The sequence below is a fragment of the Blastococcus capsensis genome (assembly GCF_030165005.1).
Taxonomy (GTDB): Bacteria; Actinomycetota; Actinomycetes; order Mycobacteriales; family Geodermatophilaceae; genus Blastococcus; species Blastococcus capsensis.
This window is the reverse complement of record NZ_JASNNW010000001.1, coordinates 55,435-169,332: the sequence shown is the minus strand read 5'-3', so window position 1 is coordinate 169,332 and position 113,898 is coordinate 55,435. Positions and strand designations below refer to the sequence as shown.

Sequence of the window (113,898 nt, the reverse complement as noted above, 5' to 3'; positions counted from 1 at the left end):
TCCTGCTCGAGGACCCGCATCGCCTCGCGCAGCGGAGGCCGGCTGACCCCGAGCTGCTCGGTGAGCCGGTTCTCGATCACGCGGTCCCCGGGCTGCAGCTCGCCGCTGAGCACCATCTCCCGCAGGGCTTCGGCCGCCAGGGTCGACATGCTGGGGGGCGCCGCGATACGGCGCGCGGAGGACACCGGTTCCGGCTGAGCGGTCACGGTGTTCCTCCTCTCTTGGGGGGTGGACGTCCCCAAGCCTGCCCGGTCCCGACGTCGGCATCTCTTGGTAACGGTTCAGGCTGTGACCCTTGTCATACCGGCCTGGCTTTTGTAGACAATAGTCCATTCGCTGTGAGGTGCACCACCTCCAGCACCGCGACATCTGGAACGGAGGCTGCTGATGGCGGTCGAAACGAACGGTCCGCTGGCCGGGATCACCGTGCTCGAGGTCGGCGCCTTCATGGCCGCCCCGTTCGCCACGATGCAGCTGGCCGACCTCGGAGCCCGGGTCCTCAAGATCGAGAACCCCACCGGTGGTGACCCCGTGCGGGACACCGGGCCGTTCCTCGACGGTGAGAGCTCCCCGTTCGTCCGGCTCAACCGGAACAAGGAGTCGGTGGCCCTCGACCTGAAGTCGCCGGAAGGGAAGCAGGCGTTCCTGCGCCTGGCCGCCCGGGCCGACGTGCTCGTCGAGAACCTCCGTCCCGGTGCCATGCGGGGGCTGGGCTTCGGTTACGAGGCGATCCGCGAGGTCAACCGGCGCATCGTCTACGCCTCCGCGTCGGGCTGGGGGCAGGACGGCCCCCTGGCCTCGCTGCCCGGCCTGGACATCATGGCGCAGGCCCGCGGTGGACTGATGAGCATCACGGGCACTCCGGACGGCGATCCGGTGAAGATCGGCGTCCCGATCTGCGACCTCGTCTGCGCCATGTACGTCGCGCTCGGCGTGACCGCCGCCCTCAAGGAGCGCGACCGCTCGGGCGAGGGCCAGTACCTGGACGTGTCGCTGCTCGAGAGCGGCGTCTCCTTCGCCATCTGGGAGGCCGGCAAGTACTTCGCGACCGGCGAGGTCGGCCGGCCGCTGGGCTCGGCGCACCAGAGCACCGCCCCCTACCAGGCGGTGCGCACCTCCGACGGCTACGTCACCGTCGGTGCCGTCACCCCGAAGACGTGGAAGGGGTTGTGCGCCGCGCTCGGCCTGGAGGAGCTGCTCGACGACGAGCGCTACTCCGACGCCTCCACGCGGCACGGCCACCGGGACACCCTCATCCCGGCGATCGAGGCAGCCACCACCACCCGGACGACCGACGAGGTGGTCGCGGCGCTCGACGAGGCGGGGGTGCCCTGCGCCCCGATCGCCGACTACGGCCAGGTGTTCACCGACGACCACCTGAACCAGCGCCACTACTTCTGGGACGCGCCGCACCCGACCCTGGGCCCGGTCCGCCAGCTCGGGTCGCCCATGCGCCTGTCGCGGACCCCCGCCCGTCAGGACTCGGCCGGCCCGCAGCTCGGAGCGGGCACCCGCGCCGCGCTCGAGTGGGCGGAGATCCCGGCCGACGAGGTCGACGAGCTGATCGAGTCCGGGGTCGCCGCCGACCCGGCGCACGCCGTGGCCGCATCCCCTGCCGCACCGCCCCTGCCCGCCGACGACCGACCCCTCTGAGGAGCCCAACCATGAGCAGCACTCTCGAACCCGGCGTCCAGGGCGTCCTGGCACGCACCGTCGAGGCGGAGCACTGCACCCGTCGCGGCGAGTACGACATCTTCTCGACGCCGAACCTGGTGCTCCTGCTGGAGGAGGCGGCGATCGAGGGCCTGGCCCCGCACCTCCGCGAGGACCAGGCCAGCGTCGGCAGCAAGGTCGACATCGCGCACACCGCGCCGACCCTGCGCGGTCAGACGGTCACGGCCACGGCAACCGTCACCGAGGTCGACCGGCGCCGTGTGGTCTTCGACATCCGCGTCGAGGACGACACCGAGGTCATCGGGACCGGCACCCACGAGCGGTTCGTCATCGACCTCCCCGGCTTCGAGTCCCGCCTGGCCGCCAAGGCCGAGCAGGTAGGCGGCGGTACCCGATGAGTTCCCCCCTCCTGCCCCGCCCCACCAACAAGGGAGTACCCGTGAAGCGCACGCGTTCCGCCGTCCTGGCCTGGACCCCGGTCCTCGCTCTGTCCCTCGCCGCCTGCAGCGGTGGCGACTCCGGTGGCTCGACCGGGGCCGACGGCGGATTCGAGCCGCGCGGCGACGTCACCATGGTCGTCCCGTTCGGCGCCGGCGGCGGCAGCGACCTGGCCGGCCGCGCCACCGGGACGATGATCGAGGCGGCGAACGAGGACCTCACCGTCTCCGTCGAGAACCGCGAGGGCGGCTCCGGCGCCGTCGGCTACTCCTACTTCCTCGGCGAGAGCGGTAACGAGAACCTGCTGCTGGCCACCGAGACGGCGCTGCTGGCCCTGCCGATCTCCGGTGAGGTGGAGTTCGACTACACCGACTTCACGCCGATCATGAAGCTGGCCGACGACTTCACCCTGATGATCGTGAACGCCGACAGCCCGTACCAGACCTGCGCCGACGTCGTCGAGGCGGCGAAGAGCGAGCGGATCACCGCCGGCATCAGCGGGATCACCGGCCTGGACAACATCGTCTTCACGCTCACCGAGCAGGAGACCGGCGCCGAGTTCGACCGCGTGCCCTTCGAGTCCGGTGGCGAGCTGACCGCGGCCCTGCTCGGCGGTCAGATCGACATCGCCTCCCTCAACCCCGGCGAGATCATCGGCCAGCTCGAGTCCGGCGACGTGCGGGCGCTGTGCGCCTTCTCGGAGGAGCGCTACGACTACGAGGCCCTGGCCGACATCCCGACCGCCGCGGAGCAGGGCATCGACGTCTCCTTCGCGCAGTTCCGCGGGGTGCTCGCACCCGGCGGCATCAGCGAGGAGGCCCGCCAGTACTGGATCGACACGATGGAGGCCGCGGTCGAGACCGAGGAGTACCAGACCTACATCGAGGACAACTACCTGCAGCCCAACACGGCTTCCGGTGACGAGTTCGTCGAGTACCTCGAGGGCAACAACGAGCTCCTGCAGCAGGTGATCGGCGAGTGACCGCGCCCTCCGGCAAGCGGAGCGTCTCCGTCGAGCACGCCGTCGCCTACGGACTGCTCACCGCGATCGGGCTCCTCGCCCTCGTCACCGCGATCGGTTACGGCCTCTTCAAGGAGGGCGCCAGGGTGGGTCCCGGGCTCGTGCCCGCCGTGGTGGGCGCCGGGATCGCGCTGATCGGCGGCTGGGAGTTCATCGGGACGCTCCGCGGCCGGAGGGACGACCACACGCACGGCCTGGCGGAGGTCGCGGCCTCCGTCACCTCGAACACCGCTGCCCCGGCCGCCACGGCCGGGGCGGTGGTGGCCGACACCGCCGGGGGTGGGGGCAGCGCGACCCCCGGCGCGGCGGACGACGACGACGTGGACATCTACGGCCGGACGTCGGCCACGCGGGGCCGCCAGCTGTGGATCGTGTTCGGCGCGCTCGTCGTCACGGTCCTCCTCGTGCCCGTGCTGGGCTTCCTCGGTGCCTTCTTCGTGCTGTCGGTGTTCATCTCCGCCGTCGTCGAGCGCCGCGCCTGGCTGCCCTCGGTCGTGATCTCCCTCGTGGCGGTCGTGATCGTGTGGGCGGTCTTCGCCCAGTTCCTCAACGTGCCGTTGCCCGACGGCCTGATCGGGATCGGAGGCTGACGTGCTCGACAACCTCGTCCTGGGATTCTCGACCGCCCTGAGCCTCGAGAACATCCTCTGGTGCTTCGTCGGCGTCTTCATGGGCACCGTGATCGGGGTCCTCCCGGGCCTCGGGTCCACCACCGGTGTCGCCGTCCTCATGCCCCTCACCCTGGGGCTGGAGCCCGTCACCGGCCTGATCATGCTGGCCGGCATCTACTACGGCTCCCAGTACGGCGGGACGATCACCTCGGTGCTCATCTCCACACCGGGCGAGGCCGCGACCGTCGTCACGACCCTCGACGGCTACCAGATGGCCCGCCAGGGGAGGGCCGGCGCGGCGCTCGCGATCTCGGCGATCGGCTCGTTCGTCGCCGCGATCATCTCGCTCGCCCTGCTGGTCACCCTCGCGCCGCCGTTCGCCGCGTTCGCGCTCGACTTCGGCCCGCCGGAGATGCTGGCGGTGATGGTCCTGGGCCTGGCCACGATCATCAGCTTCGCGGGCGACAACCGGAGACTCGGCCTGCTGATGGCCCTGGTCGGGCTGCTCATCGCCACGGTCGGTGTCGACGTCGGCAGCGGCACCTCGCGGTTCACCTTCGACTCGATCTACCTGCTCTCCGGCATCCCGTTCGTCGAGGTGATGATCGGTCTGTTCGCGGTCGGTGAGGTGCTCAACCAGATCCGGGAGGGCGCCGCGGCGCCGATCCGCGCCGGCTTCCGCGAGCTGATGATCAAGCCGGCAGACCTCAAGCGGTCCGGTGGCCCGATCCTGCGCGGCAGCTTCCTCGGTTTCCTCTTCGGCATCCTGCCCGGCGCGGGCTCGACGCTGGCATCGTTCATGGCGTACGGCATCGAGCGGCGGGTCAGCAAGCGGGGCAGCGAGTTCGGCACCGGCGCGATCGAGGGCGTGGCAGCCCCCGAGGCCGCGAACAATGCGGCCGCGAACGCCAACTTCGTGCCGACGCTGACCCTCGGCATCCCGGGTGGTGCGACCACCGCCGTCCTGCTCGGCGCCTTCATGATCTACGGCATCGACCCCGGCCCGCTGCTCTTCGAGCAGCAGCCGGCGCTGGTGTGGGGCCTGCTCGCCTCGTTCTTCATCGGCAACCTGATCCTGCTGGTGCTGAACCTGCCGCTGGCACCGGTGTTCGCGCAGATGCTGCGCGTGCCCTACGGCTACATGTACCCGCTGATCCTGCTGACCAGCCTGGTCGGGGCGTACTCGATCGGGAACAGCATGTACAGCGTCTGGGTCGTCGTGATCTTCGGGATCATCGGCTACTTCATGAAGCGGCTGGACCTGCCGATGGCCCCCCTGGTCCTCGGCGTGGTGCTCGGCCCGCTGTTCGAGAAGGCGCTCGTGCAGACGTCGGCGATCGGCGACGGCAACGTCGGCATCGTCTTCACCCGACCGCTGGCCCTGGTGGTCCTCGCGATCGCGGCCCTGCAGATCGTCGCGCCGACCCTGCTCGCCCACATCCTGCGGCGTCGCCGGACGCGCGACGGCGGCCCAGCCGGCCCGTCGGCCGCCGGACCGACGGCGGGGGATCCGGACGCCCCTCGCCCCGAGTTTCCCGCCGTCGCGGGCAACACCGCCACCGGGGGCGACACCGCCGCCCCCGGCGCGACCACCGGTCCGCGCACCGCCGCGGACACGTCGACCTCTGAGGAGACCCGTGGACGACCCTGAGCTGCTCGTCGACGCCGACGGCGGCGTCCTGACCGTGACCTTCAACCGCCCGCGGCAGCGCAACGCGATGACCTGGGGGATGTACGAGGGCCTCTACGAGGCCTGCGAGCGGGCCGACGCCGACGACGAGATCCGGGTGCTCGTGCTCAAGGCGGCCGGCGACAAGGCCTTCGTCGCCGGCACCGACATCGGCCAGTTCAGCGAGTTCTCCAGCGGTCAGGACGGCGTCGCGTACGAGGAGAAGATCACCCGGATCATCAGCCGCATCGAGGACGTCGGCGTCCCGACCGTCGCGGCGATCCGCGGCTTCTGCGTCGGCGGTGGGTTGAGCATCGCGTCGGTGTGCGACCTCCGGATCGCCACCCCGTCGGCCCGGTTCGGCATCCCGATCGCCCGCACGCTGGGCAACTGCCTGTCGATGAACAACTACTCGCTCCTGCTCAGCCACCTCGGCCCGGCGCGGACGCTGGACATGCTGTTGCGGGCCCGGCTGTTCACCGGCGAGGAGGCAGCCGCGGCCGGCTTTGTCGCCGAGCTGTGCGACGAGGACCAGCTCGAGGCGGTCACCGACGGCGTCGTCACGACACTGCTCGCGCACGCGCCGCTGAGCATGTGGGCGGCGAAGGAGGCGGTCCGCCGCATCCGCCGGGCCGCGATCCCCGACGGCAACGACATCGTCACCCGGGTCTTCGGCAGCGAGGACTTCCACACCGCGGTCGCGGCGTTCGCGACCAAGCAGCCGGTCGCGTGGCAGGGCCGGTGACGGAGCCGTCCGACGTCGGCGCACGGCGAGCAGCTCCTGGAGAGACCGTGGAGGAGGACCGATGACCCACGTGGTGCGCTACGAGTCCCACGGCACGGTGCGGCTCGGCGTCCTGGACGACGGCGCCGTACGGCCCATCCCGGGCGTGGACACGATGGCTGCGCTCCTGGCGCTCGGGCTGGCCGAGGCGCGCACCCTGGTGGAGCGCGCGGCGGGGGAGTCGCCCGTCCCCGTCGGTGACGTACGGCTGTTGCCGCCGGTCGACGGGCTGACCGAGGTCTGGGCGTCCGGTGTCACCTACGAGCGCTCCATGGACGCCCGTGTCGAGGAGAGCCAGACGCAGGACATCTACGCCCGCGTCTACGCCGCCGAGCGGCCGGAGCTGTTCTTCAAGTCCGCCGCCTGGCGGGTCGTGACCGACGGCGACCCGATCGCGATCCGGCCCGACTCGGCGGTGACGGTTCCCGAGCCGGAGCTCGCCGTCGTCGTGACCGCCACTGAGGAGATCTTCGGCTACACCGTCTGCGACGACGTCTCCTCGCGCGACATCGAGGGCGAGAACCCGCTCTACCTGCCGCAGGCGAAGGTCTACGCCGGCAGCTGTGCGCTGGCGACCGGCATCCGCCCCGCGTGGGAGGTGCCCGACCCGGCCGGCCTCGACATCGGAGTCCGGGTGACCCGCGAGGGCGCCACGGTGTTCGAGGGAACGACGTCGACGGGGCGCATGCGCCGGTCGCTGCCCGATCTCGTCGGCCACCTGGTGCGCGGGATGGGCTTCCCCGCCGGAGCGGTGCTCTCGACCGGGACCGGCATCGTGCCCGACCTGGACTTCACGCTCGTCGACGGCGACGTCGTCACGGTGACCGTGGAGCACGTCGGCACCCTGACCAACCCCGTCGGGACGCTGGCTGCCGCCCGAGCGGCGGCCGCGCGCCGCGTGCCCGCCGGAGCTGCCCGATGACGGCGACCGGGGTGCCCGACACGGGCTCCGCGACCTTGGAGGCGGTGCTCGCCGGCCTGGCCGCGAGCAGCCCGGCCCTCGCGGACACCGGTCGATCGGACAGGGCCGCGGCGCTGCGGGCGGTCGCCGACGCTCTCGACGCGGCAACCGACGAGCTCGTCGACGTCGCGGTCCGGGAGACGTGGCTCCCCGTCCCCCGCCTGGCCGGGGAGGTCGCGCGCACCAGCGGTCAGCTGCGGATGTTCGCCGACGGGCTGGTGGAGGGGTCGTTCCTCGACGTCGTCATCGATCCCGCCGACGCCGCGGCGACGCCGGTGCCGCGCCCGGACCTGCGTCGGATGCAGGTGCCGCTCGGGCCGGTGCTCGTCTTCGCGGCCAGCAACTTCCCGTTCGCGTTCAGCGTGGCCGGCGGCGACACCGCCTCGGCGCTGGCGGCGAGCTGTCCCGTGGTCGTCAAGGCTCATCCGGGGCACCCGGAGACCTCGGTGCGCACCGCCGAGGTGGTCCGGGCGGCGTGGGAGGGCGCGGGCATGCCGGCAGCTACGTTCGCGCTGATCACCGGCGAGCAGGCCGGTGTGGAGGCGCTGCGCGACCCCCGTATCACCGCGGCCGGGTTCACCGGCTCGTTGCACGGAGGAGCGACGCTGTACCGGATCGCTGCGGCGCGGGACGTCCCGATCCCGTTCTACGCGGAGATGGGCAGCCTGAACCCGACGTTCGTCACGCCGGGGGCGGTCCGCGCCCGGGGAGCGGAGATCGCCGCCGGGTTCGTCACGTCGTTCACCCTGGGTGTCGGCCAGTTCTGCACCAAGCCGGGACTGTTGTTCCTGCCCCGCGGGCACGGCCTGGACGACGCACTGGCGCGTGGGGTCGGCGGGGTGGCCCCCGCGCGGATGCTGCACGAGCGGATCCGCAGCGGGCACGATGCCGTCCGGGCCGAGCTGGCGGCGCTGCCGGGAATGCGCGTCGTGGCGGCCGTCGACGGCGATCCGGGCGACGGCGGACGTGCCGGGGCGACCCTCCTGGCGACCGATCTGGCGACGCTGCTGGCCGACCGGGAACGGGTGCTGCCGGAGTGCTTCGGGCCGACGTCGGTGCTGGTCGAGTACGCGGGCATGGACGAGGTGCTGGCCGCGGCGCGGGCTTTCGGCGGCAACCTCACGGCCACGGTGCACGCCGAGGACGACGAGGTGGAGCTGGTCCGGCCACTGGTCCGCGAGCTACGCGACCGGGCGGGGCGGATCGTCTGGAACGGCTGGCCCACCGGCGTCGCGGTCTCGTGGGCGATGCACCACGGCGGACCGTGGCCGGCGACCAGCGCGCCCCTGCACACCTCGGTCGGGATGACGGCGATCCGCCGGTTCCTCCGGCCGGTCACCTACCAGGACGTGCCTGCGGCCCTCCTCGACGAGGCGCTGCAGGACCGCAACGTGGCGCAGATTCCCCGTCGTCTCGACGGCAGGCTGTCGAGCGAGGACCTGGCGGGGGCCTGAGCGACGAAGGGCCGGCCCCACGTACGTGGGGCCGGCCCTGGTTCGGTGCCGCAGGCACTCAGGCGGCAGAGCGGTCCTCGTTCCGGCGATGTCGGCGGCGAAGCGGTCGAGCACGGCGCGACGGTCGGCGGTGCGGTGCGGTGTGGTGCGGTGTGGTGTGGTGCGCCGAGCCGACCCCGCGGGTGGCCACCGGGGCTGCGTGCCGTGTCATCGCCCGGCCGGCGAGCTTCCGGAGGATGCGCGGTCCGTCCCCGGCGCCGGGCCTCTCAGGCGGATCGACCCGTGGTGTCCCGCTCCTCCTGAGCGGGCAGCACCAGGCGTTCGGCGCCCGGGACGTCGGAGAACAGCCACGGGTCCAGCGGCTCGGACTGCCGGATGACGCTGACCGCACCGGTGCGCTCGAGGACGACGCAGCGCACCTCCGCGAGGTCGCGGATGCCGGCCAGCCGCAGCTTCTGCCGCAGCTCGTCCTCGGCGACGTGCGCGGCGCGCATGTTGTCCACCAGCGGGGTCGGGCCGACCATGAGCAGGACCGGGGGCCGGTTCATCAGCCGGTCGACCCACCGACTCTGCCGCAGCCGGGCCAGCGTCGTCTGCGTCGCGAACAGCGTGACCATGGCGAGCACGCCGGTGGCCAGGGTGGGGTCCAGGAGGAGCGCCGTCCGGCCGACCACCGCACCCAGGGCGATGGCGCAGCCGAGGTCGAAGCTCGACATCGTGGCCAGGCTCCGCTGGCCCACCAGCCGCACGCACAGGACCAGCGTCAGGTACATGGCCACGGTGGAGAGGACGACCAGCCCGGCCGTTCCCCAGTCGATCCCCAGCTGCTCCTGCATCGGGCCTCCCCGGACGGCGGTGAGCGGGCCGCCCCATTGTCGGGGGCCGGATCAGTCGGCGAGCGTGCGCAGGATCCGCGCGAGCGCGGCCCGGTCGTCGTCGTCGAGGCGGGCGAAGAGCTCCGTGGAGTCCGCGGTCCGGGCGCGCCCCACCTCGGCGCGGACCCGCCGGCCCTCGTCGGTGGCGCGGAGGATCACCGCCCGCCGGTCACCAGGGTCGGGCGTGCGTTCGACCAGGCAGCGGTCCTGCAGGCCGTCGGCGACCTCGGTGGCCGACCGCGGGGCGATGTGCAGCGACTCGGCGAGGTCCGACAGCCGGACGCCGTCGCGTTCGCAGACCACCCGCAGCGCCCGGGCCTGGTGGGGGGACAGGTCCCACGGGGCGAGGGCGGCGCGCCAGCGGCGGCGCTGGGTGCGGGCCACGCGCATCAGCAGGTCGCCCAGATCCCCGGTCCCGTCGTCCGCCACGGGGGAATGGTAGCGAGCATCTGTGCATTCACCTCATGATGAGGTGACCTCAGCAACTGGACCGGGAGGTGGCGGCATCACCGAGATGATGACTGGCGGTCGGGGCGGCGGTGGAGGCACCTCCGGGCGCCGGCCCGACCCGGCCGACCGCGCCCAGCTCGAGCGCTCCCCGGTCCGCTGGAGCCGGGTGGCGGCGTTGTTCCGCCCCTACCGCTGGCAGCTGGCCGTCGTCATGGCTCTGATCGTGGCGTCCTCGGGAGTCGCGCTGGCCACCCCGTTCCTCATCCGCCTGGTCATCGACGAGGCGATCCCCGAGCAGGACGTGCCGCTGCTGGTGTGGGCGGTTGCCGGGATGCTCGCCGTCACGGTGGTCACCGCGATCTTCGGCGTGGGCCAGACCTGGCTGTCCACGACCGTCGGGCAGCGGGTCATGCACGGCCTGCGGACGGCGGTCTTCACCCACCTGCAGCGCCAGTCGCTGGGCTTCTTCACCCGCACCAAGGGCGGGGAAGTGCAGTCGCGGCTGATGAACGACATCGGCGGCATGCAGTCGGTGGTCACCTCGACCGCGACGTCTTTCGCCTCGAGCGCCACGACGGTCATCGGCACGGTGGCCGCCATGGCCGTGCTGAGCTGGCGGCTGTCCCTGCTCTCGCTCGTGGTGCTGCCCCCGGCGGTCTGGCTCACCCGCCGGGTCGCCCGCATGCGCCGCGCGATCACCGCCCAGCGCCAGCGGCACCTGGCCGACCTGCACTCGCAGGTGGAGGAGGGGCTCTCGGTCAGCGGCGTCCTGCTCGGCAAGACCCTCGGCGCCGGGCCGGCGCAGTCGCAGCGGTTCGCCGGCACGTCGGAGTACCTGGTCGACCTCGAGGTGCGGTCGCAGCTGGCCGGCCGCTGGCGGATGGCCACGATGAGCATCGTCTTCGCCGGCATCCCGGCACTGATCTACCTGGCCGCCGGACTGCCCGCGACCTCCGGCGGCATGACGATCGGCACCCTGGTCGCCTTCACCACGCTGCAGAGCGCGCTCTTCCGCCCGCTCGTGCAGCTGCTCGACATCGGCGTCTCCCTGACCGCCTCGATGGCCCTGTTCAGCCGGGTCTTCGAGTACCTCGACCTGCGCGTCGACATCGACGACCCCGCCGAGCCGGTGCCGGTCGACGGTGCCTCCGTCCGTGGCGAGGTGCGCTTCGAGCACGTCGGCTTCCGCTATCCCGACGCCGTCCGGCCCGCGCTGACCGACGTCGACGTCGCCGTCCCCGCGGGCTCGGCACTGGCACTGGTCGGCGAGACCGGCTCGGGCAAGAGCACGCTGGCCTCGCTGGTCGCGCGGCTCAACGACCCCACCACCGGACGGGTGCTGATCGACGGCGTCGACGTCCGCGACGTGCGGCTGGCCGACCTCGCCCGCATCGTGGGCGTCGTCTCCCAGGAGACCTACCTGCTGCACGGCACCGTGCGGGAGAACCTGCTGCACGCCCGGCCCGACGCCGCCGACGAGGAGATCGTCGACGCCGCGCGCCGGGCCCAGGTGCACGACGTCATCGCCGCGCTGCCCGACGGCTACGACACCGTCGTCGGCGCGCGCGGGCACCGGTTCTCCGGAGGGGAGAAGCAGCGGCTGGCCATCGCCCGCACGCTGCTGCGCGACCCCCGGGTGCTGGTGCTCGACGAGGCCACCAGCGCGCTGGACAACGAGACCGAGCGGGCGGTGCAGGCCGCGCTCGACGAGGCCAGCCGCGGCCGGACGACGATCACCATCGCCCACCGGCTATCGACCGTGCGGCACGCCGACTGCATCGTCGTCCTCGACGCGGGGCGGATCGTCGAACAGGGCACCCACGAGGAGCTCATGGCCCGGGGCGGCCGGTACTCCCGGCTGGCCGGCATCGCGCAGCGGGACGCCGTCCTCGCCGGCTGACCGGCCCCTGCCAGAGCCGCTTCCGTTTCGCCGATATGCGCACAGATGCGGTTGTCCCGCTCGCACGACCGCGTCGATGCGTATGCCGGCGCCATCGGCGCCGGGCGTGGTGGGCAACGCGCCCTGGATCGTCGCGCGTTCTACGCCTCAGGGCCCGAGGGCTACCCCGACTCCCCGTTCCTGGCCGCCGCCCGCTGAGCCGCCCGGGCCAGAACCGCTGGTCACTCGGCGTGCCGGTCCGGATGCACGTTAGGAACCCGGGGGTGCGTGGGCAGCATGGAAGGAGTCTCGGGCCGCGACATCGGCGTACGTTGACGGCGCCGGGCCCGTCCGCAACCCGCTTGTCCGTCGACCGCCGGGAGGGTGATCAGGTGGCTGGGCACGGAGCCTCGTCCCCGCACGCCGCCCGCGCGTCCGCGGACGACCAGGTCGGTCTCGCGCACACGTTCGTCCAGGCGGTCGATGCGCTGCTGTGCATCGTGGACGGCGACGGACGCATCCTGCTGGGCAATCCGGCCCTGCAGCGGTTCACCGGCGCGGACGGCGACGACCTGCTCGGCCGGCGGTTCTGGGACGTCTGGGTGGTACCCGACGACGTTCCGCACGCGCAGGACGCCATCCGCCTCGCGGTCGCCAGCGGGAGGGCTTTCGCGCAGGAGGCCGACTGGATCGACGCGCGGGGCGATCTCCGGCGGGTCGCGATGCGCAACACCGTCCTCTTCGACGACGACGGGCAGCCCTACGCGGTCGCCTGCGTGGGCATCGACGTCACCGAGGACCGGGCGCGCGAGGCGCGACTGCGCCACCAGACCCGCACGGACGTCCTCACCGGCGTCGCCAACCGGGGGGCGTTGTTCGACGCGCTGCGTGCCGGGCTCGACGGGTCGGACTGCGGGCTGCTCTTCTGCGACCTGGACGACTTCAAGACGGTGAACGACCGGTTCGGGCACGGGGTGGGCGACCAGCTGCTCGCCGAGGCGGCCACCCGCCTGGTGGAGGTGGCCGGGCCCGAGCACCTGGTGTCCCGGTTCGGCGGCGACGAGTTCATCATCCTCTGCGTGGCCGGTGACCAGCGCGAGCTGGCCGAGCTCTCCGCACGCGTCGTCGCACGGCTGGGCATGTCGTTCCCCGGACCGGAGGGGCCGCTGACGATCGGCGTCAGCGTGGGCGCCACGGTCGGTCGCGCCGGCGAGACGGCCGACGAGGTCATCGCCCGTGCCGACCGTGCGATGTACGGGGCGAAGAGCTCCCAGCGCCGCCGGGCGCCCCGGGACTGAGCCGCGGTCAGACCTCGACGGCCGCGGACACCTCCCGGCGGGGCGCGGGGATGCGCGGTGCGGCCACGTCCACCAGCGCCTCGGGCGGTCCGGGCCGGCCGAAGTACCAGCCCTGCCCGTAGTCGACGCGCAGGTCCCGCAGGACGGCGTTCTCCCCGGCGGTCTCCACTCCCTCGGCGACCACCTGGACGTCGCAGCCGTGCGCGAACTCGACCAGGGAGGCGACCAGCTTGGCGAGCACCGGGTCGGTGTCCAGGCCCGCGACGATGCTCCGGTCGACCTTGATCACGTCGGGGGCGGTGACCACGATGTGCCGCAGCGAGGAGAAGCCGGCGCCGACGTCGTCGATGGCCAGCCGCAGGCCGGCGGCCCGGAGCGGCGCGAGGGCGGCGGTCAGCGCCGCGTAGTCCTCGACCGGGTCGTGCTCGGACAGCTCCAGCAGTATCCGCTCGAGCGGCAGCCGGCCGAGGAGGACGCCGCACTCGGGGGTGAGCAGCGTGGCGGGCGAGACGTTCATGGCCACGTACCCGCCGACCCGGTCGAGCAGGGCGGCGGCGCGCTCCAGCGCCAGCAGCTCCAGCCGGTGGCCCGCGCCGACGCTGTGCGCCTCGGCGAAGCAGACGTCGGGCGGCATGCCCCAGTCACCGGGGAAGCGGCTGAGCGCCTCGGCACCCACGCGCCGGCCGGTGGCGAGCGCGACGATCGGCTGGAGAACGACGGTGGGGCCACCGGCGGCGATGAGCGGGTCGAGGCGGCCGGTGATCTCCACGCGCCGCTCCTGCGAGCGGACCTCCGGCTCGATGATCGTGGCGGCCGCCGAGGCCAGCACGTCCATCAGCGCCTTGTCGCGCCTGGTCAGGTCCTTGTCCGAGGTGAGCCCGGCCGCGCAGAAGGTGCCGTAGAGGGATCCGTCGCTGAGGGTGACCGGCACCGAGACGAAGCTGCGCAGCCGCGGCATGCGGGCCGCCGGCAGCTTCATCGCCTCGGGGAAGTCCTTCAGGTTCGGGATCACCTGCGGCAGCTTCTCGTCCAGGACCGCCTGGCAGAGGGTGTCTTCCTGGCGTTGCTGGTAGCCCTCCTGATAGAGGAACGGCACCGAGGTGTCGACGACCTCCAGGTGCTGGGTCGTGCCGTCGAGCCGGCTCAGGAAGGCGACGCTGAGCCGCAGGGACTTCCGCGCGGTGTGCAGCAGCTCGGCGACCTGCTGCTCGGCTGCCGAGCGTTCTCTGCCCACGTGCTTCTCCTCCGCCGTGCCCGTTTCCGCGTTCATCGGCCGGCCAGGGCAGGTACTGGAGCGGTCTCACCCCACGGTGGTGCCGGTCAGGGCCAGCGGTCGGCCGGGGTGCTCGCGCCGCGCTCGGTCGGCACGAGCGCCGCGAACCCCAGCAGGACCGCAGAGCAGGCCTGGGGGTCGTACGGGCCGCCGACCGGCAGGCTCAACCCGGGGCCGAGGAAGTTGCCGTCCGGCAGCTCGTACAGCCAGGCGTCGTCGTGCACGGCCTGGTGCATGGCCGTGCGCACGACCGGATCGGGCTCGGGGGGGCGAGATGCGGGTCGAGGCGCGGGCTCCGTCGTCACGGGCCGGCGGCGCCTCCGGCCGGGCACCATGCCGGGGATCTGGGGTGCGTCGTCCCCCCGCCGTCCGAGCAGCCGATCGAGGAAGCCCACCGTGGTCTCCGTCTCCCGGGGTGCCGCCGCGGCACCCCGTCGGCGGGCCATCCTGCCGTGCGGGACCGATGGTCCTGCGTCGGGCCTGCGGCCGTGATGTGATCACGGGGAGGCGCGCCGACGACGCCGTGCCCGGAGCGAGGGGGGCTGATGGCCGAGGTCCACGGGCGGTGCGACGAGCGTTTCGCCGGGGTGCGGGAGGCGCTGGCGCAGCAGCTGGACGGCGACGAGCTGGGCGCCTCGGTCGCCGTCGACCTGGACGGGGAGACCGTCGTCGACCTGTGGGGCGGCTACCGGGACGAGGCACGCACCCAGCCGTGGTCGGAGCACACGATCGTCAACGTCTGGTCGACGACGAAGTGCGTGGTCGCGCTGGCGGCGCTCGTGCTGGTCGAGCGGGGCGAGCTGGACCTCGACGCGCCGGTGGGCGACTACTGGCCCGAGTTCTGCGCGAAGGGCAAGAAGGACGTGCGGGTGCGGCACCTGCTGTCGCACACGTCCGGCGTCTCCGGCTGGGAGCAGCCGTTCTCGATCCGCGACATGTACGACTGGCCCTCGGCCACCGAGCGGCTGGCGCAGCAGCGCCCGTGGTGGGAGCCGGGGACGGCCTCGGGCTACCACGCGAACAACCAGGGGCATCTCGTCGGCGAGGTGATCCGGCGGATCACCGGGCTGACCTTCAAGCGGTTCGTGGCCGACCGGATCGCCGACCCGCTGGGCGCGGACTTCCAGATCGGGGCGCGGGAGTCGGAGGTGTCCCGCATCGCGCCGGTGCTCGCGCCGCCGCGCCCCGACGTCGACCCCCGCACGCTGGACCCGGAGTCGGTGAGCGTGAAGACCTTCACCGGGCCGACGGCGTCGGCGAAGGCGGCGAACTCCCCGGAGTGGCGGGCGGCGGACCTCGGCGCGCTCAACGGGCACTCCAACGCCCGCGGTGTCATGCGGGTGCTGCGCACGTTGTCGCTGGGTGGCGAGGCCGGCGACGTCCGGCTGCTGTCGCCGCAGACGGTGGAGAAGGTGCTGGAGCCACAGGCCGACGGGATCGACCTGGTGCTGGGTGCGCCGTTCCGCTGGGGGACGGGCTTCTGCCTCGGCTCGCCGACGGTGCCGTACGTGCCCGAGGGGCGGACCTTCTTCTGGGGTGGCTGGGGCGGCTCGCTGGTGGTCATGGACCTCGACCGGCGGCTGACGATCAGCTACATGATGAACAAGATGGGCAGCGGGCTGATCGGGTCGCCGCGCAGCGAGGCGTACGTCCGCGCCGTCTACGACGCGCTGGGCTGATGGAGCTCGACGCCGTCCTCCCGCGGCCGGAGCGCGTCACCCGGCAGTCACGGTGGATCGCCGCGCCGCCGTCGGTGGTGTGGGCGGCGCTGCACGCCGTCCGGCTGTCCGAACTGCCGGTGACGCTGACGCTCTCGGCGGCGCGGTTCCTGCCCGTGGTGCTCTCCGGGCGCGGGTTCGGCCAGCTGCACGACCGGCCGTTCCTCGACGCGCTGCCGGTGCCGCTGCTGGGCTCCCAGGCGCCGTCGGCGGTGGTGTTCGGGGGCGCGCTGCAGGCCTGGCGGCTGTCGGGTGGTGCGGACGGACCGGTCCTGGACGCCGAGCAGCTCCGCTCGTTCACGCAGCGGGGCTGGGTGAAGGCCGCGATGGATTTCCGGCTGACCCCACAGGGCGGCGGGACGGAGCTGAGCTCGGAGACCCGGGTGATGTCGACCGACGCCGAGACCCGGCGGCGGTTCGACCGCTACTGGCGCCTGGTCCGGCCGGGCAGCTCGGCGATCCGGTGGGAGGTCCTCACCGCGGTGGAGCTGAAGGCCATCGGCCGGCTGCCCTGAGGCGTGCGCCAGTGCGCGCGGATGGTGGTCATCCATCCGGATGACCACCATGGGCGCGCAATCGATGTTGGCGGGCAACGGAGAGGGGACGACGCACGCATGGCCTGGACCGAGAAGGACATCCCCGACCTGAGCGGGCGCACGGCGGTGGTGACCGGCGGCAACGGCGGTCTCGGCTTCCAGACGGCGCTCGCGCTGGCCGGTGCCGGCGCGCACGTGGTGGTGGCTGCCCGGGATCCGGGCAGGACGACGGCGGCGGTGGCGCGCATGGCCGAGCGGTATCCGGCCGCGTCGCTGGAGGTGGTTCCGCTGGATCTCGGTGACCTGTCCGTGGTGAAGGCCGCCGCGTCGCAGATCCTCGGTGCGCACGAGCGGGTGGATCTGCTGGTGAACAACGCCGGGGTGATGGCGATGCCGCAGCGGACGACGGTCGACGGCTTCGAGATGCAGTTCGGGGTCAACCACCTGGGGCACTGGGCGTTCACCGCGCACCTGCTGCCGGCGCTGGTGCGCAGCCCTTCGGCGCGGGTGGTGACGGTGACCAGCACCGCACGCCACCGGGCCGGGCGGCTGGACCCGGACGACCCGCACATGACGCGGAACTACGGAGCGTGGGCGTCGTACGCGCGGGCGAAGATGGCCAACCTGCACTTCGGGCTGGGGTTGCAGCAGCAGTTCTCGCGCGCCGGTGTCCCCGCAGCCTCCCTCGTCGCGCACCCGGGGCTGTCGAACACCGACCTGCAGGCGCGGTCGGTGCGAGAGGGCGGCGCCGGCTGGGTGGGGGCGTTCTTCGAGGCGCTGACGGCGCGGTCGGGGATGACACCGTTCGAGGGTGCGCGGCCGCAGCTGCGGGCGGCGACCGATCCGCGCGCCCGCGGCGGGGAGCTCTACGCCCCGCGGTACGGCTCGCACGGGCCGCCGGTGCGGCGGCCGGTCCTGCGCCGGCTCGACCTGCAGGAGCACATCGACGTCCTGTGGGAGGTGTCCGAGCGGGAGACCGGGATCCCGCTGCAGGTGGCACCCGCCTGACCGGCCGGGGTCAGCGGGGGGAGCGGTCCGTGCCCCGGCTCCCGGTTGTCGGGGACGCGGCGTTCGGTCCCGCGCCGCACCGGCTCGCCGCAGACGTCGCACACCCATGAGGCGGAGATGCGGTGTCCGTGGTGGTGCAGCTCGGCCGGCGGGACGTGGCGTTCCCGGCGCTGAGCCGGTCGCTCGACGCGTCGACGACGGCCCTCCGAACTGCTTTCGAACAAGGGTGGCGGCGGCCCGGTTCGCCACCGAGGGCCCGCACGTCCCCGCCGTCCGCGTCCATCGTCCAGAGGTCGTGCGCACCCCCGCCGCGCGTGCTGCTGAACAGGATCCGCGCGCCGTCCGGCGCAGTTCCGTCCCGTCGGCGTCGATCCGCCAGATCTCCGTCTCGACCGCCCCGCGGTCGGAGGCTGAAGGCGATCACCTGCCCGTCCGGGGACCACTCGGGCGCCATGTCGTGGGACATGACCGGGCCGTCCAGGAGAACGGGGGTGGTGAGCCGGCGAGTCGGTCGTCGACTCCGACATCGTGCGGCGGCTGCTCGGGCGGCAGCGGACCAGCACGGCCGTGGACCAGCTGACCGCCCGCGAACGCGACGTCCTGCGGCTCATGGCCGAAGGACGGTCCAACCAGCGCATCGGCGTGGAGCTGTACTGAGCGCCAAGACCGTCGAGACCCACATCGCCGCGGTCTTCGCCGAGCTGGGGCTGCCGCCCAGCTCGCACGACAACCGGCGGCTGCTCGCCGTCCTCACCTGGGCTGCGGAGCAGCTGAAGGGGTGCGCGCACGCCGCACCGGCAGGGGAGCGTGATGATCCGGCGGCCGGGCGGGTAGGGGCCCGGCCATGCCGGAGACCCGATTCGAGCCCTTCGTCCACCTGGTCGACGTCGGCCCTGAGCGAGCACTCGTCGCCTGGGGCGGCTTCTGGTTTCGACGGGACGACGCGGCCGGCCGTTGGCGGGTCGTCGAGGAGGAGCGCCTCGCCGAGGTGGACCCGGGCCGGGTGGACAGCATCGGCGCGCGCTCGGCGCCGTACGGGGAGGCCGTCGTCGAGGTGATCGACGCAGCGGGGGACGTCGTCGCCTCCGCCCGGAGCACCGAGGTCAACCACACGTGGGTGGAGGGGCTGCGGCCCGACACCGCCTACCGCTACCGGATCCTCGTCGACGGGCGTCCGTGGGCAGCCGGCGAGCGCTGGGACTGGGGCCCGGTGCCCCGAGGTGGGCTCGACCTGCGCCCCGCGGGGCGGTCCTACGACCTGCGGTTCCGCACCCATCCCGATCCGGGGGTCCCGGCGCCCGTGGACTTCGCCGTGCTGGGCGACTACGGGGTCGGCGTGGTCGTGGATGCCGAGGGCGGTCGCCGGCAGCAGCGCGTGGCCCAGGTGCTCGACCGGCTGGTCGACGAGCCGGGGATCCGGCTGGTGGTCGGCACCGGTGACAACGTCTACCGCGCACAGGCCGGCCGGGCGCGCGGTGAGACCGGCGGTGAGGACGACGACTGGTACTCCAGCTTCTACCAGCCCTACCGCTACGCGCTGGCCCGCGTGCCCTTCTACCCGGCGGTCGGCAACCACGACACCAGCGACACCGAGGCCGCCGACGACCGTGAGCAGATGCGCGACAACTTCCTGACCGATCTGCGGTTCAGCCCGGAGGCCGCGGGGGAGCGGGCCTCGGCAGACCCGGGCATGTTCTACCGCTTCGGGTTCGGCGCGGACGTCGAGTTCGTCTGCGTGGACACCTCGCTGGCCGATCCCCTGCCGAGCGAGCACTTCTTCGAGAGCCCGAAGCACCGGGACTTCCTCGACCGTGCGTTCCCGGCCGACGACCCCGGGGGGCCGACCTGGCGCTTCCCCTTCAGCCACCACCCGACGTACTGCGCCGGGCCGCACCACCCGAACACCGAGAAGATGATCGAGAAACTCGTGCCGCTGTTCCGCCGCTCCGGGGTGCACGCGGCCTTCGCCGGGCACGAGCACAACTTCCAGCTGTCCCGGGTCGACGGCATCGACTACTTCCTCACCGGTGCCGGCGGCAAGGTCCGCGAGCAACCCCCGGAGGACTTCGAGGCCGCACACACCGTCGCCTGGGCAGCGCAGTCACACCTGCTCCTGGCCCGGGTCGACGGCGACACGCTGGCCGTCACCCCGTACGCGTCGCTGGGCGAGGACGGCGAACCGCAACCGATGACCGCGCTCACGCCGGACAACCTCGTCGTCGAGGTCCCGTTCGTGGTGTCTGCGGCGGGCTGAGCCGCCGGCCGCCGTGGGCGCCGCGGTCTCGAGGGCCTACGACCGGGACCCGCGGCCGGCGCGGGGCGGGAGGCGGACGTCGTCGTCCACCCGCATCGCTGGCTTGGTGAGTAGCACCACAGATGCCACTCTCGCGGGGTGCTACGCATCGACGTACGAGAGCTTCGGCAGAACGCGAGCAGATACCTGGCTCGCGTCAAGGCGGGTGAGACCGTCGAGGTGACCGAACGAGGTGTGCTCGTCGCCCGGCTCGTGCCTCCGCTGCCGTCGGAGTCCGCGCGCGACAGGCTGGTGGCTGCCGGCAGGCTCGTGCCGGCCCGAAACCCGCGGCGCCTGGCGGGGCCATTGCACATCGATGGCCCGCTCACCGGCGAGGTGCTCGACGCTCTCCGCGAGGACCGTCTGTGATCTACCTCGACTCCTCGGCCCTGCTCACGCTCGTCCGTGCCGAGGAGTACAGCGCCGACCTGGTCGCCTGGCTGGCCGATCGGCCGGATGTGCCGCTCGTGAGCAGCGCGCTGGCGCACGTCGAGGTGTTGCGGACGTGCCGGCGCATCGACGAGCGGCTGCTGGACCCGGGCCGCGCCGTCCTCGCGGCACTGGACACCGTCCCCGTCGACGACGGCATCCTCGAAGCAGCCGCCGAGTTTCCCGGGGCAGGCCCGGCCGCTAGCGTTGGCGACCGAGGCGGTAGCCGATCAGGACGCCGATCAGGGTCAGGACGGCGCCGCCGACGGCACCGAGCGCCAAGGTCTGCACGTCGCCGGACGTGCCCGCGGGAATGCCGGCGCGGCCGGCGAACACCGCCGGAGCAGCCTCACCTGCCGGGACGGCGTGGTTGCCAGCTGCGTCGGCCTCCGACGTCGAGCTCACCGCTGCCGCAGACGGAGCAGCCGCCGCGGCACCGGTCAGCTCGTCGTCGATCGCCTTGAAGAACTGGCCGGCCATCCGCTTGGCCACACCGGTGATCATCCGCTGGCCCACACCCGCCACCGGGCCGCCGATCACGGCGTCGGCCGAGTAGGTGAGGTTCGTCTTCCCGTCCTCGGCCGGCGACAGGTTGATCGTCACCGTCGCCCGCGCGTTGCCCGGCGCACCGGCGCCGGACGCGTGCATCACGTAGGACGTCGGGTGCTGCTTGTCGGCCAGCTTCACCTCGCCCGCGTACGTCCCGCGGATCGCGCCGACGCCGACGGAGACGTTCATCCGGTACTCGTCGTCCCCGACCTGCTCCAGCGTCTCGCAGCCCGGGATCGTCCGCGCCAGCACCGCCGGGTCGGTGATCACCGACCACACCTTGTCCGGGTCGCCGTGCAGCACCGCAGAGCCGTCCAGGTTCACGCCAGAACTCCGTTCTCGGAACGGCGCTCAGCGGCGGCCGTCCGTTCAGCCGTGGGGTTTCGCACCAGGTCGTACAGCTCGGTCGGCGAGATGGGCATCGACGTGATCCGCCGGCCCACCGCGTCCTCGATCGCCGAGGCGATCGCCGCCGTCCCCGGGATCACGCCCGCCTCGCCGGCGCCCTTGATGCCCAGCGGGTTCAGCGGCGACGGCGTCTGCTGGTGGTCGATGTCGATGTCCGGCACCTCGGAGGCGTAAGGCATCAGGAAGTCCATGAACGAGGCGTTCTGCAGCTGCCCGTCGGCGTCGTAGGCCATCCGCTCGTACAACGCACCCCCCACGCCCTGCGCGACGCCGCCGTGCACCTGGCCCTCGACGATCATCGGGTTCACGACGTTGCCGCAGTCGTGCACCACCGCGTACTTCACGACGTCGATCTCCCACGTCGCCGGGTCGATCTCCACGATCGCCGCGTGGGCGCCCGACGCGAACGTCGACCGGATCGGCGAGTAGTAGTCGCGGTGCTCCAGGCCCGGCGCGTCGCCCTCGGCGACGGGCGGCTTGTCGTCCGACCCGGCCCGCGCGAACTGCGTCGCCTGCTTCGCCGCCTCGTCGAACGCGTACCGCAGCGGGTTGGACAGGACGGCCACCGTCCGCAGCGGGATCGACGTCCCCGGCACACCCTTCACCTGCACCAGGCCCTCGTCGATCTCGAGATCCTCCGGCGCGGCCTCCAGCACGTCCGCCGCGATGCGCAGCGCCTTCTCCCGCACCCCGCGGGCGGCCAGGGCGATCGCGTTGCCGCTCATCACCGCGGCCCGCGAGGCGAAGGTGCCGACGGCGTACCCGAAGCGCCGGGTGTCGCCGGTGGTCACCTCGACGTCCTCGATCGGGACGCCGAGCTCCGAGGCCACGATCTGCGCGAACGCCGTCTCGTGGCCCTGCCCCTGCGAGGTCAGCCCGGTCGACACCAGGACCTTGCCGCTGCCCAGCACCTGCACGTGCCCGCCCTCGTACGGGCCGGGCCCGGTCCCCTCCACGTACATCGCCATGCCGACGCCGAGCAGCTTCCCGCGCGTGGCCGCCTCGGCCCGCAGCCGGTCGGCCTCGGACCAGCCGACCAGCGTCCGCAGCTTGTCCAGCAGGCCGGGGTAGTCACCCGAGTCGTAGATGACCGGCCGGCCGTCCTGGAACGTCAGGTGGTGGTCGTAGGGGAACTGGTCGGTCTGGATCAGGTTCCGCTCGCGGACCAGCGCCCGGTCCAGCCCGAGGTCGTCGGCGATGCGGTCCATCGTGCGTTCCATCGCGTAGCAGCCCTGCGGCCGCCCGGCGCCGCGGTACGGCGTCACGATCACGGTGTTGGTGAACACCGACTCCACGACCACCCGGTACACCGGGATCACGTACGGCCCGACCAGCTGGGTCGCCGTCACGATCGGCACGATGATCCCGTAGGGCGTGTACGCGCCGTTGTCGTGCCAGATGTGGACGTCGAGCGCGGTGATCCGGCCGTCGTCGTCGTACCCGACGGTGATCTCCTGCCGCTGCTGCCGCTCGTGGGCGGAGCCGATGAAGTGCTCGCGCCGGTCCTCGGCCCACTTCACCTCCTGGCCGAGCGCGATCGCGGCCATCGGCACCAGCAGCTCCTCCGGCCACGGGTGCACGATCTTCACGCCGAACCCGCCCCCGACGTCGGGCGCGATCACCTCGACCTTGTCCAGGCTCAGGTCCAGTTTCGCCGCGATCGCCGCGCGCACCGACGTCGACGCCTGGGTGCTCGTGTAGACCCGCAGCGACCGGTCGTCGGAGTCCCAGCGCGCGTGCACGCCCTTGCCCTCCATGGGCATGCAGGCGCTCCGCTCGATGTACTGGGTGAAGGACAGCGTCCGCGGCGAGGCGGCCAGCGCCGGCTCGACGTCGCCGGTCTCCTGGTGGTGCCGGGCCGCGACGTTGTCGGGGATCTCCTCGTGCACCGCCGCGGTCGCCGCTCGGGCGACGTCCACGCCGACGACGACCGGCAGCTCCTCGTAGGTGACGAGGATGCGGTCGCAGGCGTCCTCGGCCACGTACCGGTCGGTGGCGACCACCATGACGATCGGCTCGCCCACGTGGTTGACCTCGCCGTTTGCCAGCGGGAACCCCGTCCGCGGCGCATGCATCTGCGGGTGCGGGATGAGCACCGGCAGCGGCTCGGCCATCGGGCCGGTGAGGTCCTCGTAGGTGTAGATCGCGACCAGGCCCTCGACCTCGAGGGCGGCGTCGACGTCGATGTCCACGATCCGGGCGTGCGCGTGCGGGCTGCGCACGAAGGCGGCGGCCAGCGCGTTCGGGCCGATGTCGTCGAGGTAGCGGCCCTTGCCGGTGATCAGCCGCTGGTCCTCGCGCCGGCGGACCGGCTCCCCGAAGAGCTTCGTCGTCATCGGGCCTCCTCCATGGCCGCATCGACCGGAGCCGGAGCCGCGGCGCCGGATGGGAAGCCGGGCCGTGACGCGGCTTTCCATCGGTTGGCGCGGCTCAGGCGGGCCGCGGGCGTCACGCGTCGTCCTTCATCGCGGTGGCGGCGTGGCGCACGGCCTTCTTGATGTTGGCGTAGCCGGTGCACCGGCAGAGGTTTCCGCCGACCAGTTCGTCGACCTCCTCCTCGGAGATCTCCTGCGCGTTGTCCCGCGATTCGAGCCCCGCGGCGATCGTCATCAGGAAGCCCGGCGTGCAGAAGCCGCACTGCAGGGCGTGGCACTCGCGGAACGCCTCCTGCACCGGGTGCAGCACCTGGCCGCCCTGGTGGTCGTCGCGCGCCAGCCCCTCCACCGTGCGCACCGACGACCCGTCCACCTGGACGGCGAGCATCAGGCACGAGCGGACCGGGTCGCCGTCCACGATCACCGTGCATGCCCCGCACACGCCGTGCTCGCAGCCGACGTGCGTGCCGGTCAGCCCCAGGTCGTGCCGCAGCGCGTCGGACAGCAGCCGGCGGACCGGCACGGTGGCTTCACGTGGAACACCGTTCACCGTGACGGCGATCGTCCGCTCCGTGTCGACACCGGTCATGCGGCCCTCCCTCTGTTGGTGGCTCGGTTCCGCACTCGCTCCGCTCCTCGCTCGCCGGCGCTCGCTGCGATGCTCACTCGCGCGTCGCTCTCGCGGCGGCTTCGGCGGCAGCCTCGGCAAGAGTTCTCTCGGTCAGCACGCCCACCAGCAGGCGCCGGTAGTGGGCGCTGGCGTGGATGTCGGTGTCCGGGTCGACCAGCGTGCGGGCCAGTGCGCCGGCGGCGGCCCAGTCGGCCTTCTCCACCGGCGACCCGGCGACCGCCTCGGTCAGGTCGTGCACCTCGGGGGTCAGCCCCACCGAGACATAGGAGGCGCGGACGGACGCCACGCGCCGGCCGGCGTCGAGCGTGACGACGACGCCCGCGCCGCAGACGGCGTAGTCGCCCTTGCGGCGGGCGACCTCCTGGAACGCGGTCCCCGACCGCGGTGGCAGCGCGGGGAAGAAGGCGGAGGTGACGACGGCGGGCCCGGCGATCGACGTCTCCAGCGGGCCGACGAAGAGGTCCCGCCAGCCCACGACCTCGGAGCCGGCCGCGCCCGCCACCGTGACCGAGCCGTCGGTCAGCGCGAGCACCGCCGTCATCTCGCCGGACGGGTCGGCGTGTGCGATCGAGCCGACGGTGGTGCCGCGGTTCCGGACCGCCGGGTGCGCGACGTTCGCCGTCGCGCGGGTCAGCAGCGGCTGGCTCCGGGCGGCGGCGTCGTCGTGCAGCAGCGAGTTGTGCCGAACGAGTGCCCCTACCGTCACGCCGTCCCCGGTGACCTCGATCGAGTCCAGGCCGGGCACCCGGTTGATGTCGACGAGCGTGGCCGGCGCCGCGAGGCGCATCGAGAGCAACGGCAGCAGTGACTGGCCCCCGGCCAGCACCTTGGCGCCCTCCTCGGCGAGGACCTCGAGGGCCTCGTCCAGGGAGCCTGGGTCGGCGTAGCGGAAGGGGGCTGGCTTCACCGGCTGCGGTCACCTCCGTGCGAACGGCTGCGGAGACGTCACTCTGTCACCGGCCGGAGGCGGGCGAAAGTACCTCAGCGCTAAAACTTCGCCACGGCGCCACCGGAACGCCACCGGCCGGCCGGGACCGTCCGTCGCAGGATCCGTGCTTTCCCGGCGACGCCCCCCGGACGCACGCCGTCCCCGGGCCTCGAACGGGGTCCGGAGACCTCGTTCGGAGCGCCGGGGACCACGGGGTGCGACGGAGCGGACGAGCGGCTACCGGCGGTGCGCGCCCTCTCCGGGCGTGCTGCCGCCGAGAACACCGGGGCGGCCGACCTGGTCGACGGACGACGGGTCGGGTCGCACCTCGTGGCCCCCGGCGTGCCCCAGGGTCGGGCCGGTTCCGCCCACGAATCCGTCCTCCTCCAGGAGTGCGGCCTTCATCTCCGGGGGCGCGACGGCCCGGGCGATGTGCCAGCCGACGACGACGACGATCGTGCCGAACGCGATGCCGCTGAGCGGGAAGGTGTCGGTGACGTTCAGGGTGACGTTGCCGATCGCGATGATGATCCCGGCGGCCAGGGGCACCAGGTTGATCGGGTTGGCGAAGTCGACCCGGTTCTCCTTCCAGATCTTGGCGCCCAGCAGGCCGATCATCCCGTAGAGGACGACGGTGATCCCGCCCAGCACGCCACCCGGGATGATGTTGATCAGCGCGCCGAACTTGGGCACCAGGCCCAGCAGGATGGCGACGACCGCGGCCACGTAGTAGGCCGCCGTCGAGTAGACGCGGGTGGCGGCCATGACGCCGATGTTCTCCGCGTACGTCGTCGTCGGGGAGCCGCCGACCGAGGTGGCGACGACGGTGGCGACGCCGTCGGCGAAGACCGCGCGGCCCATGACGGGGTCCAGGTCGCGCTTGGTCATCGCCGCGACCGCCTTGACGTGCCCGGCGTTCTCGGCGATCAGGGCGATGACGGCGGGCAGCACCAGCAGGCTGAAGTTGACCGAGAAGCTGGGCGCGGTGAACTCCGGCAGGCCGATCCAGTCGGCCTGGGCGACCGCATCGAAGTTGATCCGGTCGCGGGTGGTCTCCCCGCCGGTGCTCGGGTCGAAGGAGGTGATCGGGCCGGCCGTCACATCGAGCAGGACCGAGAGCAGGTAGCCGAAGATGAGGCCGAGCAGGATGGAGATGCGCGACCAGAAGCCGCGCAGCAGCAGCGACGCAACGATCACGAAGGTCATGGTCGCCAGGCCGACCCACTGGTCCTGCGGCCAGTACACCCCGGCCACGACCGGGGCCAGGTTGAAGCCGATCAGCATGACGACGGCGCCGGTGACGGCCGGGGGGAGCGCGGCGTTGATCGCCCGGGCGCCCATGAAGTGGATGACCAGGCCGGCCAGGGCCAGCACGACCCCGGACACCAGGATGGCGCCCAGGACCGCGGCGTCGCTGTCCGTCTGGGCTCGTACCGCGAGGACGCCGCCGACGAAGGCGGCGCTCGTGCCCAGGTAGCTGGGCACCTGCCCCTTCACGATCAGCAGGAAGATGATCGTCGCGACGCCGCTCATCATGATGGCGAGGTTGGCGTCCAGCCCCATGATCAGCGGGAAGACGAAGGTCGCCCCGAACATGGCGACGACGTGCTGTGCGCCGATCCCGACCGTGCGCGGCCAGGAGAGGCGTTCGTCAGGAGCGACGGCCTCTCCGAGCGGGGGCGTCTTGCCGTCCCCGTAGAGCTTCCACCCGAACGCCATGAGTGCCTCCTCGACGTGCACTTCGACTCGATGCGGTGCCGGTCGACGGGCGTCGTCCCACCGCGCGGCGTCACTGTGTCACCGCACACACCTCTGACGGAAGTACCTCAACGCTAAATCGTTGTTGCACGCAGATGCCGATACTTCACCGCTGAGAGATCGGTCGGTACGGTCCGGGGATGAGCCCCTCAGCCCCCTCCGGTGGAGACCCGGCGGTCTCGGTCCAGCTTCGATCCGGGGTCTACGCCGACTCGGTCAAGCTGATGCAGGTGAGCCGCCGGATCGGCGCGCGCGACGGCGTCTGGGCCGTGCTGGTCGCCATGGCGACCCCGCTGAACCTCGAGCTCGCCGTCGGCATGGGCCTGGCTCCCGACGGCGAGTCCTCGCCCGAGCAGCTGCTGATCGCCGTGCGGGCCGAGGACGACGACGCGCTGGCCGCCGCGCTCGCCGACGTCGACGCCGCTCTCGCCGAGCGGGAGCGCTCCACCGGCACCGCCGACGCCGTTCCGCACCGCACCGTCGGTGCGGGGCTCGACGACCTGTCGCACGAGACGCCGGCCCTGGCGATCGTCAGCGTGCCCGGGGCATACGCCGCCGCCGAGGCCGCTGACGCGATCGCCGCCGGCCGCAGCGTGCTGGTCTTCTCCGACGGCGTGCCGGTCGAGCAGGAGGTGGCGCTGAAGCGAGCCGCGCACCAGGCCGGCGTCCTGGTCATGGGCCCCGACTGCGGAACGGCGATCGTGTCCGGCGTCGCCCTCGGTTTCGCCAACGTCATCCGCCCCGGGCCGGTCGGGCTGGTCGCCGCCTCCGGCACCGGCGCCCAGCAGGTCTCCTGCCTGCTCGACATGGCCGGCGTCGGCGTCTCGCACGTGCTCGGCGTCGGCGGGCGCGACCTGTCCGAGGCCGTCGGTGGCCTCGCCACGCTGGACGCACTGGCGGCCCTGGACGCCGACCCCGCCACCGAGCGGGTCCTGCTCGTGTCCAAGCCCCCGGCGCCGTCAGTGGCCGCCGCGGTGACGTCGTTCGCCGAGGGGCTCGGCGTCCCGGTCCGGTCGGCCGCGCTGTCGCCGGAGAGCCCCGACCTCACCGCCGCCGTCGAGGCGCTCCTGACGGACCTGGGCTTCGACGTCCCGGTGTGGCCGTCCCGTCCCGGGCCGGCCGAGGCGGTCGTGCCCGGCGCGGTGCTCAAGGGGCTCTACTCCGGCGGCACGCTGGCCGACGAGGCGATGCTGCTGGCCTCCCCGGTTCTCGGCGGCATCCGCTCGAACACCCCGCTGGAGCCCGGGCTCGGCTTCGTCGTCGACCCATCCGCCCCAGACCTGTCCGCCTCCGGCCACCTGGTCATCGACTTCGGCGACGACGCCCTCACCGTGGGGCGCGCACACCCGATGATCGACCCGACGCTGCGGCTGGAGGCCATCGCCGGCCTGGCCGCCTCCGACGAGCCCGCCGTCCTGCTGCTCGACGTCGTCCTCGGCTACGGAGCCGACCCCGACCCGGCCGGTGCGCTGGCCCCCGCGCTCCAGGCGGCGCGGGCGCAGAAGCAGCTGCCCGTCGTCATCGCACTGATCGGCACGGAGAGTGATCCGCAGGGCTGGTCGCGCCAGGCCGATGCCCTGGCCGCCGCCGGTGCCGCCGTCTTCTCGTCCAACGCCGCCGCCACGCGGTACGCCCTCGACCTGCTGGGAGCTTCGGCATGACGCTCGGGAACCTGCTCTCCGGCCCGCCGTCCATCGTGGCGGCCGGGGTCGACGTCTTCTCCGACGCGCTGCGCGCCCAGGGTGCCGCTGTCTCTGACGTCGACTGGCGCCCGCCGGGCTTCGGCGACCCGGCCGATCTCGCCGCGCTGGCCCTGGACGCCCGCCGCGCCGCGGCGAACCGCACCGCCGTCGAGCGGGTGCTCGCCGCCGGATCGGTGCTCGTCGACGTCCGGCCGGCCCGCGAGGTGATCGGCCTGGCCGACCGCACCCTGCTGCACTCGGGGCCGCCGCTGACCTGGGAGGCCGCCTCCGGGCCGATGCGCGGCGCGCTGATCGGGGCCTGCCTGTTCGAGGGGTGGGCGGCCGACGTCGAGGAGGCGGAGATCCTGCTCTCCACCGGCGCCGTCACCCTCGACCCCTGCCACCACCACCGCACCGTCGGCCCGATGGCCGGCGTCACGAGCCCGTCGATGTGGATGTGGTGCCTGGAGGACCCGGTCGGCGGTGGGCAGGCGTTCTGCAACCTCAACGAGGGCCTCGGCAAGGTGCTGCGGATGGGCGCCTTCAACGAGGAGGTGCAGGCGCGGCTGCGCTGGATGCGCGACGTGCTCGGCCCGGTGTTGTCCCAGGCCGTCCGCGGCTCCATCGACGCGGGCAACGACCCGCTCGACGTCAAGGCTGTGCTGGCGCAGATGCTCCAGATGGGCGACGAGGGGCACAACCGCAACCGCGCCGGATCGCTCATGACGCTGCGCGAGCTGTCACCGCTGGTCGTGGCCACCGACGCGCCCTCGTCGGACATCGCCGCGGTGCTGCGCTTCATCGGCGGCAACGAGCACTTCTTCCTCAACCTGGGCATGCCGACGGCGAAGCTCGCGATGGACGCCGCCCGCGGCGTCCCGGGCTCCACGATGGTCACCGTCATGGCCCGCAACGGAACGGACTTCGGCATCCGGACCGCCGGCACCGGCGACCGCTGGTTCACCGCACCGGCCAACACCCCGGTCGGCCTCTTCCTCGGCGATTACGGCCCCGACGACGCCAACCCCGACATCGGCGACTCCACGATCATGGAGACCTACGGCATCGGCGGCTTCGCGATGGCCGCGGCTCCCGCGATCGTCCGGTTCGTCGGCGGCACCGTCCCCGACGCCCTGGCGACGACCGAGCGGATGTACCAGCTGACGCTCACCGAGAACCCCGCGATGGCGATCCCGATCATGGGCTTCCGCGGCTCGCCGACCGGCATCGACGTGCTGAAGGTGGCGCGCACCGGCTGGCTGCCGCAGATCAACACCGGCATGGCCGGGCGGATCGCCGGCACCGGACAGGTCGGCGCCGGGCTGGTGCAGCCGCCGCAGCAGTGCTTCGAGCAGGCGCTCGCGGCGCTCGCCGAGGAGGTCCGCACCGTCTGACGCGCGTCGAGTGCGACGAACTCGTGGCCATCAGCCGGTGATGACCACGAGTCCGTCGCACTCGGTGAGCTGTTCGGATCAGGGGCGGCCGGTGCCGCTCTGCGGCTGGCCGACCGAGGGTGCGGTCGCGGCGTCGCCGCCCGCAGCGGGGCGCTCCACCGGGGCCGGCCGAGGAGCGGGCTCCGGCTGGGTGGCGGGGCGCTCGGGCGCCTGGTCCGCCGGCGCGCGGGTCTGCTCCGGTGCTCCGGCCTGCTCGGGCTGGTGCGTGGCGCGGGCGTCGTCGCTCACCTGGGCGCCGTCCACGCCGCCGTCCTGGGCGTCCTCGCTGACCGAGGTGCCGAAGTCGGGGAGGGGCGGGATGTCGGCCGGGCCGGTCCCGGTCTGCGGCTGCTCGTCGGTGGCCGGGTCCTCGGACAGGGGCGCGGCCTCCTCGGCGCTCTGCTCGTCGGTCGAGTCGGGCAGGTCGAAGGGCGTGACGGCCTCGATGGTGGTGGCGACACCGTCCTGGACGGGGCCCGGCAGGACGCCGAAGGCGCCGGCCGAGGTGACGCCGGCGGCGGCGAAGCCGAGCCCGGCGGCTGCCTGGGCGACGGCTCCAGCGGCGCCGAACTTGGCGGCGGCGGCGGCGAGGATCGTGAACATGCGAGGTCTCCTTCTGGAACGCCCCGGGAGCGCCGGCTGAGCCGCTCCTCGGGCAGTGGGGGCCGACTCCGCCGACGCATCGACGGAATCGGTGAGAAGGCCGCTGGCCAGCAGCTCGGCGAGCCCCGCGGAGGGCCGGCCGGACCGGGAGGACATCTCCCGGACCGAATCGGCGAATTGCGCGAGCGAGGCTGCCTGGACCGGGACGGGGCGTCCCGCCAGGTAGGCCTCGAAGGCGTCGTCGAGCTGGCTGGTGGTCATCTCATCCCCGACATCGCCGGCGCGGCTCACAGGGGTACGCCGGTTCGCTCGAGCTCACTCCGAAGGGTGAGGAGGCCACGGCGCTGCAGGGCCTTCACGGCGCCCACCGACCGGTCCATCGCATCGGCGACCTGCTCGAGGGAGAGGTCGCCGACGATGCGCATGAGGATCGCGGCACGCTGGTCGTCGGGTAGTGCGGCGCAGAGCTCGTGCACGGCGACCGACCCGAGGGCGGCCAGTGCGTCCTCCTCGACGTCCCCGCCGGGGATCGCACCGAGCAGGTCGGCGTCGGATCCCCTGACCTGTGGACGGCGGCTGCGCCGACGCCAGTCGTCGACCAGCCGGCGGTGGGCGATGGTGAACACCCAGGCCCGCAGCGCGCCCTCGTCACCGTCGAAGGTGGAGAGGCTCGTGAAGAGGCCGATGAAGCTCTCGCTGGCCAGGTCGTCGGGCTCGAGAGCGCCGTGCAGCCGCAGGTAGCCGGTCACCGAGGGAGCGAGATCGCGGTACAGCACCTCGAAGGCCCAGGCGGCACCCGCGCGGGCGGCCGCCAGCACCTCCGGGAAGGTCGTCCCGACTGCCATCTCGCACCTCCTGCCGGCATGGGATCTGCCATGTCATCGGCAGGCCGGCGCGGAAACGTGAGATGCACGGCGGCGGGACGGGTGACCTGCTCAGCGCCGCACCGACTCCTACGAACTCGTGGCCATCAGCGACTGATCGCCCCCGTTCGCATGGTCCGGCGAGCGGGTCGGCCCGTCAGGCGGGGCCGCAGGTGAGCAAGCGTTCGACGGCGGCGCCGGAGCCAGCCGTCCCGACCGGTGGCTGGTCGAAGGGCACCCGCTCACACCGAAGTGCGTCCAGTACTTCGAGCGCCGTCCGTACCCGCCCGGCGAGCACGGGCGGAAGCGCCGCAAGGACAGCGACTACTCCACCCGGCTCAAGGAGAAGCAGCGGCTGCGCGCCCAGTACGACATCAGCGAGACGCAGCTGCGGGCGGCGTTCGACCGGTCCAGGCGCTCGGGGAGCAAGACCGGTGAGGCGCTGATCCAGGACCTCGAGTCGCGGCTGGACGCCACCGTCCTGCAGGCCGGCTTCGCCCGCACGATCTACCAGGCCCGCCAGTTCGTCACCCACCAGCACGTGCTGGTCAACGGCAAGCGGGTCGACCGCCCGTCCTACCGGCTCGAGCCCGGCGATTTCGTCGAGATCGCGGAGAAGTCCAAGCGCAAGGAGCCCTTCCTGGTCGCCGCCTCGGGTGCGCACGCCGATGCCCCGGCCTACCTCGAGGTGCGCCTGGCCGACCTGGTGGCCCGCTACGAGCGGACGCCGAGCCGCGACGAGGTCCCCGTCGTCTGCGAGGAGCAGCTGGTCGTGGAGCACTACTCGCGCTGACCGCGTGATCGGCGCGACCGCCGTCGCGGTAGCGGGCAGCAGCGATCCTGGCGGTGTGCGGCCTCGGCTGTCGCCAGGAACCGACTGCGGGGAAGGATGGGTCTGCGCCCACCATCACGCGCCGCGTTCGCTGACATCGGTGGCCGGCCGACCTGCCGGACGACGTCCGGTCACTCGCGGCCCACACTGATCGGCGTGGACGTCGTCCGGGTTAGCAAGCGCCTGTCCTACGTGCTGCGGCACCACCCGGAATCCGCCGGCCTCACCCTGGACGGCGCCGGGTGGGCCGACGTCGACCAGTTGCTCACGGCCCTGCGCCTGACCCGCGCTGAGCTCGAGCACGTGGTCGCCACGAACGACAAGCGCCGCTTCGAGCTCCGCGGCGACCGCATCCGCGCCAGCCAGGGCCACAGCATCGCCGTCGACCTGGCGTACGAGACGGCCACGCCGCCGGCCGAGCTCTTCCACGGCACCGTCGAGCGGTTCCTGCCGTCGATCCTCGCCGAGGGCCTGCGACCGGGGCGGCGGCACGCGGTCCACCTCAGTCCGGACGCCGAGACCGCGCGCGCCGCGGGCAGCCGGCGCGGGCGCCCCGTCGTGCTCCGCGTGGACGCGGCGCGGCTCGCTTCGGACGGTGGGCGGTTCGCCCGATCGGCCAACGGCGTCTGGCTCATCGAGGCGGTCGCGCCCGGGTACCTCTCGCGGATCCGAGTGAGTCCGATCCGGGTACGACGGGACACATCCGCGAGCGGGTGAGATGATCGGGCACAACACGTGTGGCCGTCGGTGGCCCGGCTGGGTGCACTGGGGGTGCGGTACTGAACGGACGGCTGACCGAGCTTCTTCCGAGCACCCCTCGGACGGCCCTGCAGCGGATGGTCCTCGACCACGACTGGTCCGCGACGCCCCTCGGATCCGAGCGCGAGTGGTCGTCCACCCTCCGGGGAGCGGTCAGCACCTGCTTGAACTCACGGTTCCCCACCCTGCTCATGTGGGGCCCGGAGCTGGTCATGGTCTACAACGACGGATACGCCCCCATGCTCGGGGCGCGGCACCCGGACGCGCTGGGCCGGTCGGCGCCCGTCGTGTGGGCAGACATCTGGGCGGACCTGGCCCCCATGGTCGCCGAGGTCATGGCGGGCCGGGCCACCTACTCCGAGGACCTGCTGCTGGTCATGACCCGGTACGGGTTCGAGGAGGAGACCTACTTCTCCTTCTCCTTCAGCCCGGTGGTCGAGCCCGGGGGACAAGTGGCGGGTCTCCTGGACACGGTCGTCGAGACGACGCACCGGGTCCTCGCCGCGCGGCGCATGGCGGTTCTGCAGAAGCTGGGCAGTCTGCCGCGGTCGGTGCACGGCAACGCGTCCGAGGCGGCGGCCGCCGCCCTGCGGGTGCTGGCCGATGCCCGTAGCGACTGCCCGCTCGGGCTGGTCTACCTCGCCGGCCCCGAACTGGGCACGCGACCGGTCGCCGCGCACGGGGTCGCGCTGGACGACCTCGCCGGCAGCCTCCTCCCCGAACTGGTCGAGAAGGCCGTGGCCACGGGGGAGGCCCAGACCGTGACCGGGCTGGACCTGCTCCTGCCCGGCTTCTCCAGCGTCGGGGCGAGCCCGGTCGGTGAGACCGACGTGCACACCGCGGTGGTGCTGCCGTTGACCCTCGCGGGCCAGAGCACGCCGAACGGGGCCCTCGTGCTCGGGACCAGCCCGCACCTGCGGCTGGACGAGGAGTACCGGGTGTTCCTGACGCTGGCGGCGGGACAGGTCGCCGCCGCCGTGGCGGACGCCCGTGCCGTCGAGCAGGAGCGGCGCCGTGCCGACGAGCGGGCCGAGCTCGACCGGGCGCGGTCCCAGTTCCTCACCGAGGTCGCCGTCACGTTCCAGCGCGCCGTCCTCGGCCCGACCCTGCTGCCGGACGGCTTCGCCGTGCACTACGAGCCCGCGACGGGGACCTTGGAGGTGGGCGGGGACTGGTACGACGTCGTCGACCTGCCCGACGGCAGCTACGGCGTCGTGGTCGGGGACGTGGTCGGGGCCGGGCTGTCCGCCGCCGCGGTGATGGGCCAGCTGCGCAGCGCCGGGCGGGCGCTCCTGCTGGAGAGCCGCTCACCGGCCCACGTGCTCGCCGCGCTGGACCGGTTCGCCGCGCTGGTCCCCGGGGCGGCGGTCAGCACCGTCTTCTGCGCCGTCATCGATCCCGCGTCCGGCAGCCTGCGCTACAGCAGCGCCGGCCACGTCCCCGGGATCGTCGTCGACGCCGAGGGCCGCTCGTCCCTCCTCGAGGCCGCCGCGTCGCTGCCGCTCGCCGTCGTCGCCGACCTGCGCCGGCCCGAGGCCGAGCTCGAGCTGCCACCCGGCTCGACGCTGCTGCTCTACACCGACGGCCTCGTCGAGCGGCGGGACCAGGGGCTGGACGAGGGGATGGCCCGGGCGGTGCGCGCGCTCACCTCGGGCCGTTCCCTCCCGCCGGCCGTGCTGGCCGACGTCCTGACCAGGGAGCTGCTCGGCGACGCGCCGGACGACGACGTCGCCTTCCTGCTGTACCGCCGCGGCGCCTGAGCGCGGCAGGCGGCCGGCGCCGGCTGCCCGCTCAGTCGGTCATCACGTCGCGGAAGGTCTCCTCGGTCTCGGCGAACAGCTCGGCCAGGCCCTCGCTGCCGATGAACTCCTCGGGCACGTACCGCTCGTCCAGCGTCTCCACGACGGACGACTCCTCCGCTGCGCTGCGCAGCGTGTCCTCGAGGGTCTGCGTCACCTCGTCGGGGACCCCGGCGGGCGCGATCACCCCGAAGGTGGTCGTGCTCTGGACCAGCTCGGGGAAGCCCAGCTCGACGAACGTGGGCGCGTCCACGTACGGCAGAGGCTCCTCGCTGCCGACGGCGAGGACGCGCAGGTCGCCGGACTCGACCGCCGGCAGCATGTCCTGCGAGAGGTTGACGAAGCCGGCGGTCACGTTCCCGCCGAGCAGCGCCGTCTGCACCTCCGCGTTGCCGTTGAAGGGCACGACGGTGAGCGGCACGTCGTAGAGCTGGGTGATCCGCCGGGTCTCCGCGGCGTGCGTGTTCGTGGCGCCGGGCGTGCCGACGGTCACGGACCCGGGATCGGCCTCGGCGGCCGCGAACAGCGACTCCAGGTCCTGGTACGGGGAGTCGGCCGGCACCAGGATGCCCGAAGGCACGCGGGTGACGACGCCGATGTAGGAGAAGTCCTCGGCGGTGTAGCCGACGTCGTTGCTCAGGTAGTTCAGCACCGCGGTCGGGAGCGCGGTCATCGACAGGGTGTGCCCGTCGGCCTCGGCGGCGATGAGCTGCTGGTAAGCGGTGGCGCCGGAGGCCCCGGGGAGGTTCTCGACGACGACGGACTGGTCGAGCTCGGCCTCCATGTGCTTCGCCAGGGCACGGGCCGCGATGTCGGTCGGCCCGCCGGCGGTGTAGGGCACCAGCAGGCGCACGTTCTCGGTCGGGAAGTCCGCCGCCGCCTCGCCACCAGATCCCGGGTCCTCCCCGCCGCAGGCGGTCAGCACTGAGGCGGCGAGCAGGGCGGCGATCAGACGGGTGGACTTCATCGGTCTCCTACGTGGTGACGGCGCCGGCCGTCCGTGTCGGGTGGTGAACCCATGGTGGGGCATCACGGCCGCCGCGGCACCCGCGCGCGACCCGGCGCGTCCGCTGCGCGGCAACGGTTAGGACGGCAGGCGGATGGCCAGCAGGGCGATGTCGTCGTCGCCGCGGCTGCCGAGGGCGCTGAGCAGTCCGTCGCGCATCCGGTCCAGGGGTTCGTGGCCCAGCGGCGTCGCCGCACCGGGATCGCCCGACCTGGAGGACGGTGGAGCTGCCCGGGGGAAGGTCGGAGGTCAGCCGGCCGCACCGGGCATCGAGTCCAGCGGCAGGCCGACGTAGAGGACGCCGATGAGCTCCGACCCGTCGTAGAGCCCGGTGTAGGCGGTGAAGTAGGGGCGATCGGCGACGGTGGCGGCGCCGGTGTAGGTCTCGCCGGCGAGGACCGCCGCCAGCACCGGGTTGGGAGTGCCGTCGGGGCCGGTCCGGGCGATGTAGGTGCCCACGTTCCGCCGTCCGGCCGGGTTGATCACCGTGGTCGCGGCTCGCACCATGCTGCCGGCGTCGTCCAGGCGCTGGAAGAGGGTGCAGCTGCCGCCGATCTGCCGCACCACCTCGTCGACGAGGACCGACGGCCGGCGCGGGTCGTCGCTGCGGTCCAGGGCCGTCTCACCGACCAGCAGGTCGGCGAGCTGGGCGCTGTGGGTCGCGCCGGTGGCCTGGTCGCGCACCGTGTGCGTCGCCCGGCGTTCGCCCAGCCGCGCGCCACCCAGGTCGGCGAGCACCTGCTCGGCCACGGCCAGCGCCCGGCGGACGTAGACGACGCGCTGGCTGTCGGCCAGCTGCCCCACGGCCTCGGTGATCCGGGCGGAGCCGTCTGCCGCACGGTCGACGTTCTCCACGACGCGATCGGTGGCCGCGCGCTGCTGCTCGACGGCGGCGGCGATGGTGTCCTGGGCCTCCGCGATGGACCCGAGCGTGCCGGTGATGCGCCGCACCGCCTCGACCGCCAGTTGGGTCTCCTGCTGCACGGCCGTGATCTGCGCGTCGATGTCCTGAGCGGCCTGCGCGGTGCGGCCGGCCAGCTCCTTCACCTCGTCCGCGACCACCGCGAACCCGCGGCCCACGTCGCCGGCGCGGGCCGCCTCGACGGAGGCGTTGAGGGCGAGGAAGCGGCTCTGCTGGCTGATCGCGCTGACCAGGCGCACGAACTCGGTGATCGACTCGCTCGCCGCCTGCAGCGCGGCGATCCGCTCGTCGACGGCGCGGGCCTCGCGCACCGCCTCTTCGGCGATCGTGGACGCCCGGCCGGTGCTGGCGGCGATGTCACCGATGGCGGAGCGCAGCTCGGCCAGGGAGGCGGCCGCCTCCGACGAGGTGTCGGACACCTCGCGCGAGGCCTGGGCGAGGACGCCGGCCTGCTGGGCGGCGGCTTCCATGCTGGTGTCCCGCTCGGTGGCCCGCCGCCGGGTCGGGCGCGCGGCCGGCGGCGCCGGGACGGCGGGCGGCGCAGGGGACGGGGTGGGCGGCACGAACTCCCGCGGTGTCGACCGGCGCACGACTCGCTCCCTCCCACAGCTGCTCGGCGAACCGCGGGCCTGGGCCCGCCCGGTGTCGGCGAGGGTTCCGGGGGACCGTAGATGGCCCGTGTGCAACGGCCCGATCAGGCGCGCCGATCGAGCGCCCGATCAGGCACTCATATGTGTCGGGAATGCCAATCGGTGACCGCATCGGAATTGTCTGCCCAGTGACTCCAGTTCCTTTTGGGACAGGAGTCGAGGCTGCCACGCGTTCTGCTCGCCGGTGTCGCTGCCACCACCTCCGCCTCCACCGCCGGCGGTCCGGACCTCGCCGGTCTTCAGGGCGCCGCCATGCGGCTCGACGTCTCCATCCGGGCCACCGACGGCTGGAGCGCCTATCTGAACAGCGGCCCGACGCTCACGGTCGCCCCCACGGTCGCTCTGGCCGGCACCGCCCGTGGAGTCGCGTTCGAGGCAGGCCCCCGGCCGGGCTCGAGTTCACCCTCGACGCGACCTCCCTGCGCCTGGTGGGAGAGGCCGGCACCGTCCTGGCGACGACGACCGAGACCCGTGACGGTCGGCGAGGTCGCCCTCCCGCTCGCTGCGATGTCCCGGGGCTGTCGTCACGCCCTGACGATCGCGGCGACCGGGCCGCCACCCGACGGCCCCTGGTGCACCGCCGCGACCGAGACGAACGCCGCTGGGTCGCCGGTCACCGAGGCCGTCACACCGCCGACGCAGGCCTTGATCTGCCGGTGCCAGGAGACGTCGGAGTCGTCGAGCATCGCGTTGCGCCGCCCGCGCACCTTGCCGTCGGGCGAGGCCTCGCACTTGAGGAACACGTTGACCAGGCGGTCGCCCAGGTCGGTGTGGTGCGGCCGCTCGGGCAGCTCCAGGCCGGCGTCGCGGATGGCCGCCCAGATGCCGTCCTGGTCGAGGGCGTCCGTCATCACCGAGTGGCCGACGCGGTATGCGCCGCCGTGCCCGCGGGCGTTGCCGACGACGACGATCTGCGCCCGATCCAGCTCGACGCCCGACGAGCAGGAGGCCACGGAGCTGTACAGCGAGAGGTCGTGCATGACCTGCTCCTGCGTCGGCATCTCGATCTCGCCGAGCGCCACCGCGATGCCGAGCGCCGTCGTGCCGTTCGAGAGGTCCATCGAGCCGTGCGGCTCCTGCATGTACGTCGTCTGCCCGCGCTCGCGGGCGTCGCGGATGGTGTCGATGGTCAGCAGCGGCGTCTTGGTCTGCACGTAGTGGACGTCGGCGGGGTCGGTGATGCCGGCGGCCTCCATCGCCCGCTGCACGCCCTCGGCGACCTTCTCCACCATGGTGAGCCGGCCGATGTCCTCGGGCAGCAGGACGTCGCTCATCGCGTAGCCGACGGTCAGCCGCGGCTCGTCGGTCTTCTCGACGGCGTCCTCGGGCAGCGTCGCGAAGATCGTGGCGTGCGGGCTGATGACGCCGTCCGTGCCTCCGGACCACACGATCGGGATCTGCTTGACGTCCTCGAGCGACCGGCTGCCCTTCTCGAGCAGCACCTCGCGGAAGGCTCGGTCGGCGATGATCCGCGTGTAGTCGTTGATCCCGCCGTTGCCCTCGGTCTTGCCGATGACGGCGACGACCCGGTCGGCCTCGATCACGCCGTCGTCGATGAGCTTGGCGAGCTCGGAGGCGTCGCTGACGTTGTGCAGCGGGACCTTGCGGACCTCGATCGGTGCGGGCATGCGGGTTCCCTTCAGGAGTTGGTCACGACGGTGCCGACGTCGTCACGGCTGACGGCGTCGGCGATGCGCTCGAGGGTGGTGACGACGGCTCTGCGTCGTCCGTCTGCCGAGTCGCCGCCCGCGACGAAACGGAGGGCGGCCTCGACCTTGGGGCCCATCGAGCCGCGCGCGAACTGGCCGGCCGCGGCCAGCTCCCGCAGCTCGGCGGCGGTCACCCGCCCCAGCGGGCGCTGCGACGGGGTGCCGAAGTCGACCATCACGTTCGGCACGTCGGTGGCGATGACCAAGGTGTCGGCGTCGACGTCGCGGGCGAGGATCGCGGCGGTCAGGTCCTTGTCGATGACGGCCTCGACGCCGCGGAGCGCGTGCCCGTCCACCCCGTCGTCGACGACCGGCACGCCGCCGCCACCGGCGCACACGACGACGAACCCGGCGGCGACCAGCGCGTGCACCGCCGCCGAATCGACGACGGCCCGCGGCTCGGGAGAGGCGACGACGCGGCGCCAGCCCTTCTCCCCGCGGTCCTCCCACCGCTGGCCGAGCGTGACGAACCGGTCCGCCTGTTCGCGAGGCAGGTGGCGACCGACCGGCTTGGACGGCTCTGCGAAGTGCGGGTCGTCGGCGTCCACGAGGGTGCGGGTGACGAGGGCGGCGGTGCGCTGAGGCAGGTCGCGGGCGCGCAGCGCGGCGTCCAGCTCGTCGGCGACGGTGAAACCGATCGTCGCCTGCGTCTGCGCGACGTTCCAGTCCAGCGGCACCGGCGGCACCTCGTGCGCGGCCAGCTCGTTCTTCACCAGCAGGTTGCCCACCTGCGGGCCGTTGCCGTGGGTCAGGACGACCTCGACCCCGGCCGCGACCACCTCGGCGATGTGGCCGGCCGCCTCCCGGATGGCGTTCCGCTGCGCCTCCGGCGTCGCCGAGCCGTCCGGTCCGGTCATGGCGTTGCCCCCGAGGGCGATCACGACACGGCGCGGCGACGTCACCCCGCCGACCCTAGCGTCGAATGCCTTAGCGGTGAAGTACTCGCCTCGGGCGGAATGCGTCAGCGGCGCCAGAAGTCGAAGCGGTCGCGCCCCGGGTGGAACCCGGCGGCCTCCGCGACGGCGACCGCGAGGTCGAACTTCTGCCCCACCGCGGTCGGCGCGTGCGCGTCGCTGCCGAAGCTCACCGCCTCGCCGCCCGCCTCGTGGAACCAGCGCACCTGGTCGGCCGAGGCGAGCGGGCTGCTGGTGTTGATCTCCAGCGCCCGGCCGCTGCCGGCGAGCGCCCGGAACACCGCCCGGTACTCCTCCTCGTAGTCCTTCTCCACGTACCGGTGCGAACCGCCGGGCCAGTACCGGCGCGGGAAGTCCACGTGGGCCAGCACCTGGAAGACGTCGCTGCTCTCGATCATCCCGACCATCTCGCCCAGGTAGCGGCGCATCGTCGCGTCGGCGTCGACGTGCAGCAGCCGCCCCACCCCGACCAGCCGGCCCTGGTCGGAGAGCGAGTGCAGCGAACCGAGGATCCGGTCGACCGGGGAGTCCTCGAGGTGACGGGCGATGCTCGCGGCGAACAGGTGCGGCTCGCCGGTCTCGATGCCCGACCAGATGCGCAGCTCCGGGAACCGGTCGCGGACCTCGGCCAGCTCGGCGACGTAGCCCTCGACGTCGATGGGCAGCTGGTGGGCCGGGTAGCGGTCGACCAGCCTTTCCTCGGTGGCCCGGTCCTCGTCGTGCCACACGGTGAAGTCCAGGTGCTCGGTGAACGCGATCGCCGGCAGCCCCTGGGCGATCGCCCGCTCGCAGGCACGCCGCATCGTCGAGGAGTCGGGGGTGTCCCACGACCAGTGGGTGTGCACGTGGTTGTCGGCCGGTCGCTGCCCCTGGGAGTCCATCGCCTGTGGATTCTCCATCACAGCTCTGCTGGGGAACCAGGGCGCTCCGCGCACGTCACTGTCCACCGGTCCCGCGCGGCCACCCGTTCTGTCCCCAGGGATGCCTACTGTCGTCGGCATGAGCACCGCCGCACCGCCGTCCGCGATCGCCGACGAGGCCCTGGAGATCCTGCGGGAGCTCACCGGCCGGCCCGACGCCGTCTTCCGCGAGGGTCAGGACGCCGCGGTCGCCGCACTGGTCGAGCGTTCGCAGCGCGCCCTGGTCGTCCAGCGCACCGGGTGGGGGAAGTCGGCGGTCTACTTCGTGTCCACGGCGCTGCTGCGCCGCCGCGGGGCCGGGCCCACCCTGCTGGTGAGCCCGCTGCTCGCCCTGATGCGCGACCAGGTGGCCGCCGCGGCCCGGGCCGGTATCCGCGCGGTGGAGATCTCCAGCGCCAACATGACCGAGTGGGACGACATCGCCGCGCGTCTGGCGGCCGACGACGTCGACGTCCTGCTGGTCTCCCCGGAGCGGCTGACCAACCCGCGGTTCCGCGAGGAGCAGCTGCCCGGGCTCGTCGCTCGCTGCGGTCTGGTCGTCGTCGACGAGGCGCACTGCGTCTCCGACTGGGGGCACGACTTCCGCCCCGACTACCGCCGCATCCGTGACCTGCTGGGCACGCTGCCCGCCGGCACCCCCGTGCTGGCGACGACGGCGACGGCGAACGAGCGCGTGGTGGCCGACGTCGCCGAGCAGCTGGGCGCCGGCGGCGTCGAGGTGACGACGGTGCGCGGCCCGCTGTCCCGTGACTCGCTGCGGCTGGGGGTGCTCCGGCTGCCCACCGACCGGGCGCGGCTGGCCTGGCTCGCCTCGCACCTGGCCGACCTGCCGGGCAGCGGCATCGTCTACACGCTCACCGTGGCCGCCGCCGAGGAGACGGCGAACCTGCTGCGGGACGCCGGTCACGAGGTGCGCGCCTACACCGGCCGGCTGGACGACGCCGACCGCAAGGACGCCGAGGAGGCGCTGCGGCAAAACCGCGTGAAGGCGCTGGTCGCCACGTCGGCGCTCGGCATGGGCTTCGACAAGCCCGACCTCGGGTTCGTCGTCCACCTCGGTGCGCCGTCCTCGCCGGTCAGCTACTACCAGCAGGTCGGCCGTGCCGGGCGCGCCGTCGAGCACGCCGACGTCCTGCTGCTGCCCGGGCCCGAGGACATCGCGATCTGGCAGTGGTTCGCCACCTCCTCCATGCCGCGGGAGGACCACGCGGCCGCTGTGCTGACCGCCATGGCCGACGGGAAGGCGTGGTCGGTGGCCCGCCTGGAGACCGTGGCCGACGTGCGCCGCTCCCGGCTGGAGTTGCTGCTCAAGGTGCTCGCCGTCGACGGCGCGGTGGAGCGCGTGCAGGGCGGCTGGCGGTCGACCGGCCGGCCGTGGGTCTACGACGCCGACCGCTACGCCCGGGTCACCCGCACGCGCGAGGCCGAGCAGCGCTCGATGCTGGCCTACGCCAAGCCGGTCGACGAGGCCGAGTGCCGGATGGCCTTCCTGCAGTTCGCCCTCGACGACCCGACCGCGGCGCCGTGCGGGCGCTGCGACGTCTGCGCCGGCCCCTGGTACGCCACCGACGTCCCGGAGGCCGCGGCCCAGGCTGCGTCGGCCGCCCTCGACCGGCCCGGCGTCGAGCTGACGCCGCGCGCGATGTGGCCCACCGGCAGCGATCGGCTGGGAGTCGACGTGAAGGGCAAGATCCCGCCGTCGGAGCAGCTCGAGGCCGGCCGTGCCGTCGCCCGGCTCACCGACCTGGGTTGGGGTCAGCGGCTGCGCTCGCTGCTCGGTGACGACGGCGTCGGTGGCGTGGTCGAGCTCGACCTCGAGGCGCCGAGCATCGAGGAGGACCCGGACGCGGCCTTCGACGTGCCCGTGCGCCGCGCGGTCTCCGACGTCCCCCCGGACGAGGACCTGCTGCGGGCCTGCGGGCGCGTGCTCGCCGCCTGGGACTGGAAGGAGCGTCCGGCCGCCGTGGTCGCCATGCCGTCGCGCCGCCGGCCGCAACTGGTGAGCGGGGTGGCGCAGGGTCTGGCGCGCATGGGGCGGCTGCCGTACCTCGGCGAGCTCTCCCTGGCGCACGGCGGCCCTACCGGGCAGCCCGGGGGCAACAGTGCTTTCCGGCTGGCCGCGGTCTGGGACCGGATCGTCGTCGGCCCCGAGCTTCGCGAGCGCCTGTCGTCAGTGCCCGGGCCGGTCCTCCTGGTCGACGACCTCGCCGATTCCCGCTGGACCGTGACCGTCGCCGGCCGCGAGCTGCGGCGGGCCGGCGCCGCCGGCGTGCTGCCCTTCGCTCTCGCCCTCACGGCCTAGCTAGGAGAAGACCTCCGGCGGCTACGACTCCCACACCCCGGCGCGGGTCCATGCGGAGGGCCGCGCCCGGGACGAGCTCCGTCGTCCACAGCTTTTCGCACAACTGTGCGAAAAGGGAAGGTAGCGTGCCGGCATGACACTGGCGCACCAGCCCTCGATGTGGGACCTCGCGGACCAGGCGACGCTCGAACCGCTGACCGGGCTGGTCCGCCACCACCTGGGCCGCGGCGCCTGGGTCGACCTCCTCCCCGGGTGGGTGGCCGGCTCCGACGAGGTCCTCGATGTCCTGCTCGGCGACATCGGCTGGCGCGAGGACCGCCGGCAGATGTACGAGCGCGAGGTCGCCGTGCCCCGACTGCTGCGCTGGTACTCCGGCCGGGAGGAGCTGCCGCACCCCCTGCTCACCGACGCGCGCACCGAGCTGAACCGCCACTACGGCCCCGAGCTCGGCGAGCCGTTCGTCACCGCCGGCATGTGCCTCTACCGCGACGGCCGGGACAGCGTCGCCTGGCACGGTGACCGCATCGGCCGCGGCCGCTCCGCCGACACGATGGTCGCCATCGTCTCGTTCGGTTCACCGCGGCCGCTCGTGCTGCGCCCCGTAGGCGGCGGGGAGTCGCTGCGCTTCCCCCTCGGCCACGGTGACCTCGTCGTCATGGGCGGTTCCTGCCAGCGCACCTGGGAGCACTGCATCCTCAAGACGACCAAGCCCGTGGGGCCGCGCGTGAGCGTCCAGTTCCGCCCGCAGGGCGTCGCCTGACCGGTCGGACGAGGCGGCGAGCAGGTCCCCTCTGCCCGCTACGGCCGGCCTGCTCCCGGCAGGCTGCGGGTCTCCGCTGGGACCCCCCTGCACGACCTCCTCGAGGACGTGTATGGTTCCTTCTGCACCGAGCGAGAACGGACCGGGCCGCGAGGCCAGGGAAACCGCCGGGGGAGCCCTGAGGTTCACCCGCTGCGGAGCACGGTGTAAAGTCGACATTCCGCCTCGAGCGATGGCCAAGAAATTGGCCGGGTTTCGTGCGCGTCCGCTCCTTGAGAACTCAACAGCGTGCCGAAAGTCAGTGCCAAGTAATACCCCGTGTCATGGCTCTTGTGGTTGTGGCAGGGATTCCTTTGGTTGATTGATATCGCGAGTGTCAGCTCGCGGTTCTCAGCTGTGATCAAATCATCTACGGAGAGTTTGATCCTGGCTCAGGACGAACGCTGGCGGCGTGCTTAACACATGCAAGTCGAACGGTGAACTCCGCTTGCGGGGGGATCAGTGGCGAACGGGTGAGTAACACGTGGGCAACCTGCCCTCAGCTCTGGGATAACTCCAAGAAATTGGGGCTAATACCGGATGTGACCGCTGACCGCATGGTCTGGTGGTGGAAAGATTTATCGGCTGGGGATGGGCCCGCGGCCTATCAGCTTGTTGGTGGGGTAGTGGCCTACCAAGGCGACGACGGGTAGCCGGCCTGAGAGGGTGACCGGCCACACTGGGACTGAGACACGGCCCAGACTCCTACGGGAGGCAGCAGTGGGGAATATTGCGCAATGGGCGGAAGCCTGACGCAGCGACGCCGCGTGGGGGATGACGGCCTTCGGGTTGTAAACCTCTTTCAGCAGGGACGAAGCGAGAGTGACGGTACCTGCAGAAGAAGCACCGGCCAACTACGTGCCAGCAGCCGCGGTAATACGTAGGGTGCAAGCGTTGTCCGGAATTATTGGGCGTAAAGAGCTCGTAGGCGGTTCGTCGCGTCGGCTGTGAAATCCCGAGGCTCAACCTCGGGTCTGCAGTCGATACGGGCGGACTTGAGTTCGGCAGGGGAGACTGGAATTCCTGGTGTAGCGGTGAAATGCGCAGATATCAGGAGGAACACCGGTGGCGAAGGCGGGTCTCTGGGCCGAAACTGACGCTGAGGAGCGAAAGCGTGGGGAGCGAACAGGATTAGATACCCTGGTAGTCCACGCCGTAAACGTTGGGCGCTAGGTGTGGGGCTCATTCCACGAGTTCCGTGCCGCAGCTAACGCATTAAGCGCCCCGCCTGGGGAGTACGGCCGCAAGGCTAAAACTCAAAGGAATTGACGGGGGCCCGCACAAGCGGCGGAGCATGTTGCTTAATTCGATGCAACGCGAAGAACCTTACCTAGGCTTGACATGCACGGAAATCCTCCAGAGATGGTGGGTCCGTAAGGGCCGTGCGCAGGTGGTGCATGGTTGTCGTCAGCTCGTGTCGTGAGATGTTGGGTTAAGTCCCGCAACGAGCGCAACCCTCGTTCTATGTTGCCAGCACGTGATGGTGGGGACTCATAGGAGACTGCCGGGGTCAACTCGGAGGAAGGTGGGGATGACGTCAAATCATCATGCCCCTTATGTCTAGGGCTGCAAACATGCTACAATGGCCGGTACAAAGGGCTGCGATACCGCGAGGTGGAGCGAATCCCAAAAAGCCGGTCTCAGTTCGGATTGGGGTCTGCAACTCGACCCCATGAAGTTGGAGTCGCTAGTAATCGCAGATCAGCAACGCTGCGGTGAATACGTTCCCGGGCCTTGTACACACCGCCCGTCACGTCACGAAAGTCGGTAACGCCCGAAGCCGGTGGCCCAACCCTTGTGGAGGGAGCCGTCGAAGGCGGGATCGGCGATTGGGACGAAGTCGTAACAAGGTAGCCGTACCGGAAGGTGCGGCTGGATCACCTCCTTTCTAAGGAGCACTGGCCATCACAGCTCCGTTGGGGTTGTTGGTGGTCCAGAGCCGCGCCCAGGGCATGACGGTCCATCATCTCCGATGGGTCGCACAGTTCCTGGGGTGGTGCTCGAGGGTGGAACGCTGACCAGTTCGGCCGGCCTCTCTGGTCGCTGCTAGTACGGCTCGCGCATGCGGGTGTGGAACGTGGTGGGTGGGGGTGGTTGGTCGTAGGCGCGCTGTTGGGTCCTGAGGGAGCGGGCCGCCCTGTTGGTGGGGGTGGGTTGTTGTCTCTGGTGTCAGGGCCGGTCTGCATCTCATACCGCTGTGCCTCCTGGGGGAGTGTGCGGGTCTGGTGGGGTCGGGTGACCGGTGGCTGGTCGTACGTTGAGAACTGCACAGTGGACGCGAGCATCTTCTGACTCTGATTAGCAGAGTTCACAGTTTGTAGGCCCGCTCATCGTTGTCCTTCCGGGCTTCTGATGGGTGGGATTTTTGTGTGGTCAAGTTGTTAAGGGCACACGGTGGATGCCTGGGCACCAGGAGCCGATGAAGGACGTAGGAGGCTGCGATAAGCCTCGGGGAGCTGTCAACCGAGCGTTGATCCGAGGATTTCCGAATGGGGGAACCCCGCACCAGTCATGTGGTGTGACCCGCGCCTGAACACATAGGGCGTGTGGAGGGAACGTGGGGAAGTGAAACATCTCAGTACCCACAGGAAGAGAAAACAACAGTGATTCCGTGAGTAGTGGCGAGCGAAAGCGGAAGAGGCTAAACCGATCGCATGTGATAGCCGGCGGGCGTTGTGTGGTCGGGGTCGTGGGACAGTTCAGTCGCCTCTGCCGGGGTGACGGGGAGTTATAAAAGACTTGTGTTAGTGGAAGGCCTCTGGAAGGGGTCGCCGTAGAGGGTGAGAGCCCCGTACACGAAAACTGAGTCTCTCCCGAGCTTGTTTCCCAAGTAGCACCGAGCCCGTGAAATTCGGTGTGAATCTGGCGGGACCACCCGCTAAGCCTGAATACTCCCTGGTGACCGATAGCGGACAAGTACCGTGAGGGAAAGGTGAAAAGTACCCCGGGAGGGGAGTGAAATAGTACCTGAAACCGTGTGCCTACAAGCCGTGAGAGCCTTAGTGCCTTCGGGTGCGGGGTGATTGCGTGCCTTTTGAAGAATGAGCCTGCGAGTTAGCGGTACGTGGCGAGGTTAACCCGTGTGGGGTAGCCGTAGCGAAAGCGAGTCCGAACAGGGCGTTTCCAGTCGCGTGCTCTAGACCCGAAGCCGAGTGATCTACCCATGGCCAGGTTGAAGCGCGGGTAAGACCGCGTGGAGGACCGAACCCACCAGGGTTGAAAACCTGGGGGATGAGCTGTGGGTAGGGGTGAAAGGCCAATCAAACTCGGTGATAGCTGGTTCTCCCCGAAATGCATTTAGGTGCAGCGTCACGTGTTTCTTGCCGGAGGTAGAGCACTGGATGGCCGATGGGCCCCACAAGGTTACTGACGTCAACCAAACTCCGAATGCCGGTAAGTGAGAGCGTGGCAGTGAGACTGCGGGCGATAAGGTTCGTAGTCGAGAGGGAAACAGCCCAGATCATCGGCTAAGGCCCCTAAGCGTGTGCTAAGTGGAAAAGGATGTGGGATCGCAGAGACAACCAGGAGGTTGGCTTAGAAGCAGCCACCCTTGAAAGAGTGCGTAATAGCTCACTGGTCAAGTGGTTCCGCGCCGACAATGTAGCGGGGCTCAAGCACACCGCCGAAGCCGTGGCATTCACACAACAACCCGCCGTCACCTTTCGGGGTGCCGGCCAGGTGTGTGGATGGGTAGGGGAGCGTCGTGTGGCGGTGGAAGCGGCGGAGTGATCCAGCCGTGGACGCCACACGAGTGAGAATGCAGGCATGAGTAGCGAGAGGGGAGTGAGAACCTCCCCCGCCGGAAGACCAAGGGTTCCTGGGCCAGGCTAATCCGCCCAGGGTGAGTCGGGACCTAAGGCGAGGCCGACAGGCGTAGTCGATGGACAACGGGTTGATATTCCCGTACCCGCGAAGGAACGCCCATGCTGAACCCGGCGATACTAACCGTCTGAAGCTTGTGAGGTCACTTGTGACTGATCGGGCCGAACACGGGACCTGGACTGGTAGTAGGCAAGCGATGGGGTGACGCAGGAAGGTAGTCCTACCGGTGAGTGGTAGTACCGGGGCAAGGGTGTGGCCCGTGGAGCAGGTAAATCCGTTCCACATGCAGGGTGAGGCCCGATGCATAGCCGAATGAGGCGAATTGGATGATCCTATGCTGCCGAGAAAAGCCTCTAGCGAGTTCCGAGCGGCCCGTACCCCAAACCAACTCAGGTGGTCAGGTAGAGAATACCGAGGCGATCGAGCGAACTGTGGTTAAGGAACTCGGCAAAATGCCCCCGTAACTTCGGGAGAAGGGGGGCCATCTACTGTCAACCGCCTTGCGCGGGGCAGCGGTGGGTGGCCGCAGAGACCAGTGAGAAGCGACTGTTTACTAAAAACACAGGTCCGTGCGAAGTCGTAAGACGATGTATACGGACTGACGCCTGCCCGGTGCTGGAACGTTAAGGGGACGGGTTAGCTCTTCGGGGCGAAGCTCAGAACTCAAGCGCCAGTAAACGGCGGTGGTAACTATAACCATCCTAAGGTAGCGAAATTCCTTGTCGGGTAAGTTCCGACCTGCACGAATGGCGTAACGACTTCTCAGCTGTCTCAACCACAGGCTCGGCGAAATTGCACTACGAGTAAAGATGCTCGTTACGCGCGGCAGGACGGAAAGACCCCGGGACCTTTACTATAGCTTGATATTGGTGTTCGGTTCGGCTTGTGTAGGATAGGTGGGAGACTGCGAAGCGGGCACGCCAGTGTTCGTGGAGTCGCCGTTGAAATACCACTCTGGTCGAATTGGATGTCTAACCTCGGTCCGTGATCCGGATCAGGGACAGTGTCAGGTGGGTAGTTTAACTGGGGCGGTTGCCTCCCAAAATGTAACGGAGGCGCCCAAAGGTTCCCTCAGCCTGGTTGGCAATCAGGTGTCGAGTGCAAGTGCACAAGGGAGCTTGACTGCGAGACCGACGGGTCGAGCAGGAGCGAAAGCTGGGACTAGTGACCCGGCACCGGCATGTGGAAGCGGTGTCGCTCAACGGATAAAAGGTACCCCGGGGATAACAGGCTGATCTTCCCCAAGAGTCCATATCGACGGGATGGTTTGGCACCTCGATGTCGGCTCGTCGCATCCTGGGGCTGGAGTAGGTCCCAAGGGTTGGGCTGTTCGCCCATTAAAGCGGTACGCGAGCTGGGTTTAGAACGTCGTGAGACAGTTCGGTCCCTATCCGCCGTGCGCGTAAGAGACTTGAGAAGAGCTGTCCCTAGTACGAGAGGACCGGGACGGACGAACCTCTGGTGTGCCAGTTGTACCGCCAGGTGCACTGCTGGTTGGCTACGTTCGGCAGGGATAACCGCTGAAAGCATCTAAGCGGGAAGCTCGCTTCAAGATGAGGTCTCTCACCGGGTCAACCGGGTAAGGCCCCCGCCCAGACCAGCGGGTTGATAGGCCGGAAGTGGAAGCACCGCAAGGTGTGGAGCTGACCGGTACTAACAGGCCGAGGGCTTGACCACACACACCTTCCACGGTGCCTGTGAAAACAAGTCAGAAAACAAGATGTCACGCGTCCACTGTGCGGTTCTGAACGCACGAACCAGCCGGTTCGAGCTCACATCCCCGGTGCCGACCGGAGGTGCGAGTTGGCTCGTGGTTCCGGTTCCCCACCGGAGGTGCGAGTACATGTTCACAGAGTTACGGCGGCCATGGCGAGAGGGAAACGCCCGGCAACATTCCGAACCCGGAAGCTAAGCCTCTCAGCGCCGATGGTACTGCCCTGGAGACGGGGTGGGAGAGTAGGACGCCGCCGGACATACTTCACCGGACGGGGGTCAGAGCACACGCTCTGACCCCCGTTCGTTTTCCCATTTTGCCGCCGGCCTGTGGGGCTGCGTGCGGCGTCGAGCGAAGAGGTACCGAGCACTCATGACAGGTCCGCGACGCGGTTCCGGCGACGCCGGTTCGAGCCGGGGTTCGGGCGATGGAGGCCGGGCATCCCGAGGGGCGCATCCACAGGGCAACCGTGGCTCCACGCCGGCCGGGGGCCGCCGCGGCGGGTCGAGTACCGACCGTCCTGGCGGTGAGTGGCAGAGTCGTCGTCCGCAGGGCGACCGCCCCACCTGGCAGGACCGCCGTCCGCAGGGGGACCGCCCCACCTGGCAGGACCGCCGTCCGTCTGGTGATCGCCCGCAGCGCTCCGATCGGCCGCAGACCGACCGTCCGCGTGGCGACTGGCAGGATCGTCGTCCGTCCGGTGACCGCTCTCAGGGCAGTTGGCAGGACCGTCGGCCGTCTGGTGATCGCCGCCAGCGGTCGGACCGTCCGTCTGGTGATCGCCCGCAGCGCTCCGATCGTCCGCAGGGGGACCGCCCCACCTGGCAGGACCGCAGGCCGTCTGGTGACCGCCCGCAGCGCTCCGATCGGCCGCAGGGGGACCGCCCCACCTGGCAGGACCGCCGGCCGTCTGGTGACCGCCCGCAGCGCTCCGATCGGCCGCAGACCGACCGTCCGCGTGGCGACTGGCAGGACCGCCGGCCGTCTGGTGACCGCTCTCAGGGCAGTTGGCAGGACCGTCGGCCGTCTGGTGATCGCCCCCAGCGGTCGGACCGTCCGTCCGGTGATCGCCCGCAGCGTTCGGATCGGCCGCAGGGGGACCGCCCCACCTGGCAGGACCGCCGGCCGTCTGGTGACCGCCCGCAGCGCTCCGATCGGCCGCAGGGGGACCGCCCCACCTGGCAGGACCGCCGGCCGTCTGGTGACCGCCCGCAGCGCTCCGATCGGCCGCAGGGGGACCGTCCGCGTGGCGACTGGCAGGACCGTCGGCCGTCCGGTGACCGTCCGCAGAGCGACCGCCCGCGTCGGGATTGGCAGGACCGTCGGCCGCAGGGCGACCGCCCGCAGCGCTCGGACCGTCCGCAGGGGAGCTGGCAGGATCGCCGGCCGCAAGGCGACCGGCCCCAGCAGTCCGACCGGCCGCGGGGCGACCGCGCCGAGTGGCGGGACCGCCAACCGTCTGGTGATCGCCCGCAGCGTTCGGATCGGCCGCAGACCGACCGTCCGCGTGGGGACTGGCAGGACCGCCGACTGTCGGACGACCGACGCTCCGGCTCCGGCCGCCCCGGTGGGCAGTCGGACCGCCGTCCGCCGGTGCCGCGCGGGCCGGAGATCCCCGAGTGGGCCGATCCGCGACAGCTCGACGCTTCGATACGAGCGGCCCTGCGCGGTCTGGACCCGCGCAACTCCGCGCAGGTCGCGGGGCATCTCGTGGTCGCCGGCAGCTTGGTCGATGAGGATCCTGAGACGGCCCTCGCGCACGCTCGTGCGGCTCGGGACCGCGCATCGAGGCTCGCCGTAGTGCGGGAAGCCGTCGGAGTGGCCGCCTACCACGCCGGTGACTTCGCCGAAGCAGCCCGTGAAATCCGTGCGTACCGCCGCATGAGCGGCGACGACGGTTACCGCGCGGTTCTCGCCGACTGCGAACGGGCACTGGACCGACCCGAGGTGGCGCTTCGGCTCGTGGCCGAGGCGCTCACCGAGGGCGTGGACGCCGAGGAAGCCGTCGAGCTCCGCCTGGTGGAGGCCGGTGTGCGCGGTGACCTCGGGGAGCACGCGGCTGCGCGGCTCGTCCTCGAGTCGGCTCTCGGCGGGCGGCCGGACCCGGCCGGGTTGGACGCGGATGACGCCGGTCAGCTGCGGCTGGCGGCTGCCTACGCCGAACTGCTCCGCGCCCAGGGCGACGGCGAGCGCGCTGACGAGTGGCTGGCCGCCGTGGCGGCGATCGACCCCGAGCTGGCCGGCGAGGAGCTCGGCGTCGAGTTCAGCGAGCTGTTGGAAGAGGCGCTGGACGACCCAAGCGGCCGTGGGCCGGAGCAGTCGTTCGGCGCGGAGCCGGACGACGAAGGCACGGACGACGAAGGCGCGGATGACGAAGCGGCGGTCGCCGAGGCCCCGGACGTCGACGAGCCGGACGACGCCGCACCCGGCAACGAGGTGGTTCGAAAGTCCTACGCCAGCTTCGACGAGGAGGTCGAGGCAGAGGTCGCCGAGTTGCTGGGCGAGACCGAGCCTTCGGACACCCCTGCCGGAGATCCCGGCAACTGACCTCTGACAGGGTCGCCGCGTCCATCCACATGCGGGCGCGGCGTCCACAGATGGGTTCTGGGTGTCCCCGGTGCTCCCCGGACGAGCAAGGCTGCGGTCATGACCGTGGCTGTGATCGATCGCAACGACGTGGTGCTGCGGGGGCGGATGTCCGCGCCGGCGGAGCTCCGGACGCTCCCGAGTGGTGACCTGCTCCTGACCTTCCGGCTGGTGGTCCGCAGGCCCGTCCCGCGGGCCCGCGGCCAGTCGGTCGACGTGCTCACCTGCATCACCTACGACCGTGGGCTGCAACGGCGGATCGCGGTGTGGCAGCCCGGCGATGTCGTGGAAGTCGAAGGAGCCCTCCAGCGGCGCTTCTGGCGAACAGCCTCCGGCACGGCCTCGGTCTGCGAGGTCAACTGCCGGCGTGGCCGGAAGGTCCCTCGGTCCGCCGCCCGGACGGCGGAGGAGACGGCGTGAGCGGCGTCCGGTACGCCGCTCACCCGTCCAGCGGGCGGAGCACCAACCCGGTGCGGGGCTTCGGGACGAACAGCGTCGACTTCCGTGGCATCCGCGCACCCGCACGGGCGACGGTGGCGACGTCGGTGGGGGAGGGCGCGCGCAGCAGGACCGCCACTCCCGCCTGCTCCACCGCCGTATCCACCGCTTCCTGCAGGCCGTGCGCGATGAGCACGGAATCGACGGTGTCGGGGCGCCCCCACAGATGCTCGACCAGCCCGTGGTGGGCGAGCACGACGTCGAGGTCCTGCCAGGCCGCCGGGGCCTCGGCCGGGACCGCGGCCCGGACGTCGGCGGATGCTCCGGTCAGCCGCACCAGTCGTCGGCCGTCGGTCAGGAGCAGCCCGCGCTCGGCCGGGTCGTCGAGCCACGACCTCGCGGCCGCGACGACCGCTGCCGGTCCGGTTCCGTCGACGGGTATCTCGGCTGTGACGAAACCTCGGCGGGCGGCTTCGACGGCTGCGGCGAAGGGCAGTGTGGGAACCACCCGGTGAATCGGCTGCACTCGGAGTCCGCCAGGTCCCATCGGCGTGACCAGCGCCAGAACCGCGCCATTGCCCGACGCGCTGCACTGTGCGCCGGCATTGGCCCGTGCCGCTGCGAACCGGTGATGCCCGTCGGCTATCACTGCGCCGGTCCGGCTGAGCGCCTGGACCACGGCATCGATGACGACGGGCGAGGTGACCCGCCACAGCCGGTGCGCGACCCCGTCGGCGTCTCGCACCTCCATCGTCGCCGGCGTCTGCCGGAGGGTCTCCGCCACCTCGACGACGGCGGGTTCGGGATCGTGCGCCAGCACGATCGGCTCGAGGTCGGTCCGGGTGGCCGCGAGCAGCGCGCGCCGTTCCTCCACCGCCCGGGGGTAGGTGTCTTCGTGCGGAAGCACCGCCGTGGAGTCCTCCGACGGCAGCGTCACCGCGCCCAGCCAGCCAACGGTGGCCGGGACCCCGTGCGGTGGCTGCAGCTCGTACAGCCACAGCGCCGCACGGTCGTCGCGCTCGAGGACGCCCTCGCGCTGCCAGACTCGCAGGGTCTCCGCAGCCAGCCCGGCCGTGGTGCCCGCTGCGCCCTCCGGTGCGTCTACCCGGGGCAGGATCAGGCGCACGATGTTGTGCGGGTGGGCCTCGGCCAACTGGTCGCGACCGGCAGGCGTTACCAGGTCGTAGGCTGGCGAGCTGACCCGCGCCAGGTGGTCGTGATCGTGCTCTCGGTAGGTCAGCGCCCGGAACGGCCGCATCTCCAGCCCTGGGCCGGACCGAGGAGCTCGAGGACCTGCCGACGACGGGAGCACGACGAGAATCGTAGGAGGGGCCCCGGCGTCGTTTCCGGCCGCGGCCGGGAATTACCGCCGACCTGGCACCCCAGGCCGCGGCCGAGCGGCGGAGAAGGGGGGAGCGGTGTCCGAGGCCGGACGTCAGGAGGGCGGCGCTGGCGGTTCCGGCGCTCCCGACGGCGATGTCTACGAGTGGTACCAACGCGGCCTTGCCTTGCTGGAGAAGCGGCACCCCGACGCTGCGGCCACCCTGCTCGCCCGCGCGGCGGAGGCCGAGCCGGCGTCGCGCAGCATCCGGGAGGCGCTGGCGCGCGCGCAGTACGACGCGGGCCGGTACGGCGAGGCGATGGCCAGCTTCGCCGCCCTCATCGCCGCGAATCCGACCGACGACTACGCCCGGTACGGCCTCGGACTGGCCGCGGGCCGGGCCGGAGACCTCCCGGTCGCCGCAGAGCATCTGGCGCTCGCGGCCGCGATGCGCCCCGAGCTGGCCCACTACGGCCGGGCGCTGCGCGAGGTGCGCGCCCGCCAGAACAGGAGATCAGCGTGAGCGGGTACGCCCCCACCGCGGCGGACCAGGGCCTGGCGGCCGGTTCCCCCGAGCCGCCCAGCGCGCGGTACGACGTGGCGCTGCTCGACCTCGACGGTGTCGTCTACGTCGGCTCTGCGGCGGTGCCAGGAGTGCCCGCAGCGTTGGCCTCCGCCCGGTCGGCCGGGATGCGCCTGGGGTTCGTGACCAACAACGCGGCGCGCACGCCCGAGGAGGTCGCGGCTCACCTGACCGACCTGGGCGTTCCGGCCGATCCGGTGGACGTCATCACCAGTTCCCAGGCGGCCGCCGCCGTGGTGGCCGGGTTGCTCGGCCCCGGCGCGAGGGTGCTCCCGGTCGGGGGTCCCGGCGTGGCCGCCGCCCTGGCAGCGGCGGGTCTCACCGTCGTGGCCGGCGCCGGGGACGCGCCGGAGGCGGTCGTCCAGGGGTATGGGCGCGAGGTCGGCTGGGCCCAGCTGGCCGAGGCGGTCGTCGCCGTCCGCGCCGGCGCCCGGCACGTGGCCACCAACGCCGATGCGACCATCCCGTCGCCCCGCGGCCCGCTGCCGGGGAACGGAGCCATGGTGGGCGTCGTCCGTGGTGTCACCGGGATCGAACCGCTGATCACCGGAAAACCGGACCCGGCCATGCACGCCGAGTGCGTCCACCGCACCGGCGCCCGGCGCCCGCTCGTGGTGGGGGACCGGCTCGACACGGACATCGAGGGCGCCCGACGCGCGGGTGCGGCCAGCCTGCTGGTCCTCTCCGGGATCACCGACGGGGCCACCCTGCTGGCCGCAGGTCCGGGGCGTCGGCCCGATCTGCTCGCCCCGGATGCGTCGGGGGTGCTGCTGCCCCATCCGCCCGTGACGGCGGACGACCAGACGTGGCGGTGCGGGCGGTGGTCGGCCCGCCTCGCCGAGGGCGCCGGCGCGCTCGAGCTCATCGGCCCGGACGGGAAGGACCGGACGAGAGCCGGTGACCCCGCGACGGACGGGCTCGACGGTCTGCGCGCGCTCTGCGTCGCCCACTGGGCGGTGCACGCCGACGACGGCGCCCCGGCCCGGGTTGTCGCCACGGGGGCGGCGGGGGCCGAGGCGCTCAGGCGCTGGGGGCTGGACCGGTCCACGCCCTGCTGAACGGCCGCGAAGTCACAGGAGCTTGCGCAGGCGCAGCAGGTCCCGCAGCCCGGCCTCCAGCTTCACCCGGCCGGCGGCCCACGCCGATCCGAACGCCAGCCGGCCATCGGTGAGCGCGACCAGGTCGTCGCTGGTCATCGTCAGCCGGATGTCGGCCTTCGGGACACCCGGGCTGTCGTCGACGGCGTGCAGATCCCGCACCGAGCCCGAACTCAGCCGGCCGAGCACCACCTGGGCGAGGTCGGTGAGCCGGCACGACAGGCTGCGGTCCAACCCCGCCGCCGCGGGGTTTGCGGCGAGATCGCCGAGGATCCCCTTCAGGGCGGTCATGCACTCATCCATCGTGGCCACGAGGGCGGTCTCCCCTGGGATCGGCAGCGGTCCGGGCGTCCCGACGCTATCGCGCCGATCCGTCCGGACCGTCCGCGTCCGCTCCGGCCGGTAGCCTTCGCAGTAGACGCCGCCACGGGCAACAGCCCTGCCCGTGCCGGGCCGCCCGTCCCGGCCGCCCGATGTCCCGCCGACCACGAGAGGCGCACATGACCGAGCCCACCGCGTCGCGACCGGTGCCGGGGCCCTATCGGCCGGCACCCGTGCCGCCGCCGGTCCCGGCTCGCGACGCGGCGGCCGATCCCACGCCCCACGTGCACCCGTCCACCCGCGCGGCCGACCCGGCGCCGGGCGAGACCGGTGACCCCGCGCCGGATACGGGCGGTGACACCCCGCTGGCCGACCTGGCGGAGCTTCCGGTGGCCGATCACGTCGCCGTCTTCGAGTCCGAGCACGCGCGCCTGCAGCGCGAGCTCGGCACGATCGACCGACTCTGATGGCCCGTCGAAGCCGACTCGACGCCGAGCTCGTCCGGCGTGGCCTGGCCCGGTCCCGTGAGCACGCGGTGTCCCTGATCGCCGAAGGGCGCGTCGCGGTCGCCGGGCAGGCGGCGACCAAGCCGGCCACGGGGGTCGAGGCGGGGACGCCCGTGGTCGTGCGCACCGACCCCGACCAGCCGTCGTGGGTCTCCCGGGGGGCCCACAAGCTCCTCGGCGCGCTGGAGGCCCTTCCCGTCGCCGTCGAGGGCCGGCGCGCGCTGGACGCCGGGGCCTCCACGGGCGGTTTCACCGAGGTGCTGCTGCGTCGCGGCGCCGCCGAGGTCGTCGCCGTCGACGTCGGTTACGGGGAGCTCGCCTGGTCACTGCGTACCGACGACCGGGTGCGGGTGCACGAGCGCACCAACGTCCGGACGCTCACCCCTGGGGCGATCGACGGGCCGGTGGACCTCGTCGTCGCCGACCTGTCCTTCATCTCGCTGCGCCTGGTGCTGCCCGCGCTGGCCGCCTGCGCCCGGCCGGATGCCGACCTGCTGCCCATGGTGAAACCGCAGTTCGAGGTGGGCCGCGAGCGATTGGGCGCCGGGGGAGTGGTGCGCGACCCGGAGCACCGGGTGCAGGCGGTGCTGGAGGTCGGACGTGCCGCGGAGGCCCTGGGCTGGGGGGCCGCCGGGGTGGTGGCCAGCCCCCTGCCGGGACCCGCCGGGAACGTCGAGTTCTTCCTCTGGTTGAGGTCCGACGCCGGGCCGATCGAGGAGGACACCGTTCGTCGAGCAGTTCAGGAGGGACCGCAGTGAGCAAGCCGAGCACCGGTACACCGGAGGAGCAGCGGCGCCGGCGGGTCCTGCTGACCGTGCACACCGGACGGCGGGACATCGTGGAACTCGCCCGGACCTCGGCCGCACGCCTCATGCGTGGCGGTATCAGCGTGAAGATCCTCGAGGACGAGGCGCCGGACCTCGACATCCCCGACGCCGAGGTGGTGCCCTGCGACGAGTTCGCGGCCAAGGACGCCGAGATCGTCATGGTCTTCGGCGGAGACGGGACCTTCCTGCGCGCCGCCGAGCTGGCCCGCTACACCGACGCGGCGCTCATGGGCGTGAATCTCGGGCGGGTCGGCTTCCTCGCCGAGACCGAGCCCGAGGCGGTGGAGGAGACGCTCACCGCCATCGAGGACTGCGAGTACTCGGTCGAGGAGCGGCTGGCCATCCAGGTCGACGTCCTCGACGGCGCCGGCACGGTGGTGGGCGGCACCTGGGCGCTCAACGAGGTCTCGGTGGAGAAGGCCGAGCGGTCCCGCGTGCTCGACGTCGTCATCGCGATCGACGGCCGGCCGCTGACCAGTTTCGGATGCGACGGCGTGCTCTGCGCGACGCCCACCGGGTCGACGGCCTACGCCTTCTCCGCGGGGGGGCCGGTCGTGTGGCCCGACGTCGCGGCGCTGCTGCTGGTGCCGACCAACGCCCACGCGCTGTTCGCCCGCCCGTTGGTGACCTCGCCGAACTCCGTCCTCACGGTCGCGGTCCCGGCCGACGGCAACCGCGCCCGGGTCTCGGCGGACGGGCGGCGGACGGTGGAGGTGCCCGACGGCGGACGGGTCGACGTGCGCCGCGCCAACCGGCCGGTACGCATCGCGCGCGTGCACTCCGCCACCTTCGGCGACCGGCTGGTGGCCAAGTTCGGGCTCCCGGTGCGCGGTTTCCGCGACGCCCGGCGCGCCGGACCGGGGCACGAGCTGTTCACCAGCCGCAACGTCCTCGACCGGGACGTCGTGGACGTCGATGGTAAGGACGCCGGCGGTACCACCCGGGAGGTGAGCGGTGGCGGCACGCACGAGGACGTTTGAAAGAGGACCCTCCTGCCCCCCACCCCTCGCTGACGCTCGGGGCGGGTCCCTGCAGGAGGGCCGTTCCAGCACGTCACCTGGGCGGCTGTCGGAACTGCGCATCCGCGGCCTCGGGGCCATCGACGACGTCACCCTGGAGCTCGGCCGCGGCCTGACGGTGGTCACCGGGGAGACCGGCGCAGGCAAGACCATGGTCGTCACCGGGCTGACGCTGCTCTTCGGTGGCCGGGCCGACCCCGGGCGGGTGCGAGCCAGCGGGCGCGCGGGGGTGGAGGGTCGCCTCGAGCTGCCGCCGGACTCCCCGGCCTGGGCGCGGGCGACCGATGCCGGAGCCGACCCGGACGACGACGGCAGCCTCATCCTGGCCCGCACGGTGAGCGCCGAAGGCCGGTCCCGGGCCTTCCTCGGTGGGCGCAGCGTCCCGGTCGGCGTCGTCGCCGAGCTGGCCGAGGGCCTACTGGCCGTGCACGGGCAGACCGACCAGTTGCGGCTGTCGCGCCCGGCCGAGCAGCGCCGCGCGCTGGACCGCTACGCCGGGCCGGCGCACCTCGCCCTCCTGGAGGGCTACCGGGCGGCGTACCAGCGCTGGCGGGCACTGGCCGCCGACCTGGAGCGCCGTCACGGTCAGGCGCGGGAGCTGGCCCAGGCCGCCGACGTGCTCCGGCACGGGCTCGAGGAGATAGCCGCCGTCGCGCCGGAACCAGGGGAGGACGAGGCGCTCGACACCCAGGCGAAGCGGCTCAGCGACGCCGACGCCCTGCGCGCCTCCGCCGACGAGGCCCGCACGGCGCTGATCGGCGATGTCACCGGCGACCTCGGCGGCGGTGAGCTCCCGCAGGACGCCACCGCGGCGCTGGCCATCGCCGAACGGGCGCTGGCCGCCTCCGACGACCCCACGCTGATCCTGCTGGCGCAGGACCTCGCCGACGCCGTGGCCGTCGTCTCCGACGTCGCCGGGCAGCTGGCCGGCTACGTCGCCGACCTCGACGCCGACCCCGGCCGGCTCGCCGAGGTCCTCGACCGCCGGGCCGCGATCACCGCGGTGGTCCGGAAGTACGCCGACCCCGGGGCGGGGGTGGCCGGGGTGCTGGCGTGGGCGGAGGACGCCCAGCGCCGGCTCGCGGAGCTCGACGTGTCCGACGAGGCGCTCGAGGCCCTCGCCGCCGAGCGGGACGCCGTCCGGGCCGAGGTGGACCGGCTGGGCGCCGAGGTCTCCGCCGGACGCAGGGCCGCCGCCGAGGGGTTCGCCGCCGAGGTCGGCCGCGAGCTGGCCGGGTTGGCGATGAAGAGCGCCCGGGTCTCGTTCAGCATCGACAGCCATCCGGACGAGCCCGGCCCCGAGGGCGTCGACGAGGTGGCGTTGCTGCTGGCAGCGCATCCCGGTGCCCCGCCGCGACCCGTCCACAAGGGGGCTTCAGGGGGCGAGCTGTCCCGGGTGATGCTGGCGATCGAGGTCGTCTTCGCCGGCGCCGACCCGGTGCCGGTGATGGTGTTCGACGAGGTCGACGCGGGTGTCGGTGGGCAGGCCGCAGGGGAGATCGGCCGGCGGTTGGCCCGGCTGGCCCGGGATCACCAGGTCGTCGTCGTCACCCACCTGGCGCAGGTGGCGGCGTTCGCCGACACCCACCTGGTCGTCGACAAGTCCCCGGACACCGGTGCGGGCGTCACCGCCACCGACATCCGGTCGGTCGAGGGCGAGGACCGGGTCCGGGAGCTGGCCCGGATGCTCTCGGGACTGGCCGACAGCGACACCGGTCAGGCGCACGCCCGCGAGCTGCTGGCGGTCGCCGCAGCCGGTCGCTGACCGCGGCCTCCCAGGTCGGGTGACGGGGGAGTGCCGCGGTCGGTGCCGGGGTAGGAGCTGCCGGTGACCTGCTTCTCCTCCACCGACGAGTCGGCGCACTACGGCCTGTCGGTGTGCATGCTGCTCAGCCAGTACCGCGACCAGCTGGGATGGGCGGCCGACGGCGTCGAGGAGCTGGGCACCGGTGACGCGACCGCGATCGCCGACGTCGTGCGGGCACTGCCCGGTCTGCGGGTGCGCAGTTTCGACGTCAGCGCCGCGTCGGTGGACGTTGCGCGCGCGAACATCGCCGACCGGGGCGTGGCCGACCGTTACACGGTCGAGGTCGGTGACTTCTTCGACCAGGCGGACTCCGCCGGTGGCCCGCAGACGTCGACGGTCATCTCCAACCCGCCCTACATCCCCGCGCCGGACCGGGGCATCCTCATGCCCGAGCTGTGGGGCGGCGTGCGGGGCAACGACCTGGTGGTGCAGTTGCTCAAGGCCGGCTACACCAACGTCGTCTGCGCCCTGGCCAGCTACTCCGACCCGGAGGCGACCGTGCGCACGGCCCAGGACCTCGGGTACCGGGTGGTCAACTTCCTCGCCATGGGGCTGGACTTCGGGCCCTACAGCTCCGAGCCGAAGGTGCGCGAGCACATCCGCCACCTCTGCCGCGAGGGGCGCGGCTGGGCCGGGGAGGACGACTACATGGTGGCCATCACGCTCTTCACCCGGAACCCGGACCTCCCCGGTGACCGCGCGGACCAGCTGTTGAGGTCGCTGCAGCTGTCCTGACGAGCGGGTGTCCTGACGAGCGGGGCCCGGAGGGTCCCCGAGGAAGGACAAGAAGGCCGCGGCACCGACCGATCCGGGCCGGGACCGGCGGAGCAAGACGAGAGCCGCCCTGCGAGGCGCCGCGACGAGGGGGCCCGGAGGGTCCGCGAGGAGGGGTGGGAAGGGCTCCACGCAGCAGGGGGACGGCTCCTGGTTGCGGTGTCAGCCGGAGGCTGACTTTTTGGCATAGCCGGCGAGGCCGAACTGCAGCAGCGCCAGGCCACGGCGGCCCTGACGGCGGAGTTCAGCCGACAGCTCCGGTCCGTTGACCCCCGCGAGCACGCGGTCCCGCGCCAGTTCGAGGAGCGAGGCGTACAGGCCGAGCACCGCGTGCGCGGCCAGCCACGGTTCGATCTGCCCGGACTGCGCGCCGGTCTCCTCGGCGATGAGCTCGGCCAGCGAGCCGGTCAGCTCACCGAGGATCTCCCGCTCGCGGATCTGCAGCGTGCGGCTGTCCCGGATCACCCGGGCCATGGCCGCCACACCGTCGGCCGCTTCCGGCGAACCCAGCAGGCTCACCGCGCCGACGACGAAGCTGCCGGCCGCCGCGGAGACCGACTCCCCGGCCGGGCGCCGGCGCACCGCGTCCAGCAGCGCCGCCCGCATGGGCGGGTCGGCCTCGAACACCAGCCCTTCCTTGACCGGGAAGTGGTTGAAGACCGTCTTCTCGACCACGCCGGCCCGCTGGGCGATCTCCACGACGCTCACCGCCTCGAAGCCCCGCTCGGTGAACAGAGCGCTTGCGGCATCGACGATCCGGTCGCGGGTCTGCTGGCGGCGGCGCTCGCGGATGCCGGAGCCGCGCCGCGTCCGCCGTTCCCGGCCCGGTCCGGCCGCGTCACCGTCGGTGACGTCGTCGGCGACCGGCGCCTCGGCGCGGCCGGTGGGCCGGGCGCCAAGGGTGGGGGAGCCTGCGGCCCCCGTCCCATGGTCGTGGCCGGGTTCACCGCGCACCGGTAGCGGGACCGGCGGCCGGGGCGCGGCCCGGGTGACGGGAGGAGTCACGGCCGGCGCGACGGGTTCCGTCTCCCCGGGAGGCGCGGATCGGCCCAGCTCAGGGTGGGGTACAGCGCGGATCACGGCACCGCCGACGGCCGCCGGGGCGTCCGCCTCCGGCGCCGGGAGGGATGCTGCGGTCGTCAGGGCCCCGGCCACTCCAGTCACATGCGCAACGTTAGTCACAACTCGGTAACGGTCCGGCCGACACGGTGGCCGAAGCGGCACGGGCGTGTCGCCCGAAGGTGGTGTCGCACACGGTGCGTGATCGGAGCGTCGCCGAGGCGCGTCGGAAGGCCGGGCGGCTCGGCGCGCGTGGCAGCATGCGGTGTCATGCGCATCGGCACCGTTCGCCGCGGCCGGGCACAGGACAGCGGGCCCGGCGTCGCCGGCACCGTCCGTCTGGACCGCCGCACCAAGAACCTGACGAAGCGGTTGCGCCCCGGCGACATCGCCGTCATCGACCACGTCGACATCGACCGGGTCAGCGCCGACGCACTCGTCGGCTGTCGGGTGGCGGGGGTGGTCAACGCCGCACCCAGCACCTCGGGTCGGTACCCCAACCTCGGCCCGGAGATCCTGATCAACGCAGGCGTCCCGCTGCTCGACGACGTCGGCCGGGACGTCTTCGCCAAGCTCAAGGAAGGCGACGGGGTCCGGCTGGACGGCAGCCGGCTCCTCGACGAGAACGGCACCGTCGTCGCCGAGGGCACCGCCCAGGACGCCGGGACGGTGGCCGCCGCCATGGCCGAGGCCAAGGCCGGTCTCTCCGTGCAGTTGGAGGCGTTCGCCGCCAACACCATGGAGTACATGAAGCGCGAGCGCGCACTCCTGCTCGACGGTGTCGGCGTCCCCGACGTCACCACGTCGATCGAGGGCCGGCACGTGCTCGTGGTCGTCCGCGGCTACGACTACAAGGAGGACCTGCACGCCCTCCGTTCCTACATCCGCGACTACCGCCCGGTGCTCATCGGCGTCGACGGCGGCGCCGACGCGCTGGTCGACGCCGGCTACTCGCCCGACATGATCATCGGCGACATGGACTCGGTGAGCGACGACGTCCTCCGGTCCGGCGCCGAGGTGGTCGTCCACGCCTACGCCGACGGTCGCGCCCCCGGCCTGGCGCGGGTGCAGGACCTCGGCGTGGAGGCCATCACGTTCCCCGCGGCCGCCACCAGCGAGGACATCGCCATGCTCCTGGCCGACGAGAAGGGCGCCACGCTGATCGTCGCCGTCGGCACCCACGCCACGCTCGTCGAGTTCCTCGACAAGGGCCGCGGAGGCATGGCCTCGACCTTCCTCACCCGCCTGCGCCTGGGCGGCAAGCTCGTCGACGCCAAGGGCGTCAGCCGCCTCTACCGCAGCCGCATCTCCACCACCGTCCTGGTGATCATGGTGCTGGCCGCCCTGGCGGCGATCGGTGCCGCTCTCGCCGTTTCCGCAGTCGGCCGGGTGTACGTCGACCTGCTGCTCGACCAATGGAACAGCTTCGTCTTCTGGCTGGAGAACCTCTTCTCGTGATCGACTTCCGCTACCACCTGGTGTCCCTGATCGCCGTCTTCCTGGCCGTCGCGCTGGGCATCGTCATCGGGACCACCGCCCTCAACGAGCCCATCGAGGCCGGCATCGAGGGACAGGTGGCCGACCTCGAGCAGGACAAGCGGGCGCTGGAGGACCGCACCCAGGAGCTCGAGGCGCAGCTGGAGTCCGGCCAGGCGTTCGAGGAGGCCGTGGGCCCCGTGCTGGTCGAGGGCACCCTCGCCGACCGCAGCGTGGTGCTGGTCCCCACGAACGAGAGCGTCACCGCCGAGACGGTGGAGCAGGTCACGGCGCTGGTCGACCAGGCCGGCGGATCGGTCAGCGGCGTGGTCCGCCTCCAGCCCGAGTACAGCGACCCGGCCACCACGGCGGCGCTGCAGAGCTACGTGACCGGCTCCGGGCTGCCCGCGGGCATCCAGCTGCCCGAGACCGGCGACGCCGAGACCCTCGTGGCCTCGCTGCTCTCCCAGGTGCTCGTGATCCCGCCGGGTGGTCCGGTTCCCGACACCGCCGCCCTTTCCTCGGTGCTCGCCGGGCTGACCTCCCTCGACGTGCTGGTCCCCGAGGGTGCCTCGGTGGCGCCGGCCGACCACGCGATCGTGCTCACCGGCAGCGGGTTCAACGGGGACGACGCCGACCAGCGCAACGCCGCGCTCGTCGAGCTGGTGACGGCCCTGGACTCGCGCGGTGCCGGCGCGGTCGTTGCCGGGGACGCTCCGTCGGCTCGGGAGAACGGGCTGATCGGCGTGCTGCGGGCCGACCCGGCCCTGGCCGCGGCCATCTCCACCGTCGACAACGTCGGGACCGTCCTCGGGCGCATCAGCACCGTGCTGGCGCTGGGCCAGGAGTCGCTCGGCACGTCCGGGATGTACGGGACCGGCGAGGACACCCAGCCGGTGCCGCCGCTGCCCGCCGCCGCGCAGTGAGCGCCCGGCACCTCGCTCGGACCGCACTGGCCGGGGCCGTCCTGGGCCGGGCCGCCCTGACCGCGGGCGCCGCGCTGATCGCGCGGCCGGCGGGCCGGCCGTGGCGACGCACCAATTACGCCGGCCGGCCGGTGAGCCTGCTCGGTGGCCCGGTGCTGGCGCTGTCGGCCACCGCGACCGCGGTGCTGGGTGCGCCGCCCGGAGCCCGTGCCGCGGCGGCGGTCGTCGGTACCGTCTCCGGTCTGGTGGGTGGCTACGACGACCTCGCCGGTGCCCGTCCGGAGCAGGCGCGCGACAAGGGGCTGGCCGGCCACCTGCGTGCGCTGCGGGAGGGCCGGGTCTCCGCCGGCGCCGTCAAGGTCGCCGGCATCGGCACCGCCGCCGCCGTCGCCGCCCTCCTGACCCGGAGCCGCGACCGCGGCGCCGGTGCGCTGGTCGACGGCGTGCTCACCACCGGGCTGGTGGCCGGCTGCGCCAACCTGCTCAACCTCCTGGACCTGCGCCCGGGCCGCGCGGCCAAGGTCGGGGCCCTCGCCGCCCTCGCAGGGCTGCCCGGACCCGCCGGCGGGCTGGTCGCGGGGCCGCTGGGCGCCACGCTCGCGGTGCTGCCCCACGACCTGAGGGAGCGGATCATGCTGGGGGACTGCGGCGCCAACGCCCTCGGCGCGCTGCTCGGTCTCCGGCTCACCGAGCTGCCCTCCCGCCCGGCGCGGGCCGCCGCACTGGCCGTGGTCACCGGGCTGACGCTGGCCAGCGAACGGGTGAGCTTCACCCGCGTCATCGAGGCCACGCCGGGCCTGAGGGAGCTGGACCGCCTCGGTCGCCTGTCCTCGTGAGCGAGCTCGCGAGCTCACCAAGGGGCACAGCAATGCCGCGGACACGGCCGACGAGCGCCAGCGAGGAGAGTCCGTGAACGCGCGGCGGGTCGCAGGCGGCGTGGCCGGGGCCGCCGCGCTGATCGCGGGGCTCACCGTGCTGGCCCGCACGGCGGGGTTCGGCCGCACGCTGGTCTTCACCAACACCGTTGGCGCGGACAGCACCGGCGACGTCTACCTCGCGGCGAACAACGTCCCGAACATCGTGTTCGAGGTCGTCGCCGGCGGCGCACTGGCCAGTCTCGTCGTCCCCATGCTGGCCGGCGGTATCGCCGCCGGCGACCGGGAACAGGTCCGGCGCACCGCGTCCGCGCTGCTGGGCTGGACCCTGCTGCTGCTCGTCCCGCTCGCGGCCCTGCTCGCGCTGTTCGCCGAGCCGATCGCGCGGCTGCTGCTCGGCGGCGGCGAGGAGGCCGAGGTCGAGCTGGCGGCCCGCTTCCTGGTGGTCTTCGCGCCGCAGGTCGTCCTGTACGGGATCGGCATCGTTCTCACCGGAGTGCTGCAGGCCCACCGGCGGTTCGCCGGTCCGGCGGTGGCGCCGCTGCTGTCCAGCCTCGTCGTCGCGGCGGCGTACCTGGTCTTCGCGGCCATGGGCGGGGCACGGGACGTCGCCGACCTGTCGACGCCGGCCGAGCTGGTGCTCGGCGTCGGGACGACGCTCGGCGTCGTCGTCCTCAGCCTCAGCCTGCTGGTGCCGATGCGCGGGCTCCGGCTGGGGCTGCGGCCGGCGCTGCGCTTCCCGGTGGGTGCGGCACCCCGCGTCCGGCGGCTGGCCCTGGCCGGAGTCCTGACCCTCGCCGGGCAGCAGCTGCTCGCGGCGGTCGCCATCCGGCTGGCCAACGACGGCGCACCCGACGGCACGCAGGTGGTGTACGCCGCCGGGCTCACGGTCTTCCTGCTGCCGTGGGCAGCGCTGGCGGTGCCGCTTGCGACGTCGGTCTACCCGGCGCTCGCCGAGCGCGCGGACGACCGGGACGAGGCCGGATACCGCCGCGTCCTCGCGCCGGTCGTGGTGCTCACGGTGGCGGCCTCCGCCGTCGCGGCGGCCGCCCTCGTCGCCGCGGCCGGCCCGATCGCCCGAATATTCCTCGCCGCGGAGCCGGCCGAGGAGGTCGTGGCGCTGCGGGACACCGTCGTCGCCTTCGCCCCGGGACTGCTCGGCTACGGCCTCGTGGCCGTGCTGACCCGGGCGCTGTACGCCCGCGGCCTGTGGCGGTCTCCGACCGTGTGCGTGCTGGGCGGCTGGCTGCTCGCCGTCGCCGCCGACGTCGTCCTCGCCCGGATCCTGCCCGCGGCCGACCGCGCGCTGGCGCTGGCGGCAGGGCACACGCTGGGGGTCACCGTCGCCGGGGTCGGCCTGCTCGGCGTGGTGGCGCGGGTCGCCGGCCCGGCGTCGCTGCGCGGGCTGGGGCGCAGCGGCCCGGTCGCGCTGCTGGCCGCCGTCCTCGCCGGTGGCGCCGGTACCTGGCTGGCGCGGGAGCTGGGTGCCGACCCGGTGCCGGAGGGCAGCGTCCTGGCCACGGTGGCCACCGGGTTCCTGGCCGGGGGCGCTGTGCTCCTCGTCGCCGCGGCCGTCATGATGGGCACGGCCCGCGCGCAGCTCGTGGGCGCGTTCCGGGAGTTGCGGTCGACGGGCGGGCAGGAGGTGCGCGGTGGCTGAGCCGCCCCTGCGCGACCGCCGGATCAGCGAGGTGCTCGCCACCAGCACCGGCGGGGTCGGCACCCATGTGCGGTCGCTGCTGCCGTCGCTGGCGGCATCCGGGGCCGCCGTGCGGGTGTGCGGGCCACGAGCCACCGACGAGCTGTTCGGCTTCTCCGGTCGGGGCGCGTCCTTCACGGCGGTGGAGATATCCGCCGGTCTCGCGCCCGCCGCCGACATCCGGGCCGTGCGGGCGCTGCGGCGTGCGGTCGCCGGCAGCGAGCTCGTGCACGCCCACGGGCTGCGGGCCGGTCTGGTCGCCGCCGCCGCGCGCCGCCTCGGGAGCCGCTCCACCCGGCTGGTCCTCACCTTGCACAACGCCCTGCCCGAGGGCGGCGGGCTGCGCCGGCGGCTGCTCGCGCAGGCCGAGCGCGCGACCGTGCGAGCCGCCGACGTGGTCCTCGCCGCATCGGAGGACCTGGCCGAGAACGCCCGCCGGCAGGGTGCCCGCGACGTACGGCCGGCGCCGGTCTCGGCGCCGCCGCTGCCGGGGGCGACGCGGACCCGTGTCGAGGTGCGCGAGGAGCTGGGCATCGTCGACGACCGGGCCCTGGTGGTCGCGGTCGGGCGGCTGCACCCGCAGAAGGGCTACGACGTGCTCCTGGACGCGGTCGCCCGCTGGTCGGCCGACCAGCGGCTGCACCCGGCGCCGTCGGTGGTCGTCGCGGGCGACGGCCCGCTGCACGACGAGCTGGCCGACCGCATCCGCGCCGACGCCCTCCCGGTGACCCTGCTCGGCCGCCGCGACGACGTCGCGGACCTGCTGGGTGCCGCCGACCTCTGCGTGCTCCCGTCCCGCTGGGAAGCCCGGTCCCTCACCGCCCAGGAGGCCCTCCGGGCCGGCGTCCCGCTGGTGGCCACCCGCACCGGCGGCCTGCCGGACCTGCTGGGCGCGGCCGCCGAGCTGGTTCCGGTCGGCGACGCCGGTGCGCTGGCCGAGGCGGTGGTGCGGGTGCTCCGCGACAGCGCCCACGCCGCCGACCTGGTCGAGGCCGGACGGCGGCAGGCAGCCACCTGGCCCGACGAGGAGGCCACGGCCGCCCAGCTGGTCGGGATCTACCGCGAGCTGCTGGGGCCACCGGCGGCCCGACCGGGCCCATGACCGGCCCGGCCGTGCGGGCGCTGCACCGGGCGGTGGCACTGCTCCTGCTGGCCCTCACCGCCCTGGTCGCCCTGCCGGCGGTCGCCGGCGCCGAGCAGCCGGTCGCGGCCGACCGCGTCGTCGTCGTGGGCGTTCCCGGGCTCACCTGGTCCGACGTCGACCCGCAGGCCACCCCGGAGCTGTGGGCGCTGGCGGAGGAGTCGGCGATCGGCGCGCTGTCGGTGCGCGCCGCCCGCTCGACCAGCTGCCTGCTCGACGGCTGGGCGACCCTCGGCGCCGGGAACCGGGCCCGGTTCCCCGGCACGGACGACGGGTTGCCTCCCGTGCCGCTGCCCACCGTTCCGCTGCCCGACGGGGATGCGCCGCCCAGCGGTGACGGGCCGGAGGACGGCACGGACGTGGCGGACGAGGAACCGCGACTGGACACGTCCCTGACGCACTGCGGCCTCCAGGAGCGGGTCGCCGGGGTCGCCCTGGGGGACCCGGTGGCCACCGTCGCCCGGATCGCGGAGGACCCGGGAACGGTGCGCTTCGGCGCGGAGCCCGGAGCCCTCGGTGCAGCCGTCGGCTGCGCCTCGGTCGTGGGCCGGGCGGCCGCCCTGGCGGTGGCTGCGCCGGGGGTCCGCCTGACCACGGAGAGCACGCTGCCCACCGACGCGGCGGAGCTGACCGACGTGCTGACCGGCTGCCCGCTGACCCTGGTCTCGCTGGACCAGCTCACCGACGCCGGCGCGCCGGGTCCCGAACCGACCGACGACGGCACCCGGCCCGAGCCGCGGGCCGCGGCGCTGACCCGGATCGACGGGGCCCTCGGCCGGTTGCGGGCCGCCGTGGACGGCCTGCCCGGGGACACCTTGCTCCTGCTGGCCGGGATCTCCGAGGTCAACGACGGACGGTCGCAGCTGCACGTGGGCATCGCGCAGGGCCCGGGCTTTCCGGAGGGCTGGCTGTTCTCGGCGAGCACCGGCCGGGCGCCGTTCGTGCAGCTGATCGACGTGGCGCCGACCGTGCTGAGGGCGCTGGGCCTCGATCCGCCCGCGTCGATGAACGGGCAGCCCATGCGCAGCACGGACGAGCGGCCGGCGCTGGCCCGGGCCGTCGCCGAACTGGAGCGGGTGAACGTCGCCGCGTACACCCACCACCGCAACACCGGGGGGTTCTTCTGGACCTTCGTGGCCGTCGGCGCGGTCGTCGTCCTCCTCGGGGTGATGGTGGTCAGCGGCGGCCGGCCGCTGCACCGGCTGCGTTCGTGGCCGTGGGCCCGGCCCGCGCTGCGGCTGCTCTGCCTGGCGGCCGCCGCGCTGCCGGTGGCGACCTATCTGGCGGGCATCGTGCCGTGGGAGCGGACCGCCGCGCCGCTGGGCGTGCTGGTCGGCTCGGTGGTCGTCGCCGACCTGGTCGTGGCCGCGGTGGCGGCGGGCGGGCCCTGGCGGCGGCACCGGCTCGGTCCGCCGCTGGCCGTCCTCGTGGTCACGCTGGTCACCCTGCTCGCGGACGTGCTGACCGGATCGCGGCTGGAGCTGAACGCGCCGCTGGGCTACGACGCGATCGTGGCCGGGCGGTTCACCGGCTACGGCAACCTGAGCTTCGGGCTGCTGACGGTGAGCGCGCTGATGGTCACCGCGGCGCTGGCGACGGCAGCCGGCCGGCGGGCCGCCCCCGAGCGGCGGCGCGGCCGGGTCGCGGCCGTGGTCCTCGCCGCCGGTCTGGTGACCGTCGCCGTCATCGGGGCGCCGGGGCTCGGCCGCGACTTCGGCGGGGTGCTCGCCGCCCTGCCCGGCTTCCTGCTGCTGGCGATGCTGCTGACCCGGGTGCGGGTGACGGTGCTCCGGCTGGCCGCGATCCTCGCGGCAGCCGTCGTCGCCGTCGGGACCGTCGCGGTGCTGGACTGGCTGCGGCCGCCGGGGGAGCGCACCCACCTCGGGCGCTTCGTCGAGCAGGTGCTCAGCGGTGAAGCGCTGACGGTCATCAGCCGCAAGGCCTCGGCCAACGTCGGCATCCTGCTGGGCAGTCCGCTGGCCTGGATGCTGCCGGTGGCGCTGGTGGCCGCGGTCTGGCTGCTGCGTCCCGGCGGCCCCCTGCGCAGCGCCGGGCGCGGGGCGCCCCGCGGGCCGGGCGGCCTGGACGCGGCCGACACCGCCGTCCTGCGGGCCGCGCTGCTGTCCACCGCGCTCAGCCTGTCGATCGGCGCCGCGGTCAACGACTCCGGCGTCGCGGTCCCGGCGACCGCCGCCGCGCTGCTCGTACCGCTGCTGGTCTGGCTGGCAGCCGTGCCGGGGGAGGGCAGGCCCGAGGGCGTGGAGTCCGCGGGTGGCACTGCCCACTCCGGCCCGGCTGACGGCGCCGGCCGTGTTACGGTCGTCTCCCGTGGGTCGACCGTCTGGAACGCATGATCACACCGGGAACAACAGCCTCCTTCTCCACAACACCCAGCCGACGAAGTTCGTCTTCGTCACCGGCGGCGTTGTGTCCTCGCTCGGCAAGGGGCTGACAGCGAGTTCGCTGGGCGCCTTGCTCTCCAGCCGGGGGCTGCGCGTCACGATGCAGAAGCTCGACCCCTACCTCAACGTGGACCCGGGGACGATGAACCCGTTCCAGCACGGCGAGGTGTTCGTCACCGAGGACGGCGCGGAGACCGACCTCGACATCGGCCACTACGAGCGGTTCCTCGACACCGATCTCTCCGGCCGCGCCAACGTCACCACCGGCCAGGTGTACTCGGACGTGATCGCCAAGGAGCGCCGCGGCGAGTACCTCGGCGACACGGTGCAGGTGATCCCGCACATCACCAACGAGATCAAGGCGCGGATCCTGGCCGGCGCCGACAGCGCCGAGCGCGTGGACGTGGTCATCACCGAGATCGGCGGCACGGTCGGCGACATCGAGTCGCTGCCCTTCCTCGAGGCCGCGCGCCAGGTGCGCCACGAGATCGGCCGGGACAATTGCTTCTTCCTGCACATCTCGCTGATCCCCTACATCGCGCCGTCCGGTGAGCTGAAGACCAAGCCGACGCAGCACTCGGTCGCCGCGCTGCGCAGCATCGGCATCCAGCCCGACGCCCTGGTCTGCCGGTCGGACCGGGAGATCAACGAGGGCCTCAAGCGCAAGATCAGCCTGATGTGCGACACCGACCCCGAGGGGGTTATCTCCTGCCCCGACGCGCCGTCGATCTACGACATCCCGAAGGTGCTGCACCGCGAGGGCCTCGACGCCTACGTCGTCCGCCGGCTCGGGCTGCCCTTCCGCGACGTCGACTGGACCGTGTGGGGCGATCTGCTCGACCGGGTCCACGCCCCCAGGCAGACCGTCACCATCGCGCTGGTCGGCAAGTACATCGACCTGCCCGACGCCTACCTGTCGGTCACCGAGGCCCTGCGCGCCGGCGGCTTCGCCCACCGCAGCCGGGTGCAGATCCGCTGGGTGCCGTCGGACGACTGCGAGACGCCTGAGGGCGCAGACAGGGCGCTGGCCGGCGTCGACGGCGTCTGCATCCCCGGCGGGTTCGGGGTGCGCGGGATCGACGGCAAGCTGGGTGCGATCCGGCATGCCCGGGTCAACGGCATCCCGACCCTGGGCCTGTGTCTCGGACTGCAGTGCATGGTCATCGAGACCGCCCGGAACCTGGCCGGCATCGACGGTGCGAACTCCACCGAGTTCGACCCCGAGACCCCCGCCGCCGTCATCTCCACCATGGCCACGCAGCTCGACGTGGTCGCCGGCCGGGGCGACATGGGCGGCACCATGCGGCTGGGCAGCTACCCGGCGCACCTGCAGAAGGGCTCGGTCGTGGCCGCCGCCTACGGCTCGTGCGAGATCACCGAGCGGCACCGGCACCGGTACGAGGTCGCCAACGCCTACCGCGACCGGCTGAGCGAGGCCGGCCTCGTCTTCTCCGGCACCTCGCCCGACGGGACGCTGGTGGAGTTCGCCGAGCTGCCCCGGGAGGCGCACCCGTTCTTCGTCGGCACGCAGGCCCACCCGGAGCTGAAGAGCCGCCCGACCCGGCCGCACCCGCTGTTCGCCGCGTTCGTTCAGGCCGCCGTCGACTACCAGGAGGCCGCCCGGCTGCCGGTGCCGGTGGACCAGGACCAGCAGGTCGGCGTCTGATGGCCGTCGAAGACGACGGGCGAGCGAGCATGCAGAGAGGCGGCCGCCGACAGGGAGTGAGCATCGCAGCGAGCGCCAGCGAGCGAGGAGCGGAGCGACCGCGGAGGCGGCCTACGGCTCCGAGCGAGGAGCGGAACGAGTCCGGAGTCGAGCAATGAGCACCGACGGGCACGACTACCGGGTGCTGGGCAGCGAGACGGTCTACGACGGCCCGATCATCTCCCTCCACCGCGACACGGTGGCGATGCCCGGCGGGGGCGAGAGCGTCCGGGACGTCGTCCGGCACGTGGGTGCGGTCGCCGTCGTCGCGCTCGACGACGAGGGGAACGTGGTGCTGCTCCGGCAGTACCGCCACCCGGTCGGTGCCTACCTGTGGGAGCTGCCGGCAGGTCTCCGCGATGCCGACGGCGAGCCGCCGCTGGAGACCGCGAAGCGGGAGCTGGCCGAGGAGGTGCAGCTGGCCGCCGGGCGGTGGTCGCTGCTGACGACCCACTACAGCAGCCCGGGCTTCTGCGACGAGATGGTGCTGGTCTACCTCGCCGAGGACCTCAGCGACGTGCCGCGCCCCGAGGGGTTCACCGCCGAGCACGAGGAGGCCGATCTCACCGTCGAGCGGGTGCCGCTCGCCGACGCGGTGCAGCGGGTCTTCGACGGCGGCATCCGCAACGTCGCCGCGGTGGTCGGGGTGCTGGCCGCCGCGCAGGCCCGCGCGGCCGGGCCCCGGCTGCGGCCGGTCGACGCCACCTGAGCCGGCCGCCGTCGTCCGGCCCGATAACCGCGTTCTTGCGCGCGCGGGCGGTATCACCTGCCCCGATAACCGCATCCTCGCGCAAGCGGGCGGCACAGCCTCGCCCCGGTCAGGGTCGGTCAGCGCGCCCGCCGCGGCAGCCCGACGGCCGACCGCAGGCACCACGGGCCGGTGACGAATCGGCTCAGGACCCCGGATCCGCCGGGGTGCATGCCTACACTCCGCCCGAGGTCCGCCCCGACCGGGCGGCCCACGACGCGGTGGGGCCTTCCGTCACCTCGGGAGCTGTCCGCCGGGACCAGGAGAGTCATCGATGCAGGTCGGGGTTCCCCGAGAGGTCAAGAACCGCGAGTACCGGGTGGCGCTCACCCCGGCCGGGGTGACCGAGCTGACCCGGGCCGGGCACTCGGTGCTGGTAGAGCAGGGGGCGGGGGAGGGCTCCTCGATCCCGGATGCGGACTTCACCGCGGCCGGCGCCCGCATCGTGGCCTCCGCCGACGACGTGTGGGCCGACGCCGACCTGCTGCTCAAGGTCAAGGAGCCGGTCGCCGAGGAGTACGGCCGGCTGCGGGCCGGCCAGACGCTGTTCACCTACCTGCACCTGGCCGCCTCCCGGGAGTGCACCGAGGCCCTGGTGGCCTCGGGAACCACCGCGATCGCCTACGAGACGGTGCAGAGCGCCGACGGTGCGCTGCCGCTGCTGGCCCCGATGTCGGAGGTCGCCGGGCGGATGGCGCCGCAGGTGGGGGCGCACTGCCTCGAGCGCGCCCACGGCGGGCGCGGGGTCCTGCTCGGCGGGGTCTCCGGCGTCTACGCCGCGAAGGTCGTGGTCATCGGGGCCGGCGTCTCCGGGATGAACGCCGCCGCCATCGCCCTCGGCATGCAGGCCGAGGTGGTCGTCCTCGACCGCGACATCGACAAGCTGCGTGCCGCCGACCGGATCTACCGGGGGCACCTGCAGACCGTGGCGTCGAACGCCTACGAGGTGGAGCGCGCCGTGCTCGACGCCGACCTCGTGATCGGGGCGGTGCTCGTGCCCGGCGCCAAGGCGCCGACCCTGGTGAGCAACGAACTGGTCTCGCGGATGAAGCCCGGATCGGTGCTCGTGGACATCGCCGTGGACCAGGGTGGCTGCTTCGAGGACACCCGGCCGACCACCCACGACGACCCGACGTTCCGGGTGCACGAGTCGGTCTTCTACTGCGTGGCGAACATGCCGGGCGCGGTGCCCAACACCTCGACGCACGCGCTGACCAACGTCACGCTGCCCTACGTGACGGCGCTGGCGGCCGAGGGCACGTCGGCGGCCGTACGGCGCAACCCGGCGCTGGCCCACGGCGTGAACGTCGTCGCCGGCAGCGTGGTGCTCCCGGAGGTGGCCGAGGCGCACGGGATGGACGCCGTACCGCTCCAGGAGGTGCTGTCCTGACGACAGCGACGGGAGCATCGCAGCGAGGCGGCCGCCGACAGGGAGCGAGCATCGCAGCGAGGAACGAGCGAGGAGCGGAGCGACCGCGGAGGTGGCCTTGGCATGAGAGTGAGGAGCGGACCGGCGCGCGGAGTCAGGACCGGAGTGACAGCGTGACCAGCGCGCTGTCCGCCGGTCCCGACGTCGAGCGGGTGGTGACCGGCTACCTGGACCATCTGACCGTCGAGCGGGGCCTGGCGGCCAACACCATCGCCTCCTACCGTCGAGACCTCCGGCGCTACACCGAGTACCTGGCGGCGGCCGGAGTGCGGGGGCTGCGGGAGGTCGCCGAGTCCGACGTCGCCGGTTTCCTGGCCGCGTTGCGCCGCGGGGACGACGGCCATCCGCCGCTGTCGGCGACCTCGGCGGCGCGGGCGGTCGTCGCCGTCCGGGGCCTGCACCGGTTCGCCCTCCTCGACGGCCTGGTGGGGAACGACGTCGCGCACGAGGTGCGGCCCCCGACGCCGGCCCGGCGGCTGCCCAAGGCGATCCCGGTCGAATCGGTGGTGGCGCTGATCGAGGCGGCCGGCTCCCTCGAGGGCCCCCGGGGACTGCGGGACCGGGCGTTGCTGGAGCTGCTCTACGGCACCGGCGCCCGCATCTCGGAGGCGGTCGGGCTGGCCGTCGACGACCTGGACCGCGGGCAGAGCACCGTGCGGCTGGCCGGGAAGGGGGGCAAGGAGCGGGTGGTCCCGGTGGGCAGCTACGCCCTGCGGGCCATCGAGGGCTACCTGGTGCGTGCCCGCCCGGCGTTGGCGGCAAAGGGCACGGGCGGCGTCCGCGGCGGCGCGCTGTTCCTGAACGCGCGCGGTGGCCCGCTGTCCCGGCAGAGCGCCTGGTCCATCCTCCGGACGGCGGCCGAGCGGGCCGGCCTCAGCGGCGAGATCTCGCCGCACACCCTTCGGCACTGCTTCGCCACCCACCTGATCGACGGTGGTGCCGACGTGCGCGTCGTCCAGGAGCTGCTCGGCCACGCGTCGGTGACCACCACGCAGGTCTACACCCTGGTCACCGTCGACCGGCTTCGCGAGGTCTACGCCACCAGCCATCCCCGCGCCCTGACCTGACAGCCAGTCGCTCGAAGTTCGGCACATGTTGGGAACCACTCGGCTTGAGCGGTCACACTGGTTGGCATTCGTCGCCATGTCGACACGTCGACGGCGTGCCGCCTTGGGAAGATCTTCCCGGCTCCCTAGCGTCCTCGTCACCCGAGCGGACAGGACGGCTGACCGCACCCGGAACGTCCGGACCGGGCACGAGCTGGAGGCGACTACCCATGGCGATCCGAGCGGACGCGGCCTCTGCCGTCGCGCGCCCGCACGACACCGACCCCGAGATGGGGGCGGCCGCGCTGCGACAGGACCCGGCGAAGGCGCGTCAGCGCCGCCTGCCGGACCCCAAGCCCCTGACCCAGCACGGACCCGCCCGCGTCATCGCGATGTGCAACCAGAAGGGCGGCGTCGGCAAGACCACGTCGACGATCAACCTGGGTGCCGCGCTGGTGGAGTTCGGCCGCAAGGTGCTGCTCATCGACCTCGACCCGCAGGGCGCGCTGTCGGTGGGGCTGGGCGTGCCGGCGCAGAACCTGGACCGGACCATCTACAACGCCCTCATGGAGCGGCGGACCAGCCTGCGTGACGTGCGGGTGCCCACCGACATCCCCGGTCTGGATCTGGTCCCGAGCAACATCGACCTGTCCGCCGCCGAGGTGCAGCTGGTCAGCGAAGTGGCGCGCGAGCAGACCCTGCTGCGCGTGCTGGCCGACGTCCGGGACGAGTACGACTACATCCTCATCGACTGCCAGCCCTCGCTCGGCCTGCTGACGGTCAATGCGCTCACCGCCGCCCAGGGCGTGGTCATCCCGCTGGAGTGCGAGTTCTTCTCGCTGCGTGGTGTCGCGCTTCTGGTCGACACGATCGACAAGGTCAAGGAGCGGCTGAACCCGTCGCTGGAGATCAACGGCATCCTCGCCACCATGTACGACTCCCGGACCGTGCACTGCCGGGAGGTCTTCAGCCGGGTGGTCGAGGCCTTCGGCGACACCGTGTTCCTGACCGTCATCCAGCGCACCGTGCGGTTCCCGGAGACCACGGTCGCCGGTCAGCCGATCACCACGTGGGCGCCCACGTCCTCGGGCGCCTCGGCGTACCGGGACCTCGCCAAGGAGGTGCTGGCCCTGTGACCGAGCTTGCGAGGTCACAAGAGGACACAGCATCGCCGATCACGGCGACGACGAGCGAAGCGAGGAGAGAGTCGTGATCGGTCCGGCGAGAACACACAACGGCGGAGCGACGCGGCTCATGCTGCCGCCGAGCGCCGGCGAGGGGGTGTCGGCATGACGCGTCGACCGGTTCTCCCCGGTGCCTCGGAGCTGTTCCGTCGCACCGACACCGCATCGTCGGCCGCCGAGGTCACCGAGCTGCCGAGCCTGCCGACGCCGGCGAGCTCGCCGGCGCTGCGCAGCGCCGCGGGTGCCCGCCGGTCCGGGGAGCTCGCCGAGGCGGCGGCCCCGCTGACCCTCGTGCCCGGTGGCGCCGATCTCGGCGACGACCTCGCCGGCTTCCGTGGCTCGCCCGGCGAGCCGGCTCCCGCGCCGGTACTCCAGCCGAAGGTCGCCACCCGCGGGCGCCCCGTGCGCCGCACGGAGCGGGCCAAGCACGACGAGAAGATCACCGTCTACATCTCCGCCGACGAACTGCTGGCGCTGGAGTCCGCACGGCTGACCCTCCGTGCCCAGCACGGGGTGGCCGCCGACCGTGGTCGGATCGTCCGCGAGGCCATCTCGGTCCTGCTGGCCGACCTGACCGAGCGCGGTGAGGACGCCGTCCTCGTCCGCCGGCTCGGAGGGCGATGACATCGCCGTCCTCCGGACGGCCAGCGGTCGGGGTGGGTTTCCACGCCTACCCTCGACTGCCGTGAGCGAGAGCACCGGAGCGGTTCCGGCGGCCGAACCGGCCGACGGGGCCGCTCCGGCGCGTTTCACGGTCAAGCTGACCAACTTCGAGGGACCGTTCGACCTGCTGCTGCAGCTGATCGGCAAGCACAAGCTCGACGTCACCGAGATCGCGCTGTCGACGGTCACCGACGAGTTCATCGCCCACCTGCGGGCGTTGGGCGACGAGCTCGACCTGGACCAGGCCAGCGAGTTCCTCGTGGTCGCCGCCACGTTGCTGGACCTCAAGGCCGCGCGGCTGCTGCCCGCGGCGGAGGTCGACGACGAGGAGGACCTCGAGCTGCTGGAGGCCCGGGACCTGCTGTTCGCCCGGTTGCTGCAGTACAAGGCCTACAAGCAGGCCGCCGCGTTCCTCCGCGAGCGCGAGGCGGACGCGGTCCGGCGGTTCCCGCGTCAGGCGGCGCTGGAACCGCGCTTCGCCGACCTCGCCCCCGACGTGTCGCTGGACCTCACGCCCGCGCAGTTCGCCGCGCTGGCTGCCCGGGCACTGGCGCCGAAGGTCCCCGAACAGGTCAGCGTCGCCCACCTGCACGCGCCGGTGGTGAGCGTCGCCGAGCAGCTGTTGCTGGTCCGCAACCAGCTGGTGCGCGCCGGCACGACCAGCTTCCGGGCCTTGACCGCCGACTGCGGGCACACCCGGGAGGTGGTCGCGCGGTTCCTCGCGCTCCTGGAGCTGTACCGCCAGCAGCGGGTGGTGTTCGAGCAGCTGATCCCGCTGGGGGAGCTGCACGTCCGCTGGACCGGTGAGGCGGTGCCCGACCCGGCCGCCGCAGCGACCGACGACCCCGACGAGGAGTACCGGTGACCGACGAGCGCCCCGACGAGGAGCGCGCGCCCATCTCCTGGGACGCGCTGGCCGCCGAGCTGGCCGCCACCCGCGAACAGGCCGAGCAGCGGGGCGACGCCGATCCGGCGACCTGGGACGCGGTCGCCTCCGCGTTGGCCTCCCGCGTCGGTGAGCGTCCGGTCACCGACGGGCCGGTCCCGCTGGTGCCGGACGAGGACGAGCTGCCACTGGCGCCCCGGGCGCCCGAACCGGGACCGCAGCCCGAGCCGCAGCCCCGGCCGGAGCCCGAGCCGCTGGAGCTCCTGGACTCCGTGGAGCTGCGCGGTGGGCTGGAGGCGCTGCTGTTCGTCATGGACGACCCCGTGGACGAGGGGACGCTGGCGACGGCGCTGCGCTGCCCGGTGGAGGAGGTGCGGGCGGGGCTGGCCGACCTCGCCGCGGGCTACGACCAACGGTCGGCGGGCATCACGCTGCGCCGGGTGGGGGAGAGGTGGCGCCTCTACACCCGCGAGGAGTACGCGACCGTGGTCGAGCGCCACCTGGTCGAGGGGCAGCGCAGCCGCCTCACGCAGGCCGCCCTGGAGACCCTCGCGGTCATCGCCTACCGGCAACCGGTCACCCGGGCCCGGGTGTCGGCGATCCGTGGCGTCGGTGTCGACGGCGTGATGCGCACCCTGCTCGGCCGGGGTCTGGTGCACGAGGTAGGTAGCGACCCCGACAGCGGGGGCGGGCTGTACGCGACGACGCCGCTGTTCCTCGAACGGCTCGGGCTCCACGGTCTGGAGGAGCTGCCGGAGCTGGCACCGTTGCTCCCGGAGACGGCCACGATGCTCGACGAGCACCCCGACGCCTGAGTGAGGGCGGTCAGCCCCGCGCGTAGGCAGGCCGCTCGCGGAGAGCCGCCACCACCGTGGCCGTGAGCGAGGCGGTCGCGGCGGCAGCGATCACGTGCTGCAGGAGGCCCGGGACGGCGGCCCGGAGCTCGGCCACGTCGAGGACCACGCCAGCCCCCAGAGGTTCAGGAACGCGGTGGCGAACCACTGCCCCCGGCGGCTCGCCGCGGTGGCCGGGTGCCCGGGCTCCGACCAGATCCGCCGGAGGAAGACCACCGCCAGTAGGCCGGCGAGCACGCCGGGCACGGCGAGTCCGACGTACCAGGCGCCCTCGAGGCGCAGTACCGAGCGGGCGAGGGCGGCTGCGACCACCAGCGCCGCGGCCGGGACACCCAGGGCCAGCCCGATCCGTCGCCAGGCCCGCAGCGTGCGCGGCGGCGCCGGCGCCTTCGGGCGAGACAGGAGGATCCGGTCGGCGACCGCGGGACGGGGCCGCTGCTCCGCTTGCGCTCCATACCCGGATCGTGCAGGCAGTCTGCGCTCTCCTCCACCGCTCCGGCCGACCGTCTCCCGGTCGGGGGCGGAGCTCGCGTCCACGAGGTGGGACACTCGTCGGCGATGAACGCGCCGACCCCGAACGACGAGAGCACCACCGCGGCCGGCGAGGGCTGGTCGGAGGACATGGAGCTGGCCCCGGCGCACCCCGGTGACCGGCCCGCGCCGGACGAGCCGGGCGAGCGGCAGGGCGAGCGGCTGCAGAAGGTCCTGGCCCGTGCCGGCGTCGCGTCGCGCCGGGTCGTCGAGGAGATGATCGACGCCGGCCGGATCAGCGTGAACGGCGCGCAGGTGCGCGTGCAGGGCATGCGGGTCGACCCGCTCGCGGACAGGATCGCGGTGGACGGCGCCCGCCTGGAGATCCGCGACGACCGGGTGACCTACGCGATCAACAAGCCCGCCGGGGTCATCACCGCGATGAGCGACGACCGCAACCGCCCGACCATCGGCGACATGGTGGGCGACCTGGCCCCCGGCCTGGTGCACGTCGGCCGCCTCGACCAGGACACCGAGGGCCTGCTGCTCGTCACCAACGACGGCGAGCTGGCCCACCGGCTCGCCCACCCCTCCTACGGCGTGCGCAAGACCTACCTCGCGCAGGTCTCGGGGTCGGTGCCGCGGGACATGCACCGCCGGCTGCGCGCCGGAGTGGAGCTGGAGGACGGCCCGGTGGAGGTCGACTCCTTCACGGTGGTCGACACCCATGCTGGCCAGTCCGTGGTCGAGGTGGTGCTGCACGAGGGGCGCAAGCACATCGTCCGCCGGCTGCTCGCCCACGTCGGGCTGCCGGTCTCGCGGCTGACCCGCACCGCCGTGGGCCCGGTCCAGCTGCAGCGCATGCGAAGCGGCTCGATCCGGAAGCTGTCCCGCCAGGAGGTCGGCGCGCTGGAGGAGCTCGTCGGGCTCTGAAGAGGGAGCCGCCCACCCCGTCGGCAGGCCGGGCGGCTACCGGTCGATCAGGCCGGCCGCGGGGGAGCGATGGACGCCCGCACGACGGCCGACGTGGCCAGGGTGGCCCTAGGCAGACGAGGCCGGCGGCGCCGTGCTGTAGCGGACCACCAGCTCCGTGGCGAGTTCCACGCGTGGGCTCTCCACGGATTCCCCGTTGACCAGGCGCAGCACGGTGCGCGCCGCCAGGGCACCCATCTGGGCCAGTGGCTGGTGGACCGTGGTGAGCGGCGGTGAGGACCAACGGGACTCGGGGAGGTCGTCGAAGCCGACCACGCTCAGGTCCTCGGGCACTCGCATGGTGCGCCGGCGGACGGCTTCGTACACGCCCAACGCCATCTGGTCGTTGGCCGCGAAGATCGCGGTCGGCGGGGCGGGCAGCTCCAGCAGGCGGGCGCCGGCGCGGAAGCCCGCCTCGTAGCCGAAGTCGCCCTCCACGACGAGGACCGGGTCGTAGGCCAGGCCGGCGTTCTGCAGTCCGGCCCGGTAGCCGTCGAGGCGGGCCCGGCTGCTCCACAGCGTCGGCGTGCCGGCGATGAAGCCGATCCGGCGATGCCCCAGACCGGTCAGGTGCTCGGTGGCGCTGACACCACCGGCCCAGTTCGTGGCCCCGATCGTCGGCACGTCCAGCGTCGGCACCCCTGCCGGGTCGATGACCACTGCAGGCACGCGCAGGCTACGGAGCTCGGAGTGCAGCTCCGGGTCCAGCTCGCTGGTGACCAGGATGGCGCCGTCGCTGGCGCGGGCGATCAGGTTGTCCAGCCACTCCCGGGCGGCGCTCGGGCGGCGGTGGATGGCGGAGACCACCGTGCCGATGCCGTCGGCGTGCGCGACGCTCGCGACGCCCCGGAGGATCTCCACCGCCCAGGGGCTGTCCAGGTCGTTGAAGACCAGGTCGACGAGGCGGGCACGGGGGGCCGACCGTCCACCGCGGCGCTGGTACCCGTGCACCCGCAGGAGCTCCTCGATCCGCTCGCGTGTGTGCGGTGCGACGTCCGAACGGCCGTTGAGGACTCGGGAGACGGTCGGGAGGGACACCCCGGCTTCCGCGGCGATGGCCGCGATGGTGACGGCACGGGGCTGGGCGTCGGTCAACGGTGCTCCTCTTGGTCCGGACGGCCAGCCTACGGCGACGGCGGTCGAGAGTTGCGCGGTCGGCGCGGGTCGCCCCGCACGACGACTCGTCTCGGGACACGCCGGGCGGACACCATGTCGAGGGGCCAGGGGCCTTGACGCCCGCGCTGTGAGCTACGTAACTTCCAAGCGCTTCCGGAAACTTCCGGAACCTTGCGACGGCGCCGAGGAAGGCACAGCATGCGCACTCAGTGGTTCGGTACGAGAGCTCCTTCCAGGGCGGTGGCCCACTGCGCGGTGGGGATGGGCGTGCTGCCCGTCGTCTTCGCTGCCGCAGTTCTCCCCGCCGCCGCGGCTGACACCCGGTCCCCCGGGAACCCCCCGGTGCAGGCCCAGGAGGACCAGTCCTACGGGCAGGCCAAGAAGAACGGTCTGCGGACCGTCGTCCCCGACGACTTCTACATCGGCACGGCGGCGGCCGGCGGAGGCCACCACCTGAACGCCGGCTACCCCGACCCGTTCACCTACGACAAGACCTACCGGAAGATCCTGTCGGCCGAGTTCAACTCCGTCTCGCCCGAGAACCAGATGAAGTGGGACTTCATCCACCCCGAGCCCGGCGTCTACAACTTCGGTCCGGCCGACGCGATCGTCGACTTCGCCGAGGCCAACGGCCAGGCGGTCCGCGGCCACACGCTCCTGTGGCACAGCCAGCTCGCTCCCTGGGTCACCCAGGGCGACTACACCGACGCGGAGCTCCGGCAGATCCTGAAGGACCACATCCAGACGGTGGTCGGCCACTACAAGGGCCGCATCCAGCAGTGGGACGTCGCCAACGAGATCTTCAGTGACCCCTGGAACGGCCCGATCGCGCTACGGCAGGAGAACCCCTTCATCCAGCGGCTCGGCCCCGGCATCATCGCCGACGCCTTCCACTGGGCGCACGAGGCCGACCCCGAGGCCAAGCTCTTCCTCAACGACTACGCCGTCGAGGACATGGGCGGCAAGAGCGACTACTACTACGAGCTGGCGAAGCAGCTGCTCGCCGACGGCGTCCCGCTGCACGGGTTCGCCTTCCAGGCGCACCTCGACCTGCAGTACCCCTTCCCGAGCACCCTCGACGACAACATGAAGCGCTTCGAGGAACTGGGCCTGGAGACCGCGATCACCGAGCTGGACGTCCGGTTCACGCTCCCCGAGAGCGGGGTGCCCACCGCGGAGCAACTGGCCGAGCAGGCCGATACCTACCAGGGGGTCCTCGAGGCCTGCCTCTCGGTCGAGGACTGCAACTCGTTCACCATCTGGGGCTTCAACGACAAGTACTCCTGGGTGCCCGGGTTCTTCCCGAGCCAAGGAGCCGCGACCGTGATGTTCGAGGACTACGAGCGGAAGCCCGCGTACTACGCCCTGCGCGAGACGCTGGCCCAGGCCTCCCAGGACTGACTCCTGCACCGAGCCGGGCCGGGCGGTCGCGTCACGGGCCGTCCGGCTCGGCCCTCCACCGATCTCGTCCCACGGGTCTCCGCAGAGGCCCGTTCCACGGGGGCCGGCCGGCGCGCAGCACGGATCCGGGGATCCACCATGACCCGCGCACGCAGTCTCCGCCGTCTCGCCTCACCGGCACTTCTCGCGGCACTCGCCGTGAGTCCGGCCGCACCCGCCCACGCGGGCGGCGTCGGACCTGGCCCCGGCCAGGGGTGGCCCGGCGAACGACCAGATCGTCACGACCACGGAACTGGGAGGGCCGACCGCGCTCTCACGTTCCACGACGGCCCGAACCAGTACGACACCCCGCGGCTGCTCGATGTGCTGGAGGAGACCCACGTCGAGGCGGTCTTCTGCCTGTGGGGCGACTCCATCGAGCAATGGACAGCTCTCTCAGGAGGTCGCTCTGGGGGAGGCGGTGGACGCCCGTAGGACGAGGGAGGTGGCCAAGGTGACGTGGACATCGGCGACCTCCTCGCCGGAGATGAGCGCAAGGAGCATGGTCGTGGCCTCTTGGCCCATGCGCCTGATCGGCTGCTGCACCGTGGTCAGCGGGGGATCGGCGAGCGCAGACTCCGGGATGTTGTCGAAACCGACCACGGAGAGCTGACGCGGCACGTCGAGGCCGAGCTCCGTCGCTACCTCCAGGGTCATCAACGCCGAGAGGTCGTTCGCCGCGAATACCGCGGTCGGCGGCTCGGGGCGCGAGAGCAGGTCGCGAGCCGCCTCCCGCGCCGGCTCCGGTTCGAAGCCGCCGGACCGCATCAGCGTCTCGTCCACGCGCAGCCCCGCGGCCACCAGCGCCTCGCGGTAGCCCTGCTCGCGCTGCTGCGCCGACAGCAGGTCCGACCGGCCCGTGATCATGCCGATCCGCGTGTGCCCGAGCTCCAGCAGGTGTGTCACGCCGAGCCGGGCGCCCTGCAGGTTGTCCGCGGCCACCGAGGGCAACCGCGACGGTCCGGTGTGCGGGTCGACCGCTACGACGGGCCCGTCGGCCTGGACGTCGGTCACGGTCGGGGTGACGAGCACGGCACCGTCGACGAGCGACCCCATCAACCGGGTGAGCGATCGACGCTCCCACCCCACACGAGCCTCGACGTGCCCGCCGGCGGAGTAGGCGATCAGCTCGTACCCGGAACCGTGGATGGCATCGGCGACGCCCTTGAGGACCTCGGTGCTGAAGGGCTCGAAGTCCATGACGAGCACGCCGATGACGTTGGTGCGGCGGTTGCGCAGGCTGCGCGCGACGAGGCTCGCCTCGTAGCCGAGGCGGTCGATGACCCGCGTGACGTGGTCGACGGTCCCGGCGGAGACGCCGTACCGCCCGTTGATCACCTTGGACACGGTGGAGATCGAGACGCCGGCCTCTGCGGCCACCTGCTGCATGGTCACGCGGCCGCGGAGGGACGGCGCCGGGAGGACCGGCGTCCCGGAGCTCGGGCCCACGCCGATGCCCCTGCCGACGACGGCGTCGCGGGTCGAGTCGATCGTCATGCACAACCTCTCGTCGTCCGGGCCATCGCGGGTCAGGCCGGAAGCCTGGCCGTCGAAGGCCCGGTATCTCTCGGTGGACGGCGGGCCCGCGCCGGGACTGAACCACATCCGCGGCCGACTGCACCTCCCTCGAAGGCGTCGGTGCCGCAGGACCGGATCGGAGAACCGGGTCCGGTCAGGGGTCGTCCGCGTGCGCCGGGCTCACCCCTTGACCGCCCCCTGGAGGCCGCTGACGATGCGCCGCTGCATCGCGAGGAACAGGATGAGCGCCGGGATCATCGCGATGGTGGTGAACGCCAGCACCCCCGCGGTGTCGGCCGAGTACTGGGTCGAGAAGTCGGCCACGCCGAGCGGGAGGGTCCGCATCTCCCCCTGCAGCAGGAGCAGCGGCAGGAGGTAGGCGTTCCAGGACGTGACGAAGGCGAGGACGCCGACCGTGACGAGGGCCGGCATCGACAGGGGGAGCGCGATCCGCCAGAAGATGCCCACCCGGGTGGCGCCGTCGAGCATGGCTGCCTCCTCCAGCTCCTTGGGCAGCGCCATGAGGAACGGCCGCAGGATCACCACCGTGACCGGCAGCGCGAACGCCGCCTGCGGCAGCGCCACGCCCCACCAGGTGTTGCCGAGCTCCAGGTTCCGCGTCACCAGGATGAACAGCGGGATGATGGCCACGGCCGCCGGGAAGAGCAGCCCCAGCACGAACACGAGGAACAGCGGCTCCCGGAGCTTGAACCGGTAGCGCGCCAACGGGTACGCGGCCATCACGCCGGCGAGCACCGCCACCGCCGTCGTGACGACGGCGATCGCCGTCGAGTTGAGCGTGTACCTCCAGAAGGCGGCGTTGCTGAGGACGTTCGCGTAGTTGCTCAGCACCCACGGGTCGGGGAGCCCCGCGGGGTCGCGCGCCAGCTGCGCGTTCGTGCGGAAGCCGCCGAGCGCGCCGTACAGCACCGGCCCGAGCGTGACCGCCACGACCGCCAGTGCCACCAGGTAGACGAACGGGCCACCCCGTCCGTACGCCGTCGCTCGCCGTGCCATCAGCGCCGTTCCCCTCTCGATGCGTGCTCCGCCTGGTTCATGCGTCGGCCCTCGTGTCGCGGCGCAGCACCAGGAACTGGTAGGCGACCGCCATCGCGAAGCCGATGAGGAACAGCACGACGGACGCGGCACCCGCGATCCCGTAGTTGCTGCGCTGGGTGCCCATGCTGATCAGGTACGTGGCCATCGTGGTGGTCGCGTTGGCCGGCCCGCCGCCGGTGAGGATCCAGACCATGTCGAACAGCTGCAGCGAACCGATCATCGACAGGAAGATCCAGGTGCGGATGGTGGGCGCGATGAGCGGGATCGCGATGCGGCGCTGGACCTGCCACCACGAGGCGCCGTCGAGCTGAGCGGCCTCGTGCAGCTCGTCGGGAACCCCCTGGAGCCCGGCGAGGAAGAGCAGCACGGCCAGGCCCAGGTACTTCCACGTGAGCACGACGAAGACGGTGGCCAGCGCGAGGTCGGGTGTGCCGAGGAACCCCTGCTCGGGGACCGGGATCCCCACCGACGACAGCATCCTCTCGAGGACACCCGTGCGCGGCTGCAGCAGCTGGAACCACACGACGCCGGCGATCACCTCGGCCAGCACGTACGGGACGAAGATGATCGTCCGCAGCAGACCCCGCCCGCGGATGCGGCGGTTGAGCAGCAGCGCGAGCGCCAGCCCCAGCGGCAGCTGCACGAGGATCGAGGCGAAGACGATGACGAAGTTGTGCATGACCGCGTCGGTGAAGACGTCGTCGGCCAGCACGCGGAGGTAGTTCTCGAGGCCGACGAAGTCGACCATCGGGCCGAAGCCCTTCCAGCGGTAGAACGACATCCGGGCCGCGGAGAAGACCGGGTAGATGACGAAGGTCGCCATCAGGACCAGGGCCGGCGTCACGAACAGGAGGATCTCGAGGCGCTGCCGGCGCTTCCCGCCCCGGCGACGTCCGGTCACCCGGCGCGCGTCTGCGCCCCGGGTGACCGCTGCGCCGGGGTCCGTCGCCGCCGGCGCAGCGGTCACTCTGGTCATCTGTGGATCACTTCTCCAGTTCGGCGGCCTGCATGGTGGCGTCCACGACGTCCTCCGGCGTCGCCTGCCCGGCGAACACGAGGGCGATCGCGTCGTTCATCGCGCCACCGATCGATGCGCCGAAGGCGGTGTCGAAGTACAGCTGGATGTACGGCGCCGCGTCGCGGACCTCGAGCAGCTGGGCGAGCGCCGGGTCGGAGACGGCGTCGGTGGCAGCAGGGTTCGTCGGCAGACCCATGTCGTTCTCCGCGAAGCCCTGCTGGACCTCGTCGGAGAGGAGGTACTCGACCAGGTCGACCGACGCGTCGGGAGCCTCCGTCGAGACGGCCCAGGCGTCGCCACCACCGAGCTGGGCATCCGGGTCACCCTCGCCGCCCTCGACCTCCGGAAACGCGAACCAGCCGGTGTTCTCGCCCAGACCCTCGCCGTTCTCGGTGAGCCCCTGCATCACGCCCGGCTCCCAGTGGCCGGCCAGCTCCATCGCGACCTGCTCCGTCGCGAGCAGGCCGGAGGCGGAGGTGGCCCCCCCCTGCGCCGGCGTCGTGAGGAAGCCCGGGTTGAAGGGCTCGGTCGCCAGCAGCTCCTCGAGCACCTCGCCGGCCTGCACGAAGCACTCGTCGGTGAAGTCGAGGCTGGTGACCGCGTCCTCGAGGACGTCCTGCCCGCAGGACCGCAGCGCCGTGTAGTACCAGTAGTGGGCGGCGGGCCACTTGTCGCCGGCGCCGACCGAGAGGGGCGTGATGCCGGCGGCCTTCAGCTTGTCGATGACGGTGTAGAGCTCCTCCATCGTGGCCGGCGGCTCGGTGATGCCCGCCTGCTCGAAGAGCTCGGTATTGTACCAGAAGCCGACGACGCCGAGGGAGAACGGCAGCGCGTAGGTCTGGCCGTCGACCTGCCAGCCGGAGACGGTGCCGCCGAGCTTCTCGATCGTCTCGTCCGCCTCCTGGGAGAGGTCGCGGACCAGGCCGGCCTCCACGTGGTCGGCGAGCTCGCCGCCGCCACGCTCCATGTAGACGTCCGGCAGGTCGCCGCTCTGGAAGGCGGCCTCGAGCCGGTCGACCATGTCCTCGTGCGCCATGGCGACGACCTCGACCTCGACGCCGGGGTTCTCGGCCTCGAAGTCCTCGGCCACCTGCTCGTAGTAACCCCTGCCGGGCTCGTTGTTCGAGTTGTGCCACCAGGTGATGGTGTTCTCGTCGCCTCCCGAGGCGCTGCTGTCGTTCCCACCGCCACAGGCAGTGGCCGTCAGCAGTACCGCACTGCTGCACAGCACCGAGAGAGCTGCTCGCCCCGAACGCCGCATGTCTGACCCCTTCGTCACTCCGCACGCCGTCGTGGCGTGGATCACGTGCCGAAAAGGTGGCAGCCGGGGCTTGCGCTGTCAATCGTTGTCGATAACGATTTCGCGCTGTGACCCCAGCCACCGCTGTCGACGCCGTCCGGCGCTCCGAGGCCATGCTGACCGTGCGCTCCGCCGACGGCTCGCCGTGCGCGGACGTGGACGTGCTGGTCGAGCAGGTCCGGCACGACTTCGCCTTCGGCAACATCGGCTTCGACTTCGTGGGGCTGGCCAACCACGAGCGTGGCGACTCGCGGGGCAACGTCTTCGGCGGAGCGGACCCGGAGGCGGCCGAGCGGCTCGAGCAGCTGTGGCTCGACGTGTTCAACACCGCGACGCTGCCGTTCTACTGGGCCGGCTTCGAGCCGGTGGACGGACAGCCCGACACCCGGCGCCTGCAGAAGGCGGCCGCGTGGTTCCACGACCGGGGCGTGTCCGTCAAGGGCCACCCGCTGGTCTGGCACACGCTCGCCCCCGACTGGCTGAGGGAGTACCCCGACCGTGAGGTCGAGGAGATCGTGCGAGCGCGGATCCGGCGGGAGGTCACGTCGTTCGCGGGGCTCGTCGACACCTGGGACGCGATCAACGAGGTCGTCATCATGCCGGTCTTCGCGAACGAGGACCGGCAGAACGCCGTCACCCGGCTGTGCCGCCGCATCGGTCGGATCCCGACCATCCGCCTCGCCTTCGAGGAGGCACGCCGGGCGAACCCCGCCACGACGCTGATCCTGAACGACTTCAACCTGTCGACGGCGTACGAGTGCCTCATCGAGGGTGTTCTCGAAGCCGGCGTGCAGGTGGACGCCATCGGCCTGCAGAGCCACATGCACCAGGGGTACTGGGGCGAGGAGCGGACGCTGGAGGTCCTGGAGCGGTTCGCCCGCTACGGCCTTCCGCTCCACTGGACCGAGACGACCCTGGTGTCCGGGGACCTGATGCCACCGGAGATCGTGGACCTGAACGACCACCAGGCCGACGAGTGGCCCTCCACGGCCGACGGCGAGGAACGACAGGCCGACGACGTCGTCCGCCACTACCGGACGCTGCTGTCCCATCCCTCGGTCCAGGCCGTGACGTACTGGGGGATCACCGACCGGGGCGCCTGGCTGGGCGCCCCGGCCGGACTCGTGCGCGCCGACGGCAGCCCCAAGCCCGCCTACGACGCCCTGCGCGGCCTGGTCAAGGGGGAGTGGTGGCTGGCTCCGACGCGGCTCCGGACCGACGGCGAAGGCCGGGTTCCCGTGCGCGGCTGGGCCGGCGACTACTCGCTGTCGGTGGGGGACAGCGTCGCGTCCTGGACGCTGGGGCAGGACGCGCCCACGCCGGAGGTCACCCTGGCCTGACCGGCGAACCACCCGGGGCGGGGCAGGATGCTGCGAACGCGGCGCCCTGCCGCAGCCGTCCCCTCACAGGCGGCCCCGGTCCGCCGCACCAGCAACCACGAGACAGGACGGACTTTCGAGGGCATGGTCATCAACGTCGACATCGACACTGCGCTGTGGCGCGACCCGGGAGTCCCTGCTGAGGACAGGGTGGCGGACCTGATCGGGCGCATGACGCTGGAGGAGAAGGTCGCCCAGCTGTACGGCGTGTGGGTGGGCATCGATGCGACCGGGGGCGACGTGGCCCCGCACCAGCACGAGATGGCTGCGGTGCCGGTGGAGTGGGACGAGCTGATCCGCAGCGGGCTGGGGCAGCTGACCCGGCCGTTCGGGACGGCACCCGTGGACCCGCTGCTGGGCGCCAAGGGCCTGGCGGAGAGCCAGCGGCAGATCATGGCGGCCGGCCGCCTCGGGATCCCCGCGCTGGTGCACGAGGAGTGCCTCACGGGGCTCGCGGCGTGGACGGCGACCGTCTTCCCCTCGCCGCTGTGCTGGGCGGCCAGCTTCGATCCGGACCTCGTGGAGCGGATGGGTGCGCTGATCGGGAAGAGCATGCGCCGGCTCGGCGTCCACCAGGGGCTCGCCCCGGTCCTCGACGTCGCCCGGGACCTGCGCTGGGGGCGGGTCGAGGAGACCATGGGGGAGGACCCGCACCTGGTGGGCACGACCGGCAGCGCGTACGTGCGCGGCCTGGAGTCCAGCGGCATCGTGTCGACGCTCAAGCACTTCGTCGGCTACTCCGCCTCACGGGCGGGGCGCAATCTCGCCCCGGTCTCCGCCGGCCCGCGGGAGATCGCCGACGTGTTCCTCCCGCCGTTCGAGATGGCCCTGCGGGCGGGGGCGCGGTCGGTGATGAACTCCTACACCGACATCGACGGGGTGCCCGCGGCGGGCGACCCGGCGCTCCTGACCTCCCTCCTGCGTCAGACCTACGGGTTCACCGGCACCGTGGTGGCCGACTACTTCTCGATCGCCTTCCTCCAGAGCCTGCACGGAGTGGCGGCCTCAGCCGCGGAGGCGGCCGCGCGCGCCCTCGAAGCGGGGATCGACGTGGAGCTGCCGACCGTGAGCTGCTACGGCCAGCCGCTGGTCGAGGCGGTGCGCAGCGGTGCCGTGGACGAGGGCCTGGTGGACCGGGCGCTGCGCCGGGTGCTGCTCCAGAAGTGCGAACTGGGCCTGCTGGATCCCGACTGGTCGCCGGACTCCCCGGCGGTCGTGGAGGGCGAGGTCACCCTCGACTCCGAGGAGTCCCGGGCCGTGTCCGGAGAACTCGCCCGCCGCTCGGTCGTGCTGCTCGCCAACGACGGGACGCTGCCGCTGCAGGCCGGGCTGCGCCTGGCTGTGGTGGGTCCCCGCGCCGACACCGCCCAGGCGATGCTCGGCTGCTACTCCTTCCCGATGCACGTCGGCGTGCACCACCCGGACGTGCCCGTGGGTGTCGACATCCCGACGCTGGCCGACGCGCTGAGGGCGGACCCGGCGGCGTACGACGTCGTGGTCGCGGAGGGTTGCCCGGTGCTGGGTGGCGACGACGAGGGGATCCAGGCCGCCGCGCGTGCCGCGGCCGACGCCGACGTGTGCGTCGCCGTCCTGGGCGACCAGGCGGGCCTGTTCGGCAACGGCACCTCGGGGGAGGGCTGTGACGCCGTGGACCTCCGGCTCCCCGGCCGTCAGGAGGAGCTGCTGGAGGCGCTGCTCGCGACGGGGACCCCCGTGGTGCTCGTCCTCCTGGTCGGCCGCCCCTACGAGCTGTCGCGCCAGGTCGACCGGCTGGCCGCCGTGGTGTGCGGTTTCTTCCCGGGCGAGGAAGGCGGGCCCGCGATCGCCGACGTCCTCAGCGGACGGGTGAGCCCGTCGGGCCGGCTGCCGGTGAGCTTCCCGCGCGCCGGCAGCAGCCAGCCGTCGACCTACCTGGCGTCGGCCCTGGGGCGGCGCACCGACGTGAGCAGCGTGGACCCGACCCCGCTGTTCCCGTTCGGGCACGGACTCGGATACGGCTCCGCGACCTGGGCGGGCGTGCGGGCGCTCACCGGGCCGCGGTGGGACACCGACGGGGCCGGCGAGCTGGAGGTCGAGCTCTGCAACGACACCGACCGGGAGGTCACCGAGGTCGTCCAGGTCTACCTGCACGATCCCGCAGCCGAGGTGGTCCGGCCGGTCCAGGCGCTTCTGGCCGCCAGGCGGATCGACCTCGCGGCAGGGTCGGCTGCGACCGTCCGGTTCACCCTGCACGCCGACCTCACGTCCTTCACCGGGCGGGACGGCACGCGGATCGTCGAGCCGGGTGAGGTGGAGCTCCGGGTGGGTGCCTCCAGCGCCGATGTGCGGGAGGTGCTCCGGTTCACCCTCACCGGCAGCCGTCGCACGGTCGGGTTCGAGCGCCGGCTGCACCCGGAGAGCGTCGTCCAGCACCTGACGGCGGACGCGGCTCGCGGCAGGGGGAGTGCCGGCTGATGCCGCAGACCGACCTCTCGCTGGAGGAGCTCCAGCGCTACACCCCGCACCTCCCGGCCCCGGAGGACCTCGAGGACTTCTGGGACGCCACCCTCGACGAGGCCGGGGAGCGGCCGCTCGACGCCTCCTGGACTCCGGTGGACTCCGGGCTGGTGACCGTCGAGACCCATGACGTGTCCTTTGCCGGCTTCGGCGGCTCCCAGGTCCGCGCCTGGCTGCACCTGCCCGCCCGCGCACTGCGTGGGGACGGCCCGTTGCCCGGGGTCGTCCAGTACCAGGGCTACAACGGCGGACGAGGCCTGCCTCACGAGCACGTCTTCTGGGCGTCGGCGGGGTTCGCCCACCTCGTCGTCGACACGCGCGGTCAGGGGAGCGGGTGGACCGTGGGGAACACAGGGGACCCGGTGGGCTCCACGGCCGCGCAGCCCGGGTTCATGACCCGGGGCGTGCTGTCCCCGCAGGAGTACTACTACCGGCGGGTCTACACCGACGCCACGAGGGCTCTCGAGGTGCTGCGCGGCCACCCGGAGGTCGACGGCGACCGGGTCGCGGTGACCGGCGCCAGCCAGGGCGGCGGCATCGCGCTGGCCGTCTCGGCACTCGCCCGCGGGGTGCGGGCGGTCATGCCCGACGTGCCGTTCCTCTGCGACTTCCCACGGGCCGCGCGGATCGCTCCCGGCGACCCGTACGGCGAGATCGTGCGGTACCTCAAGGCCCACCGCGACAGCGTGGACCGCGTCTTCGTGACGCTGAGCTACTTCGACGCCGCGGTCCTCGGCCGCAGGTCGTCCGCTCCGGCACTGTTCTCCGTCGCCCTCATGGACGAGATCTGTCCTCCGTCGACGGTCTTCGCGGCGTACAACGCATACGGGGGGCCGAAGGAGATCACGGTCTACCCGTTCAACGACCACGAGGGCGGAGCGGCTCACCAGCAGCGCGAGCAGCTCGCCTGGCTCCGGAGCCGGCTCGAGGTGCCGACCGCCCGATCGTCCGCTCCCGCCGGGCATCCCGCACCGCGAGTGCAGGGCGCCTGATGCTGCGCGCACGCCTCACCGTCGACCCGGCGCGACCGGTGGGTCCGGTGTCCCGTCGGCTCTTCGGCGCCTTCGTCGAGCACATGGGTCGCGGCGTGTACGGCGGCATCTACGAGCCGGGGCACCCCGAGGCGGACGAGGACGGTTTCCGCCGGGACGTGATCGACCTCGTCAAGGAGATGGGGGTGACGACGGTCCGGTATCCCGGAGGGAACTTCGTCTCCGGGTTCCGCTGGGAGGACAGCGTCGGGCCGCGCGACCACCGCCCCGTCCGGCTCAACCTGGCGTGGCACAGCACGGAGACCAACGAGGTCGGGTTGCACGAGTTCGCCTCGTGGCTGGAGAAGGTCGGCGCCGAGCTCATGCTCGCCCTGAACCTCGGCACCCGCGGCACGCTCGAAGCGCTGGACCTGCTCGAGTACGCCAACGTGCCTTCCGGCACGACGCTCGCGGAGCAGCGGATCCGCAACGGGCGTCGGCAGCCGTTCGACGTCCGGATGTGGTGCCTCGGGAACGAGATGGACGGACCGTGGCAGCTCGGCCAGCGGTCCGCGGAGGACTACGGCAAGCTCGCCGCCCGGACCGCGAAGGCCATGCGCCAGGTCGATCCCGGCCTCGAGCTGGTCGCCTGCGGCTCCTCGGGCGCGACCATGCCGACCTTCGGTGAGTGGGAGCGCGCCGTTCTCACCCATGCCTACGAGGACGTGGACCTCATCTCCTGCCACGCCTACTACGAGGAGAAGGACGGTGACCTGGGCTCCTTCCTCGCCTCCGCGACGGACATGGATCACTTCATCGAGACGGTCGTCGCCACCGCCGACCACGTGAAGGCCGTGCGCAAGAGCCCGAAGACGATCAACATCTCCGTCGACGAGTGGAACGTCTGGTACCTGTCCAAGGTGCCGGCAGACCTCGCGAGGCGCATCGACGACTGGCCCCTCGCGCCAGCCATCAGCGAAGAGCCCTACACCGTGGCGGACGGCGTCGTCGTGGGGAGCCTGCTCATGTCGCTGATCAGGCACGCGGACCGGGTGACCAGCGCCTCGATCGCCCAGCTCGTCAACGTGATCGCTCCGATCGCGGCCGAGCCGCAGGGACCGGCGTGGCGCAAGGCGACGTTCTTCCCGTTCGCGACCACCTCCCGCCTGGCGCGCGGCGTCGCCCTCCAGGTCGGCATCGACGGCCCCGGCTACGACACGGCCGCGTACGGCGAGGTGCCGGTCATCGACGCTGCTGCGACCGCCGACGCAGGCGGAGCTGCGCTGTTCCTCGTGAACCGCTCGCAGACGGAGGAGGTGGAGGTCTCCATCGACCTCGCAGCGCTGGGTGCGACCACCATCGAGGAGGCACTGACGCTCTCCGACCCGGATCCGCATGCGGCGAACACGGCCGACCGGCCGGACCGGGTCGGGTTGCGGCCGAACGCCCGGGCTGCAGTGGTCGAGGGCACGCTTCGAGCGACCCTGCCGCCGGTCTCGTGGACGGCCGTCTCCCTCCACTGACCGCGGGACCACCCCGCCGCCGCAGCGCAGTCGCACCACCAACCGCACAGCCCCAGGACCCGGCGACGACGCCGGGGGAGCAGAGGAGCAGGACATGGCAACGGTCACCTACGACCACGCGACGCGGGTGTACGACGGCGCGCAGCAGCCCGCGGTCGACGCGCTCGACCTGACGGTCGAGGACGGCGAGTTCCTGGTCCTCGTGGGCCCGTCCGGCTGTGGCAAGTCCACGTCGCTGCGGATGCTGGCCGGCCTGGAGGACGTCACCGACGGCCGGATCCTCATCGGCGACCGGGACGTCACCGACGTGCCGCCCAAGGACCGGGACATCGCGATGGTGTTCCAGAACTACGCGCTGTACCCGCACATGACCGTGGCCGACAACATGGGCTTCGCGCTCAAGATCGCCGGGGTGTCCAAGCAGGAGCGGGCCACCCGGGTGCGCGAGGCGGCGAAGATCCTGGACCTCGAGCCCTACCTGGACCGCAAGCCCAAGGCACTGTCCGGTGGTCAGCGGCAGCGGGTGGCGATGGGCCGGGCGATCGTCCGCGAGCCGCAGGTGTTCCTGATGGACGAGCCCCTCTCCAACCTCGACGCCAAGCTGCGCGTGCAGACCCGGACCCAGATCGCCTCCCTGCAGCGCCGGCTGGGCATCACCACCGTCTACGTCACCCACGACCAGGTCGAGGCCATGACGATGGGCGACCGGGTCGCCGTGCTCAAGGACGGCCTCCTGCAGCAGGTGGGGACGCCGCGCGAGCTCTACGACCGCCCGGTCAACGCCTTCGTGGCCGGGTTCATCGGCTCACCGGCGATGAACCAGCTCACCCTGCCGGTCGTCGACGGCGGGGTGGTGCTCGGGGACGTCGTCCTCCCGGTGCAGCGCTCCGTGCTGGGGGCGACCGCCGATGCTTCGGTGGTCCTCGGGGTGCGCCCCGAGGACCTGGAGGTCGCCGAACGGGGCCTGCCGGTCGAGGTGGACGTGGTCGAGGAACTCGGCGCCGATGCCTTCCTGTACGGCCGCACGACGGCCGGCGGCAGCGAGCACCTGGTCACCGTCCGGGTCGACGGCCGACGTCCGCCGCGGAAGGGCGAGACCGTGCACGTCGTGCCGCGCACCGGCCACGTGCACCTCTTCGACGTCGGCGCCGGCCGCAGGCTGGGGGACTAGGACCCGTCCGGCGGCCCGGACGCGGGCCGCCGGACCGGGCACTCCACGCGGTGCGGCCGAGGGTGGCGGCCGATCCCTAGACTCGGCCCAGGCGCGCGGCGATCCGTGTGCCGACACCGATCGAGGAGAGTGCATGGCCGTCCGAGCCGTCCGGGGCGCGACACAGGTGGAGGCCGACGACCGGGACCAGGTGCTCGAGGCCACCCGCGAGCTGGTCAGCGCGGTCCTGGACCGCAACGACCTGCGCTCCGAGGATCTGATCAGCATCCTGTTCACGGCCACGCCCGACCTGGTGTCGGAGTTCCCCGCCCTGGCCGCGCGCGAGCTGGGTCTGGGCGACGTGCCCCTGATGTGCGCCACCGAGATCGCGGTGCCGCACGCGCTGCCGCGCGTGCTGCGGCTCATGGCCCACGCGGAGACGCCGAAGGAGCGTGGCGACATCCAGCACGTCTACCTGCGGGGCGCGGTCGCGCTCCGGCGGGACATCGCCCAGTGAGCGAGCGGGCTGCGCAGCAGGACGATGACAGTGCCCCGTGGACGAGCGGGCGCAGAGAGCAGTGAGTGAGCAGATGACCTTCCCCGGCCAGGTGACCCTCGACGGACCGTCGGGGACCGGCAAGTCCAGCGTGGCGCGCGGCGTCGCCGCCCGGCTGGGTGCCGCCTATCTCGACACCGGCGCCATGTACCGGGCGGCCACCGTCGCGGTGCTCGACGCCGGGGTCGACCCGTCCGACGCCGAGGGCGTGGCCCGCACGGTCGCCGGGGCCCGCATCGAGGTGGGCACCGACGCGGCGACCGAGACGGTGCGGGTCGACGGGGTCGACGTCGCGGCCCGCATCCGGGGCGCCGAAGTGACCCGTGCGGTCTCCGCCGTCTCCGCGGTGCCCGCGGTGCGCCGCCGGCTGGTCGACCAGCAGCGGACCCTGGTCGCCGAGGCCGGCGCCGTGGTGGTCGAGGGCCGCGACATCGGGACCGTCGTCCTGCCGGACGCGGCGCTGAAGGTCTACCTGACCGCCGCGCCGGAGGCCCGCGCCCGACGCCGGGCCGCCCAGCTGGGCATCCGCGACGAGTCGGGCATCGCCGAGCTCGCCACGGACCTGCGGCGGCGGGACGAGTTCGACAGCAGCCGGGCCGACAGCCCGCTGCGGCCGGCCGCGGACGCGATCGTCGTGGACAGCACCGAACTCGACCAGCAGGGCGTCGTCGACCGGGTGGTCGCCCTCGCCGGCTCCGTGGTGGCGGCCGGCGGAGCGCGGGCATGACCGAGGAGCACACCGGGCCGCTGCCCGTCGTCGCCATCGTGGGGCGGCCGAACGTGGGCAAGTCGACGCTGGTCAACCGCTTCCTGGGCCGGCGGGCCGCCGTCGTCCAGGACACCCCGGGCGTCACCCGGGACCGGATCGCCTACGAGGCGCTGTGGAACGGCAAGCGGTTCACGGTCGTGGACACCGGGGGGTGGGACCCCCGGGCCGAGGGGCTGGGGGCGTCGATCACCCGCCAGGCCGAGTACGCCATGAAGACCGCCGACGTCATCGTGTTCGTCGTCGACAGCCAGGTGGGCGCCACCGAGACCGACCTGGCCGCCGCGCGGGTGCTCCGGCGCAGCGACCGCCCGGTGATCCTGGTGGCCAACAAGGTCGACGACGAGCGCAGCGAGGCCAACGCGGCCGAGCTGTGGTCGCTGGGGGTGGGGGAGCCGTACGCGGTCAGCGCCCTGCACGGCCGGGCCAGCGGTGACCTGCTCGACCTGGTCCTCGACGCGATGCCCGAGGCGCCGCGCGAGCAGGACGAGGAAGGCGGGCCCCGCCGGGTGGCCCTGGTCGGCCGGCCGAACGTCGGCAAGTCGAGCCTGATCAACCGGCTGGCGAAGGAGGAGCGCTCCGTCGTCGACTCCGTCGCGGGCACCACCGTCGACCCGGTCGACTCGATCGTGGACCTCGGTGGCGAGGAGTGGCGGTTCGTCGACACCGCCGGGCTGCGGCGCAAGGTGAACACCGCGAGCGGGATGGAGTACTACGCCAGCCTGCGCACCGAGGCCGCCATCCAGGCCGCGGAGGTCGCGGTCGTCCTGCTCGCCGCCGACGAGGTCATCAGCGAGCAGGACCAGCGGGTGATCAGCCAGGTCGTGGACGCCGGGCGGGCGCTGGTCGTCGCGATCAACAAGTGGGACACCCTCGACGAGGACCGCCACTACCAGCTGGAGCGGGAGATCGAGCGAGAGCTGTCGCGGGTGAAGTGGGCCACGCGGGTGAACATCTCCGCCGCCACCGGCCGGGGCGTCAGCAAGCTGGCCGACCACCTGCGGGCCGCGCTGGCCTCGTGGGAGACCCGCGTGCCCACCGCCGAGCTGAACACCTTCGTGCGGTCGTTGGTGCAGGAGACGCCGCCGCCGGCCCGCGGCGGTCGCGCGCCGAAGATCAAGTACGTGACCCAGGCGGACATCCGCCCGCCACGGTTCGTCGTCTTCTCCACCGGCTTCCTGGAGGCCGGCTACCGCCGGTTCCTGGAGCGGAAGCTGCGCGAGCAGTTCGGCTTCGGCGGCACGCCCATCGAGATCTCGGTGAAGGTGCGCGAGGGCCGGGACAAGGACGGCAAGCGCGGCTGACCACCGTCGAGGCGACCGGGAGCCGTGCGGTAACCTTCCGGGGCGGTCGTCGCGCGGCCCGGGAACTCCCGGCAGGCGGGCGGCACGCGGGCTGTAGCGCAGCTTGGTAGCGCACTTGACTGGGGGTCAAGGGGTCGCAGGTTCAAATCCTGTCAGCCCGACAGTGTGATGTCCCAGGACATCGGCATGGCCCGGACCCACGATTCGTGGGTCCGGGCCATTGCTTTCTGGAAGCGGGGCCGGGTGCACGTCCAGGTCCAGACGGTGCTCGAGCAAGCCGGTGCTTGGAGAGGCGTCCGGTTCAGGGCCCATGTCGCAGCCGGCGGACGGCCGTCCGGCAATAGTTCTCCTCCAGCTCCAGGCCGATCGATCGCCGTCCGGCCCGGTGTGCGGCGACCAGGGTCGAGCCGGTGCCGGCGAAGGGATCGAGGAGCAGGCCACCCGGCGGGCAGGCCAGCCGCACCAGCGCGGCCATCATGGCGACCGGCTCGGGAACCGGGTGACCCCATCGCCGGCGGAGTTCCGGCGTCCGGTGCAGCACACGGTCAGCCGCGTCGGCCAGGGGCCGGGCAGCTGCCCAACCGGGCGGCGCGGCGACGACCACGGTTTCCGGGCTCCCGGGTTGGCGGTGCCAGGAGAGCCAGTGGGCGGCCTGCAGACCCGTTCCCGGAGGAGCCGGTCGATCCGTTGCGCGTTGTGGGCGCCGATGCAGGCCACGACAGGCCCCGTGCTGACCCGGCGGCACTCCGCCAGTGCCTCGTTGAGCCAGGACACGTAGTCGTCCTCGGGCAGCTGATCCCGGTTCCGCCCGTACGGCCGGCCGAGATTCCACGGCGGATCCGTGACGACCGCGTCGACGCAGTCGCTCGGCAGCGCCGGGAGCATCTGCGTCGCGTCCGCACACACGACGAGGGCACTCGCCGGCACGTCGGAGAGCAGCGCCGGTGCCTCCCCGGCTTCTCCGCTTCGCCGTCCGGCCGTCCTGCCGTCCGAGTCGCCACCGCTCGGACGTCAGATTCCCCGCACCCGCGCCGCTGCGAGTGCATAGCCCAGGTCGGCGGCCTGGCGGCCGATCCGGGCGTCGTGGACGCGGATGACGTGTCCTCCGATCGAAGCCCCGAGCGCGCAGGCCGCCGCCGTCGCGACGTCCAGGGGCGCGCCGTCGAGTCCGAGGGTGCGGCGCAGGAAGACCTTGTTGGAGACGGCGACCAGGACGGGACAGCCCAGCGAGACGATGTCGTCTAGTACGGGCGAGCAGCTGCAGGGACTGGCGCCAGGATTTGCCCAGGTCGATGCCGGGGTCGGCGATCACCCGCTCGTGGTCGATACCGGCGTCCTGAGCCGCCTGCGCCAGCGCGGTGAGCCGGTCGGTGACCTCACCGAGGAGATCGGCGTGGAGATCCGCGCCGTCGCCGGGGCACTGGGGCTGGGCACCGTGGACGACGCCGACGGGGCGGCGTGGGTCGAGATCAAGCAGCGGGCCCCCTCGACCTGCTGCGCGAGCGGGGACGGGACGTCCGTACCCGGCTCGTGACCGACATCGTGCCGTTCGACGAGGGCCCGCAGCTGCCGGCCGACCTCGCCGCCCGCCGGCGGGCCACGCTCCCAGGCGGTGCTGCGCTTCGACGGCGACTGGTCGCCGGAGGATCGTCCCGATTTACCAGGTGGCAGCGGGCGGTGTCGAATCGTGGGCCGGGTGGAGCAGCGGGCGCAGGACGTTGTCGACCATGGTCAGCGCCGCGGCGATGGCCATGTGCATGTCCAGGTACCGGTAGGTGCCGAGCCGGCCGCCGAAGAACACCGCCCGCTCGCGAGCCTCCGCGGCGGCCCGCCGCCGGTAGTGCTCGAGCTTCTCCCGGTCACTGGCGGTGTCGACGGGGTAGTACGGCTCGTCCCCGCGTCCGGCGGGGCGTGAGTACTCGCGGGCGATGATGGTTCGGTCGCCGGCGTACGGGCGCTCCGGATGCAGGTGGCGGAACTCGTGGACGCGGGTGAACGGCACGTCCTCGTCGGCGGAGTTGAGCACCGCCGTGCCCTGGTGGTCGCCGGTCGGGAGGACCTCCCGTTCGAAGTCGAGCGTCCGCCAGCCCAGTACGCCGGCCGCGAATCCGAAGTACCGGTCGACGGGCCCCGTGAAGACGGTCGGGAGGCTGGGTGGCAGCTCGTCCCGAACGTCGAAGTAGTCGGTCGACAGCCACACCTCGATGTTGGGGTGGTGGGCCATCCGCGTCAGCCAGGCGCCGTATCCGTCGACCGGCAGGCCCTGGTGGGGGTCGGAGAAGTAGCGGTTGTCGAAGGTGTAGCGCACCGGTAGCCGGCTGATCACCGTCGGGGGCAGCTCGCGCGGATCGGTCTGCCACTGCTTGTGGGTGTACCCGCGGACGAACGCCTCGTAGAGCGGGCGCCCGATCAGCGACACCGCCTTCTCCTCGAGATTGCGGGGGGAGCGGTCGCCGATCTCGGCGGCCTGCTCTCGGATCAGCGCACGCGCTTCGTCGGGGGAGAAGGACCGGCCGAAGTACTGGCACAGCGTCGCGAGGTTGATGGGTAGCGGATAGATGTTGCCCCGCCACCTGCTGAACACCCGGTGCTGGTAGTCGGTGAACTCCGTGAACCGGCGGACGTACTGCCAGACCCGCTCGTTGCCCGTGTGGAACACGTGGGTCCCGTACCGGTGGACCTCGATGCCCGTCGCGGGGTCGACCTCCGACCAGGCGTTGCCGCCGAGGTGGCCCCGTCGTTCGACGACCAGCACCCGTCGGTCCCACCGGGTGGCCACCTGTTCGGCGACCGTCAGCCCGAACAGACCTGCACCGACGACGAGCAGGTCCGGCCGGGGGACAGCCACGCCCGCCGATGCTGCCAGACATCGGGGAGGGCTGCCGGGCGGTCAACCGGGCCGGCGACCCGGGCGAGAGCCGTCGGCACGAGCCCGTCCTCCAGCTCGAGGGCGACCGGCCACGGCCGGCATCCGCGGGCGACCAGAGGCGGCCGACGAGAGGCGCGTGCTCGCTGACTCAGCGCAGCACCGACCGGAAGAGCTCGACCAGCCGGTCGGCGTGGGCGTCGAAGGTGTGCCGCTCCCGGACGGCGAGGGCCGCCGTGCCGCCGCGGCGGTCGGCCAGCTCCCCGGCCAGGGCGGCTCGGACGTCGTCGGCCGAGCGGTAGAACAACCCGGTCCCCTCCGTCCGCAGCACCCGCTCGACGGAGACCAGAGATCCGGGGTTGGCCTGCTGCAGGAGGGGCAGCCCGGCGGCCAGCAGCACCGGCAGCCGGGCGGGGGAGTTGAGGTCGTCCCAGCCGGCCCGGTGCAGCTCTCCGCCGTTGTCGCTGTCGAAGCGGTGCAACCAGCCGGCGTCGTACCGGGAGAGCTCGCCGACCCAGTCCTCGGGGCCCACTGGCGGGTGCAGGTGCACGTGGTCGGGGGCGGCGGTGAGCGCCTCGTCGAGCCAGGTGCTCCACGACCCCGTCGGACCGGGTGCCCGGACCTGGCCGTAGAGGTGGGTGTGGATGCCGCGCCGGGCCAGGTCGAGGACCCAGGGACCGTCGAGGCCGGCCGGCCGGCCCACGACGACCGTGTGCGCCTCACCGTCGGCCTCGGAGAGCTTGTCGGCGAGCGGCGCGTCCAGCCACTCCCGCTTCGGTAGGTCGCCGTCGAGCACGCCGAGCCGCGCGGGATCGACCCGTCCCCGCAGGGCCGCGGCGAACCAGTCCCGCTCCTCGTCGGTGGCCAGGAGGCAGGCGTCGGCGTGCGTGACCAGGTCGGCGAGCAGCGGCCACTCGCCGCGGACGATGCTGCGCTGGGGTGACTCCTTGAAGTGCCAGACGAAGGGCAGTTCGGGGAAGGCCGCCCGCACCGTGTGCGCGAGCGGGACGGCCCGCCAGTTGAGCTGGGCCCAGACGACGTCCGGCTGCAGCTGGCGTACCGCCTCCGGCCAGCGCTCGCGTGCCAGATCGGGGACGTGCCCGAAGGGCAACGGCCCGACGGTGGCGTCGCCCAGCCCGTCGGTCGTCCACAGGCCGCTGAGCCGGTGGCCGCGTTCGGCCAGGGCGAGGACCCGCTCCGGGTTGAACGCCAGCTCGCCGACCATCAGCACGTTGAGGCCGTGCGGTGCCGCCGGGTACCGGGTGTCCCGGAAGCGGGCGTATCGGGCGGCCTCGTCGACCTCTCCGCTGTCGGTGGAGGCGAAGCGCAGCGGCCCGGCGACCCGGTACCGGCTGCGGAAGACGTTGAGGCCGCCGTCGAAGGATTCCCGCATCGCGCGGGACCGCTGCGCGGGGTGGCGGGTCCAGGAGCAGGTGACCCGGCCGGTGTCCGCGGTGCGTCCGCGGGCCGCCAACCGCGCCCAGAACAACCGCTCCAGGTCGTCGGTCTCCAGCTCGGTGCGCTCTGTCCACCGGTCCCCGGTGCGGCGGTGCGCCACCTGGACCAGCTGGGCGTAGGGCGTGCCCGCCGGCTCGGAAAGGCCGGAACGGACGAGCACGACCTCGGGGTCGTCCAGGCGGTCGAGGACCCGGGACAGGTGGTCGGAGTGCCAGACGTCGTCGGCGGGCAGCAGGGCGACGACCGGCGCGGCGGTTCCGTCCAGTCCTGCGTTGAGCGTGGCACCGACCCCGCGGTTGTCCGGCCAGCCGATGAGCCGGATCCGGGGGTCCGCGAGCGCGGCGACCACGGCGGCCACGGCCTCCGGGTCGGGGGAGCCGTCGTCCAGGACGAGTGCTTCCCAGTCGGCCACCTGCTGACCGAGGAGGCTGTCCAGGGCCCGGGGCAGGAAGGCGGACTGGTCGTGGACGGGGACCAGCACGGAGACCCGGGGCGGGGTCATGCAAGGGGAACGGACGACGCATCGGGTCCCATGACCGCCGCGTACACGCCGGTGACGCGGGCGGCCAGCGCCGGCCAGGCGTAGGCCCGCGCCCGGGCCCGCGCCCCGGCCGAGAGGCGGGCCCGGAGCCACGGGTCGGCCACCAGCCGGTCCAGCGTCTCCGCCAGGCAGTCCACGTCGCCCGGCGGGACGAGCAGGCCCGTCTCCCCGTGCCGAACGACCTCCGGGATGCCGCCGACGTCGCTGGCCACCACCGGCAGGCCGGCGGCCATGGCCTCCACCAGGACCGATCCCATCTCCTCGTAGGCAGAAGGCAGCACCAGGACGTCGAGGGAGGACAGCACCCCCGGGACGGCGGAGTGCTCGACGAACCCGGTCATCGTGATCCGGTCGGCGGCCGGGCTCTCGCGGATCAGGTGCGCGACCCGCCGGCGGTCGGGCCCGTCGCCCACGACCACGAGTTCGGCCGGCCGGCGCATCCGGCCGAACGCGCGGACCAGGAGGTCGGCCCGCTTCTGCGGAGCCAGGCGTCCCACGTAGCCGATCCGGGGACGCGCCGATGGCGGCCGCGTGTCGTTCTCGGCCGCGGCGAACAGGGACGGCTCGAAGCCGGACGGGATCGTGTGGATCCGGTCGGCGTCGACGCCGTCGGACCGCAGCGCAGCCGCGGTCCGCTGGGTCAGCACGATCACCGCGTCGGCCCGGCGCAGCGTGGTCCGCTCCACGACGCCGCCCAGGGAACGCAGCAGCCGGATCCGGAGCGTGCCGCCGCGCAGGGTGTGTCCCACGCTGCAGTGCACGGTGACGACCAGCCCGGCGCGGTGCCGGCGCGCGGCCAGCCGCGCGAGCAGCAGCGTCGCGATGTCCTCTCCCTGGTGGGCGTGCACCAGATCGACCGGCCGGACGGAGCCGGCGGGCGGACGGCGGAGCACGTGAGCCAGGGCGGTCAGGGCCCACAGCTGACGCAGGCCCGTGAGGGGCAGGCCCGTCCGGTGGACCTGCGCCGACTGCCCGAGCCGGGTGACCGACCGCGGGGCGGCGAGCCGGGAGGTGACGACCGTCTGCTGGACGGCCTGCGCGTCCAGGGCGCGGGTGAGGGCGGCGGTGTGGTTCTGCATGCCGCCGATCGGGTCGAACCGGGCGGCCCGGGGACGAAGCTCACCGGGCCGGCCGGTCGCCTCTTGTTCGGTGCCCGGCGGCGGCTCGAACACGCTGCACAGCCGGAGTACGTGACGATCGACGACGGTGTCGATGGAACCGGGCATCCGCACCTCCCTGTCCGGCGACCTGGAGTGAAGCACGGGATTGCCCGCCCGGGCGGGCGGGCAGGATCCCGCCGTGCGTGCCCCACTCGCCGACCGGTCCGTCCGACGGGTGGCGCTGGTCCGCCTGCGGGTGGGGCTGGGTGATCTGCTCTGTTCCATGCCGGCGCTCGGTCGGCTGCGTGCGGCTCGACCGGACCTGCACGTCAGCCTCATCACCTGGCCGGAGATGGCACCGGTCGTCGACCGGATGGGGCGCATGGTCGACGAGCTGCTGCCCTTCCCGGGCGCCGAGGGCATCCCGGAACGGACGCCGGACCCCGACGGCTGGGCATCCTTCCTGGCCGCCGCGGCGAAACGGCGGTTCGACCTGGCCCTGCAGGTCTACGGGGACCGGCCGGCCGCCAACCGCGTCACCGCGGCCCTCGGCGCGCGCCTGGCCGGCGGCTTCGCCCCCACCGGATGGGACCCTCCCGCCGGCACCGCGCCGCTGCACCTGCGTTACCCGGCGCACCTGCACGAGACCGATCGTCACCTGCGGCTGTTCGAACAGCTCGGCGTGCCGGCGGGGCCTCCGGCGCGGATGAGCTTCCCCATCTCGGAGGCGGACGATGCCGAGCACGCCACCACGCTCGGGAACAGCGGTCTGGTCCCCGGCCGGTACGTGGTGCTGCATCCGGGCGCCTCGTCCCCGACCCGGCGGTGGCCGGCCGAGTGCCATGCGGCGGTCGGCGACGCGCTGGCCGCCGACGGGTGGGACGTCGTGCTGACCGGGGTGGCGGGGGAGCGGCCGATCAGCGCCGCGGTGCAGTCGCGGATGGGCGCGCCGGCCACCGACCTCACGGGGGCGACCAGCCTCGGCGGCCTGGCCGCGCTCCTGCGGGACTGCGCGGTGCTCGTCGGCAACGACACCGGCTCCGCCCACCTGGCCGCGGCCGTGGGGGCGCCCACCGTGACGGTCTTCCTGCCCGGCGATCCGGTCCGCTGGGCGCATCCCGGCCCGCGGCACCGGGCCGTGATCGCCGACGTGGCATGCGCGCCCTGCCCCCATCTGGTCTGCCCGATCGATTTCCGGTGCGCGGCCTCGGTCCGCCCCGCGGACGTGCTCGCGGCAGCCCGCGACCTGCTCGACGAGGGGGTCGGGTGAGTCCCCGCGTCTGCTTCGTCGCCGACAGCGACGCCTGGGGCGGTGCCGAGGTGTACCTGACCCACCTGATGGGGCGGGCGGAGGCCAACGGGTGGGCGGCCTCACTGGTCTGCGCCGAGCCCGTGGCCGAACGCTTCGCCGCGATGGTCCCGTCGGACCGGCTCACCGCCGTGCCGCTGGCCCGGCACCGGCCCGAGGCCCCGGCGATCCGCGCCGCCGTCGCGGCGCGGCATCCGGACGTCGTGGCGGTCAACCTCGTGGACCCGCCCTCCAACGCAGCCGCCCTCGCCGCCGGGCTCGCGGTCGCGCCGACCGTGGGGGTCCTCCACCTGGCCGGGGACACCGGGTCCGGGGAGCGACGGAGCGCGCTCGCGGCGCTGTACCGGCGCCTTGCGGCCGTGGTGAGCCCCTCGGTGGAGGGCCGCCGGCAGGTGACGTCCGAGCTGGGCGTGGCCGCCGAGCGGGTGCACGTCGTCCCCAACGGTGTCGCCGTCCCCGCCGTCCCCAGCGGACCGGCCGGCCGCTTGGTGCCCCGGGTCGGGGCACTCGGCCGGCTGACCGGGCAGAAGGGCTTCGACGTCCTGATCCAGGCGGTCCGGTCGTTGGTCGCGGACGGGAGGCCGGTGGAGGCGGTCATCGGGGGTGCCGGTCGGGACGAGGCCGCGCTGCGCGCCGCGGCGGCTGGGCTGCCGGTGACCTTCTGCGGCTTCGTGACCGACGTCCGCGTGTTTCTCGCCGGCCTCGACGTGTTCTGCCTGTCCTCACGCCATGAAGCCCTGCCCCTGGTACTGCTCGAGGCGATGGCCGAGGGCCTGCCGTGCGTGGCGACCGACGTGGGGGACGTGGCCGTGGCCGTGGGGGAGGACGCCCTGGTCGTCCCGCCCGGTGACGTGACGGCGCTGTCCGCGGCGCTCACCGCCGTGTTGTCCGATCCCGGCCGCCGCGCGGTCCTGGGCACCCGGGCCCGCCGGCGCGCGGTCCGCGAGATGGACGCCGGCCTGATGGCCGAGCGGACCTTCGCCGTCCTGGATCGCGCGCAGCGCACGGGATCCGGGGATCCACCGTGAAGCCTCCCGACGTCGCCGACGACCCGTCCTCCGCGGGGAGGTGCCGAACGACATCCGGGAGTCGTGGTGAGTGGGTCCGCCGCCACCCGGCTCGGCCTGGCACCGCTCGCCGTACCGGTCTCGTGGGCCCGCCGGCCGACACCAGGCAGGTGCGCCGCTGGACTTCGCCGTCCTCCACGACCGCTCGCCGTCGCGCCGCGTTGTCGTCGCCACTTCTGTCCGGCCCGCGGGTCTCCGCCGCCGCCAGTGAGCAGACGCGGGCAGGGGCTGCCGGCGCCGATCACCGGGGCGCTGATGTCATCCAGCGCTCCTCCACGGACAGCAGCGTTCCCACGTGTTGAGCCGGACGCAGTGATGCCGACTGAACCTGGCGGCACCAAGAACTGAGCCCCGCCGTCGAGAAGACAGCGGGGCTCAGCGACGAGATCGACGAGGAGTCCGGTCGGCTATCCGTCGATTGGTGTCGTCCCGAACATGAGCGTTCGACGGCCAACGTCGTAGTGGGCGTTCTTGCTGTCCCGGAGGAGATCCTGGAGGACATCCGCGTCCTCCGCAGAGACGGTGACGACTTCCTCCCAGGCGCCCTGGTCGAGCACGAGCTGGAGGGTGAACACACCCGGTGCTCCCGGTTCCTGGGCGACCCAGGAGAACTGGTAGTGACTGAGTTGCCGAACGCGGATGCTGTCGTCGGTGACCGGCTGAGTAACGTTCGCTGTGCCTGGCTGCTCTGCCATGAACCTCTCCCATTTCGTCCGAGGGGGATGGTGGCGCACTACCCCGTCCGGTGAAGTGCAGTCGCCGAGATGGCGACATACCGGTCGGCTGTCACGGAGTGATCCAGTCACCCACGATCAGCGTTGCGGGCCCTCTCCGGTCGCCTCACGGGGGAGGGCTCAGCGCTGCGCGCCAGGACTGCTGCCGGCGCCGTCCCGACCTCCATGGGTGCTCGGCCACCAGTTGGTCAGCGATATTCGATACGGGGACGATGCAGCAGGGCCCCGCTCGAGCGAGCGGGGCCCTGCTGGTTCACGACGACGTGCAGCTGTCAGTCGTCATCCGAATCGCTGGAGTCGTCCCCACCGCCGGGACCCGAGTCCTCCGAGCCGGAGCCGGAATTCTCGCGCTCGGCCGCCTCGCGGGCCTGCTCCTCGGCCTCCTCGGCCTCCTCGGCCGCCTCGCGGGCTCGCTCCTCGGCCTCCTCGGCGGCTTCACGGGCCTCTTCCTCGGCTTCGCGGGCCTGCTCGTCGGCTTCTTCGGCGGCTTCGCGGGCGTCCTCCTCGGCGTCTTCGGCGGCCTCGCGGGCCTGCTCCTCGGCCTCTTCGGCGGCCTCCCGGGCCTCCTCCTCCGCCTCTTCGGCGGCCTCCCGGGCCTCCTCCTCCGCCTTCTCGGCCAGCCGCTGCGGAGTGTCGCCGTCGTCGAGGCTGTCGGAGTCGTCGCTGTCGGAGTCGTCGACGTCAGGCAGGGCGCCCGGCCGCTCCAGACCCGAGTCGTCGGTCTCGCCGGCGTCGTCGGAGTCCGGCAGGTCGAACGGCGAGACCGTCTCCACGGCGGCGGCCACGGAGTCCTGGATCGGCTCGGGCAGTGCCCCCGCCGCGCCCGCACCGGTCACGCCGGCAACGGCGATGCCCAGCCCTGCGGTGGCCTGTGCCACGGTGCCGACGCCGGCGATCTTGGCGGCGAGCGCCGCGAGTCCCTCGATGAGTGCCATGTCTGTCTCCCGCGTTCGAGACCCGCGCCCGTGCGGACCTTTCAATTCGTGGTCGGCAGGCGGGCGACGGTAATGAAGCCCCTGCCGGCTGATCTCCCCTCAAGGGGGGTCTCCTGGAGCCCTGCCCGGACGCCCCGACCATGAGACTGGGTGCCGCGCGGTCGCCCGTTCCAGCGACGCGCAGCGTGGCCGGCGCAGCCCCGCCGTGGTCGGCCGCACCATCCCGCCGGGCCCAGATCCCTATGCTGCCGGGATGGTGGAGCCGGCGGATCCGGTCCTGACGAAGGTCGTGCTGCGCGAGAACCTGCTCGCCCGGCGGCGGGCCCGCCCGATGACCGACCGCGTCGCGGCCGCCGACGCGGTCGCCGCCGCGCTGCTCACCGGGCTGGCCGGCGTCCGCACGCTGGCCGCCTTCGTCCCGGATCCCACCGAACCGGGAACCGGCCGGCTGCCGGACGCCTACGCCGGGCTCGGGGCCCGGATCCTGCTGCCGGTCGTGCCCGTCCGGGGCCGGGTGCTGGAGTGGGGGCTCTGCACCGGCGAACTGGAGACCGGCCGGTTCGGGTTGTCGCACCCCACCGGACCGCGGCTGGGTCCCACCGCGATCGGGCAGGCCGACGCCGTCGTCGTACCGGCGCTGGCGGTGGACCGCACCGGGATCCGGCTGGGCCGGGGTGGTGGCTACTACGACCGGGCGCTGGTGCACGCGCGGCCGGACGCCGTGCTCGTCACCGTCGTCTTCGACGACGAACGGGTCGACGAGCTGCCGCGCGAGGTGCACGACCGCCCCGTGACGGCGGTGGTGACGCCGTCCGGCGGCTGGGAAGACCTGGCCCCGCCCCACGGCGGCTGAGCGGGGACCGCTGCCTGGTGCCCCAGGTCCAGCCGGGTGGGGGATGCCGACAGCGCCGCCTCCACCGCGGCGGTGGCGCCCGCTCCGGGCGCGGCCATGCGCGCGGCCAGCCGGCCGAGGAACCCGCCGAGCGACTGGCGATCGACGTCGTCGCGACCGTTCCCCCCGCCGCTCACGGTCCACCCACGGAAGAGGTGTCGACGGCGGCCTCGGGCCGGTCGTGCGCGACTGCGCGTCCGCTGACCAGCCGGGCCTCGCGCCAGCCCCGCAGCGAGCTCACCACGGCGATCGCCTCGGCGTCGCGCAGGTCACCGGCGGAGAGCACGCGCTCGTGCAGCCGGCCGGACTCCAGCAGCCGGGCGCGCTCGACGCCCGGGAGGCAGCCGGAGCTCGTGGGCGGGGTCCACCACCGGTCCCCGAGGCGCAGGGCGAGGTTCGCGATGGTGGTCTCGGTGAGCTCGCCGTGCTGGTTGACCAGGACGACGTCGTCGGCCTCGGGGTGGCGCAGCGCCCGGGTCAGGTAGACGTCGCGGCGGGTGCTCTTGTGCTGCAGCCACGGGTTGCCGGCGTCCACGGGATCGTCGTCCAGCGCCAGCCGGACCGGCCGCTCGACGGCCGGGGGCAGCGCCTCCACCCCGACCTCGACGTCCCCGTCCCGGGAGAGCAGCACCCGTACCCGCCGCGCGCCGGCGCGCCCGGAGACGGCCCGGTGGACGGCGTCCCGGACCGCCGCCCGATCGCAGGAGAAGCCGGCCCAGTCGGCCGAGTCGGCCATCCGGGCCAGGTGCCGCTCGAGGTTGCGCAGCCCCTCGCCGGGGACGAACGCCAGCGTCTCCAGGAGGCGGTGCTCGGTGACGTCGTGGGAGAGGACCGCGGCCTTGGCGTGCAGCTCCGCGCGTTCCCGCGCCGCTTCGGACCCCCAGGTGATGCCGCCACCGGCTCCGTACACCGCGTCCCCGGTCGTCCGGTCGACCACGGCCGTCCGGATCGCGACGTTGAACCGCGCCCGGAACGCCGCGGTCGGGGGAGCGACCAGCCCCACGGCGCCGCAGTAGACGCCGCGCGGCATCGGCTCCAGCTGGTCGATCAGCTGCATGGTCCGGTGCTTCGGGGCGCCGGTGACCGATCCGCACGGGAACAGCGCCCGGAACAGGTCCAGCAGCCCGGTGCCGGCCGGTATCCGGGCGCTGACCTGCGAGGTCAGCTGCCAGACCGTGGGGTAGCGCTCGAGGGTGAACAGCTCGTCCACTCCCACGCTGCCGAGCTCGGCGACCTTGCCGAGGTCGTTGCGGAGCAGGTCGACGATCATGAGGTTCTCCGCCTGCTCCTTGCTGCTGGACCGCAGGAGCCCGCTCTGCTCCCGGTCCTCGGCGGTGGTGCGCCCGCGAGGTGCGGTGCCCTTCATGGGCCGCGTCCGGACGACGTCCCCCGACCACTCGAAGAACAGCTCGGGGCTGGCGCTGGCCACGACGTGCCGGCCGAGGTCCAGGTAGGCGTTGTAGGCGCCGCGCTGGGCGAGCGCCAGGCGGGCGTAGAGGTCCCGGGGATCCTCGGTGACGGTGGAGCGCAGCCGGTCGGTCAAATTGCACTGGTAGGTCTCGCCCGCCGCGATCTGCTCCCGGACCCGGGCGACGGCGTCGGCGTGCTCGGCGTCGGTCCAGTCCGCGGCCCAGGTCGACGTCGGCGGTGCCCTCGTGACCGGTGGGGCGACCGACGCGACTCGGGCGGGCTCGTCGCACAGCCCGAACCACACCAGCGGCAGGTCTCCGGCCGGCGGGTGCCCGCCCGGCAGCTGCGGATCCAGGCCCACGGCCGCCTCGTAGGCGACGTACCCGAACGCCCAGCTGCCCTGGTCCGTCGCGTCGTGGACCTGCTGCAGCACCCCGGCGACCTCGTCGGGCCGCGCCGCGGTGAGGATCCGCGAGGGCGGCGGGCAGTGCAGCGCCTCGCCCGCGCGCAGGTCGTCGAACCGCGCCCAGGGCCGGCTCATCAGTTCCCGATGCCCTGCTGGGCCCGGGCCGCGACGAGGGTGTTGGCCAGCAGCATGGCGATCGTCATCGGGCCGCCGTCCGCCACGTCCTCCCGCACCTTCCTGGCGACGGCGGTCCCGTCGATGGTCCGCGCGGTCATCGGACGCTCCGAGGAGGACGAGGAGCGAGTGGCCGGGTGGTCGTCATGTCTCTCCGGTCGTGGCAGGGCCGGCCGCGGGGCCGGACGGGGGACGCGCTGACGGGCAGGATCCCAGGCCGGGTTCCGCAGCAGCTCCTGCCGCCACTTCCCGGTGGGGCCGAGGTCGCCGGACGTGAACCCACACGGAAGCCCTCGATGCGGTTGCCCGGGCTCCAGATGTGCGGGTCAGATCCTCGAGGATCTCGTCCGGGGGCGGGCCCGGTAGCCCGCCAGGTGACGGAGTCGTGCCGCGGTCCCGATCCGGATCGACCGTTATCCCCAACAGCTGCGCAAAGATTCCGACCGGCTCACGACACGCCACGACGAGAAGGGTCGGCCGTCAACCGGTCGTGAGGAGAAGGCACTCCGGGCAGGGGTCGGCCGAGCCGGTCCCGCGGGGGCCGTCCCAGCGCCCCTGCACCACCCCGACCGAGGCGCCGCACAGCGCGGCCCAGGGGGCCGGCAGGTCGGCGGTGGTGCGGAGGACGGCGTGCGCCCGCCCCGTCGCCTGATCGCGGCCCGCCGCGTGGTCGGTCGTCATGCACCCAGCATGCGTCGCGGGCGTGCCGGGGCGGCAGTGGGGTAGCGCAGCGGCATGGCCACCGCTCCCGAGACGGCTCCCGACCGGGTCGCACGCATGCCCACGAGGTCACCTGGGCTGCTCTACGGGCTCGGCTTCGGCGGGTTCGTCGACGGCATCGTGCTGCACCAGATCCTGCAGTGGCACCACATGGTCAGCGACGTGGAGCGGTGGGAGCCGACCACGCTGGCCGGCCTGGAGATCAACACCCTGGCCGACGGCTTCTTCCACGTGGCCACCTGGATGCTGGCCTTCGCCGGCACGATCACCGCCCTGATCGCCTGGCGGCAGGGCCGCCTGGCACCCAGCTGGAGCTTCCACTTCGGCCTGGTGCTGGCCGGGTGGGGGCTGTTCAACCTCGTCGAAGGGCTCGTCGACCACCAGATCCTCGGCGTGCACCACGTCCGCGACGACCTCGGCGCGCCGCTGAGCTGGGACCTCGGCTTCCTGGCGTCCGGGGCGCTCCTGCTCGTGGGTGGCTGGCTGCTCCACCGCCGTGGAGCACGGCGCCTCGCATCCAGCGCCCTGCGCAGGAGCTGAACAGGCCGCCGAAGACGCCCGGAGGGCTTGTCGGGGTTCGCGCGAGACGGCAGGCTGTGATCCACGACACGTCAGCGAGCCGGGAGACGCCGTGCGCCGCGCACGGGCCGCCGTCCCCGGCGACCACGCCCGAGGTGACGCCCCATGGGCAAGGACATCCCCCCGGCTCCCGCCCCCCGCCCGGCCGCGACGGTGCGCAACGTCGCGCTCGTCGGACGGGCGGGCGCCGGGAAGACCACGCTCGCCGAGGCGCTGCTGGCCGCGACGGGAGCGGTGCCCCGCGCCGGCCGCGTGGAAGACGGCACCACGTGCCTGGACAGCGAGGAGGTCGAGGTCCGCCAGCAGCGCTCGGTGTCCCTCGGTGTCGCCACCGTCGAGCACGCCGGCCACCGGCTGACCCTGCTCGACACCCCCGGCTCGCCGGACTTCGTCGGGGAGCTGCGGGCCGGGCTCCGGGCCGCGGACTCCGCGCTCTTCGTGGTCTCCGCCGTGGCCGGGGTGGACGCCGCCACCGTGCAGCTGTGGGAGGAGTGCGCCGCGGTCGGGATGCCGCGCGCCGTCGTCCTCAGCCAGATCGACCGGCCGCGCGCCGACGTGGCCGAGGCCGTCCGGCTCTGCCAGCTGATGCTGGGGGAGGGGGTCTACCCCCTGCACCTGGTCGAGCGCGGTCCCGACGGGGCGGCCCGGGGGCTGGTGTCGCTGCTGGAGCCGGACGTCGACTCCGTGCCGGTCGGGGACCAGGACGCCGACCGGCTCCGCGGCGAGCTGATCGAGGGCATCATCGGCGACAGCGAGGACGAGACGCTGATGGAGCGTTACCTCGCCGGCGAGGAGTTGGCGGTCGCCGACCTCGTGGCCGACCTCGAGACCGCTGTCGCCCGGGGGCACTTCCACCCGGTCCTCTGCGCCTCACCGGTGACCGGCGTCGGCGTCCGCGAGCTGCTCGACCTGCTGGTCTCCGCCCTTCCCTGCCCCGCCGAGCACGGCTGCCCGCCGGTCACGCACCTCCACGGTTCGGCCGCGCCGCCGTTGGCCTGCGACCCGGACGGCCCGCTGGTGGCCGAGGTCGTGAAGACGACCACCGACCCCTACGTCGGCCGGGTCTCCCTGGTCCGGGTCTTCTCCGGCACGCTGCGACCCGACGTCGCCGTGCACGTCTCCGGTCACGGGATGGCCGAACGGGGCCACCCCGATCACGATGCCGACGAGCGGATCGGCGTCCTGTCCGCGCCGCTGGGTGCCGCGCTGCGCCCGGTGGCGGCGTGCCCGGCGGGCGACATCTGCGCGGTGAGCCGGCTGACCACCGCGGAGACCGGCGACACCCTGAGCAGTCCCGAGGAGCCGCGGCTGGTCCCGCCGTGGCAGCTGCCCGTGCCGCAGCTCCCGGTCGCGGTGGAGGCGGCCTCGCGGGCCGACGAGGACCGACTGGCCACCGCGCTCGCCCGGCTGGTCGCCGAGGATCCCACGGTGCGGCTGGAACGACGGGCCGCCACCGGTCAGCTGCTCCTGTGGTGCGTCGGCGACGCGCACGCCGAGGTCCTCCTGGAGCGGCTGAGCACCCGGCACGGCGTCGCGGTCACCACCGT

98 protein-coding genes, 1 tRNA gene, 3 rRNA genes and 2 pseudogenes (2 of these 104 cut by a window edge) are annotated in these 113,898 nt (G+C 72.8%); 68 read left to right on the top strand and 36 right to left on the bottom strand.

All coding sequences use genetic code 11. From position 1 onward, the window contains the following. On the bottom strand, positions 1-206 hold the start of the coding sequence (locus QOZ86_RS00795; RefSeq protein ID WP_284490039.1) for a GntR family transcriptional regulator. It extends 568 nt beyond the left edge of the window; the window shows 206 of its 774 coding nt (coding positions 1-206); its start codon is at positions 204-206; the stop codon falls past the left edge of the window. A gap of 181 nt (positions 207-387) precedes the next feature. On the opposite strand from QOZ86_RS00795, the gene QOZ86_RS00790 reads away from it, so the two are divergent. The 8 genes from QOZ86_RS00790 to QOZ86_RS00755 all read left to right on the top strand — a co-directional run bounded on the left by QOZ86_RS00790 (position 388) and on the right by QOZ86_RS00755 (position 8,612). Further along, complete coding sequence (locus QOZ86_RS00790; RefSeq protein ID WP_284490038.1) at positions 388-1,653, top strand: CaiB/BaiF CoA transferase family protein; 1,266 nt, start codon at positions 388-390, stop codon at positions 1,651-1,653. Positions 1,654-1,664: 11 nt separating this feature from the next. After that, positions 1,665-2,072, top strand: a complete 408-nt coding sequence (locus QOZ86_RS00785) for a thioesterase family protein (RefSeq protein ID WP_284490037.1) — start codon at positions 1,665-1,667, stop codon at positions 2,070-2,072. A 41-nt stretch (positions 2,073-2,113) separates the two neighbouring features. Beyond that, entirely contained in the window at positions 2,114-3,094 is a 981-nt protein-coding gene (locus QOZ86_RS00780) for a Bug family tripartite tricarboxylate transporter substrate binding protein (protein WP_284490036.1), read from the top strand. After that, entirely contained in the window at positions 3,091-3,723 is a 633-nt protein-coding gene (locus QOZ86_RS00775; RefSeq protein ID WP_284490035.1) for a tripartite tricarboxylate transporter TctB family protein, read from the top strand. Before QOZ86_RS00780 ends, QOZ86_RS00775 begins: the two co-directional genes overlap by 4 nt. 1 nt (position 3,724) lies before the next feature. Beyond that, entirely contained in the window at positions 3,725-5,395 is a 1,671-nt protein-coding gene (locus tag QOZ86_RS00770) for a tripartite tricarboxylate transporter permease (protein ID WP_284490034.1), read from the top strand. After that, positions 5,382-6,158, top strand: coding sequence for an enoyl-CoA hydratase/isomerase family protein (locus tag QOZ86_RS00765; protein WP_284490033.1), 777 nt, complete (start codon positions 5,382-5,384; stop codon positions 6,156-6,158). The genes QOZ86_RS00770 and QOZ86_RS00765 overlap by 14 nt, the downstream gene beginning before the upstream one ends. 61 nt (positions 6,159-6,219) lie before the next feature. After that, positions 6,220-7,119 carry a fumarylacetoacetate hydrolase family protein gene (locus QOZ86_RS00760; protein WP_284490032.1) on the top strand — a complete coding sequence of 300 codons (900 nt, stop codon included), beginning with the start codon at positions 6,220-6,222 and terminating at the stop codon, positions 7,117-7,119. Continuing rightward, positions 7,116-8,612: an aldehyde dehydrogenase (NADP(+)) gene (locus QOZ86_RS00755; protein WP_284490031.1), complete on the top strand. Its 1,497-nt coding sequence runs from the start codon at positions 7,116-7,118 to the stop codon at positions 8,610-8,612. The genes QOZ86_RS00760 and QOZ86_RS00755 overlap by 4 nt, the downstream gene beginning before the upstream one ends. Positions 8,613-8,878: 266 nt before the next feature. Here QOZ86_RS00755 and QOZ86_RS00750 read toward each other — a convergent pair whose 3' ends face one another. Beyond that, positions 8,879-9,448, bottom strand: a complete 570-nt coding sequence (locus QOZ86_RS00750) for a DUF421 domain-containing protein (protein ID WP_284490030.1) — start codon at positions 9,446-9,448, stop codon at positions 8,879-8,881. Positions 9,449-9,499: 51 nt separating this feature from the next. After that, positions 9,500-9,916 carry a MarR family winged helix-turn-helix transcriptional regulator gene (locus QOZ86_RS00745; RefSeq protein ID WP_284490029.1) on the bottom strand — a complete coding sequence of 139 codons (417 nt, stop codon included), beginning with the start codon at positions 9,914-9,916 and terminating at the stop codon, positions 9,500-9,502. Between the two features lie 43 nt (positions 9,917-9,959). Between QOZ86_RS00745 and QOZ86_RS00740 the strand changes: the two genes are divergently transcribed. Further along, a complete protein-coding gene (locus QOZ86_RS00740; protein ID WP_284490028.1) occupies positions 9,960-11,837 on the top strand; it encodes an ABC transporter ATP-binding protein in 1,878 nt (625 codons plus the stop codon). 371 nt (positions 11,838-12,208) lie between these two features. Further along, complete coding sequence (locus QOZ86_RS00735; protein ID WP_284490027.1) at positions 12,209-13,114, top strand: GGDEF domain-containing protein; 906 nt, start codon at positions 12,209-12,211, stop codon at positions 13,112-13,114. 7 nt (positions 13,115-13,121) lie between these two features. On the opposite strand, the gene QOZ86_RS00730 is transcribed toward QOZ86_RS00735, so the two are convergent. Together QOZ86_RS00730 and QOZ86_RS00725 are read right to left on the bottom strand one after the other, a co-directional pair. Next, positions 13,122-14,384, bottom strand: a complete 1,263-nt coding sequence (locus tag QOZ86_RS00730) for an EAL domain-containing protein (protein WP_284490026.1) — start codon at positions 14,382-14,384, stop codon at positions 13,122-13,124. Positions 14,385-14,434: 50 nt separating this feature from the next. Then, entirely contained in the window at positions 14,435-14,635 is a 201-nt protein-coding gene (locus QOZ86_RS00725) for a hypothetical protein (RefSeq protein WP_284490025.1), read from the bottom strand. Between the two features lie 297 nt (positions 14,636-14,932). Here QOZ86_RS00725 and QOZ86_RS00720 point away from each other — a divergent pair, with 297 nt between their 5' ends. From QOZ86_RS00720 to QOZ86_RS21090, 7 genes and pseudogenes are all read left to right on the top strand, one after another. Next, positions 14,933-16,066, top strand: a complete 1,134-nt coding sequence (locus tag QOZ86_RS00720; RefSeq protein WP_284490024.1) for a serine hydrolase domain-containing protein — start codon at positions 14,933-14,935, stop codon at positions 16,064-16,066. Then, positions 16,066-16,620 (top strand): hypothetical protein, encoded by a 555-nt coding sequence (locus QOZ86_RS00715; protein WP_284490023.1) that lies wholly within the window; start codon positions 16,066-16,068, stop codon positions 16,618-16,620. The genes QOZ86_RS00720 and QOZ86_RS00715 overlap by 1 nt, the downstream gene beginning before the upstream one ends. Before the next feature lie 99 nt (positions 16,621-16,719). Continuing rightward, complete coding sequence (locus QOZ86_RS00710) at positions 16,720-17,649, top strand: oxidoreductase (protein WP_284490022.1); 930 nt, start codon at positions 16,720-16,722, stop codon at positions 17,647-17,649. 528 nt (positions 17,650-18,177) lie between these two features. After that, positions 18,178-18,306 (top strand): LuxR C-terminal-related transcriptional regulator, encoded by a 129-nt coding sequence (locus QOZ86_RS00705; protein ID WP_284490021.1) that lies wholly within the window; start codon positions 18,178-18,180, stop codon positions 18,304-18,306. A gap of 187 nt (positions 18,307-18,493) precedes the next feature. Beyond that, positions 18,494-19,903: a metallophosphoesterase gene (locus tag QOZ86_RS00700; protein WP_284490020.1), complete on the top strand. Its 1,410-nt coding sequence runs from the start codon at positions 18,494-18,496 to the stop codon at positions 19,901-19,903. A gap of 138 nt (positions 19,904-20,041) precedes the next feature. Beyond that, a complete protein-coding gene (locus tag QOZ86_RS00695; protein WP_284490019.1) occupies positions 20,042-20,311 on the top strand; it encodes a type II toxin-antitoxin system Phd/YefM family antitoxin in 270 nt (89 codons plus the stop codon). Then, a pseudogene (locus QOZ86_RS21090) lies at positions 20,308-20,544 on the top strand (PIN domain-containing protein); the annotation flags it as partial. The gene QOZ86_RS00695 and the pseudogene QOZ86_RS21090, both read left to right, overlap by 4 nt. Positions 20,545-20,572: 28 nt before the next feature. Here the strand turns inward: QOZ86_RS21090 and QOZ86_RS00690 are convergent. From QOZ86_RS00690 to QOZ86_RS00670, 5 genes are all read right to left on the bottom strand, one after another. Continuing rightward, a complete protein-coding gene (locus tag QOZ86_RS00690) occupies positions 20,573-21,244 on the bottom strand; it encodes an SRPBCC family protein (protein WP_284490018.1) in 672 nt (223 codons plus the stop codon). Further along, positions 21,241-23,664 carry an aerobic carbon-monoxide dehydrogenase large subunit gene (gene cutA / locus QOZ86_RS00685; protein ID WP_284490017.1) on the bottom strand — a complete coding sequence of 808 codons (2,424 nt, stop codon included), beginning with the start codon at positions 23,662-23,664 and terminating at the stop codon, positions 21,241-21,243. Before cutA ends, QOZ86_RS00690 begins: the two co-directional genes overlap by 4 nt. A 112-nt stretch (positions 23,665-23,776) precedes the next feature. Then, on the bottom strand, positions 23,777-24,292 hold the full coding sequence (locus tag QOZ86_RS00680) for a (2Fe-2S)-binding protein (RefSeq protein WP_284490016.1): 516 nt from the start codon (positions 24,290-24,292) through the stop codon (positions 23,777-23,779). A 73-nt stretch (positions 24,293-24,365) separates the two neighbouring features. Next, on the bottom strand, positions 24,366-25,241 hold the full coding sequence (locus tag QOZ86_RS00675; protein WP_284490015.1) for an FAD binding domain-containing protein: 876 nt from the start codon (positions 25,239-25,241) through the stop codon (positions 24,366-24,368). A 258-nt stretch (positions 25,242-25,499) separates the two neighbouring features. Further along, positions 25,500-26,981, bottom strand: a complete 1,482-nt coding sequence (locus QOZ86_RS00670) for a uracil-xanthine permease family protein (protein ID WP_284490014.1) — start codon at positions 26,979-26,981, stop codon at positions 25,500-25,502. Between the two features lie 179 nt (positions 26,982-27,160). Between QOZ86_RS00670 and QOZ86_RS00665 the strand changes: the two genes are divergently transcribed. Beyond that, positions 27,161-28,681, top strand: coding sequence for an AllF/FdrA family protein (locus QOZ86_RS00665; RefSeq protein WP_284490013.1), 1,521 nt, complete (start codon positions 27,161-27,163; stop codon positions 28,679-28,681). Next, positions 28,678-30,096 (top strand): YlbE family protein, encoded by a 1,419-nt coding sequence (locus tag QOZ86_RS00660; protein WP_284490012.1) that lies wholly within the window; start codon positions 28,678-28,680, stop codon positions 30,094-30,096. Before QOZ86_RS00665 ends, QOZ86_RS00660 begins: the two co-directional genes overlap by 4 nt. Positions 30,097-30,174: 78 nt before the next feature. Here the strand turns inward: QOZ86_RS00660 and QOZ86_RS00655 are convergent, their stop codons facing one another. Further along, entirely contained in the window at positions 30,175-30,999 is an 825-nt protein-coding gene (locus tag QOZ86_RS00655; protein ID WP_284490011.1) for a hypothetical protein, read from the bottom strand. Positions 31,000-31,025: 26 nt separating this feature from the next. Further along, positions 31,026-31,583 carry an RNA polymerase sigma factor gene (locus tag QOZ86_RS00650; RefSeq protein ID WP_284490010.1) on the bottom strand — a complete coding sequence of 186 codons (558 nt, stop codon included), beginning with the start codon at positions 31,581-31,583 and terminating at the stop codon, positions 31,026-31,028. Between the two features lie 241 nt (positions 31,584-31,824). Here QOZ86_RS00650 and rpsD point away from each other — a divergent pair, with 241 nt between their 5' ends. From rpsD to QOZ86_RS00635, 3 genes are all read left to right on the top strand, one after another. After that, the gene (gene rpsD / locus QOZ86_RS00645; RefSeq protein WP_284490335.1) at positions 31,825-32,394 is read left to right on the top strand and encodes a 30S ribosomal protein S4; all 570 of its coding nucleotides are present in this window, start codon (positions 31,825-31,827) and stop codon (positions 32,392-32,394) included. Between the two features lie 195 nt (positions 32,395-32,589). Continuing rightward, positions 32,590-33,150: an RNA 2'-phosphotransferase gene (locus QOZ86_RS00640; RefSeq protein ID WP_284490009.1), complete on the top strand. Its 561-nt coding sequence runs from the start codon at positions 32,590-32,592 to the stop codon at positions 33,148-33,150. Positions 33,151-33,356: 206 nt separating this feature from the next. Beyond that, positions 33,357-34,952: a SpoIIE family protein phosphatase gene (locus QOZ86_RS00635; RefSeq protein ID WP_284490008.1), complete on the top strand. Its 1,596-nt coding sequence runs from the start codon at positions 33,357-33,359 to the stop codon at positions 34,950-34,952. 31 nt (positions 34,953-34,983) lie between these two features. Here QOZ86_RS00635 and QOZ86_RS00630 read toward each other — a convergent pair whose 3' ends face one another. The 5 genes from QOZ86_RS00630 to QOZ86_RS00610 all read right to left on the bottom strand — a co-directional run bounded on the left by QOZ86_RS00630 (position 34,984) and on the right by QOZ86_RS00610 (position 41,091). Continuing rightward, positions 34,984-35,958, bottom strand: coding sequence for a tripartite tricarboxylate transporter substrate binding protein (locus tag QOZ86_RS00630; RefSeq protein ID WP_284490007.1), 975 nt, complete (start codon positions 35,956-35,958; stop codon positions 34,984-34,986). 288 nt (positions 35,959-36,246) lie between these two features. Beyond that, on the bottom strand, positions 36,247-37,509 hold the full coding sequence (locus QOZ86_RS00625; RefSeq protein WP_284490006.1) for a Cache 3/Cache 2 fusion domain-containing protein: 1,263 nt from the start codon (positions 37,507-37,509) through the stop codon (positions 36,247-36,249). Between the two features lie 584 nt (positions 37,510-38,093). Further along, positions 38,094-39,197: a barbiturase gene (gene bar, locus QOZ86_RS00620; RefSeq protein WP_284490005.1), complete on the bottom strand. Its 1,104-nt coding sequence runs from the start codon at positions 39,195-39,197 to the stop codon at positions 38,094-38,096. 11 nt (positions 39,198-39,208) lie between these two features. Beyond that, positions 39,209-40,180, bottom strand: coding sequence for a carbamate kinase (locus tag QOZ86_RS00615; RefSeq protein WP_284490004.1), 972 nt, complete (start codon positions 40,178-40,180; stop codon positions 39,209-39,211). A 59-nt stretch (positions 40,181-40,239) separates the two neighbouring features. Further along, on the bottom strand, positions 40,240-41,091 hold the full coding sequence (locus tag QOZ86_RS00610; RefSeq protein ID WP_284490003.1) for a PHP domain-containing protein: 852 nt from the start codon (positions 41,089-41,091) through the stop codon (positions 40,240-40,242). Between the two features lie 100 nt (positions 41,092-41,191). On the opposite strand from QOZ86_RS00610, the gene QOZ86_RS00605 reads away from it, so the two are divergent. From QOZ86_RS00605 to QOZ86_RS00575, 7 genes are all read left to right on the top strand, one after another. After that, positions 41,192-43,414: a RecQ family ATP-dependent DNA helicase gene (locus QOZ86_RS00605; protein ID WP_284490002.1), complete on the top strand. Its 2,223-nt coding sequence runs from the start codon at positions 41,192-41,194 to the stop codon at positions 43,412-43,414. A 133-nt stretch (positions 43,415-43,547) separates the two neighbouring features. Then, entirely contained in the window at positions 43,548-44,174 is a 627-nt protein-coding gene (locus QOZ86_RS00600; RefSeq protein WP_284490001.1) for an alpha-ketoglutarate-dependent dioxygenase AlkB, read from the top strand. Between the two features lie 408 nt (positions 44,175-44,582). Then, positions 44,583-46,101, top strand: a 16S ribosomal RNA gene (locus tag QOZ86_RS00595). A 483-nt stretch (positions 46,102-46,584) separates the two neighbouring features. Further along, a 23S ribosomal RNA gene (locus tag QOZ86_RS00590) occupies positions 46,585-49,712 on the top strand. Between the two features lie 179 nt (positions 49,713-49,891). Continuing rightward, positions 49,892-50,008 (top strand): 5S ribosomal RNA (gene rrf / locus QOZ86_RS00585). Together the 16S, 23S and 5S rRNA genes form the textbook arrangement of a ribosomal RNA operon. Before the next feature lie 1,541 nt (positions 50,009-51,549). Then, positions 51,550-52,296 carry a hypothetical protein gene (locus QOZ86_RS00580; RefSeq protein WP_284490000.1) on the top strand — a complete coding sequence of 249 codons (747 nt, stop codon included), beginning with the start codon at positions 51,550-51,552 and terminating at the stop codon, positions 52,294-52,296. A 99-nt stretch (positions 52,297-52,395) separates the two neighbouring features. Continuing rightward, positions 52,396-52,755 (top strand): single-stranded DNA-binding protein, encoded by a 360-nt coding sequence (locus tag QOZ86_RS00575; RefSeq protein ID WP_284489999.1) that lies wholly within the window; start codon positions 52,396-52,398, stop codon positions 52,753-52,755. A gap of 19 nt (positions 52,756-52,774) precedes the next feature. On the opposite strand, the gene QOZ86_RS00570 is transcribed toward QOZ86_RS00575, so the two are convergent. Continuing rightward, positions 52,775-54,031 (bottom strand): DUF1015 family protein, encoded by a 1,257-nt coding sequence (locus QOZ86_RS00570; RefSeq protein WP_284489998.1) that lies wholly within the window; start codon positions 54,029-54,031, stop codon positions 52,775-52,777. Positions 54,032-54,191: 160 nt separating this feature from the next. Here QOZ86_RS00570 and QOZ86_RS00565 point away from each other — a divergent pair, with 160 nt between their 5' ends. Beyond that, a complete protein-coding gene (locus tag QOZ86_RS00565) occupies positions 54,192-54,617 on the top strand; it encodes a tetratricopeptide repeat protein (RefSeq protein WP_284489997.1) in 426 nt (141 codons plus the stop codon). Beyond that, positions 54,614-55,735 carry an HAD-IIA family hydrolase gene (locus tag QOZ86_RS00560; RefSeq protein ID WP_284489996.1) on the top strand — a complete coding sequence of 374 codons (1,122 nt, stop codon included), beginning with the start codon at positions 54,614-54,616 and terminating at the stop codon, positions 55,733-55,735. The genes QOZ86_RS00565 and QOZ86_RS00560 overlap by 4 nt, the downstream gene beginning before the upstream one ends. Before the next feature lie 12 nt (positions 55,736-55,747). On the opposite strand, the gene QOZ86_RS00555 is transcribed toward QOZ86_RS00560, so the two are convergent. Beyond that, positions 55,748-56,065, bottom strand: a complete 318-nt coding sequence (locus QOZ86_RS00555; RefSeq protein WP_284489995.1) for an SCP2 sterol-binding domain-containing protein — start codon at positions 56,063-56,065, stop codon at positions 55,748-55,750. Positions 56,066-56,274: 209 nt separating this feature from the next. Here QOZ86_RS00555 and QOZ86_RS00550 point away from each other — a divergent pair, with 209 nt between their 5' ends. From QOZ86_RS00550 to QOZ86_RS00530, 5 genes are all read left to right on the top strand, one after another. Next, complete coding sequence (locus QOZ86_RS00550; protein ID WP_284489994.1) at positions 56,275-56,562, top strand: hypothetical protein; 288 nt, start codon at positions 56,275-56,277, stop codon at positions 56,560-56,562. Next, positions 56,562-57,359 (top strand): TlyA family RNA methyltransferase, encoded by a 798-nt coding sequence (locus QOZ86_RS00545; RefSeq protein WP_284489993.1) that lies wholly within the window; start codon positions 56,562-56,564, stop codon positions 57,357-57,359. Before QOZ86_RS00550 ends, QOZ86_RS00545 begins: the two co-directional genes overlap by 1 nt. Beyond that, positions 57,356-58,408, top strand: coding sequence for an NAD kinase (locus QOZ86_RS00540; RefSeq protein WP_284489992.1), 1,053 nt, complete (start codon positions 57,356-57,358; stop codon positions 58,406-58,408). Before QOZ86_RS00545 ends, QOZ86_RS00540 begins: the two co-directional genes overlap by 4 nt. Next, entirely contained in the window at positions 58,383-60,212 is a 1,830-nt protein-coding gene (gene recN, locus QOZ86_RS00535) for a DNA repair protein RecN (RefSeq protein ID WP_284489991.1), read from the top strand. Before QOZ86_RS00540 ends, recN begins: the two co-directional genes overlap by 26 nt. Before the next feature lie 63 nt (positions 60,213-60,275). After that, a complete protein-coding gene (locus QOZ86_RS00530) occupies positions 60,276-60,989 on the top strand; it encodes a class I SAM-dependent methyltransferase (protein ID WP_284489990.1) in 714 nt (237 codons plus the stop codon). A gap of 201 nt (positions 60,990-61,190) precedes the next feature. On the opposite strand, the gene QOZ86_RS00525 is transcribed toward QOZ86_RS00530, so the two are convergent. Beyond that, the gene (locus tag QOZ86_RS00525) at positions 61,191-61,982 is read right to left on the bottom strand and encodes a TetR/AcrR family transcriptional regulator (protein WP_284489989.1); all 792 of its coding nucleotides are present in this window, start codon (positions 61,980-61,982) and stop codon (positions 61,191-61,193) included. A 375-nt stretch (positions 61,983-62,357) separates the two neighbouring features. Between QOZ86_RS00525 and steA the strand changes: the two genes are divergently transcribed. The 14 genes from steA (at position 62,358) to scpB (ending at position 79,082) form a co-directional block, all read left to right on the top strand. Then, the gene (steA, locus tag QOZ86_RS00520; protein WP_284489988.1) at positions 62,358-63,545 is read left to right on the top strand and encodes a putative cytokinetic ring protein SteA; all 1,188 of its coding nucleotides are present in this window, start codon (positions 62,358-62,360) and stop codon (positions 63,543-63,545) included. After that, entirely contained in the window at positions 63,542-64,489 is a 948-nt protein-coding gene (locus tag QOZ86_RS00515) for a copper transporter (protein ID WP_284489987.1), read from the top strand. Before steA ends, QOZ86_RS00515 begins: the two co-directional genes overlap by 4 nt. After that, positions 64,486-65,325, top strand: a complete 840-nt coding sequence (locus QOZ86_RS00510; RefSeq protein WP_284489986.1) for a hypothetical protein — start codon at positions 64,486-64,488, stop codon at positions 65,323-65,325. The genes QOZ86_RS00515 and QOZ86_RS00510 overlap by 4 nt, the downstream gene beginning before the upstream one ends. 73 nt (positions 65,326-65,398) lie before the next feature. Continuing rightward, positions 65,399-67,024, top strand: a complete 1,626-nt coding sequence (gene murJ / locus QOZ86_RS00505) for a murein biosynthesis integral membrane protein MurJ (protein ID WP_284489985.1) — start codon at positions 65,399-65,401, stop codon at positions 67,022-67,024. Continuing rightward, positions 67,017-68,165, top strand: a complete 1,149-nt coding sequence (locus QOZ86_RS00500) for a glycosyltransferase family 4 protein (RefSeq protein WP_284489984.1) — start codon at positions 67,017-67,019, stop codon at positions 68,163-68,165. The genes murJ and QOZ86_RS00500 overlap by 8 nt, the downstream gene beginning before the upstream one ends. Further along, positions 68,162-70,558: an alkaline phosphatase family protein gene (locus QOZ86_RS00495; protein ID WP_284489983.1), complete on the top strand. Its 2,397-nt coding sequence runs from the start codon at positions 68,162-68,164 to the stop codon at positions 70,556-70,558. The genes QOZ86_RS00500 and QOZ86_RS00495 overlap by 4 nt, the downstream gene beginning before the upstream one ends. Further along, entirely contained in the window at positions 70,533-72,272 is a 1,740-nt protein-coding gene (gene pyrG / locus QOZ86_RS00490; RefSeq protein ID WP_284489982.1) for a CTP synthase, read from the top strand. Before QOZ86_RS00495 ends, pyrG begins: the two co-directional genes overlap by 26 nt. A 154-nt stretch (positions 72,273-72,426) precedes the next feature. Next, positions 72,427-73,020 (top strand): NUDIX domain-containing protein, encoded by a 594-nt coding sequence (locus QOZ86_RS00485; protein WP_284489981.1) that lies wholly within the window; start codon positions 72,427-72,429, stop codon positions 73,018-73,020. Between the two features lie 313 nt (positions 73,021-73,333). Continuing rightward, the gene (gene ald, locus QOZ86_RS00480) at positions 73,334-74,449 is read left to right on the top strand and encodes an alanine dehydrogenase (RefSeq protein WP_284489980.1); all 1,116 of its coding nucleotides are present in this window, start codon (positions 73,334-73,336) and stop codon (positions 74,447-74,449) included. A gap of 152 nt (positions 74,450-74,601) precedes the next feature. Continuing rightward, entirely contained in the window at positions 74,602-75,555 is a 954-nt protein-coding gene (locus QOZ86_RS00475) for a site-specific tyrosine recombinase XerD (RefSeq protein ID WP_284489979.1), read from the top strand. Positions 75,556-75,764: 209 nt separating this feature from the next. Further along, on the top strand, positions 75,765-76,670 hold the full coding sequence (locus QOZ86_RS00470; RefSeq protein ID WP_284489978.1) for a ParA family protein: 906 nt from the start codon (positions 75,765-75,767) through the stop codon (positions 76,668-76,670). 153 nt (positions 76,671-76,823) lie between these two features. After that, positions 76,824-77,342 carry a hypothetical protein gene (locus tag QOZ86_RS00465; protein WP_284489977.1) on the top strand — a complete coding sequence of 173 codons (519 nt, stop codon included), beginning with the start codon at positions 76,824-76,826 and terminating at the stop codon, positions 77,340-77,342. A gap of 61 nt (positions 77,343-77,403) precedes the next feature. Next, positions 77,404-78,246 carry a segregation and condensation protein A gene (locus QOZ86_RS00460; protein WP_284489976.1) on the top strand — a complete coding sequence of 281 codons (843 nt, stop codon included), beginning with the start codon at positions 77,404-77,406 and terminating at the stop codon, positions 78,244-78,246. Continuing rightward, entirely contained in the window at positions 78,243-79,082 is an 840-nt protein-coding gene (scpB, locus tag QOZ86_RS00455) for an SMC-Scp complex subunit ScpB (protein WP_284489975.1), read from the top strand. The genes QOZ86_RS00460 and scpB overlap by 4 nt, the downstream gene beginning before the upstream one ends. Positions 79,083-79,172: 90 nt before the next feature. On the opposite strand, the gene QOZ86_RS00450 is transcribed toward scpB, so the two are convergent. After that, positions 79,173-79,658 carry a hypothetical protein gene (locus tag QOZ86_RS00450; RefSeq protein WP_284489974.1) on the bottom strand — a complete coding sequence of 162 codons (486 nt, stop codon included), beginning with the start codon at positions 79,656-79,658 and terminating at the stop codon, positions 79,173-79,175. 21 nt (positions 79,659-79,679) lie between these two features. Between QOZ86_RS00450 and QOZ86_RS00445 the strand changes: the two genes are divergently transcribed. Then, the gene (locus tag QOZ86_RS00445; protein ID WP_284489973.1) at positions 79,680-80,525 is read left to right on the top strand and encodes a pseudouridine synthase; all 846 of its coding nucleotides are present in this window, start codon (positions 79,680-79,682) and stop codon (positions 80,523-80,525) included. A 108-nt stretch (positions 80,526-80,633) separates the two neighbouring features. On the opposite strand, the gene QOZ86_RS00440 is transcribed toward QOZ86_RS00445, so the two are convergent. After that, complete coding sequence (locus QOZ86_RS00440; RefSeq protein ID WP_284489972.1) at positions 80,634-81,659, bottom strand: LacI family DNA-binding transcriptional regulator; 1,026 nt, start codon at positions 81,657-81,659, stop codon at positions 80,634-80,636. A 219-nt stretch (positions 81,660-81,878) separates the two neighbouring features. Here QOZ86_RS00440 and QOZ86_RS00435 point away from each other — a divergent pair, with 219 nt between their 5' ends. Together QOZ86_RS00435 and QOZ86_RS21085 are read left to right on the top strand one after the other, a co-directional pair. Then, on the top strand, positions 81,879-83,081 hold the full coding sequence (locus tag QOZ86_RS00435; RefSeq protein WP_284489971.1) for an endo-1,4-beta-xylanase: 1,203 nt from the start codon (positions 81,879-81,881) through the stop codon (positions 83,079-83,081). A 138-nt stretch (positions 83,082-83,219) separates the two neighbouring features. Beyond that, positions 83,220-83,555 (top strand): polysaccharide deacetylase family protein, encoded by a 336-nt coding sequence (locus QOZ86_RS21085; protein WP_431521189.1) that lies wholly within the window; start codon positions 83,220-83,222, stop codon positions 83,553-83,555. Here QOZ86_RS21085 and QOZ86_RS00430 read toward each other — a convergent pair. The 4 genes from QOZ86_RS00430 to QOZ86_RS00415 all read right to left on the bottom strand — a co-directional run bounded on the left by QOZ86_RS00430 (position 83,517) and on the right by QOZ86_RS00415 (position 87,946). Then, positions 83,517-84,617: a LacI family DNA-binding transcriptional regulator gene (locus tag QOZ86_RS00430; RefSeq protein ID WP_284489970.1), complete on the bottom strand. Its 1,101-nt coding sequence runs from the start codon at positions 84,615-84,617 to the stop codon at positions 83,517-83,519. The genes QOZ86_RS21085 and QOZ86_RS00430 overlap by 39 nt on opposite strands. A 201-nt stretch (positions 84,618-84,818) precedes the next feature. After that, complete coding sequence (locus QOZ86_RS00425) at positions 84,819-85,655, bottom strand: carbohydrate ABC transporter permease (RefSeq protein WP_284489969.1); 837 nt, start codon at positions 85,653-85,655, stop codon at positions 84,819-84,821. Between the two features lie 37 nt (positions 85,656-85,692). Continuing rightward, positions 85,693-86,673 (bottom strand): carbohydrate ABC transporter permease, encoded by a 981-nt coding sequence (locus tag QOZ86_RS00420; protein WP_284489968.1) that lies wholly within the window; start codon positions 86,671-86,673, stop codon positions 85,693-85,695. Between the two features lie 7 nt (positions 86,674-86,680). Beyond that, positions 86,681-87,946: an ABC transporter substrate-binding protein gene (locus QOZ86_RS00415; protein WP_284489967.1), complete on the bottom strand. Its 1,266-nt coding sequence runs from the start codon at positions 87,944-87,946 to the stop codon at positions 86,681-86,683. Between the two features lie 137 nt (positions 87,947-88,083). On the opposite strand from QOZ86_RS00415, the gene QOZ86_RS00410 reads away from it, so the two are divergent. From QOZ86_RS00410 to QOZ86_RS00370, 9 genes are all read left to right on the top strand, one after another. Then, on the top strand, positions 88,084-89,355 hold the full coding sequence (locus QOZ86_RS00410) for an endo-1,4-beta-xylanase (protein WP_284489966.1): 1,272 nt from the start codon (positions 88,084-88,086) through the stop codon (positions 89,353-89,355). A gap of 123 nt (positions 89,356-89,478) precedes the next feature. After that, entirely contained in the window at positions 89,479-91,848 is a 2,370-nt protein-coding gene (locus tag QOZ86_RS00405; RefSeq protein WP_284489965.1) for a beta-xylosidase/alpha-l-arabinosidase, read from the top strand. After that, positions 91,848-92,882: an acetylxylan esterase gene (locus tag QOZ86_RS00400; protein ID WP_284489964.1), complete on the top strand. Its 1,035-nt coding sequence runs from the start codon at positions 91,848-91,850 to the stop codon at positions 92,880-92,882. The genes QOZ86_RS00405 and QOZ86_RS00400 overlap by 1 nt, the downstream gene beginning before the upstream one ends. Further along, positions 92,882-94,384, top strand: a complete 1,503-nt coding sequence (gene arfA, locus QOZ86_RS00395) for an arabinosylfuranosidase ArfA (protein ID WP_284489963.1) — start codon at positions 92,882-92,884, stop codon at positions 94,382-94,384. The genes QOZ86_RS00400 and arfA overlap by 1 nt, the downstream gene beginning before the upstream one ends. Positions 94,385-94,478: 94 nt before the next feature. Beyond that, positions 94,479-95,555, top strand: a complete 1,077-nt coding sequence (locus QOZ86_RS00390) for an ABC transporter ATP-binding protein (protein ID WP_284489962.1) — start codon at positions 94,479-94,481, stop codon at positions 95,553-95,555. A 133-nt stretch (positions 95,556-95,688) separates the two neighbouring features. Further along, a complete protein-coding gene (gene aroH, locus QOZ86_RS00385; protein ID WP_284489961.1) occupies positions 95,689-96,051 on the top strand; it encodes a chorismate mutase in 363 nt (120 codons plus the stop codon). Between the two features lie 61 nt (positions 96,052-96,112). Continuing rightward, positions 96,113-96,817 carry a (d)CMP kinase gene (gene cmk, locus QOZ86_RS00380; protein ID WP_284489960.1) on the top strand — a complete coding sequence of 235 codons (705 nt, stop codon included), beginning with the start codon at positions 96,113-96,115 and terminating at the stop codon, positions 96,815-96,817. Then, positions 96,814-98,160, top strand: coding sequence for a ribosome biogenesis GTPase Der (gene der / locus QOZ86_RS00375; RefSeq protein WP_284489959.1), 1,347 nt, complete (start codon positions 96,814-96,816; stop codon positions 98,158-98,160). Before cmk ends, der begins: the two co-directional genes overlap by 4 nt. Before the next feature lie 87 nt (positions 98,161-98,247). Then, a tRNA-Pro gene (locus QOZ86_RS00370) sits at positions 98,248-98,321 on the top strand. Between the two features lie 140 nt (positions 98,322-98,461). Here the strand turns inward: QOZ86_RS00370 and QOZ86_RS00365 are convergent. Together QOZ86_RS00365 and QOZ86_RS21080 are read right to left on the bottom strand one after the other, a co-directional pair. Continuing rightward, positions 98,462-98,764: a DNA methyltransferase gene (locus tag QOZ86_RS00365; protein ID WP_284489958.1), complete on the bottom strand. Its 303-nt coding sequence runs from the start codon at positions 98,762-98,764 to the stop codon at positions 98,462-98,464. 113 nt (positions 98,765-98,877) lie between these two features. Beyond that, positions 98,878-99,045, bottom strand: a pseudogene (locus tag QOZ86_RS21080) (DNA methyltransferase); the annotation flags it as partial. A 349-nt stretch (positions 99,046-99,394) separates the two neighbouring features. On the opposite strand from QOZ86_RS21080, the gene QOZ86_RS00360 reads away from it, so the two are divergent. Beyond that, positions 99,395-99,694, top strand: a complete 300-nt coding sequence (locus QOZ86_RS00360; RefSeq protein ID WP_284489957.1) for a hypothetical protein — start codon at positions 99,395-99,397, stop codon at positions 99,692-99,694. A gap of 123 nt (positions 99,695-99,817) precedes the next feature. Here the strand turns inward: QOZ86_RS00360 and glf are convergent, their stop codons facing one another. The 3 genes from glf to QOZ86_RS00345 form a co-directional block, all read right to left on the bottom strand. Further along, positions 99,818-101,008, bottom strand: a complete 1,191-nt coding sequence (gene glf, locus QOZ86_RS00355; protein WP_284489956.1) for a UDP-galactopyranose mutase — start codon at positions 101,006-101,008, stop codon at positions 99,818-99,820. A 169-nt stretch (positions 101,009-101,177) separates the two neighbouring features. Then, entirely contained in the window at positions 101,178-102,986 is a 1,809-nt protein-coding gene (locus QOZ86_RS00350) for a glycosyltransferase (protein WP_284489955.1), read from the bottom strand. Beyond that, the gene (locus QOZ86_RS00345) at positions 102,983-104,251 is read right to left on the bottom strand and encodes a glycosyltransferase family 4 protein (protein WP_284489954.1); all 1,269 of its coding nucleotides are present in this window, start codon (positions 104,249-104,251) and stop codon (positions 102,983-102,985) included. The genes QOZ86_RS00350 and QOZ86_RS00345 overlap by 4 nt, the downstream gene beginning before the upstream one ends. 73 nt (positions 104,252-104,324) lie before the next feature. Between QOZ86_RS00345 and QOZ86_RS00340 the strand changes: the two genes are divergently transcribed. Next, complete coding sequence (locus QOZ86_RS00340) at positions 104,325-105,395, top strand: glycosyltransferase family 9 protein (RefSeq protein WP_284489953.1); 1,071 nt, start codon at positions 104,325-104,327, stop codon at positions 105,393-105,395. After that, the gene (locus tag QOZ86_RS00335) at positions 105,392-106,462 is read left to right on the top strand and encodes a glycosyltransferase family 4 protein (RefSeq protein WP_284489952.1); all 1,071 of its coding nucleotides are present in this window, start codon (positions 105,392-105,394) and stop codon (positions 106,460-106,462) included. The genes QOZ86_RS00340 and QOZ86_RS00335 overlap by 4 nt, the downstream gene beginning before the upstream one ends. Positions 106,463-106,908: 446 nt before the next feature. On the opposite strand, the gene QOZ86_RS00330 is transcribed toward QOZ86_RS00335, so the two are convergent. Further along, positions 106,909-107,196 (bottom strand): hypothetical protein, encoded by a 288-nt coding sequence (locus QOZ86_RS00330; protein WP_284489951.1) that lies wholly within the window; start codon positions 107,194-107,196, stop codon positions 106,909-106,911. Positions 107,197-107,507: 311 nt separating this feature from the next. Next, complete coding sequence (locus QOZ86_RS00325) at positions 107,508-108,170, bottom strand: hypothetical protein (RefSeq protein ID WP_284489950.1); 663 nt, start codon at positions 108,168-108,170, stop codon at positions 107,508-107,510. A 253-nt stretch (positions 108,171-108,423) separates the two neighbouring features. Here QOZ86_RS00325 and QOZ86_RS00320 point away from each other — a divergent pair, with 253 nt between their 5' ends. Continuing rightward, a complete protein-coding gene (locus QOZ86_RS00320) occupies positions 108,424-109,023 on the top strand; it encodes a 5-formyltetrahydrofolate cyclo-ligase (RefSeq protein ID WP_284489949.1) in 600 nt (199 codons plus the stop codon). 172 nt (positions 109,024-109,195) lie between these two features. Here the strand turns inward: QOZ86_RS00320 and pabB are convergent, their stop codons facing one another. The 3 genes from pabB to QOZ86_RS00305 all read right to left on the bottom strand — a co-directional run bounded on the left by pabB (position 109,196) and on the right by QOZ86_RS00305 (position 111,733). After that, positions 109,196-111,013, bottom strand: a complete 1,818-nt coding sequence (gene pabB / locus QOZ86_RS00315) for an aminodeoxychorismate synthase component I (protein ID WP_284489948.1) — start codon at positions 111,011-111,013, stop codon at positions 109,196-109,198. Then, positions 111,013-111,153, bottom strand: a complete 141-nt coding sequence (locus tag QOZ86_RS00310) for a hypothetical protein (protein ID WP_284489947.1) — start codon at positions 111,151-111,153, stop codon at positions 111,013-111,015. The genes pabB and QOZ86_RS00310 overlap by 1 nt, the downstream gene beginning before the upstream one ends. Positions 111,154-111,532: 379 nt before the next feature. Further along, a complete protein-coding gene (locus QOZ86_RS00305; protein ID WP_284489946.1) occupies positions 111,533-111,733 on the bottom strand; it encodes a hypothetical protein in 201 nt (66 codons plus the stop codon). Positions 111,734-111,787: 54 nt separating this feature from the next. Here QOZ86_RS00305 and QOZ86_RS00300 point away from each other — a divergent pair, with 54 nt between their 5' ends. Both QOZ86_RS00300 and QOZ86_RS00295 read left to right on the top strand, forming a co-directional pair. Beyond that, a complete protein-coding gene (locus tag QOZ86_RS00300) occupies positions 111,788-112,312 on the top strand; it encodes a DUF2243 domain-containing protein (protein WP_284489945.1) in 525 nt (174 codons plus the stop codon). Positions 112,313-112,456: 144 nt separating this feature from the next. Further along, a protein-coding gene (locus QOZ86_RS00295; protein WP_284489944.1) for an elongation factor G-like protein EF-G2 crosses the window boundary here: on the top strand, positions 112,457-113,898 show its 5' portion. Its footprint extends 640 nt past the window's final position; 1,442 of the gene's 2,082 nt are visible here — the first part of the coding sequence; it begins with the start codon at positions 112,457-112,459; its stop codon lies beyond the right edge, outside the window.

What these genes read in the sequence shown, in the direction of transcription:
- QOZ86_RS00660 (WP_284490012.1), top strand. Translation starts at nt 28,678, where the DNA reads ATGACGCTCGGGAACCTGCTCTCCGGCCCGCCGTCCATCGTGGCGGCC.
- QOZ86_RS00650 (WP_284490010.1), bottom strand. Translation starts at nt 31,583, where the DNA reads ATGGCAGTCGGGACGACCTTCCCGGAGGTGCTGGCGGCCGCCCGCGCG.
- QOZ86_RS00465 (WP_284489977.1), top strand. Translation starts at nt 76,824, where the DNA reads ATGACGCGTCGACCGGTTCTCCCCGGTGCCTCGGAGCTGTTCCGTCGC.
- QOZ86_RS00790 (WP_284490038.1), top strand. Translation starts at nt 388, where the DNA reads ATGGCGGTCGAAACGAACGGTCCGCTGGCCGGGATCACCGTGCTCGAG.
- QOZ86_RS00435 (WP_284489971.1), top strand. Translation starts at nt 81,879, where the DNA reads ATGCGCACTCAGTGGTTCGGTACGAGAGCTCCTTCCAGGGCGGTGGCC.
- QOZ86_RS00345 (WP_284489954.1), bottom strand. Translation starts at nt 104,251, where the DNA reads ATGCCCGGTTCCATCGACACCGTCGTCGATCGTCACGTACTCCGGCTG.
- QOZ86_RS00400 (WP_284489964.1), top strand. Translation starts at nt 91,848, where the DNA reads ATGCCGCAGACCGACCTCTCGCTGGAGGAGCTCCAGCGCTACACCCCG.
- QOZ86_RS00670 (WP_284490014.1), bottom strand. Translation starts at nt 26,981, where the DNA reads ATGGCGTTCGGGTGGAAGCTCTACGGGGACGGCAAGACGCCCCCGCTC.
- QOZ86_RS00680 (WP_284490016.1), bottom strand. Translation starts at nt 24,292, where the DNA reads ATGACCGGTGTCGACACGGAGCGGACGATCGCCGTCACGGTGAACGGT.
- QOZ86_RS00350 (WP_284489955.1), bottom strand. Translation starts at nt 102,986, where the DNA reads ATGACCCCGCCCCGGGTCTCCGTGCTGGTCCCCGTCCACGACCAGTCC.
- ald (WP_284489980.1), top strand. Translation starts at nt 73,334, where the DNA reads ATGCAGGTCGGGGTTCCCCGAGAGGTCAAGAACCGCGAGTACCGGGTG.
- QOZ86_RS21085 (WP_431521189.1), top strand. Translation starts at nt 83,220, where the DNA reads ATGACCCGCGCACGCAGTCTCCGCCGTCTCGCCTCACCGGCACTTCTC.
- QOZ86_RS00575 (WP_284489999.1), top strand. Translation starts at nt 52,396, where the DNA reads ATGACCGTGGCTGTGATCGATCGCAACGACGTGGTGCTGCGGGGGCGG.
- bar (WP_284490005.1), bottom strand. Translation starts at nt 39,197, where the DNA reads ATGCCCGCACCGATCGAGGTCCGCAAGGTCCCGCTGCACAACGTCAGC.
- QOZ86_RS00495 (WP_284489983.1), top strand. Translation starts at nt 68,162, where the DNA reads ATGACCGGCCCGGCCGTGCGGGCGCTGCACCGGGCGGTGGCACTGCTC.
- QOZ86_RS00405 (WP_284489965.1), top strand. Translation starts at nt 89,479, where the DNA reads ATGGTCATCAACGTCGACATCGACACTGCGCTGTGGCGCGACCCGGGA.
- QOZ86_RS00730 (WP_284490026.1), bottom strand. Translation starts at nt 14,384, where the DNA reads ATGAACGCGGAAACGGGCACGGCGGAGGAGAAGCACGTGGGCAGAGAA.
- QOZ86_RS00445 (WP_284489973.1), top strand. Translation starts at nt 79,680, where the DNA reads ATGAACGCGCCGACCCCGAACGACGAGAGCACCACCGCGGCCGGCGAG.
- QOZ86_RS00310 (WP_284489947.1), bottom strand. Translation starts at nt 111,153, where the DNA reads ATGACCGCGCGGACCATCGACGGGACCGCCGTCGCCAGGAAGGTGCGG.
- QOZ86_RS00300 (WP_284489945.1), top strand. Translation starts at nt 111,788, where the DNA reads ATGGCCACCGCTCCCGAGACGGCTCCCGACCGGGTCGCACGCATGCCC.
- steA (WP_284489988.1), top strand. Translation starts at nt 62,358, where the DNA reads ATGCGCATCGGCACCGTTCGCCGCGGCCGGGCACAGGACAGCGGGCCC.
- QOZ86_RS00655 (WP_284490011.1), bottom strand. Translation starts at nt 30,999, where the DNA reads ATGACCACCAGCCAGCTCGACGACGCCTTCGAGGCCTACCTGGCGGGA.
- der (WP_284489959.1), top strand. Translation starts at nt 96,814, where the DNA reads ATGACCGAGGAGCACACCGGGCCGCTGCCCGTCGTCGCCATCGTGGGG.
- QOZ86_RS00470 (WP_284489978.1), top strand. Translation starts at nt 75,765, where the DNA reads ATGGCGATCCGAGCGGACGCGGCCTCTGCCGTCGCGCGCCCGCACGAC.
- QOZ86_RS00700 (WP_284490020.1), top strand. Translation starts at nt 18,494, where the DNA reads ATGCCGGAGACCCGATTCGAGCCCTTCGTCCACCTGGTCGACGTCGGC.
- QOZ86_RS00665 (WP_284490013.1), top strand. Translation starts at nt 27,161, where the DNA reads ATGAGCCCCTCAGCCCCCTCCGGTGGAGACCCGGCGGTCTCGGTCCAG.
- QOZ86_RS00430 (WP_284489970.1), bottom strand. Translation starts at nt 84,617, where the DNA reads ATGACGATCGACTCGACCCGCGACGCCGTCGTCGGCAGGGGCATCGGC.
- QOZ86_RS00710 (WP_284490022.1), top strand. Translation starts at nt 16,720, where the DNA reads ATGGCCTGGACCGAGAAGGACATCCCCGACCTGAGCGGGCGCACGGCG.
- aroH (WP_284489961.1), top strand. Translation starts at nt 95,689, where the DNA reads ATGGCCGTCCGAGCCGTCCGGGGCGCGACACAGGTGGAGGCCGACGAC.
- QOZ86_RS00605 (WP_284490002.1), top strand. Translation starts at nt 41,192, where the DNA reads ATGAGCACCGCCGCACCGCCGTCCGCGATCGCCGACGAGGCCCTGGAG.
- QOZ86_RS00755 (WP_284490031.1), top strand. Translation starts at nt 7,116, where the DNA reads ATGACGGCGACCGGGGTGCCCGACACGGGCTCCGCGACCTTGGAGGCG.
- QOZ86_RS00715 (WP_284490023.1), top strand. Translation starts at nt 16,066, where the DNA reads ATGGAGCTCGACGCCGTCCTCCCGCGGCCGGAGCGCGTCACCCGGCAG.
- QOZ86_RS00785 (WP_284490037.1), top strand. Translation starts at nt 1,665, where the DNA reads ATGAGCAGCACTCTCGAACCCGGCGTCCAGGGCGTCCTGGCACGCACC.
- QOZ86_RS00750 (WP_284490030.1), bottom strand. Translation starts at nt 9,448, where the DNA reads ATGCAGGAGCAGCTGGGGATCGACTGGGGAACGGCCGGGCTGGTCGTC.
- QOZ86_RS00630 (WP_284490007.1), bottom strand. Translation starts at nt 35,958, where the DNA reads ATGAAGTCCACCCGTCTGATCGCCGCCCTGCTCGCCGCCTCAGTGCTG.
- cutA (WP_284490017.1), bottom strand. Translation starts at nt 23,664, where the DNA reads ATGACGACGAAGCTCTTCGGGGAGCCGGTCCGCCGGCGCGAGGACCAG.
- QOZ86_RS00720 (WP_284490024.1), top strand. Translation starts at nt 14,933, where the DNA reads ATGGCCGAGGTCCACGGGCGGTGCGACGAGCGTTTCGCCGGGGTGCGG.
- QOZ86_RS00325 (WP_284489950.1), bottom strand. Translation starts at nt 108,170, where the DNA reads ATGGCACTCATCGAGGGACTCGCGGCGCTCGCCGCCAAGATCGCCGGC.
- QOZ86_RS00425 (WP_284489969.1), bottom strand. Translation starts at nt 85,655, where the DNA reads ATGGCACGGCGAGCGACGGCGTACGGACGGGGTGGCCCGTTCGTCTAC.
- QOZ86_RS00320 (WP_284489949.1), top strand. Translation starts at nt 108,424, where the DNA reads ATGGTGGAGCCGGCGGATCCGGTCCTGACGAAGGTCGTGCTGCGCGAG.
- pabB (WP_284489948.1), bottom strand. Translation starts at nt 111,013, where the DNA reads ATGAGCCGGCCCTGGGCGCGGTTCGACGACCTGCGCGCGGGCGAGGCG.
- QOZ86_RS00600 (WP_284490001.1), top strand. Translation starts at nt 43,548, where the DNA reads ATGACACTGGCGCACCAGCCCTCGATGTGGGACCTCGCGGACCAGGCG.
- QOZ86_RS00545 (WP_284489993.1), top strand. Translation starts at nt 56,562, where the DNA reads ATGGCCCGTCGAAGCCGACTCGACGCCGAGCTCGTCCGGCGTGGCCTG.
- QOZ86_RS00390 (WP_284489962.1), top strand. Translation starts at nt 94,479, where the DNA reads ATGGCAACGGTCACCTACGACCACGCGACGCGGGTGTACGACGGCGCG.
- QOZ86_RS00330 (WP_284489951.1), bottom strand. Translation starts at nt 107,196, where the DNA reads ATGGCAGAGCAGCCAGGCACAGCGAACGTTACTCAGCCGGTCACCGAC.
- QOZ86_RS00555 (WP_284489995.1), bottom strand. Translation starts at nt 56,065, where the DNA reads ATGACCGCCCTGAAGGGGATCCTCGGCGATCTCGCCGCAAACCCCGCG.
- QOZ86_RS00610 (WP_284490003.1), bottom strand. Translation starts at nt 41,091, where the DNA reads ATGGAGAATCCACAGGCGATGGACTCCCAGGGGCAGCGACCGGCCGAC.
- QOZ86_RS00485 (WP_284489981.1), top strand. Translation starts at nt 72,427, where the DNA reads ATGAGCACCGACGGGCACGACTACCGGGTGCTGGGCAGCGAGACGGTC.
- QOZ86_RS00360 (WP_284489957.1), top strand. Translation starts at nt 99,395, where the DNA reads ATGTCGTCTAGTACGGGCGAGCAGCTGCAGGGACTGGCGCCAGGATTT.
- QOZ86_RS00570 (WP_284489998.1), bottom strand. Translation starts at nt 54,031, where the DNA reads ATGCGGCCGTTCCGGGCGCTGACCTACCGAGAGCACGATCACGACCAC.
- QOZ86_RS00760 (WP_284490032.1), top strand. Translation starts at nt 6,220, where the DNA reads ATGACCCACGTGGTGCGCTACGAGTCCCACGGCACGGTGCGGCTCGGC.
- QOZ86_RS00305 (WP_284489946.1), bottom strand. Translation starts at nt 111,733, where the DNA reads ATGACGACCGACCACGCGGCGGGCCGCGATCAGGCGACGGGGCGGGCG.
- arfA (WP_284489963.1), top strand. Translation starts at nt 92,882, where the DNA reads ATGCTGCGCGCACGCCTCACCGTCGACCCGGCGCGACCGGTGGGTCCG.
- QOZ86_RS00550 (WP_284489994.1), top strand. Translation starts at nt 56,275, where the DNA reads ATGACCGAGCCCACCGCGTCGCGACCGGTGCCGGGGCCCTATCGGCCG.
- QOZ86_RS00420 (WP_284489968.1), bottom strand. Translation starts at nt 86,673, where the DNA reads ATGACCAGAGTGACCGCTGCGCCGGCGGCGACGGACCCCGGCGCAGCG.